This window comes from Janthinobacterium sp. DSP2-3-3 (assembly GCF_049897325.1).
In the GTDB taxonomy this organism is placed as follows: domain Bacteria; phylum Pseudomonadota; class Gammaproteobacteria; order Burkholderiales; family Burkholderiaceae_D; genus Janthinobacterium.
The window spans coordinates 113,619-225,835 of sequence record NZ_JAFCWA010000004.1; the positions used below are offsets into that span (position 1 = coordinate 113,619).

106 protein-coding genes, 1 tRNA gene and 1 pseudogene (2 of these 108 cut by a window edge) are annotated in these 112,217 nt (G+C 62.6%); 58 read left to right on the forward strand and 50 right to left on the reverse strand.

Annotated features, from left to right (window positions below; all coding sequences use genetic code 11):
• The 3 genes from ACP7DE_RS09525 to ACP7DE_RS09535 form a co-directional block, all read right to left on the reverse strand.
• Positions 1–2,422, reverse strand: partial view of a M16 family metallopeptidase gene (locus tag ACP7DE_RS09525; RefSeq protein WP_426071876.1) — the 5' portion only. Its footprint begins 392 nt before the window's first position; 2,422 of the gene's 2,814 nt are visible here — the first part of the coding sequence; its start codon is at positions 2,420–2,422; its stop codon lies beyond the left edge, outside the window.
• Between the two features lie 78 nt (positions 2,423–2,500).
• On the reverse strand, positions 2,501–2,872 hold the full coding sequence (locus tag ACP7DE_RS09530) for a hypothetical protein (RefSeq protein WP_426071877.1): 372 nt from the start codon (positions 2,870–2,872) through the stop codon (positions 2,501–2,503).
• Complete coding sequence (locus ACP7DE_RS09535; RefSeq protein WP_426071878.1) at positions 2,873–3,601, reverse strand: hypothetical protein; 729 nt, start codon at positions 3,599–3,601, stop codon at positions 2,873–2,875.
• Positions 3,602–3,814: 213 nt separating this feature from the next.
• Here ACP7DE_RS09535 and ACP7DE_RS09540 point away from each other — a divergent pair, with 213 nt between their 5' ends.
• A complete protein-coding gene (locus ACP7DE_RS09540) occupies positions 3,815–5,584 on the forward strand; it encodes a diguanylate cyclase (protein ID WP_426071879.1) in 1,770 nt (589 codons plus the stop codon).
• Here the strand turns inward: ACP7DE_RS09540 and ACP7DE_RS09545 are convergent.
• Positions 5,577–6,059: a CinA family protein gene (locus ACP7DE_RS09545; RefSeq protein ID WP_426071880.1), complete on the reverse strand. Its 483-nt coding sequence runs from the start codon at positions 6,057–6,059 to the stop codon at positions 5,577–5,579. The genes ACP7DE_RS09540 and ACP7DE_RS09545 overlap by 8 nt on opposite strands.
• A gap of 223 nt (positions 6,060–6,282) precedes the next feature.
• Between ACP7DE_RS09545 and ACP7DE_RS09550 the strand changes: the two genes are divergently transcribed.
• Genes ACP7DE_RS09550 through ACP7DE_RS09560 form a run of 3 tightly spaced genes read left to right on the forward strand, consistent with a single transcriptional unit; the run spans position 6,283 to position 11,504 of the window.
• Positions 6,283–6,900: a YfiR family protein gene (locus tag ACP7DE_RS09550; protein WP_426071881.1), complete on the forward strand. Its 618-nt coding sequence runs from the start codon at positions 6,283–6,285 to the stop codon at positions 6,898–6,900.
• Positions 6,901–8,931 (forward strand): ATP-binding protein, encoded by a 2,031-nt coding sequence (locus ACP7DE_RS09555; protein WP_426071882.1) that lies wholly within the window; start codon positions 6,901–6,903, stop codon positions 8,929–8,931.
• A complete protein-coding gene (locus ACP7DE_RS09560) occupies positions 8,928–11,504 on the forward strand; it encodes an EAL domain-containing protein (RefSeq protein WP_426071883.1) in 2,577 nt (858 codons plus the stop codon). The genes ACP7DE_RS09555 and ACP7DE_RS09560 overlap by 4 nt, the downstream gene beginning before the upstream one ends.
• Before the next feature lies 1 nt (position 11,505).
• Here ACP7DE_RS09560 and thiL read toward each other — a convergent pair whose 3' ends face one another.
• Positions 11,506–12,486 carry a thiamine-phosphate kinase gene (thiL, locus tag ACP7DE_RS09565; RefSeq protein ID WP_426071884.1) on the reverse strand — a complete coding sequence of 327 codons (981 nt, stop codon included), beginning with the start codon at positions 12,484–12,486 and terminating at the stop codon, positions 11,506–11,508.
• Between the two features lie 89 nt (positions 12,487–12,575).
• Here thiL and ACP7DE_RS09570 point away from each other — a divergent pair, with 89 nt between their 5' ends.
• On the forward strand, positions 12,576–13,181 hold the full coding sequence (locus ACP7DE_RS09570) for a hypothetical protein (RefSeq protein WP_426071885.1): 606 nt from the start codon (positions 12,576–12,578) through the stop codon (positions 13,179–13,181).
• On the opposite strand, the gene ACP7DE_RS09575 is transcribed toward ACP7DE_RS09570, so the two are convergent.
• Entirely contained in the window at positions 13,178–13,699 is a 522-nt protein-coding gene (locus ACP7DE_RS09575; protein ID WP_426071886.1) for a MarR family winged helix-turn-helix transcriptional regulator, read from the reverse strand. The genes ACP7DE_RS09570 and ACP7DE_RS09575 overlap by 4 nt on opposite strands.
• Positions 13,700–13,819: 120 nt before the next feature.
• Between ACP7DE_RS09575 and ACP7DE_RS09580 the strand changes: the two genes are divergently transcribed.
• The 4 genes from ACP7DE_RS09580 (at position 13,820) to ACP7DE_RS09595 (ending at position 18,536) form a co-directional block, all read left to right on the forward strand.
• Positions 13,820–15,037: an MFS transporter gene (locus ACP7DE_RS09580; RefSeq protein ID WP_426071887.1), complete on the forward strand. Its 1,218-nt coding sequence runs from the start codon at positions 13,820–13,822 to the stop codon at positions 15,035–15,037.
• A gap of 44 nt (positions 15,038–15,081) precedes the next feature.
• Complete coding sequence (locus ACP7DE_RS09585; protein ID WP_426071888.1) at positions 15,082–15,675, forward strand: SMI1/KNR4 family protein; 594 nt, start codon at positions 15,082–15,084, stop codon at positions 15,673–15,675.
• A complete protein-coding gene (locus ACP7DE_RS09590) occupies positions 15,668–16,036 on the forward strand; it encodes a hypothetical protein (protein ID WP_426071889.1) in 369 nt (122 codons plus the stop codon). Before ACP7DE_RS09585 ends, ACP7DE_RS09590 begins: the two co-directional genes overlap by 8 nt.
• Positions 16,037–16,217: 181 nt before the next feature.
• Positions 16,218–18,536 (forward strand): NADP-dependent malic enzyme, encoded by a 2,319-nt coding sequence (locus tag ACP7DE_RS09595; RefSeq protein ID WP_426071890.1) that lies wholly within the window; start codon positions 16,218–16,220, stop codon positions 18,534–18,536.
• Between the two features lie 58 nt (positions 18,537–18,594).
• Here the strand turns inward: ACP7DE_RS09595 and ACP7DE_RS09600 are convergent.
• From ACP7DE_RS09600 to ACP7DE_RS09615, 4 genes and pseudogenes are all read right to left on the reverse strand, one after another.
• A pseudogene (locus tag ACP7DE_RS09600) lies at positions 18,595–18,714 on the reverse strand (universal stress protein); the annotation flags it as partial.
• A gap of 223 nt (positions 18,715–18,937) precedes the next feature.
• Positions 18,938–19,438 carry a hypothetical protein gene (locus tag ACP7DE_RS09605; RefSeq protein ID WP_426071891.1) on the reverse strand — a complete coding sequence of 167 codons (501 nt, stop codon included), beginning with the start codon at positions 19,436–19,438 and terminating at the stop codon, positions 18,938–18,940.
• 63 nt (positions 19,439–19,501) lie between these two features.
• Positions 19,502–20,248 carry a M56 family metallopeptidase gene (locus tag ACP7DE_RS09610; protein WP_426071892.1) on the reverse strand — a complete coding sequence of 249 codons (747 nt, stop codon included), beginning with the start codon at positions 20,246–20,248 and terminating at the stop codon, positions 19,502–19,504.
• Between the two features lie 7 nt (positions 20,249–20,255).
• On the reverse strand, positions 20,256–20,672 hold the full coding sequence (locus tag ACP7DE_RS09615; protein ID WP_426071893.1) for a GNAT family N-acetyltransferase: 417 nt from the start codon (positions 20,670–20,672) through the stop codon (positions 20,256–20,258).
• 146 nt (positions 20,673–20,818) lie between these two features.
• On the opposite strand from ACP7DE_RS09615, the gene ACP7DE_RS09620 reads away from it, so the two are divergent.
• Together ACP7DE_RS09620 and ACP7DE_RS09625 are read left to right on the forward strand one after the other, a co-directional pair.
• Complete coding sequence (locus ACP7DE_RS09620) at positions 20,819–21,211, forward strand: Imm10 family immunity protein (RefSeq protein ID WP_070301090.1); 393 nt, start codon at positions 20,819–20,821, stop codon at positions 21,209–21,211.
• Between the two features lie 69 nt (positions 21,212–21,280).
• Positions 21,281–21,859, forward strand: a complete 579-nt coding sequence (locus ACP7DE_RS09625; RefSeq protein WP_426071894.1) for an NnrU family protein — start codon at positions 21,281–21,283, stop codon at positions 21,857–21,859.
• Between the two features lie 529 nt (positions 21,860–22,388).
• Here ACP7DE_RS09625 and ACP7DE_RS09630 read toward each other — a convergent pair.
• A tRNA-Leu gene (locus ACP7DE_RS09630) sits at positions 22,389–22,475 on the reverse strand.
• Between the two features lie 172 nt (positions 22,476–22,647).
• Between ACP7DE_RS09630 and ACP7DE_RS09635 the strand changes: the two genes are divergently transcribed.
• Positions 22,648–23,412, forward strand: a complete 765-nt coding sequence (locus tag ACP7DE_RS09635) for an SDR family oxidoreductase (RefSeq protein WP_426071895.1) — start codon at positions 22,648–22,650, stop codon at positions 23,410–23,412.
• Positions 23,413–23,491: 79 nt separating this feature from the next.
• On the opposite strand, the gene ACP7DE_RS09640 is transcribed toward ACP7DE_RS09635, so the two are convergent.
• Both ACP7DE_RS09640 and ACP7DE_RS09645 read right to left on the reverse strand, forming a co-directional pair.
• Positions 23,492–24,808 (reverse strand): enoyl ACP reductase FabMG family protein, encoded by a 1,317-nt coding sequence (locus ACP7DE_RS09640; RefSeq protein WP_426071896.1) that lies wholly within the window; start codon positions 24,806–24,808, stop codon positions 23,492–23,494.
• Positions 24,809–25,234: 426 nt separating this feature from the next.
• Positions 25,235–27,598: a DNA polymerase II gene (locus ACP7DE_RS09645; RefSeq protein ID WP_426071897.1), complete on the reverse strand. Its 2,364-nt coding sequence runs from the start codon at positions 27,596–27,598 to the stop codon at positions 25,235–25,237.
• A 133-nt stretch (positions 27,599–27,731) separates the two neighbouring features.
• On the opposite strand from ACP7DE_RS09645, the gene ACP7DE_RS09650 reads away from it, so the two are divergent.
• Complete coding sequence (locus ACP7DE_RS09650; protein WP_426071898.1) at positions 27,732–29,411, forward strand: AMP-binding protein; 1,680 nt, start codon at positions 27,732–27,734, stop codon at positions 29,409–29,411.
• Positions 29,412–29,486: 75 nt separating this feature from the next.
• On the opposite strand, the gene ACP7DE_RS09655 is transcribed toward ACP7DE_RS09650, so the two are convergent.
• The 8 genes from ACP7DE_RS09655 to hutC form a co-directional block, all read right to left on the reverse strand.
• The gene (locus ACP7DE_RS09655) at positions 29,487–30,467 is read right to left on the reverse strand and encodes a choice-of-anchor A family protein (RefSeq protein WP_426071899.1); all 981 of its coding nucleotides are present in this window, start codon (positions 30,465–30,467) and stop codon (positions 29,487–29,489) included.
• Between the two features lie 198 nt (positions 30,468–30,665).
• Positions 30,666–32,390, reverse strand: coding sequence for an ArnT family glycosyltransferase (locus ACP7DE_RS09660; RefSeq protein WP_426071900.1), 1,725 nt, complete (start codon positions 32,388–32,390; stop codon positions 30,666–30,668).
• A 151-nt stretch (positions 32,391–32,541) separates the two neighbouring features.
• Positions 32,542–32,811 (reverse strand): type B 50S ribosomal protein L31, encoded by a 270-nt coding sequence (locus ACP7DE_RS09665; protein WP_010401544.1) that lies wholly within the window; start codon positions 32,809–32,811, stop codon positions 32,542–32,544.
• A gap of 179 nt (positions 32,812–32,990) precedes the next feature.
• Positions 32,991–34,253 carry a transcription termination factor Rho gene (gene rho / locus ACP7DE_RS09670; protein ID WP_034746249.1) on the reverse strand — a complete coding sequence of 421 codons (1,263 nt, stop codon included), beginning with the start codon at positions 34,251–34,253 and terminating at the stop codon, positions 32,991–32,993.
• Positions 34,254–34,409: 156 nt separating this feature from the next.
• The gene (trxA, locus tag ACP7DE_RS09675; RefSeq protein WP_426071901.1) at positions 34,410–34,736 is read right to left on the reverse strand and encodes a thioredoxin TrxA; all 327 of its coding nucleotides are present in this window, start codon (positions 34,734–34,736) and stop codon (positions 34,410–34,412) included.
• Between the two features lie 303 nt (positions 34,737–35,039).
• Complete coding sequence (locus ACP7DE_RS09680; protein ID WP_426071902.1) at positions 35,040–35,498, reverse strand: response regulator; 459 nt, start codon at positions 35,496–35,498, stop codon at positions 35,040–35,042.
• Positions 35,499–35,566: 68 nt separating this feature from the next.
• Positions 35,567–38,902: a PAS domain S-box protein gene (locus tag ACP7DE_RS09685; protein WP_426071903.1), complete on the reverse strand. Its 3,336-nt coding sequence runs from the start codon at positions 38,900–38,902 to the stop codon at positions 35,567–35,569.
• Positions 38,903–39,232: 330 nt separating this feature from the next.
• Positions 39,233–39,952: a histidine utilization repressor gene (hutC, locus tag ACP7DE_RS09690; protein ID WP_426071904.1), complete on the reverse strand. Its 720-nt coding sequence runs from the start codon at positions 39,950–39,952 to the stop codon at positions 39,233–39,235.
• 181 nt (positions 39,953–40,133) lie between these two features.
• Between hutC and ada the strand changes: the two genes are divergently transcribed.
• The 3 genes from ada to ACP7DE_RS09705 all read left to right on the forward strand — a co-directional run bounded on the left by ada (position 40,134) and on the right by ACP7DE_RS09705 (position 43,606).
• Positions 40,134–41,189, forward strand: a complete 1,056-nt coding sequence (gene ada, locus ACP7DE_RS09695) for a bifunctional DNA-binding transcriptional regulator/O6-methylguanine-DNA methyltransferase Ada (RefSeq protein WP_426071905.1) — start codon at positions 40,134–40,136, stop codon at positions 41,187–41,189.
• Positions 41,186–41,875, forward strand: coding sequence for a 2OG-Fe(II) oxygenase (locus tag ACP7DE_RS09700; RefSeq protein WP_426071906.1), 690 nt, complete (start codon positions 41,186–41,188; stop codon positions 41,873–41,875). Before ada ends, ACP7DE_RS09700 begins: the two co-directional genes overlap by 4 nt.
• A 75-nt stretch (positions 41,876–41,950) precedes the next feature.
• The gene (locus ACP7DE_RS09705) at positions 41,951–43,606 is read left to right on the forward strand and encodes a mechanosensitive ion channel family protein (RefSeq protein ID WP_426071907.1); all 1,656 of its coding nucleotides are present in this window, start codon (positions 41,951–41,953) and stop codon (positions 43,604–43,606) included.
• A gap of 39 nt (positions 43,607–43,645) precedes the next feature.
• On the opposite strand, the gene ACP7DE_RS09710 is transcribed toward ACP7DE_RS09705, so the two are convergent.
• The 3 genes from ACP7DE_RS09710 to ACP7DE_RS09720 are packed head-to-tail and all read right to left on the reverse strand — an operon-like array spanning position 43,646 to position 45,168.
• Positions 43,646–44,080, reverse strand: a complete 435-nt coding sequence (locus ACP7DE_RS09710; protein WP_426071908.1) for a hypothetical protein — start codon at positions 44,078–44,080, stop codon at positions 43,646–43,648.
• A 19-nt stretch (positions 44,081–44,099) separates the two neighbouring features.
• Positions 44,100–44,828 (reverse strand): Rhs element Vgr protein, encoded by a 729-nt coding sequence (locus ACP7DE_RS09715; protein ID WP_426071909.1) that lies wholly within the window; start codon positions 44,826–44,828, stop codon positions 44,100–44,102.
• Positions 44,770–45,168, reverse strand: coding sequence for a hypothetical protein (locus ACP7DE_RS09720; protein WP_426071910.1), 399 nt, complete (start codon positions 45,166–45,168; stop codon positions 44,770–44,772). Before ACP7DE_RS09720 ends, ACP7DE_RS09715 begins: the two co-directional genes overlap by 59 nt.
• Before the next feature lie 144 nt (positions 45,169–45,312).
• Between ACP7DE_RS09720 and ACP7DE_RS09725 the strand changes: the two genes are divergently transcribed.
• The 8 genes from ACP7DE_RS09725 (at position 45,313) to ACP7DE_RS09760 (ending at position 55,929) form a co-directional block, all read left to right on the forward strand.
• Entirely contained in the window at positions 45,313–46,986 is a 1,674-nt protein-coding gene (locus ACP7DE_RS09725) for an amidohydrolase (protein WP_426071911.1), read from the forward strand.
• A 118-nt stretch (positions 46,987–47,104) separates the two neighbouring features.
• Positions 47,105–48,808 (forward strand): urocanate hydratase, encoded by a 1,704-nt coding sequence (gene hutU, locus ACP7DE_RS09730; protein WP_426071912.1) that lies wholly within the window; start codon positions 47,105–47,107, stop codon positions 48,806–48,808.
• A gap of 19 nt (positions 48,809–48,827) precedes the next feature.
• Positions 48,828–50,387, forward strand: coding sequence for a histidine ammonia-lyase (gene hutH / locus ACP7DE_RS09735; RefSeq protein WP_426071913.1), 1,560 nt, complete (start codon positions 48,828–48,830; stop codon positions 50,385–50,387).
• 20 nt (positions 50,388–50,407) lie between these two features.
• Positions 50,408–51,196, forward strand: a complete 789-nt coding sequence (gene hutG, locus ACP7DE_RS09740; RefSeq protein ID WP_426071914.1) for an N-formylglutamate deformylase — start codon at positions 50,408–50,410, stop codon at positions 51,194–51,196.
• Between the two features lie 8 nt (positions 51,197–51,204).
• Positions 51,205–52,569: a formimidoylglutamate deiminase gene (locus tag ACP7DE_RS09745; protein WP_426071915.1), complete on the forward strand. Its 1,365-nt coding sequence runs from the start codon at positions 51,205–51,207 to the stop codon at positions 52,567–52,569.
• Complete coding sequence (locus ACP7DE_RS09750; protein WP_426071916.1) at positions 52,569–53,144, forward strand: HutD/Ves family protein; 576 nt, start codon at positions 52,569–52,571, stop codon at positions 53,142–53,144. Before ACP7DE_RS09745 ends, ACP7DE_RS09750 begins: the two co-directional genes overlap by 1 nt.
• A gap of 13 nt (positions 53,145–53,157) precedes the next feature.
• Complete coding sequence (hutI, locus tag ACP7DE_RS09755; protein WP_426071917.1) at positions 53,158–54,384, forward strand: imidazolonepropionase; 1,227 nt, start codon at positions 53,158–53,160, stop codon at positions 54,382–54,384.
• Positions 54,385–54,465: 81 nt separating this feature from the next.
• On the forward strand, positions 54,466–55,929 hold the full coding sequence (locus tag ACP7DE_RS09760; RefSeq protein WP_426072170.1) for a glycine betaine ABC transporter substrate-binding protein: 1,464 nt from the start codon (positions 54,466–54,468) through the stop codon (positions 55,927–55,929).
• 11 nt (positions 55,930–55,940) lie between these two features.
• Here the strand turns inward: ACP7DE_RS09760 and ACP7DE_RS09765 are convergent, their stop codons facing one another.
• Entirely contained in the window at positions 55,941–56,120 is a 180-nt protein-coding gene (locus ACP7DE_RS09765) for a hypothetical protein (protein WP_034746290.1), read from the reverse strand.
• Between the two features lie 14 nt (positions 56,121–56,134).
• Here ACP7DE_RS09765 and ACP7DE_RS09770 point away from each other — a divergent pair, with 14 nt between their 5' ends.
• Entirely contained in the window at positions 56,135–56,413 is a 279-nt protein-coding gene (locus ACP7DE_RS09770; protein WP_426071918.1) for a hypothetical protein, read from the forward strand.
• A 290-nt stretch (positions 56,414–56,703) separates the two neighbouring features.
• On the opposite strand, the gene ACP7DE_RS09775 is transcribed toward ACP7DE_RS09770, so the two are convergent.
• Together ACP7DE_RS09775 and ACP7DE_RS09780 are read right to left on the reverse strand one after the other, a co-directional pair.
• Positions 56,704–57,213, reverse strand: coding sequence for a GNAT family N-acetyltransferase (locus tag ACP7DE_RS09775; RefSeq protein WP_426071919.1), 510 nt, complete (start codon positions 57,211–57,213; stop codon positions 56,704–56,706).
• Positions 57,210–58,169, reverse strand: coding sequence for a DMT family transporter (locus ACP7DE_RS09780; protein WP_426071920.1), 960 nt, complete (start codon positions 58,167–58,169; stop codon positions 57,210–57,212). The genes ACP7DE_RS09775 and ACP7DE_RS09780 overlap by 4 nt, the downstream gene beginning before the upstream one ends.
• Before the next feature lie 184 nt (positions 58,170–58,353).
• On the opposite strand from ACP7DE_RS09780, the gene ACP7DE_RS09785 reads away from it, so the two are divergent.
• Positions 58,354–58,485: a hypothetical protein gene (locus ACP7DE_RS09785; RefSeq protein WP_426071921.1), complete on the forward strand. Its 132-nt coding sequence runs from the start codon at positions 58,354–58,356 to the stop codon at positions 58,483–58,485.
• A 21-nt stretch (positions 58,486–58,506) separates the two neighbouring features.
• On the opposite strand, the gene ACP7DE_RS09790 is transcribed toward ACP7DE_RS09785, so the two are convergent.
• Positions 58,507–58,956, reverse strand: coding sequence for a glycine zipper 2TM domain-containing protein (locus tag ACP7DE_RS09790; RefSeq protein ID WP_282407835.1), 450 nt, complete (start codon positions 58,954–58,956; stop codon positions 58,507–58,509).
• Between the two features lie 158 nt (positions 58,957–59,114).
• The gene (locus ACP7DE_RS09795; RefSeq protein ID WP_426071922.1) at positions 59,115–59,543 is read right to left on the reverse strand and encodes a DUF962 domain-containing protein; all 429 of its coding nucleotides are present in this window, start codon (positions 59,541–59,543) and stop codon (positions 59,115–59,117) included.
• Here ACP7DE_RS09795 and ACP7DE_RS09800 point away from each other — a divergent pair.
• Together ACP7DE_RS09800 and ACP7DE_RS09805 are read left to right on the forward strand one after the other, a co-directional pair.
• Positions 59,533–60,570, forward strand: a complete 1,038-nt coding sequence (locus tag ACP7DE_RS09800) for a hypothetical protein (protein ID WP_426071923.1) — start codon at positions 59,533–59,535, stop codon at positions 60,568–60,570. The two genes, ACP7DE_RS09795 and ACP7DE_RS09800, sit on opposite strands and share 11 nt — an antisense overlap.
• 66 nt (positions 60,571–60,636) lie before the next feature.
• On the forward strand, positions 60,637–61,131 hold the full coding sequence (locus ACP7DE_RS09805; protein WP_426072171.1) for a DNA-deoxyinosine glycosylase: 495 nt from the start codon (positions 60,637–60,639) through the stop codon (positions 61,129–61,131).
• Between the two features lie 6 nt (positions 61,132–61,137).
• On the opposite strand, the gene ACP7DE_RS09810 is transcribed toward ACP7DE_RS09805, so the two are convergent.
• From ACP7DE_RS09810 to ACP7DE_RS09820, 3 genes are all read right to left on the reverse strand, one after another.
• Positions 61,138–61,800, reverse strand: a complete 663-nt coding sequence (locus ACP7DE_RS09810) for a hypothetical protein (protein WP_426071924.1) — start codon at positions 61,798–61,800, stop codon at positions 61,138–61,140.
• Between the two features lie 105 nt (positions 61,801–61,905).
• On the reverse strand, positions 61,906–63,114 hold the full coding sequence (locus tag ACP7DE_RS09815; protein WP_426071925.1) for a hypothetical protein: 1,209 nt from the start codon (positions 63,112–63,114) through the stop codon (positions 61,906–61,908).
• Positions 63,115–63,220: 106 nt separating this feature from the next.
• Positions 63,221–64,087 (reverse strand): HDOD domain-containing protein, encoded by an 867-nt coding sequence (locus ACP7DE_RS09820; RefSeq protein WP_426072172.1) that lies wholly within the window; start codon positions 64,085–64,087, stop codon positions 63,221–63,223.
• A gap of 276 nt (positions 64,088–64,363) precedes the next feature.
• On the opposite strand from ACP7DE_RS09820, the gene ACP7DE_RS09825 reads away from it, so the two are divergent.
• A complete protein-coding gene (locus ACP7DE_RS09825) occupies positions 64,364–64,942 on the forward strand; it encodes a DNA-3-methyladenine glycosylase (RefSeq protein WP_426071926.1) in 579 nt (192 codons plus the stop codon).
• A 15-nt stretch (positions 64,943–64,957) separates the two neighbouring features.
• On the opposite strand, the gene ACP7DE_RS09830 is transcribed toward ACP7DE_RS09825, so the two are convergent.
• On the reverse strand, positions 64,958–66,649 hold the full coding sequence (locus tag ACP7DE_RS09830; RefSeq protein ID WP_426071927.1) for a methyl-accepting chemotaxis protein: 1,692 nt from the start codon (positions 66,647–66,649) through the stop codon (positions 64,958–64,960).
• 68 nt (positions 66,650–66,717) lie between these two features.
• Positions 66,718–67,176, reverse strand: coding sequence for a cache domain-containing protein (locus tag ACP7DE_RS09835; protein WP_034780434.1), 459 nt, complete (start codon positions 67,174–67,176; stop codon positions 66,718–66,720).
• A gap of 283 nt (positions 67,177–67,459) precedes the next feature.
• On the opposite strand from ACP7DE_RS09835, the gene ACP7DE_RS09840 reads away from it, so the two are divergent.
• The 5 genes from ACP7DE_RS09840 (at position 67,460) to ACP7DE_RS09860 (ending at position 73,208) form a co-directional block, all read left to right on the forward strand.
• Entirely contained in the window at positions 67,460–68,824 is a 1,365-nt protein-coding gene (locus ACP7DE_RS09840) for a KamA family radical SAM protein (RefSeq protein WP_426071928.1), read from the forward strand.
• A 2-nt stretch (positions 68,825–68,826) separates the two neighbouring features.
• A complete protein-coding gene (locus ACP7DE_RS09845; RefSeq protein ID WP_426071929.1) occupies positions 68,827–70,194 on the forward strand; it encodes an MFS transporter in 1,368 nt (455 codons plus the stop codon).
• Entirely contained in the window at positions 70,139–70,987 is an 849-nt protein-coding gene (locus tag ACP7DE_RS09850; protein ID WP_426071930.1) for a fumarylacetoacetate hydrolase family protein, read from the forward strand. The genes ACP7DE_RS09845 and ACP7DE_RS09850 overlap by 56 nt, the downstream gene beginning before the upstream one ends.
• Positions 70,987–71,553, forward strand: coding sequence for a carboxymuconolactone decarboxylase family protein (locus ACP7DE_RS09855; protein ID WP_426071931.1), 567 nt, complete (start codon positions 70,987–70,989; stop codon positions 71,551–71,553). Before ACP7DE_RS09850 ends, ACP7DE_RS09855 begins: the two co-directional genes overlap by 1 nt.
• Before the next feature lie 95 nt (positions 71,554–71,648).
• Entirely contained in the window at positions 71,649–73,208 is a 1,560-nt protein-coding gene (locus ACP7DE_RS09860; RefSeq protein WP_426071932.1) for a trypsin-like peptidase domain-containing protein, read from the forward strand.
• Between the two features lie 62 nt (positions 73,209–73,270).
• Here the strand turns inward: ACP7DE_RS09860 and ACP7DE_RS09865 are convergent, their stop codons facing one another.
• From ACP7DE_RS09865 to yjgA, 3 genes are all read right to left on the reverse strand, one after another.
• Entirely contained in the window at positions 73,271–73,939 is a 669-nt protein-coding gene (locus ACP7DE_RS09865) for an alpha/beta hydrolase (protein ID WP_426071933.1), read from the reverse strand.
• Positions 73,936–74,565 carry a molybdopterin adenylyltransferase gene (gene mog / locus ACP7DE_RS09870; RefSeq protein ID WP_426071934.1) on the reverse strand — a complete coding sequence of 210 codons (630 nt, stop codon included), beginning with the start codon at positions 74,563–74,565 and terminating at the stop codon, positions 73,936–73,938. Before mog ends, ACP7DE_RS09865 begins: the two co-directional genes overlap by 4 nt.
• 75 nt (positions 74,566–74,640) lie before the next feature.
• On the reverse strand, positions 74,641–75,240 hold the full coding sequence (yjgA, locus tag ACP7DE_RS09875; protein WP_426071935.1) for a ribosome biogenesis factor YjgA: 600 nt from the start codon (positions 75,238–75,240) through the stop codon (positions 74,641–74,643).
• Positions 75,241–75,332: 92 nt separating this feature from the next.
• Here yjgA and pmbA point away from each other — a divergent pair, with 92 nt between their 5' ends.
• From pmbA to ACP7DE_RS09890, 3 genes are all read left to right on the forward strand, one after another.
• The gene (pmbA, locus tag ACP7DE_RS09880) at positions 75,333–76,685 is read left to right on the forward strand and encodes a metalloprotease PmbA (protein ID WP_426071936.1); all 1,353 of its coding nucleotides are present in this window, start codon (positions 75,333–75,335) and stop codon (positions 76,683–76,685) included.
• A 246-nt stretch (positions 76,686–76,931) separates the two neighbouring features.
• The gene (locus ACP7DE_RS09885; protein ID WP_426071937.1) at positions 76,932–79,343 is read left to right on the forward strand and encodes a TonB-dependent receptor plug domain-containing protein; all 2,412 of its coding nucleotides are present in this window, start codon (positions 76,932–76,934) and stop codon (positions 79,341–79,343) included.
• A gap of 12 nt (positions 79,344–79,355) precedes the next feature.
• On the forward strand, positions 79,356–80,666 hold the full coding sequence (locus tag ACP7DE_RS09890; RefSeq protein WP_426071938.1) for an aminotransferase class V-fold PLP-dependent enzyme: 1,311 nt from the start codon (positions 79,356–79,358) through the stop codon (positions 80,664–80,666).
• A 109-nt stretch (positions 80,667–80,775) separates the two neighbouring features.
• On the opposite strand, the gene ACP7DE_RS09895 is transcribed toward ACP7DE_RS09890, so the two are convergent.
• Both ACP7DE_RS09895 and ACP7DE_RS09900 read right to left on the reverse strand, forming a co-directional pair.
• Entirely contained in the window at positions 80,776–81,039 is a 264-nt protein-coding gene (locus ACP7DE_RS09895; protein WP_426071939.1) for a hypothetical protein, read from the reverse strand.
• A 292-nt stretch (positions 81,040–81,331) separates the two neighbouring features.
• Positions 81,332–82,456 (reverse strand): M14 family metallopeptidase, encoded by a 1,125-nt coding sequence (locus ACP7DE_RS09900; protein WP_071321925.1) that lies wholly within the window; start codon positions 82,454–82,456, stop codon positions 81,332–81,334.
• Positions 82,457–82,597: 141 nt separating this feature from the next.
• On the opposite strand from ACP7DE_RS09900, the gene ACP7DE_RS09905 reads away from it, so the two are divergent.
• Positions 82,598–82,852: a hypothetical protein gene (locus ACP7DE_RS09905; protein ID WP_426071940.1), complete on the forward strand. Its 255-nt coding sequence runs from the start codon at positions 82,598–82,600 to the stop codon at positions 82,850–82,852.
• 124 nt (positions 82,853–82,976) lie between these two features.
• Here ACP7DE_RS09905 and paaX read toward each other — a convergent pair whose 3' ends face one another.
• Positions 82,977–83,906, reverse strand: coding sequence for a phenylacetic acid degradation operon negative regulatory protein PaaX (paaX, locus tag ACP7DE_RS09910; RefSeq protein WP_426071941.1), 930 nt, complete (start codon positions 83,904–83,906; stop codon positions 82,977–82,979).
• A 267-nt stretch (positions 83,907–84,173) separates the two neighbouring features.
• Between paaX and paaA the strand changes: the two genes are divergently transcribed.
• From paaA to ACP7DE_RS10010, 20 genes are all read left to right on the forward strand, one after another.
• Positions 84,174–85,163, forward strand: coding sequence for a 1,2-phenylacetyl-CoA epoxidase subunit PaaA (gene paaA / locus ACP7DE_RS09915; RefSeq protein ID WP_426071942.1), 990 nt, complete (start codon positions 84,174–84,176; stop codon positions 85,161–85,163).
• A 28-nt stretch (positions 85,164–85,191) separates the two neighbouring features.
• Entirely contained in the window at positions 85,192–85,476 is a 285-nt protein-coding gene (paaB, locus tag ACP7DE_RS09920) for a 1,2-phenylacetyl-CoA epoxidase subunit PaaB (RefSeq protein WP_034746356.1), read from the forward strand.
• 14 nt (positions 85,477–85,490) lie between these two features.
• Complete coding sequence (gene paaC / locus ACP7DE_RS09925) at positions 85,491–86,243, forward strand: 1,2-phenylacetyl-CoA epoxidase subunit PaaC (protein WP_426072173.1); 753 nt, start codon at positions 85,491–85,493, stop codon at positions 86,241–86,243.
• Positions 86,243–86,782 (forward strand): 1,2-phenylacetyl-CoA epoxidase subunit PaaD, encoded by a 540-nt coding sequence (gene paaD / locus ACP7DE_RS09930; protein ID WP_426071943.1) that lies wholly within the window; start codon positions 86,243–86,245, stop codon positions 86,780–86,782. The genes paaC and paaD overlap by 1 nt, the downstream gene beginning before the upstream one ends.
• 40 nt (positions 86,783–86,822) lie before the next feature.
• The gene (paaE, locus tag ACP7DE_RS09935) at positions 86,823–87,902 is read left to right on the forward strand and encodes a 1,2-phenylacetyl-CoA epoxidase subunit PaaE (RefSeq protein WP_426071944.1); all 1,080 of its coding nucleotides are present in this window, start codon (positions 86,823–86,825) and stop codon (positions 87,900–87,902) included.
• 51 nt (positions 87,903–87,953) lie between these two features.
• Complete coding sequence (paaG, locus tag ACP7DE_RS09940; protein WP_426071945.1) at positions 87,954–88,745, forward strand: 2-(1,2-epoxy-1,2-dihydrophenyl)acetyl-CoA isomerase PaaG; 792 nt, start codon at positions 87,954–87,956, stop codon at positions 88,743–88,745.
• Between the two features lies 1 nt (position 88,746).
• Complete coding sequence (gene paaH / locus ACP7DE_RS09945; protein WP_426071946.1) at positions 88,747–90,312, forward strand: 3-hydroxyacyl-CoA dehydrogenase PaaH; 1,566 nt, start codon at positions 88,747–88,749, stop codon at positions 90,310–90,312.
• Positions 90,305–90,751: a hydroxyphenylacetyl-CoA thioesterase PaaI gene (gene paaI, locus ACP7DE_RS09950; RefSeq protein WP_426071947.1), complete on the forward strand. Its 447-nt coding sequence runs from the start codon at positions 90,305–90,307 to the stop codon at positions 90,749–90,751. The genes paaH and paaI overlap by 8 nt, the downstream gene beginning before the upstream one ends.
• Positions 90,752–90,819: 68 nt before the next feature.
• Positions 90,820–92,148: a phenylacetate--CoA ligase PaaK gene (gene paaK, locus ACP7DE_RS09955; protein ID WP_426072174.1), complete on the forward strand. Its 1,329-nt coding sequence runs from the start codon at positions 90,820–90,822 to the stop codon at positions 92,146–92,148.
• A gap of 22 nt (positions 92,149–92,170) precedes the next feature.
• A complete protein-coding gene (gene pcaF / locus ACP7DE_RS09960; RefSeq protein ID WP_426071948.1) occupies positions 92,171–93,376 on the forward strand; it encodes a 3-oxoadipyl-CoA thiolase in 1,206 nt (401 codons plus the stop codon).
• 75 nt (positions 93,377–93,451) lie between these two features.
• Positions 93,452–94,603, forward strand: coding sequence for an ABC transporter substrate-binding protein (locus ACP7DE_RS09965; RefSeq protein ID WP_426071949.1), 1,152 nt, complete (start codon positions 93,452–93,454; stop codon positions 94,601–94,603).
• A gap of 81 nt (positions 94,604–94,684) precedes the next feature.
• On the forward strand, positions 94,685–95,563 hold the full coding sequence (locus tag ACP7DE_RS09970) for a branched-chain amino acid ABC transporter permease (protein ID WP_426071950.1): 879 nt from the start codon (positions 94,685–94,687) through the stop codon (positions 95,561–95,563).
• On the forward strand, positions 95,560–96,555 hold the full coding sequence (locus tag ACP7DE_RS09975; protein WP_426071951.1) for a branched-chain amino acid ABC transporter permease: 996 nt from the start codon (positions 95,560–95,562) through the stop codon (positions 96,553–96,555). The genes ACP7DE_RS09970 and ACP7DE_RS09975 overlap by 4 nt, the downstream gene beginning before the upstream one ends.
• A gap of 1 nt (position 96,556) precedes the next feature.
• Positions 96,557–97,312 carry an ABC transporter ATP-binding protein gene (locus tag ACP7DE_RS09980; protein WP_426071952.1) on the forward strand — a complete coding sequence of 252 codons (756 nt, stop codon included), beginning with the start codon at positions 96,557–96,559 and terminating at the stop codon, positions 97,310–97,312.
• Positions 97,312–98,040 (forward strand): ABC transporter ATP-binding protein, encoded by a 729-nt coding sequence (locus ACP7DE_RS09985; RefSeq protein ID WP_426072175.1) that lies wholly within the window; start codon positions 97,312–97,314, stop codon positions 98,038–98,040. Before ACP7DE_RS09980 ends, ACP7DE_RS09985 begins: the two co-directional genes overlap by 1 nt.
• 9 nt (positions 98,041–98,049) lie before the next feature.
• A complete protein-coding gene (gene paaY, locus ACP7DE_RS09990; RefSeq protein WP_426071953.1) occupies positions 98,050–98,664 on the forward strand; it encodes a phenylacetic acid degradation protein PaaY in 615 nt (204 codons plus the stop codon).
• Between the two features lie 32 nt (positions 98,665–98,696).
• Positions 98,697–100,748, forward strand: a complete 2,052-nt coding sequence (gene paaZ, locus ACP7DE_RS09995) for a phenylacetic acid degradation bifunctional protein PaaZ (RefSeq protein ID WP_426071954.1) — start codon at positions 98,697–98,699, stop codon at positions 100,746–100,748.
• Between the two features lie 395 nt (positions 100,749–101,143).
• Entirely contained in the window at positions 101,144–102,406 is a 1,263-nt protein-coding gene (locus ACP7DE_RS10000) for a hypothetical protein (RefSeq protein WP_426071955.1), read from the forward strand.
• A gap of 10 nt (positions 102,407–102,416) precedes the next feature.
• Positions 102,417–102,824 carry a hypothetical protein gene (locus tag ACP7DE_RS10005; protein WP_426071956.1) on the forward strand — a complete coding sequence of 136 codons (408 nt, stop codon included), beginning with the start codon at positions 102,417–102,419 and terminating at the stop codon, positions 102,822–102,824.
• Positions 102,825–102,885: 61 nt separating this feature from the next.
• A complete protein-coding gene (locus ACP7DE_RS10010; RefSeq protein ID WP_426071957.1) occupies positions 102,886–104,457 on the forward strand; it encodes a methyl-accepting chemotaxis protein in 1,572 nt (523 codons plus the stop codon).
• Positions 104,458–104,462: 5 nt separating this feature from the next.
• Here ACP7DE_RS10010 and ACP7DE_RS10015 read toward each other — a convergent pair whose 3' ends face one another.
• The 10 genes in view from ACP7DE_RS10015 to ACP7DE_RS10060 are tightly spaced (at most 45 nt apart) and all read right to left on the reverse strand, a layout consistent with a single transcriptional unit that may run on beyond the window.
• Positions 104,463–105,686, reverse strand: coding sequence for a M24 family metallopeptidase (locus ACP7DE_RS10015; RefSeq protein ID WP_426071958.1), 1,224 nt, complete (start codon positions 105,684–105,686; stop codon positions 104,463–104,465).
• A gap of 45 nt (positions 105,687–105,731) precedes the next feature.
• Entirely contained in the window at positions 105,732–106,268 is a 537-nt protein-coding gene (locus ACP7DE_RS10020) for a type II secretion system protein (RefSeq protein ID WP_426071959.1), read from the reverse strand.
• The gene (locus tag ACP7DE_RS10025; RefSeq protein WP_426071960.1) at positions 106,255–106,638 is read right to left on the reverse strand and encodes a type IV pilin protein; all 384 of its coding nucleotides are present in this window, start codon (positions 106,636–106,638) and stop codon (positions 106,255–106,257) included. The genes ACP7DE_RS10020 and ACP7DE_RS10025 overlap by 14 nt, the downstream gene beginning before the upstream one ends.
• A gap of 5 nt (positions 106,639–106,643) precedes the next feature.
• The gene (locus ACP7DE_RS10030; protein ID WP_426071961.1) at positions 106,644–107,114 is read right to left on the reverse strand and encodes a type II secretion system protein; all 471 of its coding nucleotides are present in this window, start codon (positions 107,112–107,114) and stop codon (positions 106,644–106,646) included.
• Positions 107,111–109,000, reverse strand: a complete 1,890-nt coding sequence (locus ACP7DE_RS10035; protein ID WP_426071962.1) for a secretin and TonB N-terminal domain-containing protein — start codon at positions 108,998–109,000, stop codon at positions 107,111–107,113. Before ACP7DE_RS10035 ends, ACP7DE_RS10030 begins: the two co-directional genes overlap by 4 nt.
• Positions 109,001–109,017: 17 nt before the next feature.
• Complete coding sequence (locus tag ACP7DE_RS10040) at positions 109,018–109,557, reverse strand: hypothetical protein (RefSeq protein ID WP_426071963.1); 540 nt, start codon at positions 109,555–109,557, stop codon at positions 109,018–109,020.
• Positions 109,554–110,174 (reverse strand): type 4a pilus biogenesis protein PilO, encoded by a 621-nt coding sequence (gene pilO, locus ACP7DE_RS10045; RefSeq protein ID WP_426071964.1) that lies wholly within the window; start codon positions 110,172–110,174, stop codon positions 109,554–109,556. Before pilO ends, ACP7DE_RS10040 begins: the two co-directional genes overlap by 4 nt.
• Entirely contained in the window at positions 110,162–110,704 is a 543-nt protein-coding gene (locus tag ACP7DE_RS10050; protein WP_426071965.1) for a hypothetical protein, read from the reverse strand. The genes pilO and ACP7DE_RS10050 overlap by 13 nt, the downstream gene beginning before the upstream one ends.
• Entirely contained in the window at positions 110,695–111,483 is a 789-nt protein-coding gene (locus ACP7DE_RS10055) for a hypothetical protein (RefSeq protein WP_426071966.1), read from the reverse strand. Before ACP7DE_RS10055 ends, ACP7DE_RS10050 begins: the two co-directional genes overlap by 10 nt.
• Positions 111,470–112,217, reverse strand: the end of a protein-coding gene (locus tag ACP7DE_RS10060; RefSeq protein WP_426071967.1) for a GspE/PulE family protein. Its footprint extends 950 nt past the window's final position; 748 of the gene's 1,698 nt are visible here — the last part of the coding sequence; its start codon lies off the right edge, out of view; the stop codon is at positions 111,470–111,472. Before ACP7DE_RS10060 ends, ACP7DE_RS10055 begins: the two co-directional genes overlap by 14 nt.

Below are 112,217 nucleotides of genomic sequence, written 5' to 3' on the forward strand. Positions count from 1 at the left end.
CAGCGGCGATGGAGAACGGCCCCGGCTGGCTGCGGTACTGGAATTGCGAGCGCACGCCATACGTGTAGCCCTTCTCTTCGCGCAAATTATTGCTCAGTCGACTCGTAAACAAGCCGCCCAGCGCCGCGTTCATCACTTGCAGCGGCGCATAGTCGGGCGTCGTGCGGGCCACGGCGATGGTCGACAGGCGCACGGCCGTCTGCGGTGCGCCCGGTTTGTCGACCAGGATCAACCTGGCTTTCGTCGTGACCGGCGTCGCTGTCACGGACGGCGCCACCGTGCCCGCCTTCCAGCTGCCGAACTTGGCTTCGGCCAGCGCCTTCAATTCCGCGGCGCCGATATCGCCCGAGACGATCAGGGCCGCATTGTTGGGCACATAATGCTGCTGCCAGAACGCCTGCAGGTCGGCGCGGCTGGTGGCCTTCAGGGCCGCTTCCGTGCCCAGCTGGATGGTGCCGTACGGATGCCGCGGGCCATACAGGGCCGCCGCTTCCACGCGGGCCGCCACGGCCCCCGCGTTTTCGCGCTGCTGCGCCAGTTCGCCGATGCGGCTGGCGCGCTGGCGTTCCACCTCGTCTTGCGGGAACTGCGGGTGCTGCACCACGTCGGCCAGCACGTCGAGTGCTTGCGGGAAGGTGGTTTTCAGCGACGTCAGCTGGGCGAACGAGGCATCCGCGCCGGAACCGGTGCCCAGAAAAGCACCCAGTTGCGCCACGTCGTCGGCGATCTGCGGCGCGCTGCGCGTGGCCGTGCCTTCCTGCAGCAATTGCGCCGTAAAGCCCGACAAGCCCGGCTGCGCCAGCGGATTGGCGCCCGAACCGCTTTTCACCACCAGCTGGGTCGACACCAGCGGCACGGCCGGGTTGTAATTGTGGATCACGGTCAAGCCATTGCTCAAGGTGAAGGACGTCGCTTGCGGTAGCACGATCTTCGGCGCGGGCCCGGCCTTCGGCACGGCGCTGCGCCACGGCTCATCCGCATTGATGGCCGTGCCTGGCGCCGCCTTGACCTTGCCAGGTGCCGGCGTCGGTACTTCCGCGCCCAGGTCCGGCGTGCCCGGCACGCCATACACCACCACGCGCGCCTGGTTTTTCAGGTAGGTATCGACGGCGCGCTGCACGCCGGCCGCCGTCACCTGGCGGTAGCGTTCGATATCCTTGCCCAGGTAACCGGGGTCGCCCAGGTACTGGTTGTACTGGTTCATCATGTTGGCGTTGCCGCCGACCTTTTCCACCTGGCTCAGCATGCTCGTCTCGATGCTGTTGCGGGCCCGTTCCAATTCCTTCCCGGTGGGCCCGTTGGCGCGCAATTGCTCCAGCTCCGCCTGCATGGCTTGCTCGATTTCCTCGGGCTGGTGGCCGGGGCGCGCCGTCACGTCGATGGTAAACACGGAGGTGAGGGCGTTCGAGCTCTGGTTGGCGCCCACGTCCTGCGCAATCTGCTTGTCGTACACCAGGGACTTGTACAGGCGGCTGGACTTGCCGCCGGCCAAGATCTGCGCGGCCATCGACAGCTCCGCGTCATCCTTGGCGTAGGCGGACGGAGTCAGCCAGGCCATGAAGACGCGCGGCAATTCGACCCGGTCCTGCACCACGACGCGGCGTTCCTGCGTGATGGGTGGCGTCACGACATTGGGCTTGGCCACGGCGGGGCCGCTCTTGAAGCTGCCAAAGTATTGCTTGACCAGTTGCTTGGTCTTCGCCTTGTCGATGTCGCCGGCGATCACCAGGCTGGCGTTGTTGGGGCCATAGTATTGGGTAAAGAATTCCTTGATGTCGGCCAGTTTCGCGTTCTGGATATCCGCATGCGAACCGATGACGCTGGCGTAATACGGGTGGGTCTTGGGAAACAGCTGGTGATACAGGGCTTCCTGCACGATGCCGTAGGGCGCGTTTTCCACGCTTTGGCGGCGTTCGTTGCGCACCACGTCTTGCTGGTTCGTCAGCGCCGTCTGGTCGAGCACGTCCAGCAGATAGCCCATACGGTCGGAATGGGCCCACAGGGCCAGTTCCAGCTGGTTCGATGGCACCGTGTCGAAATAATTGGTGCGGTCGAAATCCGTGCTGCCGTTCGAATCGGTGGCGCCCGCGCCTTCCAGCAACTGGTCGGCCATGCCGCGCGGCACGTGCTTGGTGGCGGCAAACATCATGTGCTCGAACAGATGCGCAAAGCCCGTCAGCCCCGGCGCTTCATTGGCCGGACCCACGTGGTACCAGACGTTGACGGCTGTGACGGGTAATTTATGGTCTTCCACGAGAATCACGTCGAGGCCATTCGGCAGCGTGTATTTTTCGTAGGCAATATTTGGCATGGCCGTGGCTGCCGTCGCGGCGGCGGCAACGGCGGCGTGGGCCAGGGTGAGCGGGGCGCCGTACAGCGACAGCATCAGGGCGGGAATGGCCAACAGTTTGATCGGTTTCATGCATGCTTCCAGGCTAGGGTGGGGAAGACGCTGCGGCTCGCTCGTGGCTGGCGCAGCGCGACGGTGCTACGGTCGGTGCTACAGTTTATACAGCAGGGCCGCGCCTCCCAGCACCAGCAGCGCGCAGGCGAGCGAGACGATGGCGGCCGCGCCCAGCAAGCGCCATTCGCGCGGCGTAAAGCTGGCCGACCCGGCCGGCGATGGCGCGGGTATGGGCGCTTCCGGCGCCGGCTGGGGCATGGCTGCCGTCGGCAAGGCCGGCAAGCCGCCCGCTGCGCGCGCCTGCGCCGCCAGCGCTTGCGTGGCGGCGTCCAGCAAGGCCAGCTGGCGCTCGACGGTTTCCGCCAGCACCGCTTCGTTCAGCGCCACCAGGGCGAATATCGGGTCGTCCACGTCGACCTTGATGCCCGTCTTGTCGAACACGTGGCTGCGCAGTTTGTGCTGGTCCATCTACCATTGCACCTTGTCGAGTTGTTCGAAGATGTCGCGGTAGACAACCTTGATGCGCTGTTTTTCCATGATGTTGAACTTGTCGTTCTGCAGCACTTCCTGCATTGTCAGGCGTGCCGTGTTCATTTTCTTGACGTCCGCGCCAAAGGTGTCGGGATTGCGCTGGCTCAAGGTAATGCTGCCCTTGACGCGCGCGCGGTTGTCGGCATACGACTGCGATTCGATAAACTGCTTGCCGGACGCCGATTGCAGCAGGCCGAAGTGTTCGTTTTGCCACAGCACCAGCGGCACTTTCGTCGATTGCGCCGTGGCGACAAAGCCCGTGGCCGTGTCGTGCAGGGTGTCGCCGCCGCCGACGATGGTGTGGATGTACACTTTGCGGCCCGATTCTTCCAGCAGCGAGAAGCAATCGTTTTCCAGCAGATAGCCCATCAGCGGCGAAAAGGTATTCGCGCCATTGTCGATCACGCAGTTGCCGTCTGTGTCGAGGATGTCGATCATCAGCGCGTCGAAGCGTTTCGGGTCGATGTTGCGTGCATCCGTCATCACGGGCACATGCTTGACGTTCATCGCCTTGTAGCGCGAGAAAGTGGCGTTTTCCTGATCGGTGTCATAGCAGCGCAAAGGCGTGTCGTCCTTGCCGCCTATCCATTGGGCCAGCAGGGTCGATACCAGGGTCTTGCCGATGCCGCCCTTGCCCTGCAGGATGAAATGTACCGTGTTTTGCATTGCGACTACTCCAAGTTGTTGCGTCAGTGACAATCAAAGATCCGTGACAGCGGCGCGGGCGCCAAGCCAGGCCACGACTGGCATTTTTACCACAATTCTTTGCAAATATGCCATGCGCGAGAGCGAATCTGGTTATGATGTTAATCAGGATACCATTGATACAGAGCAAGTTTTGTGTGAAAAATTCCACCCCAGAGTGTGAACGAGGACGCAGTGCCGATCTCCAGTCTCGATAAAGCCGACATAGACCGTCTGAATCAGCAAGCCCTGTCTTGCCTGGTCGGCAACCGCCGCCAGGCACGCCGGCTGGCGCAGATGGCCCTGGCGGCGGCGCAACGACAACAGTATGCGCGCGGTGGCGCGTATGCGGAACTCAATCATTGCTGGCTGGCGTATTACGCGGGTGAGGCCGAACCATCGTGCGAGCGCCTGCGCGCGTATTTCCAGCACGGCGGCGACCTGGAAGGGGGAATGGAAGTAGCTGCCCTGCAAGGCGCGTATGCGAGCCGGCGCGGCGATTTTGCCGCTGCCGAACAGCACTTCCTGCAGGCGCGCAGCCAGGCCGCGCAGCTACCCGACTCGCTGCACAAGTTCATGCTGTACGCGCGCCTGGGCGTCGATGCCCTGAACCGTGGCGATACGCAGGATGGCCCGCGCAATTTTTTGCTGGCGCTCGATATCGCCGAACGTTTTGGCAGCCCCGCACACCGGGTCAACAGCCTATCGAACCTGGCGTCATCGCAGCATGACCTGGGCAACGACGAAGACGCCATCCCCCTGTTGGTCGAGGCGCTCGAAATCATCGGCACGCAAAAGCTCAAATACCAGCAAACCATCGTCTCGGCCAACCTGGCCATGTGTCTGTTGGCCACCGGCAAGCCGGCCGAGGCGCTGGCGCTGGTGGAACCGTTTTACGAGTGGCCGGAAGAAGACCTGGCCATCCGCGCCTTTTTGTTCTGCATCGCCGCCCATGCCGCCATCTTGCTGCAGCGGCCCGAGAGCGCCATGCAATTGCTGTTGCGGGCCGAAGAATATGCGCGCCGCGGCCAGGACCTGGAAGAGCAGATGCATGCGTGGCTGGTGCGGGGCAAGCTGGACTTGCATGCGGGCCAGACGGCGCAGGCGCTGGCTTCGCTGACGCAGGCGCACAGCCTGCTGAGCTGGACGCGCAATCCGTTTCACCAGCAGCAGATTTTGCGCGGGCTGGCCGAGATCAATGCCCTGATGGGCGACTGGCAAGCCGCGTACGGCTTCCTGCAGCAATACCAGGCCGTGTTCGAGGCCAGCAGCAAGTCGGGGCGCGCCTCGCGCAGCCTGATGCGCAACCTGGAAAAGGAAATGCATAGCCTGAAGGCCGAGCGCGACAAGGCGCTGGAGCTGCAGGCGGCGCGCGAAACGGAAAACGTCAAGCTCGAGCACCTGAACCGCGAGCTGGCGCACCAGATACTGCATGTCAATTCCTTGCAGGACAGCCTGAAGGAGCAGGCCATGCGCGACCATCTTACGGGCCTGTACAACCGCCGCCATTTTGAAACCTGTCTGAATGCCATCCTGCACGCGGCCGACGCGGATGCGCCCGTGGCCATCGCCATCATCGACCTGGATTTTTTCAAGCGCGTCAACGATACCTACGGGCATAACTTTGGCGATGAAGTGCTGATCCAGTTTGCGCGCCTGGTGGAGAGCCAGCTGCGCGGCAGCGACATGGTGTGCCGTTATGGTGGCGAGGAATTCTGCCTGCTGTTGCGCGAAGCCGATAGCAGCATCGCTGCGCACAAGATCGACGATATCGCCGCGCGCTACCGCCAGTTGCTGATCCGGCAGGCGCCGCACAGCTTGACGGGCTGCACCTTTTCAGCCGGTATCGCGGAGTATCCGCGCCATGGCGCCGGCCGCCACGAGTTGCTGATGCGCGCCGACAGCGCCCTGTATGCGGCCAAGCAGGCGGGCCGCGACCGCGCCTGCATCGCCGAGATCAGTTGATAAACCGCAAGAGCCCCTGCAGGGCATGAATGACGGCCTGTTCGCGCACGGCTTGCCGATCGCCGGCAAACACCAGCCGTTGCGTCTGCACGCGCCCGTGCATGGCCCAGCCGAAGCAGACGGTGCCGACGGGCTTGCCGGGCACGCCGCCCGTGGGGCCGGCGATACCCGTGGTCGAGACAGCCACCTGGGCATCGCTGTGGGCCAGGCTGCCTTGCGCCATGGCGGCGGCCACTTCCTCGCTGACGGCGCCGTGTGCGGCGATCAGCTCGGCGGGCACGTCCAGCATGCTGCTCTTGGCCCCGTTGGAATAGGTGACGAAGCCCCGTTCGAACCAGGCGCTCGAGCCCGAGACGTCGGTGACCGCCTGCGCCACGCCGCCGCCCGTGCACGATTCGGCCGTGGCCAGCAGCAGGCCCTTCGCCTGCAAGGCCAGGCCGACTGCGGTGGAGAGGGGGACGAGTGGGTTGCTCATGGATGACTCCTGCATGCGGTGGAAAGGGTGGCAAGACTGTAGCATGGTCGACGGTAAAAGAAACTTTCCCCGGTAACAGCGAAAATGCGTACACTCTTTTATACATTTGCTACCACTTCGGGCCGGCAGGCGGGCTGTTGCCGCGCCGCCCTGGTGCGCATCGCCAGAATAGGCACGCGGCATGGTGCCGCGTCGTCGTATGTATTATCTTTACTCGGTTGTCATGGCAATTCTGAACTGGACCTGGTGGCGTCATTCTGGCCCTTTGCGCAGCCCCGTGCGCGGCGCTGGCCGCCGCTCTCTCCGCTGGAGCTGGCTATTGCTGCTCTTGGGCGTGCTGTGCGCCAATGCGCAGGCGCAGGTGCCGGGGGAGCTGGAGCGCCAGGTCAAGGCCGCGTATCTGTACAAGTTTGCCGGCTATGTTGAGTGGCCCGACGGCAGCTTTGCCCGGCCCGACTCTCCGCTGGTGATCGGCGTGGCGGGGGCCGATGCGCTGGCCGAGCAGCTCGAACAGAGCGTGGCCGGGCATAGCGTCAACGGCCGCGCCGTGCAGGTGAAAAAAGTGCGCCGCGGCGAAGCGCTGGCCGGACTGCACGTGCTGTACCTGGGCGCGCTGGATAAAGCGGCGCTGCAGGAGATGCTGGCCGCCAGCCGTGGCCTGGCGTTGCTGACGGTATCCGATTCGGATGAGGTCTACGCGATGGGCAGCATGATCAATTTTGTGATGGCCGAAGACAAGGTGCGCTTCGACGTGGCCCTGAAGCCGGTGGCGCAGGCACATATCCGCATCAGCGCGCGCATGCTGCTGGCCGCCTATCGCGTGCAAACGGGGGGCGCCTAGATGATCAGACTGCGTTCCATCCGCCACAAGCTGATGTCGGTGGTCTTGCTGACCACCCTGGTGGCGCTCGTCATTTCGCTGGGCACCATCGTCGTCTATGACTTGCGCGCCTACCACCGCAACCTGGTGGCCGACATCAGCACCCAGGCCGAACTGCTGGGGCACATGAGTTCGGCCGCGCTGGCCTTCGACGACGAACGCCTGGCGCTGGAAAACCTCAACCTGATGCGCATCCGCCCGCGCGTCTCGGCCGGCGCCCTGTATAAGGCCGATGGCAGTCTGTTTGCCAGCTACCGCGCGAACCAGGGTGTGGGTGAGTTGCCGGCGAAGGCGGGCAAGGAAGGCGCAAGCATCCAGGGCAGCTCTGTGGAATTGTTCAAGCCCATCGTCGACAATGGCGAATTGCTGGGCACCGTGTACCTGCGCGCCGATTATGAGCTGGCCGGCCGCACGGCCGACTACCTGGCCATCGCGCTGAGCGTGACGGTGCTGGCGCTGCTGGTGGCCTTGCTGCTGCTGCGCCGCCTCGATTTCGTCATCACGCAGCCCATCCTCGATATCGCCGACGTGGCGCGCGAAGTGATCGAGACGGGCGACTATTCGCGCCGGGCGCGCAAGCTCAGTGTCGACGAAGTGGCGCAACTGGTCGATTCCTTCAACAAGATGCTGGCCGAGATCGAGCTGCGCACGCAGGCGCTGGAGCGCTCGAACGGCGAACTGGCGCGCGAAGGCGAGCAGCGTACCCAGGCGCAGCAGGAAGTCATGCGCCTGAACCAGGAACTGGAAGTGCGCGTGCACGAGCGCACGATGCAGCTGGAAATGACGAATGGCGAACTGGCCATGGCGATGGAAGAGGCGCGCAGCGCCAACTATGCCAAGTCGGCGTTCCTGTCGTCGATGAGCCATGAATTGCGCACGCCGCTGAATGCCATCCTGGGCTTCGCGCAAATCCTCAGTTCCGACCGCCTGCCGTCGACCCTGGAGCAAAAGAAGGAGTTCGCCGGCCATATCCTGAAATCGGGGCGCCATTTGCTGACCTTGATCAATGAAATCCTCGACCTGGCGAAGGTGGAATCGGGCACGGTCAGCCTGTCGCTGGAACCGGTGGGCCTGGACGCCATCTTGCAGGAATGCCGCGACATGATCGCGCCGCTGGCCAGCCAGCGCGGCATCGGCATGGCCTTCCCCGATGCCTACCCCCTGAACGTGTTGGCCGACCGCACGCGCCTGAAGCAGATTTTATTGAACCTGCTGTCGAATGCGCTCAAGTACAACCGCGCGCAGGGGCAGGTAGCCATCAATTGCGCGCCGCAGGCGGGCGGGCGAGTGCGCATCAGCGTGCGCGACACGGGCGTGGGCCTCACCGCCGAACAGCTGGCGCTGCTGTTCCAACCCTTCAACCGGCTGGGGCAGGAGGGCGGCACGGAAGAAGGCAGCGGCATCGGTCTGGTGGTCACCAAGCGCCTGGTGGAGCTGATGGATGGCAGCATCGGCGTGACCAGCGCACCCGGCGAGGGCAGCACCTTCTGGATTGAGCTGCGTAGGGTCGATGCCTTGCCCGTACCCGTGGCCCCGGCCTTGCCGCGGCCGGATCTGGCCGCAGCGCTGCTCGACAACAGCGCCCCCGTGACCTTGCTGTACGTGGAAGACAATCCCGCCAACCTGACCCTGGTCGAGGAAATCGTGCGCTACTGCCCGCAATTGCAACTGCTGACGGCAACGGATGGCCGCCTGGGCGTGGAGATGGCGCGCACGCACCTGCCGCAGCTGATCTTGATGGACATCAACCTGCCAAATGTGAATGGCACGGACGCGCTGAAACTGCTGCGCGCCGATCCGCGCACGGCGCACATTCCCGTCATCGCCCTGACGGCCAATGCCATGCCGGGCGATGTGGAGCGCAGCATGGCGCTGGGCTTTTACCGCTATCTCACCAAGCCGATCAACCTCGATGAATTTACCGAGGCGATCAACAGTACCCTGGCTTATGTGGCGCAGCAGCGCCGGCAGAAAGGCAAGGGGGCTGCATGATCAGCCAGGCCGATATCTATGCGGCGAAAATTCTCATCGTCGACGACCAAGAAGTCAATTTGCGCCTGCTCGAGCATCTGCTGCAAAGCGGCGGTTACACGGCCATCACCAGCAGCCTCGATGCGCGCGCCGTGGCCGGCCTGCACCAGCGCCATCAGTTTGACCTGATCATCCTCGACCTGGTGATGCCCGGCATGAGCGGCTATGCCGTGATGGATACCTTGCGCCCGCTGGAGCTGGAAGGCTATCTGCCCGTGCTGGTGATCGCCGCCGACCCGGACGCCAAGCTGGCCGCGCTGGAAGCGGGCGCGTGCGACTTCATCAGCAAGCCGTTTGACGCGCTCGAAGTGCTCACGCGCATCCGCAACATGCTCGAAGTGCGCTTGCTGCACCGCGCCGCGCGCCATTACAACACGCTGCTCGAACGCACGGTGGGCCAGCGCACGGCCGAACTGCAGCGCTTTCGCGGCGCCATGGACGCCGCCACCGACGCCATCTTCCTCGTCGACGTGCAGGGCATGACCCTGGTGGACATCAACGACGGCGCTTGCCGGCTGCTCGGCTATGCGCGCGCTGAACTACTGGCGCTGGCGCCCGGCACCTTGCTGCCGTCGCCGCCCGCCCCGCCCCTGACCGCGCTGCCGGGTGGCCCGGCCCACCTGGCCACGGAAGTGACGGAATGCGAACTGGTGCGGCGCGACTTGAGCCTGGTGCCCGTGGAACTGGGCTGGCACTGGTATGCGCAGGCGCCCGTGGCGGGCGGGCAGGGTGCGGGCGGCCTGCTGCTGATCGCCGTTGCGCGCGACATCAGCGAACGGCGCCAGGCGCAGGAGCGCCTGAAGCACCTGGCCCATTACGATGGCTTGACGGGGCTGCCGAACCGCAGCCTGTTTTACCAGACCCTGGCCCAGGCCGTCGAACTGGCGCAGGAAAAAAGCTGGCGCATCGTGGTGCTGTTCATCGCGCTGGACCGTTTTAAAAGCATCAACGACACCCTGGGCGCGGCGCTGGGCGACGAACTGCTGCGCCAGTTCAGCAACCGCCTGGTCGAATGCGTGCGCCTGCGCGACACAGTGGGGCGCCTGGGCAACGACGAATTCGCACTGATCCTGACCATGAGCCGCAACCAGCAGGAAGCCGTGGCGATGGCCAACCAGGTGCGCGAAGCCTTGCGCGCGCCGTTCGACTTGCGCGGCCACGCGGCCACCCTGACGGCCAGCATCGGCATCGCCATGTATCCGGACGATGCCACCGACCCGGAAACCCTGATCAAGTATGCGAATACGGCCATGGGTGGCGCCAAGCAGGCGGGGCGAGACGGCTACCGCTTTTTCACGGCCGGCATGAATGTGCAGGTGCTGGCGCGCCTGGACCTGGAACTGGCCCTGCGCCATGCGCTCGAACACGAGCAATTCATCCTGTATTACCAGCCGAAAGTGGATTTGCGCACGGGCCGCATCAGCGGCGTGGAAGCGCTGCTGCGCTGGCGCCGTCCCGGCTACGGTCTGGTGGCGCCGGCCGAATTCGTGCCCGTGCTGGAAGACACGGGCCTGATCGTGCGCGTGGGCGCCTGGGTGATCCAGGCCGCCTGTCGCCAGATCGCCGAGTGGCGCGACAGCGAAGTGGGGCTCGTGCACGTGGCCGTGAACGTCTCGAGCCGCCAGTTTGCTGAAGGCGATCTGGAAGGCGAGGTGACGCGCGCGCTGGCGCAGCATGGCGTGGCGCCGGAACTGCTGGAACTGGAATTGACGGAAACGGCGCTGATGTCGAACGCCGAGCGCACCATCGTCGTGCTGGGCAAGTTGAAGAAGATCGGCGTGAAGGTGGCCATCGACGATTTCGGCACCGGTTATTCGAGCCTGGCTTACCTGCAGCGCTTCCCCATCGACAAGCTGAAAATCGATATCGCCTTCGTGCGCAACATCACCAGCAACCCGAACGACGCTGCCATCGCGCTGGCCATCGTCAGCATGGCACACAGCCTGAAACTGAGCGTGGTGGCCGAGGGCGTGGAATCGCGCCCGCAGCTCGAATACCTGCGGCGCAACCGCTGCGACGAGATCCAGGGCTTTTATTTCAGCCGCGCCCTGCCGGCACTGGAACTGGGGCAGATGATCGTTGCCGGCGCCGGCCTGCCGCCCGGCCACGACCCGGCTGCCCAGCCGGCGCAAACCCTGCTCATCGTCGACGATGACGTCAACGTGCTGTCGTCCTTGCACCGTCTGTTCCGTCCCGAGGGCTATCAAATTCTCACGGCCAGCACCCCGGCCGAAGGGTTTGAAATGCTGGCGCTGCACCGCGTGCACGTGATCGTCTGCGACCAGCGCATGCCCAGCATGAGCGGCACGGAATTCTTGAGCAAAGTCAAAGAGCTGTACCCGGAAACCATCCGCATCATCCTGTCCGGCTACACGGGCCTCGAAGCGGTACTCGACTCGATCAACCGGGGCGCCATCTACCGTTTTTATACGAAACCGTGGGATGACACCCAGCTGCGCGACAACATCCGCCTGGCCTTCCAGCACTACTGGATGGTGAACCAGCCGGGGCTGGCGCGGGTGGCGGTGCGCTAACTCAGTCGCTGAAGTGGTCGAAGGACGATAACTGCAAATCGAGCGGCAAGCCTGTCGCATCCACCAGCCGCAAGCCGCTTTCCGCCTCGATGCGGCCTACGCGCGTGACGGGCGTGGCGCAGCTGGTCGCCAGCGCGGCGATGGCGTCGCGTGACGATGGGGGCGCCGTGAAGCATAGTTCATAGTCGTCGCCGCCGGCGGCCGTGTAGCGGCGGCGCAGCGGCGTGTCCTGCCGCGCCAGCACGGGGCCGGCAGGCAGGGCGTCGACATCCAGGGTGGCACCCACCTGCGAGGCTTTTAATATGTGACCGAGGTCTCCCACCAAGCCGTCCGAGATGTCGATGGCCGCATGCGCGAGGCCCGTTTCGGCCAAGGTGCAGCCCAGCGCCACACGCGGCGTGGGCGTGTGCATGCGCACCGCTGCCGTCAGCAGCTCGGCTGGCGCCAGCTCTTGCTCCATGCGGTAGCCGGCCAGCGCCAGGCGCGCGTCACCCAGGGTGCCACTGACCCAGATGTCGTCGCCCGCCACGGCCGCGCTGCGGCGCAGGGCTTGGCCCGGCGCCAGTTCGCCAAATACGGTGATGCAGATATTCAAGGGGCCCCGGGTGGTGTCGCCGCCGATCAATTCGCAGCCGAATGTATCGGCCAGCGCAAACAGGCCTTCGGCAAAGTCAGCCAGCCAGGCGCGTTCGGCTTGCGGCAGCGACAGGGCCAGGGTAAATGCCACGGGACGCGCGCCCATCGCGGCAAGGTCGGACAGGTTCACGGCCAGGCTCTTGTGCCCCAGCATGCGGGCGTCGGCGCCGGCAAAGAAGTGCCGGTCTTCGACCAGCATGTCCGAGGAGATGGCGATCTGCTTGCCGGCGCCGGGCGTGAGCAGCGCGCAATCGTCGCCGATACCCAGGGTGGCGCGGCCGGGGCGCTGGCGCACGAAATATTGTTTGATCAGGTCGAATTCGGAAAGCGCGTCGTGTGGGGCCATGGCGTAGTCTGTGCGTTGAATGATGGTGTGACCCGGCTATTATAGGCTGGCCTACAATACAGGCCTTTGCCACTGCCGAGCCGCTTACTATGCCCATTATCGATATTCACGTCTTGTTGCAATCCTGGCTAGACCATGGCTGGCTGCGCGACCCGCAAGCCGTCGGTCTGACCACTTTCGAGGCGCAGGAGCTGGTAGCGCACGGCTTCGATGCCGTCAGCGACGGCGGCCAGCTGTGCCTGTACGAGGACGAGCGCCTGTTCCGCCGCGCCGGGCGGCCCGTGCGGGCATCGTTCAAGCTGTATCTGCAGCGCGGCCAGCTGGGTGCGAATGGCCTGGACCTCGGTTATCAGGTGCACCTGGCCGGCTTCCTGCGTGCGGCGCGGCAGCCTTTGCCGGCGTTTCGCGTGCTGCTGGAGCAGGGCGGCCGCAGCGGCGCCCTGCTGTTCGACAGCGGCCTGGTGCTGCAGTTTTCCGCCAACTTGCGCGGCAAGCCCCGCCATTACTACCTGACCTTGGTCGAGGGCCATGTGGCCGACGCCCAGATGCCAGACCGCGATAGCGATATCGACTTGCGCGCGGCCAGCGCGGGCCATGTCCAGGCCCTGTACGACAGCCGTGACCCGGCTGAACTGCAGCGCCTGGCCCGGCGCGGCAATGCGGCGCTGCGCGAGCTGGCGCACCTGCTTTCCTAAATTTTCTTCGCCTGTGCCATGCCCTGCAGCAGCTTGGCCAGCAACTGGTCGAGCTGGTGCTGTTCGTCCGCGTTCAAGGGCGAGAGCATGGCGCGCTCGTTCTCCACGTGCAGCAGCACCAGCTGTTCAATCAATGCCAGGCCCTGGGGCGTCAGGGCCACTAGCACGCCGCGCCGGTCCGTCGGATGCTTTTGGCGTTCGATCAGGTCGGCCGCTTCCAGCCGGTCGATGCGGTTGGTCATGCCGCCCGAGGACAGCATGGCCGCTTCGTACAGCGCCGTCGGCGTCAGGCTGTAGGGCGTGCCCGAGCGGCGCAATGTCGCCAGCACGTCGAATTCTCCCGGCTGCAAACCGTGCTCGGCAAACAGCGGGTTGAGCCAGTCGCGCGCCATCAGTTGCGCCACCGTGCCCAGCTGGCCCACCAGCTGCATGGCATGCGTATCCATCTGCGGCAGTTCGCGCTGCCATTGTGCGGCGGCAAATTGCGCGCGTGTGTGTTCTTGCGGGGTAGTTGTCATGGGGTTCCATTTATCTCGACCTCAAGATAGATTTATATCTTTATGTTAAGATACTTTTCATCGAGTCATATTTGATGACGCATTAAACCATGTGCCTCCCAGCGAGGCAAGGACTATCCCATGCCTTCCACACGCCCTGCACGCCCTGCCGCTTCCCCCTTTTCTGCATCATCTTCCGCCCTGCTGGTGGCCGCCATCATCCTGCTGGGCCTGAACCTGCGCCCCATCCTGGCCGCCATCGGTCCTTTGCTTGACAGCATCCAGGCCAGCACGGGCATCAGCAATGCCGATGCGGGCTTGCTGACCACCGTGCCCGTGTTCGCCATGGGCGTGTGCGCTCTGGCGGGCGCGCAACTGCAGCGCCGCCTGGGCGTGGCGCGCGGTATCGGCATCGGCATCGCCATCATCGCTGCCGCCTGCGCCCTGCGCTGGCCTCTGCACGGCAGCGGCGGACTGATCGCCACGGCGGCCCTGGGCGGCCTGGGCATTGCGCTGGTGCAAGCCTTGCTGCCAGCCTTCATCAAGCGCCATTTTCCCGCGCGGGCAGGCCAGTTGATGGGGTTTTACACGACGGGCATCATGGGTGGGGCGGCTATTGCCGCCGCGTCCGCCTCGCCGCTGGCGCAGTCGCTGGGCTGGCATGCGCTGCTGGCCTTGTGGGCGCTGCCTGCCGTGGCGGCCGCCCTGCTGTGGCGCCGCGCGGCCGCTTCGCGCATGGACGTGGTCAGCGACGCGGGCGCCAGCTTGCCCTTGGGCAGTCGTCGAGCCTGGCTGTTGCTGGTGTTTTTCGGCATCGGCACGGGCGCGTACACCCTGGTGCTGGCCTGGCTGCCGCCGTTTTACACGGAGCTGGGCTGGAGCGCCGCCGACAGCGGCTTGCTGCTCGGTGGTCTGACCCTGGTGGAGGTGCTGGCGGGACTGGTGATTTCCAGCATTATCCACCGCTACCCCGACCGCCGCATCCTGCTGTTGCCCGTCTTGCTAGCCGTGCTGGCGGGACTGGCTTGCCTGATCGTGGCGCCCGCGCAACTGGCGCTGCCCGCCGTGATCCTGCTGGGCTGCGGCATCGGCGCGCTGTTCCCCCTGTCGCTGATCGTCAGCATGGACCACGTGCATGACCCGGCCAGCGCCGGCGCCTTGCTGGGCTTTGTGCAGGGCGGTGGCTACATCATCGCCAGCAGCATGCCCTTCATTGCCGGCCTGATCCGCCAACACTCATCCAGCCTGGCCCAGGCATGGATGGTGATGGCCGCTGGCGTGGTGGTCTTGCTGCTGATCGCCGTGCGCTTCGCGCCGGGCGGAATGCTGGTCCAGCCGTGCGCCGGCCGCGTATCCTGAGCTGCTATATTGCGCCAACTCGTCAAATCAGGAACCAGCCACGTATGGATATCGTCGACCACTATCTCGCAGGTGTACTCAAGGCATTGCCGCCGGAGCCGTTGGCGGAGCTGGCGCTGGCCAGCGGCGCCAGCGCGGCGCAACTGGCCAGCCTGCGCCTAACGTATCCGCTATGCCCTGACAGCTTGCTGCGCTTGCTGGGCAAGTACAACGGCACTTACTACCAGGAGTATGCCGGCGGCACGGTGCTGGTGTACATGCTGGGCTCGGACGTATTCGAGTATCCGTATTATCTGAGTTCCGTCGAGCAGATACTGGAGGACGGGCAAGCGAACCAGCGCAGCATCGCCGATATCTATGGCCATTACCTGGAAGACGACCCCGGCATCGTCGACGTGCGCATCGACGCCGGCATCAAGCAGGGCCAGCGCCTGTGTTTTTCGCATTGCATGAACAATGGCGGCTCCTCGCGGCTGTATATCGATTTCACGCCCACGGCGTCGGGCGCGGTGGGACAGGTCGTGCGCTTCCTGCATGACCCAGACAACTATCAGGTCATCGCCGGCAGTTTCGATGCCTATCTGCAAATGCTGATCGATAACGACTATGCATTCCTGATCGATGAAAATTTTGAATAGTCCAGCCACGCCACCCTCCCTGCTGCCCGCCAACCGCCGTATCGTGCTGTCCGGCGATGATGCGCTGCGCATCCTGCAAGAGATCGAATTCCTGCTGCAGTCGCTGCATCACATCGGCCGCCATTATTATCCCGACGGCGACGATGACGGCGCCGATGCCCTGCGCCGCGCGCAGTACTGCGCGGAGACGACACGCTTCATCGATGAGCAGCAAGCCACGACGCGCCTGGCGCTGATGCGCAGCATCCTGTCCGCGCCGTTCGACGCCACTTTGGGCGCGGACGAGATGGACGATATCGAGCGTGCCGTCGAGGCATTGCCGCTGTGGCGTGCTCCGGTGCCTATCATAAAAACTAATTGAAATATAAAAATTGATAGTTTTTCCTGTTCAGAGCGTTTGTGCCGCCGGACGGCCTTACAATGCTAGGTTATGCGTTTTCGTGATATCAGACTGTGGCTAGCGGAAAATACCTAGCTAATTGAAAGAATCGGTCTGATAAAATCCGGAACACCCGATCGACCAAACAGGAAGGCAGCACAGCATGGATTCGTCATCTGATAAAAAAGAAGAATTGCGTCAACAATTGCGCTTGGCCGCACTCGAGTATCACGAGTGCCCGCGCCCCGGCAAAATCAGCGTGACGCCGACCAAACAACTGACCAACCAGCGCGACCTGGCGCTGGCTTACTCGCCAGGCGTGGCGGCACCGTGCGAAGAAATCGTCATCGATCCGGCGAATGCCTATAAATATACGGCGCGCGGCAACTTGGTGGCCGTCATCACCAACGGCACGGCCGTGCTGGGACTGGGCAATATCGGCCCGCTGGCCGCCAAGCCGGTGATGGAAGGCAAGGGCGTGCTGTTCAAGAAATTCGCCGGCATCGACGTCTTCGACATCGAAATCAATGAGATGGACCCGGATAAACTGGTCGATATCATCGCTTCGCTGGAACCTACCTTCGGCGGCGTGAACCTGGAAGACATCAAGGCGCCTGAGTGCTTCTATATCGAGCGCCAGTTGCGCAGCCGCATGAAGATTCCTGTCTTCCATGACGACCAGCACGGTACCGCCATCATCGTCGGCGCGGCCATCCTGAACGGCTTGAAAGCCGTCGGCAAGAAAATCGAGGATTGCAAGCTGGTCGTGTCGGGCGCTGGCGCCGCGGCGCTGGCCTGCCTGGACCTGATCGTCGACCTGGGCTTCCCCCTGAAAAACATCTACGTCACTGACCTGGCCGGCGTGGTCTACAAGGGCCGCACGGAATTGATGGACCCGGACAAGGAACGCTTCGCGCAAGACACGCCGCTGCGCACCCTGGCCGAGATCATCCCGGACGCCGACATTTTCCTCGGCGTGTCCGCCGGCGGCGTGCTGAAACAAGACATGGTGCGCAAGATGGCGCCGAACCCCTTGATCCTGGCGCTGGCCAATCCGAATCCGGAAATCTTGCCGGAAGAAGTCAAGGCCGTGCGCAGCGACGCCATCATCGCCACGGGCCGCTCGGACTATCCGAACCAGGTCAACAACGTGCTGTGCTTCCCGTACATCTTCCGCGGCGCCCTCGATTGCGGCGCCACGACGATCACGCGCGAAATGGAAATCGCCGTGGTGCACGCGATCGCCGACCTCGCGCATGCCGAGCAGTCGGACATCGTGGCCACCACCTATGGCATCAGCAACCTGTCGTTCGGTCCCGAATACCTGATCCCGATGCCGTTCGATCCCCGTCTGCTGATCAAGATCGCGCCAGCCGTCGCCAAGGCGGCCGAGGAATCGGGCGTTGCTACGCGCCCGATCAAGGATTTGCAAGCGTATGCCGACAGCCTGCAGCAATTCGTCTACCGCAGCGGCACCTTCATGAAGCCGCTGTTCCTGAAGGCGAAATCGACGCCGGCCGAACTCAAACGCATCGTCTACGCCGAAGGCGAAGAAGAGCGCGTGCTGCGCGCCGTGCAAGTGGTGGTCGACGAGAAGCTGGCACGCCCCATCCTGGTGGGCCGTCCGCCCGTGCTGGAAGCGCGCATCGAGAAGTTCGGTCTGCGTTTGAAGCAAGGCGCCGATTTCGACGTCATCAACCCGGACTTCGACGAGCGCTATCGCGATTACTGGAATACGTATTACGCCATGACCAGCCGCAAGGGCGTCACCGAGGAGTACGCGAAGCTGGAAATGCGCCGTCGTCACACCTTGATCGGTTCGATGATGATCCACAAGGGCGACGCGGACGGCATGATCTGCGGCACCTTCGGCACCACCCAGCTGCACCTGAAGTACATCGACCAGGTGCTGGGCAAGCGCGCCGGCAGCAATGTCTACGCGGCCATGAACGTGCTCATCATGCCTGAACGCCAGTTGGTGATGGTCGACACGCACGTCAACGAAAACCCGGACGCCGAGCAGGTGGCCGAGATCACCATCATGGCCGCCGAGGAAATGACGCGCTTCGGCCTGTCGCCGCGCGCGGCCCTGCTGTCGCACTCGAACTTCGGTTCCAGCGACAGCGCCTCGGCGCAAAAGATGCGCGCCGCCCTGGCCATCATCAAGGAACGCGCGCCGGACCTGGAAATCGACGGCGAAATGCACGGCGATACGGCCCTTGACAGCAAACTGCGTCAAAAAATCATGCCCCATTCGGCACTGAAGAACGACGCCAACCTGCTCGTCATGCCGAACATCGAATCGGCCAACATCGCCTACAACCTGGTGAAAGTAGCGGCCGGCAATGGTGTCGCGGTTGGCCCTATCCTGCTCGGCTGCGCCAAGCCCGTGCACATCCTGACCCCATCGGCTACCGTGCGCCGCATCGTCAACATGACGGCCCTGTGCGTCGTGGATGCCGTGGCGCAACGCAAAGCGTAAGCGCTAGCTGCTCAGCAAAAGCCGCGTCATCCGCCAGGGTGGCGTGGCTTTTTTCATATCAGTGCGCCATCAGCACCGGTACCGTCATCTGGCGCAGCACGGTTTCCGTCACGCCGCCCAGCAGGATTTCGCGGAAGCGCGCGTGGCCGTAGCCGCCCATCACCAGCAGGCCGGCATGCACTTCGGCTTGATATGGATCACAAAAACACGGGCGATGGCCGTCTGCAAGGCCATCGCCAGTAAATAGCGATCTATTTGATGTGCATCAAAATGCTTGGCCCACCGCCAGCCATAATGGCATTGAACTCCTTGCCACTTCCAGTGGTCTACATCGGCGTCGGCGGCATCGTGTCGGCACTTCTTTGTGTGACGCAACAACGCTGGTCGTGGCGGGAGTTCACTTAATTGTAGGGCTGCAAGTCCAGCCACACGGCATACGACAGGCGCTTGTCATTCCACAGGCCGCCGCCGCGGATGACGGCGTCGCACGAGGTCAGCTGGCCCACCAGGTTCTGGCGGCCCAGGTTGCGGCGTAGGCGCAGGGCGTCGTTGTGCGACAGGTAGCCGACCAGCTGGGCATCGATGAAGACGGCGATGGCCTTGTCCTGGAACGGATTGGCATCGTCGCAGACGAGCAGGGCCAGGCATTTTTCTTCCGCGTTGCCGGGACCGTGCTCGCCGGCCAGTTTGGCGATGGCGTTCTGGTACATCGATTCGTTTTCCACTTCCGACGCAAAGCGGCCCGTATCGTTCCAGTGGTGCGCGGGCGTGCCCGCAGGTATCGCCGGCACGTACTGGCGCACCGAGACGAGCGGCTTGTGCAGCGGTTTGACGGGCGTGCGGCCACTGAAGACGTAGTACAGCAGGGCGATGACGATCACGATGGCAAGCAGGTAAAGCATGGTATCTCTCTGATTTCTAAGGGGGAGCCGGTGGCGCGGGCACGCCGCGCGGCATTGCCGCTACTATAGCAAGTTCGCCGCCTGGTCCCGGGTAAATCTGGCCATGATCCGGCGTCGGCGCCGCAGCGTCAGCGGGTCGCTCAGCACGATGGGCGAGGCGCCCGTCAAGCCAGAATAATACTGGCCGTGCCGGCGCAGGACGATGACATAGTCGCGCAGTGCGTGGCCTTGCACCAGCATGCGCGCGTCGCAATCGACCTCGATGGCAAAGCGCAGCCGGTGCAACTGCCACCACAGGGGCAGGTTCCATGGCATGAGAATAATCAAGGCATGCGCCAGGGCCAGCCATTGCGGATCGCGCGCGGCCAGCCGGCATTGTTCGTGCGCCAGCAGCAGCGCCTGTTGCTGGGGTGGAATCAGTCGCAGCCAGACGGGCATCACGATGCGCGGCCGCAGCAGCCCCGCCACGCAGGGGCCGATGCCGCCGCTGAGGAATACGGGCGTACCCAGCAAGGTGGTTTTTTGCCAGCGGCGCTGGTGCGACAGCAGCCAGACGCTGCGCAGCGCCAACAGCAGCAGCATGCCCACCGACAAGACAAACCAGCCCAGTTTCAGCTGCGCCTGTTCCGCCGGCATGACCGCCAGCACGCCGGGCAGCCATGCCAGCGCTAGCAGCACGGAGGCGGCGATGGCCGCCAGCCACAGCCAGCGCGTCGTGCGTCCGCGCCGCTGCAGCAAGCGCTCGGTTCGCCAGGCGGCAGCGCTCAACAGCAGCGCCAGCGCCAGGGTGCATAGCAGCCAGGCCGGCATCGGGCGCCTAGCGTTTCAGCGCCATGCCGACCGAGGCGGGCGCCGTGTGCTGAAAACCGAACTGCGCGTACAGGTCTTGCGCCTGGCCATCGGCGATCAGGCTGATATACGCGCTTTCCGGCACCTCCGTCTCGATGAATTGCATGATCTCGCGCATGATCAGCTTGCCCAAGCCCTTGCCCTGGTGGGCCGGCAGCACGGCGATATCGACCACCTGGAAGAAGCAGCCGCCATCGCCGATGACCCTGCCCATGCCCACCACGGTGTCGCCGTGCAGCACTTGCACGGCAAACAGGGAGTGTGGCAAGCCCTTGGCCGCCGCTTCCGTGGTTTTCGCGCTCAGGCCGGCGGCAACGCGCAGTTGCTGGTAGGTGGCGATGGTGGGAATGGCCAGGCGGGTGGTGTAGGGCGATGTTGCGGTCAAGGCGCTCTCCTGTAGAAATAGTTTGGAGCGGCAATTATAGGCGGCGATGCTGTTACAGGGCGGTACGCTTTATTTGTCGCGTGTATTCTGTCCGGGCGTCTTTTGCGCTATGGTGGCGTCATTCCTATATCTGTTGAAAGCACGCCATGTCCGCAGGATTTACCGCCACCGAGTTGTCCGTTATCAATGAAGACGACGCCCTGATCACCACCCTGGCTGCGCCAGCCGGCAAAGGCGAGCCCGTCTACCTGATGCTGCAGCGCGCCGAGGAATACGACGAGCAGGATGTGGCCATGGGCATGGACGAACCCTACATCGAATACGGCGGCCAGGAATTTGCCTGGTATGGCCACATGCACGCCGTGATCCTGCATCCGAACCGTTTGTCCGTGCAGATGGATGCCGAGGCCGCCATGCAGATGGATGACGACGGCCAGATTGACGTGCGTTTTAACTTGACGCCGGAGCGCTACGCCCAGCTGCAGCAGGCGCTGCGCACCACGTTTGAAGGCTGCGATTACTATCGCGAGGAACGTTGATTTGCGCGGAGGGCATGGGCCAGGGTGTGGGTTATGCTCGATAGCTGGTCTTGACTGCAGGAGAAGACGATGACGGTGTTGATACTCGGATTGCTGCTGTTCCTGGGCTTGCACTCGGTGCGCATCGTCGCCGACGGCTGGCGTAGCGCCCAGCTGGCGCGCCTCGGTGAAAAACGCTGGAAGGGGCTGTATTCGCTCGTGGCGTTTGCCGGGCTGGGCCTGATCATCTGGGGCTACGGCCTGGCGCGCCAGCAAGCGCTGGTCGTGTGGACGCCGCCCATGGGCTTGCGCCACGCCAGCGGCCTGCTGATGCTGTTCTCGTTGATTTTATTGGCGGCGGCCAATGTGCCGCGCAACCGCATCAAGACTCTGGTGCACCACCCCATGCTGCTGGGTACGCAACTCTGGGCTGTGGCGCATCTGCTGGCCAACGGCAACGTGGCCGACGTGCTGCTGTTCGGCGGCTTCCTCGTCTGGTCGCTGGTCGACCTGTATGCCGCCGTGCAGCGCGACCGCGCGGCTGGCGTCGCGTACCAAGGCGGCACCGTGCAAGGCACCTTGATCGCCATCGTCGCTGGCTGTGCGCTGTGGCTGCTGCTGGCATTCTGGCTGCATGGCGTGTTGTTTGGCGTGCGGCCGTTTGGATAGCCGGAAGGGCGCAAGCGCAACGCCGTGCGCTTCAGTATTATTCTGCGGAGTGGGTAGGGGAAGGCGGGGCCGGAGGGCGGGCAGGGGGGGCTAGGCTGTTGCTGCTGTCTTGCCTTCCTGCATGCATTAAACGATGCACTGGCGCTTCTTTAGGATTAAGAAACCTTCTTCCTGAACAGGTACCGTGGAAACAGTTTTGACTTCCCCCCGGCGTGACCGACACTTCAGTACAGTTTGAAGATCTAAAATGCACCTATCGCTCGGTTGTCCATGCAATGGTTTCTACCTGAGTACTAAATGTTTCGGATTCACGGGTGCCGAGCACGGCGATTTATGCGCGCCAGCCGCCTGAACGTTTTCGGAATGATGCCATGATTTTTCCAATTTGGCGTAATCAAGGCGTAAATCTGGCGTAACGCCTATCAGTTTTTATCGGGAGTGTTCGGATTGAATAGACAAGAAAAAAGCCACTAAACCCTTGATTTTATTGGATTTAGTGGCTTTATCTGTACTTCTTTGATGTGTTCTGTGGTGCCGGGAGCCGGAATCGAACCGGCACGCTGTTTCCAGCGCGGGATTTTGAGTCCCGTGCGTCTACCTATTCCGCCATCCCGGCAACGCGAGACGCATTATCACTGATTTGTCACAATCTGGCAAGTTTTATGCTTGGCGTGTGTTTTGCACAAGTGTTGAGAATCTTTGAATACGTCGATTCCAGCGCAAGAAGCGGAGTGCAGCGCGTGGACAGCCGTCCTATGGTGTTCCTTCACTACCTGGAGGGATATCCCATGCAACAATTAGAAAACAAGGTCGCCATCATCACGGGCGCCAGTTCGGGCATCGGCTATGCGGCGGCGCAGCTGTTCGCCCGCCATGGCGCGCGGCTGGTGCTGGTGGCGCGGCGGCGGAAGGAGCTCGACGCGCTGGTGGCGCAGCTGGCGGACGGCGGCGCGCAAGCCGTGGCCTGTATCGGCGATGTGGGCGATGCGGCGTGCGCGCAAGGGGCCGTGGCGCTGGCGCTGCAACGCTTTGGCGGCCTCGATATCGCCTTTAATAATGCGGGCACCCTGGGTCCCATGGGGCCCACGCCGGAGGTTGCCCTGGAAGACTGGCGAGCGGCGATCAATACCAATCTCACCAGTGCCTTCCTGGCGGCCAAGTACCAGCTGCCCGCCATGGCGGCGCGCGGCGGCGGCTCGCTGATCTTCACATCGACCTTTGTCGGCCATACGCTGGGCATGCCCGGCATGGCGGCATATGCGGCCAGCAAGGCGGGCTTGATTGGCTTGACGAAGGCGCTGGCGGTGGAGTGCGGCGCGGCGGGCATCCGCGTGAATGCCTTGCTGCCGGGCGGCACCGATACGCCGTTGGGGCGCACGGTGGCCGCCACGCCCGAAGCGCTGGCCTTCGTGGCGGGCTTGCATGCATTGAAGCGCCTGGCCACGCCGGACGAGATCGCCCTCTCTGCGCTGTACCTGGCATCCGATGCCTCCAGCTTTACCACCGGTACGGCGCTGCTGGCCGATGGCGGCGTGTCTATCACGCGGACGTAACAACAGCGGCAGAAATGCCGACGGCCCGGGGATGAGCCGGGCCGTCGGTGTGCTACATACTGTTTGCCTTACATCAGACTCAGTTATGCACCGAGTTCAGCTGGCGCGCGATGATGTCGTGGTTCAGCCAGATGACGGGGGCTTGCGGCTCCGACATGGCGTGGAACATCAGCGGGCCCGTGCCTTCCAGTACCAGCGAGCTCAGGTGGTCGGTGATCAGTTCCTTGCGGTCCTTGTGCAGCTTGGTGATGTCGTCCGAGGTGCCGATCATGACCTCGGCCAGCTCTGGCGTGTTGTCCATCGGCCAGGCGGCGAAGTTGCGGAACTGCACGCTGGTGGCGTCGCCGTTGTAGGCGGCGATACGGTCCAACAAGTCTTGCAGCGAGACGCCGTCTGCCAGCAAGCCCTGGCAGATTTTCCATTGCTCTTCGGCCCAGGCGCCGCCACCTTCTTTTTTCAGCGCGTCGAGCAGGGGGAACAAGGACAGTTCCACGCCGGCGAAAATGTCCGACGAGTTGGTGCGGATTTCCGGGCAGTTGAACACGGTCGCCTTGATGCCTTTTTCCCACGCGGCCTTGGCCACGTTTTCCAGGCGCTTCTTGGCCAGCCCTTGCGTGTAGTTGCTATACGTTTGCCACTGGTATTTACCGTCGATCAAGATCTCGGTGCCGTGGTAGCCGTAGGCGCTGTAGCGCACCTGGCCGCCCGTTTGCTCGATGCGGGCGCGGATGGCGGCGCTGCCGTCGATCAGGTGCTGCAGGGTGTTGGCAGTGACTTCGTCGAAGTTCATCAGGATCAGCTTGCCCAGATCGCTGTCGAGCAGGGCGCGCGAAGACATGAAGCGCTCGCCGCGGCCCTTGTAGATGCGGTTGGCAATCGCCAGGAAGACTTTGACTTTTGGAATGCCGCCGGCCATGGTGTGGGCGAAATACACATTGCTGCCGTCAGGAATCAGGCTGTCGAGCTCGGCCATGGCTTTTGCCACGGAGGCGCTGAAGCGGGCGATGCCGGCTTCGCGGCAGCGTTCGATCTGCGCCCAGTCCAGCTTGTCTTCTTGCCAGCTTTTCAGGGTCATGTCGGCCAGCAGGGCCGTCGGGGTCGGCTCGCCGGCTGGCGCGTCGAGGTCGAAACCGGCCATCAGCGGCACATTGATGATGCGGCCGCCCAGGTTGGCTTCGGCTTCGGCCAGCTCTTCCGCGTTCAAGGGCCGCAGCGCCATGTTTTCATCGCGGCGGCCGACCGTCATGCCGACGATATGCATGCCCGCCTTGCGCGCTTCGTCCAGCAAGCCATTCACATAGCCGCGGCCGAACAGCTCGCCGAACAGCACAAAGGTGTCGCCCTTGCGGAAGATATTTTTTTGCGGGATGTCTCTTAAGGACGTAATCTCGGTCATGGTGTCAATTCATTCAAAAATTAGCAGGGCAGACGGCTAGTGCTACTGCCTGCTGGTTCAACATAGTGTTAAATTATGCGCCATTTCAGGTGGCAAAATCGTTTTGCGAACGATTCTCGTCTGGAACGGCATCTTCTTCTGGTGGTACAGCTCTTATTCTTTCGCCATGGCGTATTTTACGCTGCCGCCGCGCACAGCGCCTGCGACAAGCTTGTGCCGGCGCCGATATTACCTCAGCTTGGCCGTGCCGGTCAGCAAAATTGATGTGGAGCCTGTCTCAACAGATGAATACATCTCCTGCTGGCGCACCTCAAAAGCGGGGACTGCGTTGATCGTCGTTGCGTGGCTTGCCACGCTGCCTCCTCACGCCTTGTCCGCGCTTCCGATGAGCTGCCAGCAGAAGACGCTCCCTATTGAAACAGGCTCTCAAAACAAATCCTGCTGGCCGGACACGAGGCGCGAAAAATCATCGCCCAGGAAGGGCAATATCGCGTCGGCCACCGGTTGCAGCTGGCGCGTCAGGTAGTGGTGGTAGTCGATGGGCGAACGCTGCGTTTCCAGCGGTTCCGGCCCCGCCACTGTGATTACATAGCTGATCCAGCCGCCGTTCTGGTATTGCAGCGGCCGGCCCTGCGCCAGATTGTAGGCATCGGCTGTACGCGCCGCGCGCACATGGGGCGGCACGTTGCGCTGGTAATCGCCGAGGGGGCGGCGCAATCGCTTGCGGTAGACCAATAAGGCGTCGCATTCGCCGCGCACGGTGCGCGCCACGTAGTCGCGCACATAGTCCTGGTAGGCGGCGCGCTGGAAAATGCGCCGGTATAACTCTTGCTGGAATTGCTGCGCCAGCGGCGTCCAGTCACTACGCACCGTTTCCAGGCCCTTGTAGACCATCTCTTCGCTGCCGTCGGGCTTGCCCACCAGGCCCGCGTAGCGCTTCTTGCTGCCTTCTTCCGAGCCGCGGATGGTGGGCATCAGGAAACGCCGGTAATGCGTCTCGAATTCCAGCTCCAGCGCATTCTCCAGTTCGAATTCCTCGCGCAAGTAGGTATTCCACCAAGCATTCACATGCGCCACCAGGGCGCGGCCGATCTTGCCCGCCGCTTCGTCGTTATGCGCCGTTTTCAGCCACACGAAGGTGGAATCCGTGTCGCCATAAATCACTTGATAACCTTGCTCGGTGATCAGCTCGCGCGTGCGGTGCATGATGTCGTGGCCGCGCAAGGTGATCGACGAAGCCAGGCGCGGGTCGAAGAAGCGGCAGCCGCTCGAGCCCAGCACGCCATAGAACGCGTTCATGATGATTTTTAACGCTTGCGACAGCGGCGCGTTGCGTTCGCGCTTGGCCGCCTCGCGTCCCCGCCATACCTGTTCCACGATGGCCGGCAGGCAATGTTTCATGCGGGAAAACTGCGCGCCCCGGTAGCCGGGCACGGTATCGGCTTCGTAGCCGCTGGTGCCTGCCACCAGGCCCACCGGATCGATCAAAAAGGTGCGGATGATGGACGGGTACAGGCTTTTATAGTCGAGCACCAGCACGGAGTCGTACAGGCCCGACTGGGAATCCATGACGAAGCCGCCCGGGCTGTTTTCGCCGGAGATATCGCCCAGGTTGGGCGCCACGTAGCCCTGCCGGTGCATCAGCGGCAAATACAGGTGTTCGAAGGCGGCTACGGAACCACCGCTGCGGTCGGCCGCCAAGCCCGTCACGCTGGCCCGTTCCAGCAAAAAGGTCAGCAAATCGGTCTTGGCGAAGATGCGCGTGACCAGTTCGCAATCCTTGAGGTTGTAACGCGCCAGCGCCGGTTTGTCCTCGCGGAAACGCCGGTCGATCTCGGCCATGCGCTGGTAGGGATTGTCGATGGACTTGCCTTCACCGAGGAGCGTTTGCGCCACGTTTTCCAGGCTGAATGAAGAAAAATTCCACGTCGCCGACTTCAATGCCTCGATGCCGTCGATGATCAAACGGCCCGCGGCGGCGGCAAAATAGTGTTCCTGCTTGCCGCCATGTTCGCGCCATTCCATGACGGCGCCATTGCGTCCCAGCCGCAAGGGAATGTGATAGCGCTCGGCATGTTCCTTGAGCACGCGCAAGTCGAACTGCACCAGGTTCCAGCCGATGATGGCGTCCGGATCGTATAGGTCCATCCACGTGTTCAGGCGTTCGAGGATCTGTGCGCGGCTGTCGCAGTATTCGAGGTCGAAGTCCAGTGTTTCAGCGCCGCCGTTGGGCGGCCCCAGCATGTACACCTGGCGCTGGCCGCAGCCTTCCAGCGCCAGCGAATACAGCTCGCCGTACGCCGTCGTCTCGATATCGAGCGATACCAGTTTCAAGGTGGGGCGATAGCCGGGCGCCGGCCTCAGCTGCACTTCTTCCAGGGTTTCTCCGCAGAACGACACCGGCGCCGTAATAAAACGCTCCATCAGATAGCGCTCGGGCGGGCGGATGTCGGCTTCGTACACATCGACGCCGTGCGCGCGCAACTGTTTTTCCAGCTTCAGCAAATGCCGGTATTGCTTGCAGTACAGCCCCAGCACGGGGCGATGGTGGAAATCGCACAGCGACAGGGGCCGCAGCTCGGCGTGGCGCTCGCCGCGCAGCAGCAGCTCCGCCTGCTCGCGCTGCTCCATGGGAAGGAAGGCAACGGCCGTCTGCACGGGCAGGCGCACGTGGCGGGGCCCGGCGTCCGTTGCCAGCCAAAAATCGACTTCCGTGCCGGCGCTGGTGTCGCGCCAGTGGCGGGTCAGGATGAAGCCCTGTTCGAGGGTGTGCCGCGCGTTGCCTGTCATGGTGCCGTGAGTGTCTGGTGTGCTGGCCTGCACATTACAGCAAGCTGACGCAGGGCGGGGGCGCTTGCGGCTATAATTTTCAGCATCAAAGACGATAACAAGAGCGCGTCGCGCCACACACCCTGGAGACAGCATGCAAGCAATCAGTTATGTACACGGTGCCCACGAGACGCCGTTGATCGGCGAAACGATAGGCGCCTACCTGGACGGTGTCGCCGCCCGCTACGGCCAGCACGATGCCCTGATCGTGGCGCACCAGAACGTGCGCTGGACCTATTTGGAATTCCAGCGCCGCGTACACCGCCTGGCAGCCGGCTTGCTGAAGCTGGGCTTGCAGCCGGGTGACCGGGTCGGCATCTGGTCGCAAAATTGCGCCGAATGGGTACTGACCCAGTTCGCCACGGCGAAGGCCGGATTGATTATGGTCAACATCAACCCAGCCTACCGGCGCTCGGAACTCGAATACGTGCTCGACAAGGTGCAATGCAGCGCGCTGATCCTGTCGCCCAGCTTCAAGTCCAGCGACTACCTGGCCATCGTGCAGGACGTGGTGCCGGAAATCGCCCGTTCGCGCGCCGGTGCCCTGCAGTCGCCGCGCCTGCCGCAATTGCGCCACGTCATCCGCCTGGGTGCGGCCGCTACGCCCGGCATGCACAACTTCGACGCCTTGATGGAGGGTATCTCCGACGTCGACCTGGCGCACCTGGCCGAAGTGAGTGCTACCGTGCAGTTTGACGACGCCGTCAACATTCAGTTCACGTCCGGCACCACGGGCGCGCCGAAGGGCGCCACCCTGACGCACCACAATATCCTGAACAACGGCTTTTTCATCGGTGCAGCGATGCGCCTGACGCAACACGACCGCTTGTGCATTCCCGTGCCCCTGTACCACTGCTTCGGCATGGTGTTGGGCAACCTGGCCTGTGTCACGCATGGCGCGGCCATGGTGTTTCCCGGCGAAGGCTTCGACCCGAAAGCCGTGCTGGAAACCGTGCAGGCCGAGCGCTGCACGGGCTTGCATGGCGTGCCCACCATGTTCATCGCTATCCTCGATCATCCTGATTTCAAGCAATACGATTTATCCAACTTGCGCACCGGCATCATGGCCGGCTCGCCGTGTCCGACGGAAGTCATGACGCGCGTCATCGAATTGATGCACATGGCAGAAATCACGATTGCGTATGGCATGACGGAAACGTCGCCTGTCAGCTTCCAGACCGCGATCGACGACCCGCGCGAAATGCGCGTCTCATCCATCGGTCGCGTCCATCCGCACCTGGAAGTGAAAATCATCGATGCGCAAGGGCGCATTGTGCCGCGTGGCGAAAAGGGCGAATTGCTCACGCGCGGCTATTCCGTGATGCAGGGCTACTGGGGCGACCCTGAAAAAACAAATGAGTCCATCGACGCGGCGCGCTGGATGCACACGGGCGACCTGGCCGTGATCGATGCCCATGGCTTTTGCAGCATCGTCGGCCGCTCGAAAGACATGGTCATCCGTGGCGGCGAAAACATCTACCCGCGCGAAGTCGAGGAATTCCTGTACCGCCACCCGAGCGTGCTCGACGTGCAATGCGTGGGTGTGCCGGATGCCAAGTATGGCGAAGAGTTGTGCGCCTGCATCATCTTGCGTCCGGGCACGCAGGCCACCAGCGAGGATATCCGTGCCTTTTGCGACGGGCAGATCGCCTATTACAAGATTCCCCGCTATGTGCGCTTCGTCGAGGCGTTCCCCATGACGGTGACGGGCAAGGTCCAGAAATACCTGCTGCGCCAGCAGGTGGCCACGGATCTGGGCCTGAGCGTGGAATAAGTTTTTCTCCAGCACATAAAAAAACACCGGGACGCTTGCGCGGCCCGGTGTTTTTTTATTGGTTCGGCGTGAAGCTCAGGCCATTTGTGCTTGCGGTGCGCGTGCCGGGGTGCGGCGACGCATGAACGCCAGCAAGCCCAGGCCGGCCAGCAGCATGGCGTAGGTGCCTGGCTCTGGCACGGCCGAGACGTTGACCGTATTGAAGCCGGCGCCGTTCATCGAGACGTGGCCGTAATTGATCGAGCTGACCGAATTGGCGACCAGCGTGCCGTTCATACTGCCCGAACCGGAAAACGCGCTGTTTGGCGCCAGGATGCTGCCGTTGATGCCGACGTTGTTCAGGCTGGTGGTGGTGGCGTTGGCGAAGTTCAGCAGCGTGCGGTTGGCGAAACTGCCGAAATTGTCGAAGCCGCCGCTCATGGTGATGTTGGTAGCCGTGCCGTTGATGATGATGCTGGCCGTGCTTTTCAGCGACGATACGTCCAGGGTCAGGTTATGCAGGTCGTTCGCAGCGATGGTAAAGACATTTACGTCGGCGTTGACGTCGCCCACCAGCTTGAAGCCGCCGTATTGCGAGATCACGGTGCCGTTCGATTGCAGCTTGGCCACGTCGCCCGACAGGGTCGTCAATTGCTGCTTGGTGCCCGCGAAGTCCAGGGTGGACGCGTTGCCTTTGCTGATGTTGTTAGTTGGGAACCATTGTGGTGCCGTCAGGGTGGCGTTGGGGTTGCTGACGCCATACACGGCCGAACCGCTGAGCGTGCCCCAGCCCGTGTTCAGGTTGCCGCCAGCAACGACCGAATTGACGGCGCTGCCTGGTTTTTTGTTCGTGCCAACGTTGTAGTTGTTCAGGTAGATATTGCCGCCAGCAGCAATGCTGCCACCGACGCTGGTGAAGCCGCTGGCGCCGCTGCTGCCGATGTTGCCGAAGATAAAGGCCGAGTAGCCATTGGCGACGCCGAGGTCAATCACGGTGGCCTGGGCAGTAGCGCTGAAGGAGAAGGCGAACAGGGCGGCGCTGATGAGCGGCAAGGTGCGGGTGCTAAATAATTTCATGGACAATCTCATAGTGAATTGGGGGACGAATAGGGCGGGAATGCAAGACACCGCCATCGCGCAGCCAGCTATTATAATCTAAAAAACAATTTTAGTTCAATTTAGGTAATTAACTATATTTTTAGGCAACACTTTTCCTGTCGTCCGTGACTGTTTGGCGGACATAAAAAAACCGGGGCTGGCCCGGTTTTTTGCGGCTTACCTGACGCGCTGGTACAGGCGGAAACGTTCCACGTCATCCGTGGGGCGGCGCCCCTCCCACAGCTTGATCCAGTCCGCGCCGTGGTGCTCGGGCAGTTGTTCCTTGCTGTCGGGAACCTTGATGCTGTCTTGCAACAAGAACACATCGCATTGCTGCTGCCCCACGCTGGCAAACGGCAGGTGGCCGAAGTAGGCGAACGAGGCGCGCTGGGCGGCGCCGACGTTGCTGTTGATGCACTTGCTGCCTGGCGGCAGGTGAACGGAAATCTGGTGCGCCACGCTGGCGTAGCTCTTGCTGTAGTTCAGCGGCGGCAGGAACAAGGTCATGATCAGCACCCAGATCAGGATCAGGCCGCCGGACGACAGCACCACGGCGCGCCATAGTACGGCAGGCTGGCGCGAGATGCGCCAGTGCACCAGGGCGATCCAGCCGGCCGTGACGCCAGCGGCCACGAAGAAGGCCACCAGTTCCAGTTGGGGCTTGAATCCAGGCACGAGTTTCAGTGCATTGTGGGCCTGTTGCGGCGGCCAGCCCGTCAGGATGGCGAACCAGAATAGCCACATCACGAGGGCGCAGATGGTCAACACCATCACGGAGAACCAGTCGATGGCGTTGATGGCGCCCCGTTTCATGGTCAGCAGGCCGAACGCGGCCATCACGGCCAGCGGCGGCAGCAGGGGCAACAGCTGGCTCGGTTCAGGATCGGGGTGGCACAGGCCCAGGATGGCCAGCATGGCGACAAAGGTCAGCGGTACGACGATGTGCAGCACGTGGTGCTGGCGGCGCCAGGCATACACGGCCCAGGCGGCGAACGGCCACGCGGGCCAGAAGAACCAGATGCCGACACGCAAGAAATACTGCAGGCTTTTCAGGCTCGGGGCGCTGAACTGGCGGCAATTCCACTCCATCCACGCTTGCAGCGGCGAATGGCCGTAGGGCTGCAGCCATTCGCCGGGCAGTAGCCAGACCAGAGTCAGCGCGGCGCCGATCACCATGGCCAGCGCCAGGTGGCGCATGCTGCGCAGCAGCGGCAGGCGCAGGAAGACGGTGCACAGCAGCAGGGCGATGCTCAGCGCCGCCGGCGTGATCCAGCCGCGCGTCAGGGTCAGGCCGCCCAGCGCCAGGCCCAGCAGGGCGGCATTGCGCACGGACGGGCCTTCCACATAGCGCACGGCGCGGTACAGCAGGTAGGCCATCAGGGACACATACAGCGCTTCGGCCGTGATGTCGTGGCTGTGCTGCAGCAAGCCCAGGCAGCCCAGGTAGATGAGCACGGCGGCATCGGCCAGGGTGCGGCCGAAATCGTCCGGCTCGGGCTGGCCGCCGAAGGCCAGGCGCAGGGGCTGGGCATCGTTGCGGCGGCCCAGGTTGAAGGCGGTGTACCAGACGGACAGGGTGCTGACGGCGAAGATGCCGATGGTCGACATACGCGCGCCGAAGACGTCGCCGTCGATCCAGCCGAACAGCTTGATGAAAATGGCGCCCAGCCAGAAGGCCAGCGGACCTTCATCCGGCAGTGACAGGCCGGCCACGTTGGGCCACAGCCAGTCGTTCAGGCCGCCATGCGCCATGGTCCACATGATGCCGAAACTGGCGGCGTCATCGTTCTTCCACGGTTCGCGGCCGATCAGGCCAGGCAGGATGTACAGCAGGCCGAGCGCAAACAAGGCCCATCGTGGCAGCGCGAGTGTGGCAGCAGCGGGAAGGCGGACTGGCTTCATCGATAGTCGGTATCAGAAAATTGGCAAGACGCGACGAATGGCGTCGGGTATGCGCGAGTATAAAGTAAAGCGGCCAAAGACAAAAAAGGCAGCCGTAGCTGCCTTTTCTTTGGTAGCCGAAGCTGCCTTTTTTGCCGCAAAGCGGCAAAAATCAGCCTGCTGCGACTGCGGTTTTCGAACCAACGGTACCGAATTTCTGACGGAACTTCTCGACGCGACCAGCGGTATCGACGATTTTGTGCTTGCCCGTGAAGAATGGGTGCGATTCAGCCGAAACCTCGATCTTCACCAGTGGGTATTCTTTACCGTCGTGGGTGATTTTTTCGCGGGTTTGGATGGTCGAGCGGGTAACGAATTTGAAATCGCACGACAGATCGTGGAAAACAACTTCGCGGTATTCTGGATGGGTATCGACTTTCATGGTCTTCTCTCTCTAGTTTGGTAGCCAAACAGCACTTCGTCGGTCGTCTTGCTTCTTGACCCGATTGCCGATCACTTGCCAGGTTTTAAAATAATGCAACCGTCGATTATATAGCGCTTTAGGGCCGCAGGCAACAAAAAAGCCGCTCAATGAGCGGCTTCGCATGAAACTGGGCAAGTTTATCCGCCGCGTCTCATCATGTCAAAAAATTCAGCATTGTTTTTTGTTGCTTTCATTTTATCTAAAATGAACTCCATCGCCTCGATCTCGTCCATCGAGTACAGCAACTTGCGCAAAATCCAGATTTTTTGCAGCTCGTTCGGCTTGATCAGCAATTCTTCGCGGCGAGTACCCGATTTGTTCAGGTTAATTGCCGGATAGACACGTTTCTCGGCCAAACGGCGTTCCAGATGCACTTCCATGTTGCCGGTACCCTTGAATTCTTCAAAGATCACGTCATCCATGCGCGAACCCGTTTCGATCAGCGCCGTGGCGATGATGGTCAGCGAGCCGCCTTCTTCGATATTGCGCGCGGCCCCAAAGAAGCGTTTTGGACGTTGCAGCGCGTTCGCATCGACACCACCGGTCAGGACCTTGCCCGAGGCAGGGATGACGGTGTTGTAGGCGCGCGCCAGGCGGGTGATCGAGTCGAGCAGGATCACCACGTCTTTTTTCATTTCGACCAGGCGCTTGGCTTTTTCCAGCACCATCTCGGCCACTTGCACGTGGCGCGTGGCCGGCTCGTCGAAGGTCGAGGCGACGACTTCGCCGCGTACCGAACGTTGCATTTCGGTAACTTCTTCCGGACGTTCGTCGATCAGCAGCACGATCAGCGTGATATCCGGGTGATTGGCGGTGATCGCATGCGCGATGTGCTGCAGGATCACGGACTTGCCGGATTTCGGGGATGCCACCAGCAAGCCGCGCTGGCCTTTGCCGATCGGGGCGATCAGGTCGATGATGCGGCCGGTGATGTTTTCCTGGCCATTCATTTCACGTTCCAGGCGCAGCGGCTCGTTCGGGTGCAGCGGCGTCAGGTTTTCAAACAGGATGCGGTGTTTCGACATCTCCGGCGATTCGCCGTTGACCTTGTCGACTTTGACCAATGCGAAATAGCGTTCGCCATCTTTCGGGGTCCGTACCTCGCCCTCGATCGAATCGCCGGTGTGCAGATTGAAGCGGCGGATTTGCGAAGGGGAGATGTAAATGTCATCGGTGGACGCCATGTAGCTGGCGTCAGGCGAGCGCAGGAAGCCGAAGCCGTCTGGCAGCACTTCCAGGGCGCCGTCGCCAAAAATCTGTTCGCCGGACTTGGCGCGTTTTTTCAGGATAGCGAACATCAGCTCCTGTTTGCGCAAGCGGGCTGCGTTGTCAATGTCAAGACCGATCGCCATCTCAAGCAGGGCGGATACGTGTAGGGCCTTTAGTTCGGATAAATGCATATGTGTTGAGTGTCCCGAGACGGGATGTAAAGGTAGGGGAGGGGACTGCGTGGCGTTGATTAATTATTGGGGAAGGCTGTGCACGAATGATGGCAAAGCTGCTTCCCGGTCTATCCAGTCAGGCGGCGCTGCGGGCGCAGCGCTGCCTATCATACATTAAATGTTGCTGTCGACGAAAGCTGTCAACTGGCCCTTGGCCATGGCGCCCACTTTTTGAGCAGCCGCAACACCATCCTTGAACAGGATCAGGGTCGGGATGCCGCGAATGCCGAACTTGGCAGGCACTGCCTGGTTGGCGTCCACGTCCATCTTGGCGATCAGGATGCGGCCGTTGTATTCCTTGGCCACTTCTTCCAGGATCGGGGCGATAGCCTTGCAGGGACCGCACCATTCCGCCCAGAAGTCGACCAGCACTGGCAACTCGGATTTCAGGACGTCTGCTTCAAAAGATGCATCGCTAATGTGTTTGATATTTTCGCTCATATTTTCCTCAAATGAGGGTGGGATCAATAATGCCTGGGATTAACCATACGCTGGTTCGCCATCCATGCTTCCTGGAATGCAGCTAGCAGATGGGGGCAATGGGCACGAATTCAATATTCTTGGAAGGTGCGACCAGAGGTATGCAGGCGGGGATGGCTGAAATAATAACCCATTTTTTCAAAGCGTGGCGATTATTGCAGAAAAACTTGAGGCATATCGCCACCGCGCCTGGCGGCAGAGCGGCAAAGCCGCATGCCTGCTGGCCCGCAGCGCCTTGCCCGCCCTCCCGGCCAACCTCCTCACTCAGGCTTGTACGCTGGCCAGACGCGCCGTGTGCTGCAGCTGCAAGTTCACCATGAGCTGCAATTCCGCGCTTTCCATCGGCTTGCGGAAGGTGCCTAATATATGCAGGCCATTGGCGACGGCTAGCCGTTCTGCGGCCAGGCGCACGGCCGAATGCAGGCCGGACAGCAACACTACGCCGCCGCGGAAGCCATTGTCAGCCGCCAAGCGCAGGAATTCGATGCCGTCGATGTCGGGCATGGACAGGTCGCAGATCAGCAGATCGGGCTGGTGCTGCTTCAGGGTAGCCAGCGCCTGTTCGCTGTGCGACTCGCAGCGGATGTCGAACTGGCCCATTTGCTCGAGCATGTCGCTGAGCACGTCGAGCATGAAGACATCGTCGTCCAGCAGCAGCACGCGCAACGGCGCCAGGCCTGCTTCGTTGTGTTCCCGGCTAGCTTGGTTTGATACAGTGTTCATCGTCATGTCTTTCTGTTGATATGCATCGCTGTCGATGCCGATACCTTGCCGTAACGTACTGGCGGTAGCTAATCGTCATTGGCAAAGCTGGTGTTATTCATGATTTGTTCGGTAATCTGTTCCAGCAGGGGCCACAGGCGCGCCACGATGCACCGTGCCCGCTCCGCCTCGTCGGCCGGCTCGCCCGGCGCCAGGGTTTCCAGGTTGTGACACAGCTCGGCCAGCCCCAGCGCCCCCACCGTGCGTGCCGACGACTTGATGCGGTGCCCCAGTTCGCGTACCTGCTGCACGTCACCGCGTGCCAGGGCCGCGTCGATGTCGCCAAAGCCATCCTGCGTGGTTTGCAGGAACTTGAAGGCGAATTTACGTACCTTTTCCGGGTTGTAGCCCAGCAGCTTGGCCAGGATGGACAGGTCGATTACTTGCGGGTCGCCCGCCAGGGTGGTCTTGAAGGCGGGCACGGCGCGGCCGCGCGCGGGTGGTGGTGGTGGGGTTTCGCGCGCCGGCAGCCAGCTGGCGATGGTCTGGTACATCATGGCCGGCTGGATCGGCTTGGAAATGAAATCGTCCATGCCCGCCTCCAGGCAGCGCACGCGGTCTTCGCTGGTGGCCGTGGCCGTCATGGCCAGCACGCGCAGGTGCGCCAGCTGCGGGTCGGCGCGGATGTGGCGCGTGGCTTGCAAACCATCCATCAGCGGCATCTGCACGTCCATCAGCACGCAGTCGAACTGGGTCTGGCGCAGCAGGTCGAGCGCCTCTTCGCCATTGTTGGCCAGGCAGACGGAGGCGCCCGCTTCTTCCAGCAATTCCAGCGCCACTTGCTGGTTGAAGGTATTGTCTTCCACCAGCAGGATGCGCGCATGCTTGAGCGTGCGCATCACCAGGGCGGCGTCGGCGCTGGCACGCATGGCCGCCGCCGTCTGCACCATGCTGTCGAGCATGGCCGGCGCCGCCTGGTCGGAAATGCCCAGGTTGGCCGTGAACCAGAAAGTGCTGCCGGCGCCGGGACGGCTGTCGACGCCCACGTCGCCGCCCATCAGCTGTGCCAGTTGCTTGCAGATGGCCAGGCCCAGGCCCGTGCCGCCATATTCGCGCGTGGTGGAAGTGTCGGCTTGCTGGAAGGACTGGAAGAGTTTACTCATTTCATCCTGCGACAGGCCGATGCCGTGGTCGCACACTTCGAAGCGCACCAGACAGTGTTTGGCGTCCGCCACCACCCTGCGCACTTTCACGGTAATACTGCCCTGTTCGCTGAACTTGATGGCGTTATTGGCGTAGTTGATCAGCACTTGTCCCAGGCGCAGCGGGTCGCCCACCAGCACGGCAGGCAATTGCGGGTCGATCTCGAACAGCAGTTCCAGATTCTTGCCGGCGGCGCGCGGCGCCACCACCGTCATCAGGGTTTGCACCACATGATCGAAACTGAAGTTGACGCGCTCGATTTCCAGCTTGCCCGCTTCGATTTTCGAGATGTCGAGGATATCGTCGATGATGCCCAGCAGGTGCTCGCCGGCAAAGCGGATTTTTTCCAGGTAATCGCGCTGGCGCGGTTCCAGATCCGTCTTCAGGGCCAGATACGCCATGCCGATCACGCCATTCATCGGCGTGCGGATTTCATGGCTCATATTGGCCAGGAATTGTCCCTTCGCCAGGCTCGCCTCTTCGGCCACCTGTTTGGCCTGGTCCAGCTGCTCGGTGCGCTGCGCCACGCGTTCTTCCAGATGTTCATTGAGTTCGCGCAAGGCGCTCTCGCTGCGCTTGTGATACGTGATGTCCGTCAGGCTGGCCACCACCATGCCGACCTTGCCATACTCATCGCGGATGGCCTCCGTATTTACGGACAGCCACGACAGGCTGCCGTCGGGCTGCTGCACGCCCATCAGCACGTCGCGCATGGCGACACCCGTCGACAGGGTGATGTGCACGGGATGGCTGCGCTGGTCGAAGGCGGAACCATCTTCGCGGATGGCTTGCCACAGGCTGCGGTTGGCCTGACTGGCCGAACTGGCTGCCAGCATGCGCTCGGCGGCCGCATTGCTTTCCAGGATATGCCCATGGCTGTCCTGCACCACCAGGCCGTTGGTGACGGCGCCGAATACGGACGCCATGCGCTGGCTGGAATTCGACAGCGCGATCGACGCCTGGCGCCGTTCCGTGATGTCGGTAATCATCGCCAGCGTGCCGCCCGGCTCGCCGTTGTCCGATTGAATACTGGTGCTCGACAGCAAGCCCCACAGGCTGGACAAGTCCTTGCGGAAAAAGCGGAAGTCGACCTGGTCCGGTTGGCTGGCGACGCTGCCGTGGCTGGCCAGGCGGCGCTGCATCAGCAACTGGCTGTCGCGGTCCATGAAGTCGAGCATGGGACGGTTCAGCATTTCCTGCACCGTGTAGCCCAGCATGTGCGCCATCTTCGGGTTGACGAACGTGGTTTTGCCGTCCGCATCCGTCATCCAGATGCCTTCGGCGGCCGTTTGCACGATCAGGCGGTAGCGCTCCGAACTGGCGTGCAAGGCTTCTTCGGCGCGCTGGCGCTGCGTCATGTCGCGCAGCGAGACGATGGAAAATACTTGCCCGGCCATACGCAGCGGCGACAGGCTGACCTTGGCGGGGAAGTGCGTACCGTCGCGGCGGCGCGCCAGCATCACCCGGCCAGGCAGGCTGTGCCGCGCTTGCGGGTCGCCCACGGAGTGGCTGGCCGTACTTTCCGGCACCAGTTGCTCCAGCGACATGCCCGTCAACTCGGCCAGCGGATAGCCGAAGCAGCGCGCGCCGATCTGGTTCGCGTAATGCACCTTGCCCTCGACATCGGCCACCAGCATGGCTTCGGGCGCAGCTTCCAGCATCGAACGCATGCGCGATTGCTCGTCTTGCTTGCGTTCGCTGATATCGCAGACGATGCCGCTGGCCTGCGTGGCGGCGCCATCCGAGGCGCGCGACAGCACGGCGCCGCGTGCCAGCAGCCAGCGCCAGTGGCCGTCGCTGTGGCGCAAACGGAATTCGCAATTGAAGGTGCCGGGCGCCTGGCCGTCCAGATGCTGGCGAAATGCAAGACTCAGGCGTGCCCGGTCATCCCGGTGCACTTCTGCCAGCCAGTCGGACAGTGTATGGTCGAGCCTGGCGCTCTTGTCGCCCAGCACGTCCTGGTACTGGGGCGCGAACTGCAACCGGTCGGACTGGCGCCGCCAAGTCCAGCCAGCGAGGGCGGCGCCGCGCAAAGCTTGCCCGGCATCCTGTTCGGCCGGGGCATGCGCGGGCGGGAGCAGGCGGCGCAACCGTTGCCGCAGCCGCCAGGCTTGCCAGCAAGCCAGTCCCGCCAGGGCGGTGGCGCTGGCGGCAGCGTACGGCCACAGCAGTGTCGGCGCCATGCCGTGTGCCGCCGCCTGCACCGGCAGGGAGAGTGCCATGCCTGCCGCCAGCATCGTATGCGCGAGCCGGCGCAGCGCAGGGCTCTGTCGGCGTGGTGCGCTGAAACTCATGTGGCTGCAATACGACAAATGCATCCCTTTCTGGGGCGAGATTGGACTGGGCTGGCAGTACATGAGGCGCACTCAAATAAACGCCTGCGGCGCTTTCTGGCGGCAACTATAGCATCGAATATTTGCTCGGCGTATTTAAGTTCAGAAACGGCCAAAACGGGATTTTTTTTGCCCAGGAATGGCTGTTTTTTTCGTGATTTGGTGAGAATTCGTGAGAAAGTTGGCGTGAAATCGTGCTACTCAATTGCGGCATTGGTCCTACGTGAAGCTGCCTGCGAACTGATAGCGGTGTCCGGGATGCCACATGGTGGCGATCGAGGCGATCTTGCCGCCCGAGCACGTCTGGCGGCGCAGCACCAGGCATGGCTGTTTGGTGTCGATGGCCAGCATTTCGGCGATGTCGCGCGGTGCCGACAGCGCTTCAATGCTGTAGGTGGCGCCTTGCAAGGGGGCGGCAGCCATCAGGTATTCGTTCGGCGTGATGCTGGAAAAATCCTGCGTCATGTAGTCGGGCGCGCACTCGGGATTGACCCAGCGGTCTTCCACCTGGATCGGCACGCCGTTTTCAAAATGCACGATCAGAGAATGAAACAGCGGGTGTTCCGGCGGCAAGCCGAATTGCTTGGCCAGCAAATCGGACGCCTTGGTGCGTTCGAGTAATTGCAAGCTGCTGCGGTGGATATGCCCGCGCGCGCGCACTTCATCGGCGATACTCTTGATTTCCAACAAGGTCGCCTGGTATTTTTGCTGTGCCACATAGGTGCCGGACCCCTGGCGCCGCGTCAGCACTTGCTCGCTGGTCAGTTCGCGCACGGCGCGGTTGACCGTCATGCGCGAGACGCCGAATTGTTTCACCAATGCTTGCTCGGAAGGAATCACGTCGCCTTCCTTCCAGCGTCCGGCAGCGATACCGGCCAGCAGAAAATCCTTGATGCGCTGGAAAATGGGCGTATTTTCCTGGGTAGTATGATCGTCCAATGCGGTTTCTCCGGGGCGCGGGCAGGGCGCGCCGCCGGCTGGAGGCGCGATGGCCGATTTTAGCACCGAGCACGATGGCTGCCGCCAAGCTTTTTTTGAATTCAAAAGCAAGCGCCGGAGTGCGGCGCCGACCGGCGCTGGCTATGCTGGCGACTTACTATTGACCTGCACGGAGTTTGCCATGGAACACGCTTACCTGACTGACGATGAACGCTGGGATGCCCTGCAGCGGCGCGCCCCCGACGCCGACGGCGTTTTTTATTACTCGGTGCGCACGACGGGCGTGTATTGCCGCCCTTCCTGTGCGGCGCGTACCGCCCTGCGCCGCAACGTGGCCTTCCACGCCAGTTGCGAGCAGGCGGAAGCGGCCGGTTTTCGCCCCTGCCTGCGCTGCAAGCCCAATCAGCCGCCGCTGGCCCAGCGCCAGGCGGCCATCGTGGCCGATATCTGCCGCCTGATCGACGCCAGCGACGAGATGCTAGAGCTGGACAGCCTTGCTAGGGCCGCCGGCATGAGCCGCTTTCACTTTCACCGCGTCTTCAAGGCGCACACCGGCATCACGCCAAAAGCCTATGCGGCGGCGCGGCGCGGCGAGCGCCTGAAGGCCGGCTTGCAGGGCGCGGCAAATGTCACCGAGACCTTGTACGCGGCCGGTTTCAATTCCAGCGGCCGCCTGTACGCCGCCACGTCGGGCTTGCTGGGCATGACGCCGGGCGCGTTTCGCGCTGGCGGCAGCGGCACCGTGATCCGTTTCGCCATCGGCGCCTGTTCGCTGGGCGCCATCCTGGTGGCCAGCACGGACAAGGGCATTTGCGCGATTTTGATCGATGACGACCCGGAAGTGCTGCTGCGCGACTTGCAGGACCGTTTTCCGCAAGCCGAACTGCGTGGCGCGGAAGCTGAATACGAACAGACGGTGGCGCAGGTGGTGGGCCTGGTCGAGGCGCCGGGCCTGGGCCTCGACTTGCCGCTCGACGTGCGCGGCACCGTGTTCCAGCAGCGCGTATGGCAAGCCTTGCGCGAGATTCCTGCCGGCAGCACCGTCAGCTATGCCGAGCTGGCGCGGCGCATCGGTGCCCCGCAAGGCGCGCGCGCCGTGGCGGGCGCCTGCGCGGCGAACGCGCTGGCCGTTGCCATCCCCTGCCACAGGGTGGTGCGCAACGATGGCGCGCTGTCCGGTTACCGCTGGGGCGTGGAGCGCAAGCAGGCGTTGTTGGAACGCGAGGGCGAACGATGAGTGCGCTGGACTGGCGCCAGATCGAGGATGAGCTGAATCAATACGGTTGCGCCTTCGTGCCGGGCTTGCTGAGTGCGGATGCCTGCGCGGCGCTGGCGGCGCAGTATGACGACGCGTCGCGTTTTCGCAGCAAGGTGGTGATGCAGCGCCATGGTTTTGGCCAGGGCGAGTACCAGTATTGGGCCTATCCTCTGCCGGAGCCGGTCGCCGAGCTGCGCGCTGCCTTGTATCCGCCGCTGGCGGCCATCGCCAACCGCTGGCACGCCAGCCTGGGTCTGGAGACGCGCTTTCCGTCCAGTCACGCCGATTTCCTGGCGCGCTGCCATGCCGCCGGGCAAACCCGGCCCACGCCCCTGCTGCTGCGCTACCGCGAAGGCGATTACAACTGCCTGCACCAGGATCTGTATGGCAAGCACGTGTTTCCGCTGCAACTGGCCGTACTGCTGTCGCGCCCGCAAGACGATTTCACGGGTGGCGAATTCGTGCTGACGGAGCAGCGCCCGCGCATGCAGTCGCGCCTGGAAGTCGTGCCGCTGGCGCAGGGCGATGCCGTCCTCTTTCCCGTCGCGCAGCGCCCCGTCAACGGCACGCGCGGCAGTTACCGCGTGAACATGCGCCACGGCGTGTCGCGCCTGCGCTCGGGCTTGCGCCACACCCTGGGCATCATTTTCCATGATGCGAGTTGAACTGTAGCTGCGGCGCTTGAGTTTCCAGGATTACATGGCATGATGGCTGCTCCTTGTCACTCTTTCATTTCTGCCATGTCCGCGTTGCTCCGCCTGTTGTGCCTGTTGACCATTTTCCTGTTGCCCGCAGCCCCTGCGGACGATGGCATGCCTGCGCTCGTTGCGGAGGCCGCATCCGTCGTGGCGCCGTCGCAGCTTGCTGCGGTCAGGACGGCGCCGCTGATGTTTGCCAACCGTAAGGTATTCGTCTTCCGCGCCGCGCTGGCCGGCTATCCGCCCGATGAACGGGCCATCGGCGCGCAGCGCCGCCTGGAAAGCGTGCTGGCGAAAAACGGACGCATGCAGACGAGCACGCGCATGATTCCCGAAGGCACGCAAGTGCTGCTCGACGGCGTGCAGCTGTTCGTCGTCGTGCCTGGCGACGTCAACCAGCTGGCCGGCGACACGACGGAAAGCGTGGCCAAGGTGGCGGCCGAGGAATTGAGCAAGGCATTGCTGGATTACCGCGAACAGGGTAGCTGGCGCTACCTGTCGATCGCCGCTGCTGTGTGCGCGGCCGCCACCCTCGTGTTCTGGCTGGTGTGGATGGGCTTGACGCGACTGTATCACTGGGCCAAGCGCCGCAGCGGCATCCTGCTGGCCTCGCGCCTGCGCGACGTGCGCTTGAAAAACGTACGCGTGCTCGATGCCGAGCACTACATCGCCTTCGCCTACCAATTGCTGAGCGCCGTGCTGTGGGGCTTGCGCCTGATGGCTACCTATTTGTGGGCCGCCTTCGTGCTGGGCCGCCTGCCCTACACGCGTGCCTGGGGCGAAAGCCTGAGCGGCTACCTGTTCGACGTGGCGGCCGACGTCTTCCACGCCATCATCGGCGCCTTGCCGGGGCTGGTGCTGGTGTGCGTGATCTTCGCCATCGCGCGCCTGATCGCCGCCACGGCCGCCTCGCTGTTCAAGCGCGTGGAAAGCGGAGAATTGCAGATCGGCTGGCTCGACAAGGACACGGCTCTGCCCACGCGCCGCATCGCCAGCGTGGTGATCTGGCTGTTCGCGCTGGCCATGGCGTATCCTTATCTGCCCGGCTCGCATACTGCCGCCTTCCAGGGCCTGTCCGTGCTGGTGGGCCTGATGGTGTCGATCGGCGCGTCGAGCATCGTCGGCCAGGGCGCGAGCGGCCTGATCCTGATGTACACGCGCGCCCTGCGCAAGGGCGAATACGTGCGCGTGGGCGATAGCGAAGGCACGGTGGTCGACGTGGGCATGTTCGAGACGCGCTTGCGCACGGGCCTGGGCGAAGAGATAGCCTTGCCAAACGCGTGGGTGATGTCGCAAACGACGAAGAACTATTCGCGCGCCCAGCCCGGCGGCGGCTTCGTGCTCGACTCCACCGTCACCATCGGCTACGCCACGCCGTGGCGGCAAGTGCACGCCATGCTGGAACTGGCCGCGTCGCGCACGACGGAACTGTCCACCACGCCGAAACCGTACGTGATGCAACTGGCGCTGCAAGATTACTACGTGCAATACCGCTTGGTCGCCTACGCCAGCGCCGAAGTCCCCCGCCAGCGCGCCGAAGTACTGAATCGCTTGCACCAGAACATCATCGACGTCTTCAACGAATTCGACGTGCAGATTACTTCGCCGCACTACATTGATGACCCGAAAGAGTCGCACGTGGTGCCGCCCGGTGAATGGTTCAGGGCGCCGGCGCAGCGGGGGGAGGAAGAAAAGTAAGCTCGGGCTGTTTTGGCAAACAAGGCCTGGTGTGTCGGACTAGGGGCGCGATGGGTGGGGTGGGCAGATTTCAGTGCGCCACTCCTGCATATCACTGTTGATAGCAATGATTTTTTGCTGACCTGCCGGGTCGTTGGTCAGGCAAAATTTTCCTCTATAACCACGAGTCGAATCGGAGGGATCATCCGGTCTGCCATTCAAAAAGACGCTGTACATCCTGTCTGTTTTCAGCATCGTCGCAGCAGTCGATTCGGCTCCTGTCGGTACTTGTCCATACAAATAGCAGGTTTTTGCATGCATGGGGAGGGTCGTCGCTCCAGGGAGAATGAAAGACCAGACCTCTACAGGCGGTTTTATGGATATATCGTAAACCATGAGTGCGCCAAGCATCGGCGTTCCATTCCGTCGTTCCTCTCTGTTTGAGATGGTGAAGCATGGCATACCTTTGAATGAGGTAATTTCGGCTTCAGCCATGCGGGACACCGGGTACGCATCACGGTGTGTCAAACAGAGGCTCATGATCAATGTCATTTCCAGGAAGATTGGTCTTGCTTTTTCTATTGTTAAGAAATGCATCGATCACCTCTTCGTAGAGAGTCAGGGAGTTTCGGTACTCTTTTTGATTCATAGCTTTTGGTGTTTTCAAATACTGTAGTCCGAAATAATCTGCCAGTAAATTGCCCTGTGCCTGCATGTTGAAGTCAGATAGTTTTTTCCCTTGCTTTAAAAAATACGTGTAACTCAATCCGAAACGGATAGCTCCACGCAATGCAACCGGATAGCCCAATTGATACTGCCAGACATGGACCATTTCATGCATGAACCAGTTTTTGTCTATTGGCTGAGCTATGGAAAAATCCTCCCGATACTCCGACTCATGAAAATAAATATCCCCATCCGGCGTCATGGCCACATCCTTCGGCTGCAAACCAAACCATAGATACGGCTCCCCATGCACCTTGACCTTGCCGTAGTCGATCGCATCCTGGAACAGCATCCACGCCATGTCGATCTCGCCCCTGGTCAGCGGGCGAACCTTGTCTTTCACTTTGACCTGCTTGACGGACGAACCGACGTCTTTGTCGGTCGTCTTGATGCCATCGAGCTGGACGACCTTGGCGGCAGGCGCAGCGTGTTTTGGCGCGGCGGCGCAGCATGGCGATTTATCCGCGTGCGGCAGGAACTCGGTCTGGGTGATTTGCGCCTCCCGCTTGCTGGCCAAGCGCCCCGTGCGCCCCTTTGCATCCGTCGTCCCCGTCCACGTTACGCCATTGCTCAAGGTGCCGGTAATCGGCGTGCGCCAGCGGTACGTTGGCGGGCGAGACGAATTCCAGCTGCTCGTCGTAGCCGCAGCACCAGCATTCGTCGGGCTGGCCGGCCAGGCGGTGCAGTTCGCAGCCACTTTTCGCGTCGCGCAGGGTGGCGCCCAGCACGGGCTGGCCGTCGGCGCTGAAGGTGACGATCATGCTGTCGAAGCGCGCGCCCAGGCTTTTCTTCTGGTGCGCCACGAGCTTGAAGAACACGTCGCAAGCGGTGGTGCTGATGACATGGTGCCTGGCCATGGATACTCCGCGTTAAAACGCCAGCGTAGGTCAGTGGCGGCGGGGAAGTATTGACTGGGCGCAAGGCATGCGGGCTTTGACCATTTTGCCAATTTCTATACACTCGTCTTTTCATTCATTGACTTAAAAGACCTGGAGATGGAAATGCCGACCCTGCCAATGCGCCGCACCCTGCTTGTTCTCGCCTGTATGGGCACTCTCGGCCAGGTCCACGCCGACACCGTCATCGACAACGCCAACGGCTACACGCTCAACGCGGCTGGCAAGGTGGTGCGCTTTACTGCGCTGGCGTTTGACGACTCTGGCAAGCTGCTCGCCGTCGGCAGCGCCGCGCAGGTGAAACGCAAGGCGGCCAAGGGCGCCACCTATGTCGATGTGCAGGGAAAAACCGTGTTGCCGGGGCTGATCGACGCGCATGGCCACGTGTTCGGCCTGGGGACGATTGCCAGCGGCGTGATGCTGTACGGTTCTGCATCGCTGCAGGCTGCCGTGCAGGCCGTGGGCGACTTCGCCCGTGCGCACCCCGAGCGCAGCTGGGTGATCGGCAATGGCTGGAACCAGGAAATCTGGAAACTGGGCCGCTTTCCCACGGCCGCAGAACTCGATGCTGCTGAAAGCGCACGGCCCGTGTGGCTGCGCAGGGTCGATGGCCACGCTGGCTGGGCCAACAGCCGCGCGCTGGCGCTGGCCGGCATCACGCGCGCCACACAAGACCCCGCAGGCGGCAAGATCGAACGGGATGCGGATGGCAATGCCACCGGCGTACTGGTCGATAACGCCATGGACTTGATGGATGCCGTGCTGCCAAAACCCGGCGACGTGGAAAATCGCGCCGCCCTCGATGGTGCGCTGGCGCAGCTGTCGCAAGTGGGCCTGACCAGTGTGCACGATGCTGGCATCGGCCAGATGCAGGACCGATTGTTCCGCGACTATGCGGACCATGGCAAGCTGACGGTGCGCGTGTACGGCATGATTGCCGACACGACGGAAGATTTCGACGCGCTGTCGAAAAATGGTCCTCTCAACAGCTACGCGCGCGACATGTACGCCTTGCGTGCCGTCAAACTGCTGTCCGACGGCGCCCTGGGCAGCCGTGGCGCGGCCCTGCTGGCTCCCTACAGCGACGATCCATCTACCAGTGGCCTGCTGTTCTACCCGGACGCCGCCATGCGCGCGAAAATGGAAAAGGCCATGCACGCCGGCTACCAAGTGAACGTGCATGCCATCGGCGACGCAGGCAACCATCAAATCCTCGACGGCTACCAGGCCTTGATCGGGCAGTACCGCAGCGTGGGCCTGCGCCACCGCATGGAGCATGCGCAGGTGGTGCAGCTGTCCGATATTTTCCGCTTCAAGACCCTGGGCATCGTGCCGTCGATGCAGCCCACGCACGCCACGTCCGATCAGAACATGGCGGAGCAGCGCGTGGGCCACGAGCGCATCAAGGGCGCGTATGCGTGGCGCACCTTCCTCAAGCAAGGTTCGCGCATCGCCTGCGGTTCGGACTTCCCCATCGAGTCGCCGAACCCGTTCGAGGGCATCCACGCGGCCGTCACGCGGCAGAACAGCGAAGGATTCCCGGCCGGTGGCTGGTATCCGCAGCAAGCCATGACGGTGACGCAAGCGCTGCGCTGCTTCACGCTCGACGCGGCTTGGGCGGCGCACCAGGAAAATGCCATCGGCACGCTGGAAGCGGGCAAATGGGCGGACTTCATCGTCGTTGACCAGGACCTGTTCAAGGTGGAACCAAAGGCCATCGGCAAGACGCAAGTGCTGCAGACGTGGGTGGCGGGCCGGCGCGTGTTTCAGAAAAAATAAGGATTTGACGCCAGCAAAAACCTGTTGACTTGGTTGTATAGACAACCTATGCTGGGAGTACAAGGGCGGGCCAGGTATCGGGCCAGGTACGCCCGCTCGCACCCTACGAGGAGACAGCATGAACAGCACAATGGACACCGATCCACGCTTTGATGCCAGCCGTACCATCCGCGCCCCGCGTGGCACGGTGATGGCTTGCAAGAGTTGGCAGGCCGAGGCGGCCTACCGCATGTTGCAAAACAACCTGGACCCGGAAGTGGCGGAAAATCCGCAGCACCTGGTGGTCTACGGCGGTATCGGCCGCGCGGCCCGCAACTGGGCCTGTTTCGACCAAATCCTCGCCTCGCTGCGCGAGCTGGAAGACGACCAGACTCTGTTGATCCAGTCCGGCAAGCCGGTGGGCGTCTTCCAGACCCACGCGGACGCGCCGCGCGTGCTGATTGCGAACTCCAACCTGGTGCCGAAATGGGCCAACTGGGAACACTTCAACGAACTCGATCGCCAAGGCCTGTTCATGTACGGCCAGATGACGGCCGGCAGCTGGATTTACATCGGCACGCAGGGCATCGTGCAGGGCACGTATGAAACCTTCGCCGAAGCGGGCCGCCAGCATTTTGGCGGCGACTGGGGCGGGCGCTGGATTCTGACGGCGGGCCTGGGCGGCATGGGCGGCGCGCAGCCGCTGGCCGCCACCATGGCGGGCGCCGTCTCGCTCAATATTGAATGCCAGCAAAGCAGCATCGACTTCCGTTTGCGCACGCGCTACCTGGACAAGCAGGCGGCCAGCCTGGACGAAGCTTTGGCACTGGTCAAATACCATACGGAGCGCAAGGACGCCATTTCCATTGGCTTGCTGGGCAACGCGGCCGAAGTGCTGCCGGAACTGGTGCGCCGCGCGAAAGCGGGCGGCCTGGTGCCGGACCTGGTGACGGACCAGACTTCCGCGCATGACCTGGTGAACGGCTATCTGCCGCGCGGCTGGAGTGTGTCGGACTGGAAGGCGTCGCAGCAGGACCCGCAGCGCCACGCGCGCCTGACGGTGGCCGCCGCCGATTCCTGCGCCGCCCACGTACAAGCCATGCTCGATTTCCACGCCATGGGCGTGCACACTGTCGATTACGGCAACAACATCCGCCAGGTGGCGTTCGACCAGGGCGTACAGAACGCCTTCGACTTCCCCGGCTTCGTGCCCGCCTATATCCGCCCGCAATTTTGCGAAGGACGGGGCCCGTTCCGCTGGGTGGCCTTGTCGGGCGACCCGGAAGATATCTATAAGACGGATGCGAAGATCAAGGAACTGTTCCCGCACCATAAGCAGGTACACCACTGGCTGGACATGGCGCGCGAGCGCATCGCCTTCCAGGGCCTGCCAGCGCGCATTTGCTGGCTGGGACTGGGCGAGCGCCACATCGCCGGCCTGGCCTTCAACGAGATGGTGCGCACGGGCGAGCTGAAGGCGCCCATCGTCATCGGCCGCGACCACCTCGATACTGGTTCCGTGGCCAGCCCGAACCGCGAGACGGAGAGCATGAAGGATGGCACGGACGCCGTTTCCGACTGGCCGCTGCTGAACGCCATGCTGAATACGGCCGGCGGCGCCACCTGGGTGTCGCTGCACCATGGCGGCGGCGTGGGAATGGGGTATTCTCAGCATGCGGGCATGGTCATCGTGGCCGACGGCACGGCAAGCGCGGCGAAACGCCTGGCCAGGGTGCTGGTCAACGACAGCGGTTCGGGCGTGATGCGCCATGCCGATGCCGGCTACGAAACAGCGGCCGCCTGCGCCAAGCGCAACGGCTTGATTCTTCCCATGCTTCCTTGAGACCTTGACTCGAATGACTATGACACAGCACTCCAAAAACTGGACGTTAAAACCTGGCGCGATGACCCTGACCGACCTGCGCGCCGTCTGGGCCGCGCCCGTGAAACTGATCCTCGCCGCCGAGGCGTATCCCGTCATCGAGGCGTCGGCCGCCGCCGTGCAAGCCATCGTCGCCAAGGGCGATGCGGCCTACGGCATCAACACGGGCTTCGGCCTGCTCGCCAAGACGCGCATCCCCGATGAAAAGCTGGAACAGTTGCAGCGCAACCTGATCCTGTCGCATTCCGTCGGCACGGGCGAGTTGCTGTCGGACGCCGTCGTGCGCCTGATCATGCTGATGAAGATCGGCAGCCTGGCGCGCGGCTTTTCCGGCGTGCGCGCGTTGATCGTCGATACCCTGATCGCCCTGTACAACGCGGGCATCATGCCGGCCATTCCCGCCAAGGGTTCCGTCGGCGCCTCGGGCGACCTGGCGCCCCTGTCGCACATGACCCTGGCCATGCTGGGCGTGGGCGACGTGCGCGTCAACGGCAAATTGATGCCGGCCCCCGAGGCGCTGGCGCAGGCGGGTATTGCGCCCGTCGTGCTGGCGGCAAAAGAGGGTCTGGCGCTGATCAACGGCACGCAAGTGTCGAACGCGCTGACGCTGCATGGCTTGTTCATGGCCGAGCGCCTGCTGGAAGCGGCCATGGTCACGGGCGCGCTGTCGCTCGATGCGGCCAAGGGCAGCGATGCGCCGTTCGATGCGCGCGTGCACGCCGTGCGCGGACAGCCGGGGCAAATCCTGGCCGCGCAGATGTACCGCCAGTTGGTGGCGCACAGCGCCATTCGCGCCTCGCACCTGGAAGGCGACGAGCGCGTGCAAGACCCGTACAGCCTGCGCTGCCAGCCGCAAGTCATGGGCGCTTGCCTCGACTTGATCGGCAATGTGGGCCGCACCCTGCTGATCGAAGCCAATGCCGTCACCGACAATCCGCTGATCTTCCAGGATGGCCCCGACGGGCAGGCGGAAATCGTCTCGGGCGGCAATTTCCATGCGGAACCGGTGGCCTTTGCGGCCGATACCCTGGCGCTGGCGATTGCCGAAATCGGCGCGCTGGCCGAGCGCCGCATCGCGCTGCTGATCGACGCCACCCTGTCCGGCTTGCCGCCGTTCCTGGTGCGCGACCCGGGCGTCAATTCCGGTTTCATGATCGCCCACGTGACGGCTGCCGCGCTGGCGTCGGAAAACAAGTCGCTCGCGCATCCGGCCAGCGTCGACAGCCTGCCGACCTCCGCCAACCAGGAAGACCACGTGAGCATGGCCACGTTTGCCGGGCGCCGGCTGGACGACATGGCGCACAACACGGCCGTCATCGTCGGCATCGAGTTGCTGGCCGCCGCGCAGGGCATCGATTTCCACCGCCCGCTGAAAACCTCGCCGCACCTGGAACACGTGCATCACCAGTTGCGTCAAAAGGTGCCGTTCTTCGACGCCGACCGCTTCTTCGCGCCGGACATCGAGGCGGCCAAGCAAATGGTCTTGCGCGGCGAGTTGAGCAGCACGTGCAAGAATTTGTTCGCTCCGCTGTACGCTTGAGCGGGCGCAAGGAGACAAGCATGGATTTTCGCTTTAACGAAGGCAGCATCCCGCTGCTGGTGTCGATGCCCCACGTGGGCACCGACATACCGGACGATATCGCCGCGCGCATGACGCCGCAGGCCCTGATCAAGGCCGATACGGATTGGCATTTGCGCGAGCTGTATGGCTTTTTGCAAGAGATGGATGCATCCGTGCTGTCGGCGCGCTGGTCGCGCTACACCATCGACTTAAACCGCCCGCAGGAAGACACGAATCTGTATCCGGGCCAGGATACGACGGGCTTGCTGCCTAACGATACCTTCCACCGCGAGCCGCTGTACCTGGCCGGCAAGGAACCCGATGTGGCTGATGTACAGCACCGGCTGCAGCGCTACTGGGCGCCGTACCACCGGCAGCTGCGCGCGGAACTGGAGCGGCTGCTGCGCGTGCATGGCGCCGTGGTGCTGTGGGATGCCCATTCCATCGCCTCGCACGTGCCGCGCTTCTTTGACGGCAAGCTGCCCGACCTGAATTTCGGCACGGCCGATGGCGCCAGCTGTGATAGTGGCCTGACCTCCGCCGTGGTCGATATCGCGCGCGCACAGGAGCAATTTACGGTCGCCCTGAATGGCCGCTTCAAGGGCGGCCACATCACCCGCCATTACGGCCAGCCGGCAGGCCGCGTGCATGCGATCCAGCTGGAGATGTGTCAATGCGTGTACATGGATGAAGCGATGCCGTTCGGCTACCGGCCCGACTTGGCGGCGCGGGTGCAGCCGCCGCTGCGCCAGATGATGGAAGCGGCCGTGGCGTGGGTGGCGCGTTGAGCGGCTGTTTGTTTGCGCGCCACGCGCTGCTGCCGCATGGCTGGCGCCGCGACGTGCTGCTGGAGTGGGATGCGGCCGGCGACTTGTCGCACATCCAGGAGGGTGCAACTCCACCGCCTGGCGTGGAAGTGGCGCAGCATGTCTTGCCCGGCATGGTTAACCTGCATTCGCATGCCTTCCAGCGCGCGCTGGGCGGCATGACGGAGATCGCCGGCGAGGCAACCGGCGATGCGCGGGACAGTTTCTGGACCTGGCGCGAACTGATGTACCGCTTTGCGCGCCACATCACGCCGGAGCAGATGCAAACCATCGCCGCGCAGCTGTTTGCCGAATGCCTGCGCCATGGCTATACGGCTGTGTGCGAATTTCATTACCTGCAGCGCGATGCGGCTGGCGCGCTGTATGTGCGACCCGCCGAAACGGCTGAACGGGTGCTGGCCGCGGCACACATCAGTGGCATCGGCATGACGATGTTGCCCGTGCTGTACAGCCATGCTGGCTTCGGCGAGCAGCCCTTGAAAGCCGAGCAGGCGCGCTTCCGCACCGATGCGGATGATGTCTTGCGCATCATCGAGGCGCTGGCGCCGCAGCGCGGCGGGCAGGTGGAGGTGGGCTTTGCGCCCCACTCGCTGCGTGCGGCTGGTGTGGCGCAGATCCGCGCAGTGGCGCAAGCGCTGCCGGCGCTGCGCCCCATTCATATTCACATCGCCGAGCAGCAGGGCGAAGTGCGCCAATGCCTCGATGCCAGCGGCCGGCGCCCGGTGCAGTATTTGTACGATCAGGTCGATGTCGATGCGCGCTGGTGCCTCGTGCATGCCACGCATGTGCAGCCCGATGAAGTGGCGCTGATGGCCGCCAGCGGCGCCGTGGCGGGTCTGTGCCCGACAACGGAGGCGAATCTGGGCGATGGTCTGTTTCCGCTCGTCGAATTCATCGCCGCCGGCGGGCGCTTCGGCGTCGGCAGCGACAGTCATGTATCGCAGTCGCCCGTCGAGGAATTGCGTTGGCTCGAATACGGCCAGCGCTTGCAGCGCCAGCAGCGCAATGTCGCCGCCACACCCGATGAACGCCATGTGGGCGACTACCTGTGGCAGGCGGCCTTGCGAGGCGGCGCCCAGGCGTCCGGGCGCAAGCTGGGCGCGCTGGCGCAGGGCAACCGCGCCGACTTGCTGGTGCTCGACGAGACGCATGTGAACTTGTGCGGCGTGGCTATCGGGGATGTGCTGGGCAGTTTTCTTTTCTGCGGCAACGACAACTTGGTGCGCGACGTGTTGTGTGGCGGCCAGTGGCAGGTGCGCGGTGGGCGCCATCTGGCGCAGGACGCCATCGCCACCGCCTACAAGCGCACCCTGGCGCAACTGAGGGCGCTCTGATGGCAACCTTCATTCCGCATGAATACCTGCGCGCCGCGCCGTGGAAAAATGGCGGCGGTAGCACGACGGAAATCGCCATTGCTCCCATGGGCGCCGGCTTCGACGACTTCGACTGGCGTATCAGCCTGGCGACAATCACGGCCAGCGGCCCGTTTTCAAGCTTTCCCGGCATCGACCGCAGCCTGATGCTGGTCGATGGCGACAGCGTGCAGCTGACGCTCGACGGCACGCGCAAGGTGGTCTTGACCGCAGCGCAGCCCATGCTGTGGTTTTCCGGCGAAGCGGCCGTGTCCGCGCAAGTCAAGGGGCCGACGACGGATTTCAACGTGATGACGCGCCGCGACCGCTGCCGTCACCAGCTGGAAAAAATCACGGCGCCGGGCAAGCTGGCGCGGCGCAGCGCGGCGACCCTGCTGTTTGTCGCCGGCGAGGGGGCCGTGCTGGCGCGCGGTGCAGAGCAGCAGTTCGCACTGGCCCGCTACGACGCCTTGCTGTTGGATGCCGACGATGCGCAGGAATGGCGGTTGGAAGCTCTGCAGCGCACGGCCGTCTTCCGCGTCGATCTGTTCATCTAGGAAGGAAAACACCATGCAAGACTGGGACCTGGTCATCCACAACGTCCACCTGGCCACCATGGAGCACGGCTATGGCGAACTGCTGGACGCAGCCATCGCCGTCAAGGATGGCCGCATCGCCTGGTTCGGCCCCGGTGACGAGCTGCCGGCCAGCGGTGCAGTCCTGCTCGACGGGCAGGGCTGCTGGCTGACGCCCGGCCTGATCGACTGCCATACGCATATCGTCCACGCGGGCAATCGCAGCGACGAATTCGAGGCGCGCCTGAATGGCGCCAGCTATGAAGAGATCAGCCGCGCCGGCGGCGGCATCATGTCCACCGTGCGCGCCACGCGCGCGGCCAGCGACGACGAATTGCTGCGGCAAAGCCTGCCCCGCGTGCTGGCGCTGCTGGCCGAGGGCGTGACCACCCTGGAGATCAAGTCCGGCTACGGTCTGGCTGCGGACAGCGAGGCGAAGATGCTGCGCGTGGCGCGCAGGATAGGGCAACAGCTACCCGTGTCCGTGCGCACCACGTTTCTTGGCGCGCACGCGCTGCCGCCCGAGTATGCGGGCCAGGCCGACGCGTATATCGACCTGCTGTGCGCGCAGATGCTGCCCCAGTTGGCTGGCGATGGCCTGGTCGACGCCGTCGACGCGTTTTGTGAGCGCATCGGCTTTACGCCGGCGCAAACGCAGCGCGTGTTCGCGGCGGCGCGAGGCTTGGGCTTGCCCGTGAAACTGCATGCGGAGCAGCTGTCCGACCTGGGTGGCGCGGCGCTGGTGGCGCGCTACGGCGGCCTGTCGGCTGACCATCTGGAATTCTTGTCGGAAGAGGGCATCGCCGCCATGGCAGGACATGGCACCGTGGCCGTGTTGCTGCCGGGCGCGTATTACTTTTTGCGCGAAGTACAGCAACCTCCTGTCGCGGCATTGCGCGCGGCGGGCGTGCCGATGGCCGTGTCCACCGATTGCAATCCGGGCACCTCGCCCATGACGTCATTGCTGCTGGCGATGAACATGGCGTGCACCCTGTGGCGCCTCACACCGCAGGAAGCGCTGGCCGGCTGCACGCTGCATGCGGCGCGCGCGCTGGGCCTGCAGCATGAAACGGGCAGCCTGGTGGTGGGCAAGCGCGCCGATTTCGCCCTGTGGCGCATCGCGCGCCCGGCCGACCTGGCGTATGCGCTGGGCCTGAACCCGTGTGCGGGCGTGGTGTACGGCGGTGTCTGGCGCGCGCCGGTGGTAAGCTTGAAGGATTGATCATCCGTCCTGGAGCGCCGCGTGCGTGCTGCTTACTTGCTGTCTTACCTGCTGTCTTACCTGCTGTTTTATTTGCTGTTCTTGCTTGTCTTCGCCGCCGCACCCGCGCATGCCCTGGATGGCGGTACCTTGAAGGTGGGCTCGAAGCGTTTCACGGAATCCTACATCCTCGGCGAAATCGTCAAACAGAGCGCCGCGCCGCACGTCAAGACGGAGCACCGCCAGGGACTGGGCAATACAGCCATCGTGCTCGCCGCGCTGCAGGCGGGCAGCATCGACGTGTATGCCGAATACATGGGCACCATCGCCAGCGAAATCCTCAAGCACGACAAACCGATTGATCTGGAACAGATGCGGCGCGAGCTGGCGGCGCTGGGCCTGGGCGTGGCGGTGCCTCTGGGCTTTAACAATACCTATGCGCTGGCCGTGCGCGGTGATGAAAAAGCCATCGCCAGCCTGGCGCAGCTGGCGCAGCACCCCGCCTTGAAGTTTGGCCTGTCGCATGAATTCATCGGCAGGGTCGATGGCTGGCCGGGCCTGGCCGCGCGCTATGGCTTGCCGCAGCGCCCGCGCGGACTCGATCACGGCATCGCCTACGAAGCGCTGGCGCAGCGCCAGGTGGACGTGATCGACATTTATTCGACGGACGCGAAGATCCGCCAGTACGGCTTGCGCGTGCTGGCCGACACGCAGCAGTATTTCCCCCGCTACGACGCCATGCTCTTGTTCCGGCTCGACGTGCCGCCGCGCTTTCCCGCCGCTTGGCAAGCGTTGCAAGGGCTGCAGGGGCGCATCAGCGAGGGCGACATGATTGCCATGAATGCGGCCGTGGAAATCGATGGCAAGAGCTTTGCGGGAGTGGCGCGGCAATGGCTGGCGTTCGGCACGCAGGCGAACAAACCGACCGCCGTACGCAGCAATCTGCTGGCTAAAATCATCGGCGACGATTTGTGGACTCTGACACGCCAGCACGTGACCCTGGTGCTGCTGTCGGTCGCCCTGGCGTGCCTGATCGGCATTCCGCTGGGCGTGCTGGCGGCATTTTCGGCGCCGCTGCGGCAAACGGTGCTGGCCTTTGTCGGCGTGCTGCAAACGGTGCCGTCGTTGGCCTTGCTGGCGATCTTGATCCCCGTGCTGGGGATGATCGGCATGGTGCCGGCGCTGGTGGCCCTATTCGTGTATGCGCTGCTACCCATCGTGCGCAACACGTGCACGGGCATCTTGCAAGTGCCGCAAGGCTTGCGCATGGCGGCGCTGGCGCTGGGCTTGAGCCGGCGCGACCGCTTGCTGCATGTGGACTTGCCGCTGGCCTTGCCCGTCATGCTAGCAGGCGTGAAAACGGCGGCCGTGATGAGCGTGGGCACAGCCACCATCGCCGCCTTCATCGGCGCGGGTGGCTACGGCGAACGCATCACCATCGGCCTGGCGTTGAGCGACAACGACATGCTGCTGGCCGGTGCCATCCCCGCAGCCGTGTTGGCCCTGTTGACGCAGGGCTTGTTCGAGCTGCTGGAGCGCTGGGCCGTGGCCGGCCGGCAGCACTGACGGCATCACGGTTACAACGAGTGCAGTTTCGAGCGCACCGAGACGACGGCCTGGTGCAGGATGCGTTCAGCCTGGAAGTCGTTCTCGCGCTGTTCGGCGATGGCTTGCAAGTCGCGCGTGTAGCGCTCCAGGCGGGAGCGCAGGTAGGCGCGGTAGATTTTCATGACGAGCGGTTTGGCAGAGACATTCATGATGTGGCTCCCATATGCGTAACGATTCGGTCATTGATTCGTTCATTGTGTGTGAGCGCATTGCCGCCATTTTGCGTCGTATCAAACGCCAGCGCGCCGTCAATTTGACGCGTTTGATATTGCGCAATGCCCCACCAGCAGAAGATGCCACACTGAATCTTCCTGCCTGGCCATCATCGGCCTCAGGCTCTGTTTTCCCTGATACCTTCAAAAAAACTCAAGGAGCGTCGCATGGTCATTTTTGCCGTGGTTGCTGGCTGCATCGCCTGCCTGACAGTGTACCAAATCTATAAAAATGCGCAGGGTGGCAATGGGGTTACGCAACAACATATCGGCTTGCATGGCACATTGATTGAACCACGGAAATAAACTGTGGCAAAGGATGGACAGTTCTCTGACAGATTTAAGGAAAATATAAGGCCCGGTAAGCAAATGTAAAGGTCGGCGCGGTGACAAGTCATAGCGTTTATATTGACAACCGTTGATTGCATTCTCCCCCTCCCACTTGACAATGGGTTCACCCCGCGGTGCCGCTAGCCCGCGGGGATTTTTTTTGGAATTTACGCTTACAGTTCCCTTCCTATCAAACTGGTTTTGGAGTGCCCGCCGACAATTGCGTCAAGGCATCGCCAGCGACCCTGCAGATGCGCCAGTCCGGCATCACGTCTGCGCCCATGCCCTTGTAGAAGTTGATCGCGTTTTCATTCCAGTCCAGCACCGACCATTCGAAGCGGCCGCAATCGCGTTCGACGGCCAGCTGCGCCAGCGCCACCAGCATTTGCTTGCCATAGCCCTTGCCGCGCACCGACTGCTTGACATACAGGTCTTCCAGGTACAGGCCCTTGCGGCACAGGAAGGTGGAAAAATTGTGGAAGAACAGGGCGAACGTCACCACTTGGCCATTTTCCGTGCCGACCAGCGCTTCACACGCGGGATGGGGGCCGAACAGGCTGTCGTGCAGCATGGATTCCTTGGCGATCATCATGTGTTCGAGTTTTTCAAACACGGCCAGTTCATGGATCATGCCAAAGATGGCGGCCACGTCGGTTTCCTGGGCGGGACGGATGGCGAGAGTGGCGGTGAAAGTGTTCATGTTGCCTTTGCTGATGGAGTGGTGGAAAGGGAGGCGACGGCAGCGGTCTTGCGCGCGCCCGACGTCAGGGCCCAGGCCACGCTGGACAGGCAGAGCAGCATGCCCACCCATTCGATGGCGGCGGGCCGGTAATGTTCAAACTGCACCGATAGCAGCACGGAGATGACGGGCGTGACGACGCCGATATACACGGTCTTTTGCGTGCCGATGCGTGCGATTAAAGTGAAATACGCACTGAAGGCGATCACCGAGCCGAAGATGGCCAGATATACCAATCCCATCCAGTAACTGGGGCGGGTGGGCAATTGCCAGGACTGGCCCGTGGCGATGGCCCAGACGGCTACCATGAGCGTGCCCCACAGCATGGTCCAGGCCATGGTCAGCATCACGTTGCCGGAGTGTTCGCGCACTTTCATGACCAGGGCATTGCCCAGCGTGCTGGACACGGTGGCTACCAGGGCCAGCATGAAACCGAGCAGGAAGTGACCACTGCGGCCATTGCCGCCATTGCCGCCCAGAATATCTTGCAGCGCCGCACCGATGGACTGGTAAAACAACAGCACGATACCGCAGATGGCGACGAAGGCCGCGCAGCAGGTGCTCCAGGTAATCGGCGTGCCGAAGGCGATGCGGTTGAGCAAGGGCGTCCAGAACACCATCAGCGCAAACAGCACGCTGACGAGGGCGGAGACCAGGTATTGCTCCGAGCTGTAGGTGCAGACATAGCTGATGGCAAACGAGGCCAGGCCTTGCAGTAGCATCCATTTTTGCGCGCGCCAGGGCAGGCGCAAAGTGTCGCCGCGCAAGGCGCACCAGGCAAACAGGGTGGCGGAAGCCAGGCCGAAGCGGTAGACCACGGAAACGGCGGGGGCGACATCGCCCAGCTGCAAGGTGATGGCCCAGAAGGTGGAGCCCCAGATCAGGCAGGCAATGATGAACAGGAGAGGAGAGGACATCGCACAAGTATACGGGCATAGCGCGTCCCGGTCGAGCTTGGCAAATGAAGGGGCGAAATGTGCGGCAAGCTACTCTCAGGCATTGAGCCAGCGCAGTGCTTGTGAAAAATGTTGAATTTATGAAAATATTTGTATTATTATTAAGTAAATATTTTCTTAATTGCATCCGTGAAGGAGGACCGCCATGCCAGCCTCACTGCAGATCAAAGTCTGGAGCCTGCTTGTGTATGTCATCGTGGCAACCTTGATGGCCATCTGGCTGCACGAGGGCATGTCGCCCTCGGCCTTGCTCATGGCTGCCGGCGCCTTCGGGTAAGTGCATGCGCTGGCAAGCAGATCAATGCGTGACGCGGGTCTTGCGGCCATCCGACAGCAAGCGCACGCGCTCGCCCGGCCGGAACAGTTCATCCGCGTCTTGCACGATGGCGCGCATGTCACCATTGTCCAAGCGCACGGTGATTTCCAGGCCGGCCTTGTTCGAGGCATTCGCTTCGATGCTCTTGCCGGCCATACCGCCGGCGACCGCGCCGAGGATGGTGGCCGCGATGGCGCCCTTGCCGCCGCCGACTGCCGAGCCGGCCACGCCGCCCAGCGCCGCACCAGCCAGCACGCCCGTGCCCGTTTCGCCCTTGTCGATGGTCACTTGGCGCACGGATTCAACCGTGCCCATGCGAACCGATTGTTCATTCTGCGCCTGGCGCGCATTGTAGACATTAGCCGAGTTCGGTTGTACGGCGCAGCCGGCCAGGGTGGCGAGCAATGCCACTGCAATGATTGGTGCTTTCATGTGGGACTCCCTTGGACAAAAGTTAATTGCCGATTGCGTCGACCGGCAGTAAAGATGCTGACTTATCATAAGGACACTTGGTGCAGATAACTAGTTGTGAATAGTAAAAATCTGTTACCGGCCCCGCGTGACCGCATGACCACATGACCACTTTCCGTTCAATACGCCAGCCGCAGGCGCCGGTACAAAAATCCCAGCACGAACAGCGGCCCCACCAGTAAGAAGCGCAAATCGTCCAGGAACGACGGTTTCTTGCCTTCGATCTGGTGGCCGATGAACTGGCCTATCCAGGCCAGCACGAACAGCGCCAGCGCCACGGGCAAGATGGTCAGCGCCGGCATGAGCAGCAGCAGGCCCAGCATGGCGGCCAGCATCGCCAGCATGCCCGCCGCAAACGGGCGCGACAGCTTGTAATAATAGTATAAGGCCAGAATACTGCCGAGCAGCGCCACGCTGGCATGCACGCTCCACAGCAGCCCCAGCAGGCTGAAAACGATCAGCGGCACGCACACGATGTGCACCCGTTCATTGACGTGGTTGCGGTGGCTTTCGCCATACTGGGCCAGCAGGGTGTCGATGGTGCGCATGGGCGGTCCCTTGTGTGGTGTTTTGCCTGGAAATTCTACACCGGAACACCCGCCGCCGAACGCGGCGTTCTATGGTGGAATTGTTCAAATGGTAATTTTGCGTTATTATTTTCTATTGGAAATATTTTCTTTCATTTCAAAGGCATCCGTGACATCGCCAGCCAGCCATCCTGATTACCAGCGCTATTCGATGGCATCCCTGCAGCAAGCCTTGTCCGGACAGGAGGGCACCGACGCTGTGCGGCGCCAGCGTATAGAAACGGAAATTGCCCAACGTCAGCAGGATGAGCTGGAGGCACAGCAGCGCCAGTGGGCGGCGCGGCCGCAGGACAAGCCGCTCGATTCGACCACCGCCGCACTCACGCAAGCGGCCAAGCCCCACTTGCAGTCAGCGGGCTATGTACTGCTGTTCACGTGGGTCGTGTTAACAGTCAGTGCTTGGTCTGAAATCGCTCTGGCGGATAGGCGGATTTATTTTGTTGGCGGCATCGAATTGCTGATCTTTGGCATTTTTTTGTTGCGTGGCAAGCTGCGCGCGGCGAGATGGCTGCGCTGGCTGATTGCCCTCTTGCTGCTACCCACCGTGCTGGTGCTCGATTTCCTGTTCATGCAACCGCTGTCCCTGACCGTCACGCAGTTCAAGCTGGCGCCTGTCCGTTATGGCTGGCTGGTGCTGGAAACCGTGCTGTCGCTGTGGACCATGCATTACTTGTACCGTCAACTGGGGATGCCTGCCGTCATGGCCGCCTGTGATGCCAGGGGATACAGGCGGCGCGATTTGCGCATACCCGCCATTCTCGGGCTAATCTTGGGTATCAGCAGCGTTGGCATCGGGCTGGCGACCTCGCGTGGCGAGACGGCCCGGCAGGCGCACACGATAGTGGCGCAGCGCTATGGTTCGGGCTACCAATACCATGTCAATGGCATCGGCGAGTCCGTCACGCCGCAAGGCAGGTTTCATACGGCGCAGGTGCAGGTGTGGGATGACAAGGGCATCATGTCCGTGCCCGTGCAGTGGCCCCAGTAAAATAGGCGCTACCACCACTCCCACAGGATGCCGCTTTTGACTCGCCTATTCCCTCTTGAACCGGGCATGCCGGAGCCGCGCAAGCGCTGTTTCGATCCTGTCGTCGACGCCGGCACGCGCTTGCTGATACTGGGCAGCCTGCCCGGCGAAAAATCGCTGGCGCACAGTCAATATTATGCGCATCCGCAAAACAAATTCTGGAGGCTGCTGGGCGAAGTGCTGGGCGTGGACTTGACCAGCCAGCCCTATGAGGCGCGGTTGAGCAGCTTGTTGGCGCACGGCGTGGGCCTGTGGGACGTGGTGGCGCAGGCGCAGCGCATGGGCAGCTTGGACAGTAATATCCGCGTACGCGACGATAACGACCTGGTGGCCCTGGCCGTCAGCTTGCCACGGCTGCAAACCATCGCCTTCAACGGCGGCACGGCCGCGAAGCTGGGCGTCAAGGTGCTGGGCGAGCATGCGCAGCGTTACCGCATCGTCAGCTTGCCGTCGAGCAGCCCGGCCTACACGCTCGCGTATGCGCAGAAACTGCAGGCGTGGTTGTCTTTGCGTAGCGGATAAGTGGTGTCAGGCGACGACCCGGTGCATGGGGCGGAGGGCTTGTTCTTGCCGGTACTGGCGCCGCCAGTACCAGGCGATGCAGATCAAGCCAAGCACGGATGGCGCCAGCTGCGTCCAGGGTTGCCCCATGCGTAGCAAATTGCCTGCGGCGGCCGAGAACATGGCGAACAGCGAGGCGAGCAGCTTGTAAATGTGTTCATAGCGCCACAACACGCCATGCCAGCGCCGGGGAAAGGCCCAGCGTGCGCCGTCGTAGACGAGGATGGTGGCCAGGCCGCCCAGAGATGACAGGACGACGATGGTTTGCTGTCCGGAAGCATCGTGCTGCAGGCGCAGCAGGATCAGCCCGCCCGCCGTCAGGGCCGCCGCCGTCAGCCAGCCATCGACGGCTTGCGGACCTGCATCCCGCGTGTAGACGGCGCGCCAGCCGCTCAGCAGCTGGTACAGCACCAGCACCGTCAGCACGGCAAAGACGGGGCGATAGGCAAACAGCAGATTACCGATGGCGGCCGTGGCGCAGACCAGCAAGGTGAGCCAGGCGAACAGCCTGCCGCGGCGGCGGTGCTGCGGCGTGCCCTTGGAGGTAGCCACCAGGAACAAGCCCAGGCCGATGGCGGCGCTGCCGGCCAGCACATGGGTGGCAATATTGATCAGTTGCGGCTGGGGCATGCGCATCTCCGGAAGGTGCGCCAGGCTGGTCGCACGCTAACGGGAGATGGTATCTTGATAATTGTAGATTGCCAAGGCGGCAGGCGGCGGGGGAAGAGGCGGAATTTACGCCGGTGCGTACGGCTGCGCTTCCAGCGGCTGTCCCTTGGCATCGAATTTCAGCGCGACCGACAATTGCGTCACGCCGATGGTGGCCAGTGCATCGCAGATGTCGTCGACTTCGTCCTGCAGGTCGGCAGCCAGGTCCAGCGGCTTGTCGGCGCTGTGCAGCAGCTGGCCGCCCGCCATGCTGACGTTGACGCGCAGCAGCATCTCGCCATGCTCATCGGCCGGGCCGACGACCACCGAGACGTCGCCGGCGTCCACGTTATTTTCCGCCAACGCATGGTTGATGCCCGACATCATCTGCAGCATCGCATACTCGCTCATGCCTTGTTCCTTGCCACCGTGGAACAGATCCTGGTACAAAAAGCTCACTTCCAGGGCGCTGCCGGCCGGCGCCAGGCAGCGTTTCACCAGGCCGCCCACTTCCGTCGTCCACAGCTGGTAGCGGGCCATGCGCGCGTCGAACCAGGCGTCGAGCGCCGCTTCATCCTTCGGTTCCGCATAGAACGGGTCATCCACGCGCTTGAGGGCAAAGCCCAGCAGGAAGCGCAGTTCGACGGCCGTGTCTTGCGGGCCGAAGGCCGTCTCGCTCCAGCCGACAATGCTGCTTTCCAGGCCCGGCGTGGCGACGATCTTCTTGTCCGTCATCGACGCGTACGCATCGCGCACCATCTCGTGCAGGTGGCTATAGGTGATGCGGTCGATTTCATCGAGGTCGTAGGCATGGCTCATCAAGACCACCTTGGCTTTGGCGCTTTCCAGCTGCGACTGTTGAAAACTTTTCACCAGCGTTTCAAACGCGTCCTGGTCCTGGAAACTGTCCGCTTCCTTCAGGCCGCCCGTGCTTTGCACCAGCAGGGGCACGACAAAGGCGTTGATTTCCATGGCCGGGGCATTCTCGCGGCGGATCACGGAAATCGATGCCGCTTCCTCGATATGGCTGCGCAAATACTGGTAGGCGCCCACGTCTTCGTACTTGGCGCGCTCGATGGCGTCGTACAGGATTTCATCCTTCTTTTGATTCAATGCCTTGCGGATCAGGCGGCCGAACTCGACGGCTTGCTCGGCCAGCACCGTGCCCTGCGATTCGCTGTCTTCCTGTTCCGCCAGGTTCAGGGCCATCGTGCACAGCATGCGCGTGACGGACTCATCCTTGTCTTCAGGCGTGTTGGCGGTTTTACGGGGGACAGGGCGCTTATTTTTGGGCATGGCGATCAACAAGTTAAGAAAGACGGGTCAGGCAAACGGAAACGGGCGCCATGGCTATGCCAGGCGCCGGGACGGATCATACAGGCGGACGCGGCCGCCTGATACATCAATGGTCGGTATCGAACATCTCGTGCAACTCGTCGAGCAGGTCGGCGGCTTCTTCCTGCGACAGGCCGAGATGCTGGCAGGCAAGTTCGCCGCCCTTGTCCCACTCCAGCGAGGTACTGTTGCCATGGTAGCGCTGAATGCCCTTTTCGGCCAGCAGCGACAGGGCAACGAGCGAACGGATGGCGTCGTCCGTGGACGGGTCCGCCAGCACCGTGTAGTCGTGGTGGTGCAAAATCGCCCAGGAGACATCGGAGGACAGGCCCCAGTTGCGCGCCAGCAAGCAGCCGATGGCCGCGTGGTTGGTCTGGTGGCGCGCGTCTTCCAGGCTGGTAAAGCAATTGTGCGCGTCATTGGCCGCCGCCGCATACGTCTTGACGTAGTCGGGAAAGCGGTTCATCAGCAAAGGCACGCCGATATCGCAGAACAGGCCGAAGGTATGGGCAATGTCGGGCGGGGCGATGCGCAACTTGCGCGAGGTAAACACCAGGGCGCGCGCGCGCTTGGCCGACACATCCCAGAAGTTGGTCAGTTCCACGCCTTCCGCTTCCAGCGCCTGGCGCGCCAGCAAGCCCGTCATCATGGCGCTGCACTGGTTGATGCCGAGAAAGTTGATGCCTTGTTCGACGGATTTGGCCTTGCGCGTGGCACCATAGAAGGGCGAATTGGCCAATTTCAGCAGGGCGCCGGACATGCCGACATCGTCGGCGATGATGCGCGCAATGCGCCGCGGCGACGGGTCGTCTTCGGCCAGTTCCCGCTGCAGGTCGACCAGCAGGCTGGGACGCGGCGGGATGCGGATGGACCGCATCAAGGCGTCAACCGGATCTTCCTGCACTACCTGCTTTTGCGCTGCCGCTCTCATCATCATTGTCTTGCCCGCTGGTTATTCTGTCGTGCGCTGCGCATGGACGGCCTCATGGACGCCTTGTGCAATGCCCGATGATTATCCATGTTTATGCATGGCAATAGTTCATCTCTACAATAGATTGTCGAAAAATTCCTGTTTTTGCCGTGATTGCCACTGATGTTGGTCATTTTGCGACGCAATCAACCCCTGTTTTTATGGTAAAAAAAGTAAGGTGTATTTGTTTTTAAGGCAGCCGCTGGTGCGTATGGGCAGGCGTGGCGCTACAATTGCCACATGAAAAGACTCTTGGCGGGCATCGATTTTGCGGACGATTCTTGCAGCGTGGCGCGCCAGCTGATCGGCGTGACAGTGCTGGTCGACGGCGTGGGCGGGCGCATCGTGGAAACGGAAGCGTATGACCGGCTGGACCCCGCTTCGCACACGTATGGCGGCATGACGCCGCGCAATGCGGCCATGTTCGGCCCGCCCGCGCATGCCTATGTGTACCGCTCGTATGGCATACACTGGTGCCTGAACTTTGTGTGCCGCGAAGCGGGTCATGGCGCAGGCGTGCTGATCCGCGCCATCGAGCCGCTGGCGGGCCTTGATGCCATGCGCGAACGGCGCGGCATCGATGAACTGCGGTTGCTGTGCTCGGGGCCAGGCAAGTTGTGCCAGGCGCTGGGTGTCACGCATAGGCATAACCGGCTGGCGCTCGATGCGTCACCGTTCATGTTGCTGGCCCGCGAGGATGACGTGACGGTGCAAGCGGGGCCGCGCATCGGCATTTCCAAGGCGATGGAAACGCCGTGGCGCTTCGTGCTGGCCGGCTCGCCCTACCTGAGCAAACCGATGCGCGTACCAGCCGTCTAGCCGTCCGGCCCGGTGTCAGGCGCCGCGCTGGCGGCGGGGCGTGGTGCTGCGGGGCATGCCGCGTAGCGGGCTGTGCAGCGCGCGCCGGTCCGTTCCCTTGACGGGGCTGGCCGGATGCTGGAATGCCTCGTCTTCGCTGTGGCCGGCCGGCGTAGCAGGGCGCTCGTCCAGGGTGAACACGGCCACTGCCGCCGACAATTTGACGGCCTGGTCCTGCAAACTGGCCGCCGCTGCCGCCGCCTGCTCCACCAGGGCCGCATTTTGCTGGGTGACATCATCCATTTGCGTGACGGCCTGGTTCACTTCCGTGATGCCTGAGGCTTGTTCAGCGCTGGCCTGTTTCACGCGCTGGATGATGTCATTGACTTGCTGCACCGAGGCCACGATGGCGCCCATGCTGTCGCCCGCTTGTTGCACGGCCACGCTGCCGCCATCGATGGTGGTCACGGACGTGGCGATCAGGGTCTTGATTTCCCTGGCCGCCTGCGCCGAGCGTTGCGCCAGTGTGCGCACTTCGGACGCGACCACGGCAAAGCCGCGGCCTTGTTCGCCCGCGCGCGCCGCTTCCACTGCCGCGTTTAGCGCGAGGATATTGGTCTGGAAGGAGATACCATCGATCACGCCGATAATATCCACTATCTGGCGCGAATTGGCGCGTATCGTCGCCATCGTCGTCACCGCCTGCTGCATCGACGCACCTCCTTGCACGGCCAGGGTGGAGGCTTGCCCCGCCAACTCGCAGGCCAGCTGGGCGTTGTTGGCATTGTCATTGACGGCTTGCGTCAGCGCTTCCATGGCGCTCGACGTTTCTTCCAGTGAACTGGCTTGCATTTCCGTGCGCGCCGACAAATCCAGATTGCCGGTGGCAATTTCACGCGATGCCGTGTCGATCGATTGCACGGCAGCCATGATGGTGCGCAAGGTCTGGTTCAGGTTGGCGATAGTTTGGTCCAGCACGCGCGACGTGGCGGCGATCTCGTCATTGCCCTGCTTGGGCGCACCGGCGATCAGCTTGCCTGCCGCGAGGTCTTGCACGGCGTCGGCAATGCCGCGGATTTCCACCAGCATGGCGCGGCGTACCAGCATGGTCACTACGATGGAGACCAGGATGGAGAGCAGGACGGTCAGCAGCAGGCTCCAGCCCAGGCTGCGAAACTCGGCGCTGGCCGTCGCATGGGCCTGGCTGCTGAGCGTTGTTTCCAGGGCCGATAACTGTGCCAGCTGCGAATTAAACTGGCCGAATTGCGTTTCCGCCTTGAGCATGGAATTGGTGGCGATCGACTGGTCCATCTGCGCCATTTCCATGGTTTCCAGCACGGCCTTGCGGTAGCCGGCCAGGGCCGTGATGGCCGCATCGACCAAGGTGCGCTCGGCGCCCGTGGCTGTGGCGCGCAGCGTGGTCAGCTGGGTGCCGATGGCCGCGTGGCGTGTCGTGATCTGTTGCTCCAGTGTATCGAGGCGAGCCTTGGCGAAGCTGCCATTCGTCCACGACAGCAACTGGTACATATTGCCGTGTACTTGCCTGGCCTCTCCTAGTACGTCGGCGGCCGCCTTCAGATGCGTGATGCGTACCCGTACCATGTTTTCCAGCGAGGAATTTTGCCGCACCATGCCATACCAGGCGCCGCTCGAGCTGAGTATCAGCAGCAGCAAGACCAGGGCGGGCGCCAGCAATAATTTTGGTCCGATGCGTAATGTATTGAGCATGCTTGACTCCTGGCTATGGCTGTTCCAAGCACTGGCGGCGCACGGCGTTCGTGTACGCCGCCGTTGCCTTATTTTTTGTAGATCCCCGCTTCCAGCACCACGTCGTTGACACGCAGGATGTACGTGGTCTTCGGCTCGATCTTGCCGCTGGTGGGATTCTTGTACTGGTAGTCGACCCAGCCCTTGCCCTGCTTTTGCGCCAGCTCGATGATTTCACGGCGATATTTCTTGCCATTCGCATCAGGCACATCCGTCAAATCCTTGCCCACGATGGAAGGATTGATGGGGTGGGCCAGCACGATGCCCGTCTTGATGTCGCGCATGTCCACATACAGCGAGCCCTGCACGAAGTCGGGGTCTTTCGCCGTGATTTTCTTCATCATTTCTTCCTTGCCATGCGCCTTCATGAAGGCGGCGCCCCGTTCGGCCATGGCGATGGCGTCTTTTTCCGTTGGTTCGACCGCGGCACTGACGCTGCCGCCGGCAAAGGCCAGGCACAGCAGGCTACCCGTGAATAAGCGTTTCATGACAGCTCCTTGTGAGAATCGAGGGATGTGTTGCACAGCCGTAATTTACGTCGTCGAGGGTCCCATCAAATTGCGATGGCACAAACTAAGGTGTTGCTTGTAGGCAGCGAACAACGTATCGGAATGCTTGTTGATGTGTAGCAATTTGGTTCCAGATGGCAAGAATTATGATGACTTTCACAGCATGCCGAGCTGGCATGGCCTGGGGGAGAAAAGGCTGGAATTGGTCGATATGAAACCAATTTCATGAAAGTTATCGCTATTTATTGGCAAGGAGACTATCGTGTCCGCACTCATTACCGAGCCGTTTCCACCCAAGTTCAAGCCGTATACGCGGCAAACCATTCATCAGGCGCGGCAGTGGGAATGGTTGCCGGAAGAGCAGCGCGAAGCCGTGCAGGTGGTGTCGCACGTCTTGCCGTTTCGCACCAATGCCTATGTGCTCGACCAGCTGATCGACTGGAACAATATTCCTGACGATCCCATCTACCGCCTGGTTTTTCCCCACCGCGACATGCTGCCGCCCGAGCAGTACGCGCACTTGCGCGACCTGGTGCTGCTGCAGCGTGATAAGGCTGCCATCGATGCCTATGTGCATGGTATCCGCCTGGGCATGAATCCCCATCCTGCCGGGCAGATGACGCATAACGTACCGAAAGTTAACGATGCGCCCGTGCGCGGCCTGCAGCATAAATATGCGCAAACAGTGCTGTTTTTCCCCAGCGCGGGCCAGACGTGCCACGCGTATTGCACTTTCTGCTTCCGCTGGCCCCAGTTCGTCGGCATGGATGACATGAAATTCGATGCGCGCGAGTCGCATGAGTTGGCCGCCTACCTGAAACTGCATCCGGAAGTGACGGACGTGCTGATCACGGGCGGCGACCCGATGATCATGAACACCCGCCAATTGGCAGCCTACCTGGAACCACTGCTCGAACCGGGCCTGGAACATATCCAGAACATCCGTATCGGTACCAAGGCGGTAGCGTATTGGCCGCAGCGTTTTGTCTCCGACCGCGACGCGGACGATTTGCTGCGCCTGTTCGAGCGTATCGTCAAGGCGGGCAAGAACCTGGCCGTGATGGGCCATTACAGCCATGCCGTGGAGTTGCGCCAGGACATCGCCCAACAAGCGGTGAAACGCATCGTCTCCACGGGCGCCACCTTGCGCATGCAGGGGCCGCTGATCCGCCACATCAATGAAGACCCGGCAAGCTGGGCCGAGCTGTGGCAGACGGGCACGCGCCTGGGGGCGATTCCGTATTACATGTTTGTCGAACGGGACACGGGGCCGCGCGGCTATTTCGAGTTGCCGCTGGCGAAGGCACATGAAATCTTCCAGGCCGCTTACCAGATGGTGTCCGGCCTGTCGCGCACCGTGCGCGGGCCTTCCATGAGCGCCTTCCCCGGCAAGATCGTCATCGATGGCATCGTCAGCATCCATGGTGAAAAACTGTTTGCCCTGCAATTTTTGCAGGCGCGCAACCCGGACTGGGTACGCAGGCCGTTTTATGCGAAGTTCGATGCAGAAGCGACGTGGATAGACGATTTGAAGCCCGCGTTCGGCCACGATAAATTCTTTTTCGAGACGGATGAGGCGATGCCGCAGTTGCCGCATAAATTCATCCGCCTGGCACAGGCCGCCTGAGCATGCACGGCGCCGGCGTCTCTTCCCGTTCCGGCGTGGCCGTGTTTTGTCTGGTGTTCCTGCCGTTTGCGCTCGGTCATTACCTGTCGTGCCTGCTGCGCGGCGTCAATGCCGTGCTGACGGCGGAATTGCTGGGCGCCATCGCCCTGACGCCGGCGCAGCTGGGCTTGCTGACCAGCGCCTTTTTTCTCGCCTTTGCGCTGGTGCAACTGCCGATCGGCATGGCGCTCGACCGTTATGGCCCCCGCACGGTGCAACTGTGGCTGCTGGCGCTGGCGGCGCTGGGCGTGTGGCTGTTCAGCCGGGGCCACAGTTTTGCCGAGCTGATGTGGGCGCGGGCCATGATGGGGGCAGGCCTGGGCGGCTGTTTCATGGCCGCCGTGAAAGCGATCTCGTGTGCTATCGCTCCCGTGCGCCTGCCTTCCGTGCACGGCTATCTGATCGCCGTGGGCGGCCTGGGTGCGGCCACGGCCACCATGCCCGTCAAGCTGGCTCTGCACTACACGGACTGGCGCGGCGTCTTCCTGGGCCTGGCGCTGGCGGCGCTGGCCATCGGCTTGCTGATCCGCCTGCTGTCGCCGGTGCTGCCGGCGCCCGTTGTTGCCATGAACAAGGTGAGCAAGGTCAGCAAGGTCAGCAAGGTCAGGGTCTGGAGCGTGTACCGCGATCCCGGCTTTCGCCGCACCATCGCGCTGATCCTGCTGCCGCACACGGTGTTCTTTGGCGTGCAGGGCTTGTGGGTGGGGCGCTGGTTGGCCGACGTGGGCGGCCTGTCCGATGTCAGCGTAGCGTATTTTTTGTACCTGGGCATGGCGGCCGTCATCTTCGGCGCCATCGGCATGGGCATGCTGACGGAATGGGCTGGGCGGCGTGCGATTGAACCCATGCAAGTGGCGGCTGCCGGCATCGTCCTGTTTGTCGCTGTGCAAGTGGCGATGGCGTTTAACGTCGTGCCCAGCCTGCCCATGCTGTCCGTGCTGTTTACCTTGCTGGGCACGGTGACGGGCCTCGAATATGCGATCGTCGCGCAAAGCATACCGGCCAGCTTGACGGGCAGGGCGGCCACCTGCCTGAATCTGCTCATTTTTACGGGCGCCTTCCTGGTGCAGGCGGGTTTTGGCCTGATCCTCGGCTGCTGGCCCCTGAACAGCTTGCAGCAGTATCCGCCGCAAGCGTATCAGGTGGCGTTTGGCGTGCTGGCGGCCTTGCAACTGCCGGGACTTGCGATGTTTTTCATCCACCGCTACAGGCGTGCCGGGCCATCCGGTAAAATGGCAGCCTGCACAGCGGCAATGATCAACTCCAAGGAAGACTATGAAACTCGTTCGTTATGGACGTCCAGGCAAGGAAAAACCGGGCCTGATCGATGAAGAAGGCAAACTGCGCGACCTGTCCGGCGTGATTCAGGATATTGACGGCGCACAGCTGTCCGACAAGGCCCTGCGCAAGCTGGCCAAGCTCGACGAAAAGACGCTGCCCCTGGTGCGCGGCAATCCCCGCTTTGGCGTGCCGCTGGCGAAAGTCGGCAAGTTCATCGGCATCGGCCTCAATTACGCGGATCACGCGGCCGAATCCGGCATGCCGATCCCGGCCGAGCCCATCGTCTTCATGAAGGCAATTACTTGCCTGAATGGCCCGGACGACAATGTCGTGTTGCCCAAAGGTTCGAAAAAGACAGACTGGGAAGTGGAACTGGGCGTGGTCATCGGCACGCGCGCGCAGTACGTGAGCGAAGAGGATGCGCTGCAATACGTGGCCGGCTATTGCGTCGTCAACGATATTTCCGAGCGCTCGTTCCAGCTGGAGCGTGGCGGTCAATGGGACAAAGGCAAGGGCTGCGACACCTTCGGCCCCATCGGTCCGTGGCTGGTGACGCGCGATGAAGTCATCGACGAGCAAGACCTGGACCTGTACCTGGAAGTCAATGGTAAGCGCATGCAGACCGGCAATACGCAAACCATGATCTTCACGGTGGCGCAGATCGTCAGCTACCTGTCGCAATTCATGACCCTGGAACCGGGCGACGTCATCGCCACGGGCACGCCGCCGGGCGTGGGCCAGGGCCGTAAGCCGCAGCGTTTCCTGAAGAAGGGCGACAGCATGCGCCTGGGCATCCCCGGCCTGGGCGAACAGCAGCAGGACGTGGTCGCCTGGACGGCTTGATGGCCGGTAGCGATATCGACCGTCTGCCGCCGTTGCCTTTGGCGCAGCTCGACGCGCAGCAGCGCGTGGCCGCGCAAGCCATCATCGACGGTCCGCGCGGGGCGTTGTACGGCCCCTTCGTGCCGCTGATCCGCAGCCCCGAGCTGATGGAAACGGCGCAACGCATGGGCGAGTATTTGCGCTACCGCAGCGCCATCGGCACGCGCCTGTCGGAACTGGCGATTCTGGTGACGGCGCGCCAGTGGAACCAGCAAGTCGAGTGGGCCATCCACGCGCCGCTGGCCGTGCAGAACGGCATCGCGCAAGCGGCCGTGGACGCCATTGCCGCGCGGCGCGCGCCGCTTGCCCTGAAAGAAGATGAGCAAGCCGTGCACGACTTTTGCGTCGAGTTGCAGCAGAACAAGCGCGTCAGCGATGCCGCGTATGCGCGGGCATTGGCGCTGTTCGGCGAACACGGCGTGGTCGACTTGATGGGCATCAATGGTTACTACACTTTCCTGGCCATGGTCATGAATGGGGCGCAGACAGCGGTGCCGGCATTGGGCGTGCCGCCCTTGCCGGCCTGATTAGAAGAGTTCTTCAGGAAAAGATGGACAAAATGTAATGTGGTTGAAATTATTCAATATATAATTTTGCTTCCCTTCCATTGCCAACAAGCTCAATGAAAACTCGTCCGTACTTCACCCTGATGGGCCGCGCCTTGCTGGCGTTGGCCCTTTCTTTTTCCCCCTTGATGACGGTGCGCGCGCTGGCCGCCGAGACCGCCGCTACCGCGAACCCCGGCGCTTCCGCCTTGGAAAATTCCGTCGTCAAGGTGTTTTCCACCCTGCGCGGGCCGGACCCCTATAAACCCTGGAGCAAGGCTGCGCCGCAAGAGGTGACGGGTTCCGGCGTCGTCATCGAAGGCCGCCGCATCCTGACCAATGCGCACGTGGTCGGGTATGCCAGCCAAGTGCAGATCCAGGCGAATGGCGCCGGCGACAAGATACCGGCGACCGTGCTGGCCATCTCGCGCGGCATGGACCTGGCCTTGCTGAAAATCGATGACGACAGTTTTTTCGCCAGCCACAAAGCGGTGCCGCGCGCCAATGTCTTGCCGGACGTGCGCGATGCCGTGCTGGCGTATGGCTATCCGACGGGCGGCACGTCGCTGTCGATCACCAAGGGCATTGTTTCGCGCATCGAATTCGTGCGCTACAACTTCCCCGTCTCGGGCTTGCGCATCCAGATCGATGCGGCCATCAACCCGGGCAATAGCGGCGGCCCCGTGATTGCCGGCGAGAAGATGATCGGCCTGGCCTTTGCCGGCATGCTCAATGCGCAAAACATCGGCTATATCATCCCCAATGAAGAAATCGAGCTGTTCCTGCGCGATCAGGAAAGTGGCGTACCCAAGGGCAAGCCGGCCATGCGTGACGTGACGCAAACGCTGGAAAATCCCGCGCTGCGCACGTATTTGAAGCTGGCCAAGGGTGTCGAGGGCGCCGTCGTGATGACGCCGGCCAGCAAGGACGCCGCCTATCCGCTCAAGGAGTGGGACGTGATCACGCATATCGGCGATTTTCCTATCGACAACCAGGGTATGGTCAAGCTGAATGCCAACAGCCGCGTGCGCTTCCAGTACCGGGTGCAGCAGCTGGCGAAAGACGGCCTGCTGCCGTTGACGGTGGTACGCCAGGGCGCGCCCCTGAAAATCAAGGTGCCTGTCTCGGCTGCGCACCCGATGCTCATTGCCAGCCTGCAGGGTAATTACCCGTCCTATTTCATTTTCGGACCCATGGTGTTTTCGCGCGCCAGCACGGAATTCATGGCCGCGCCGAATGGCAACCCGGCGATGTTGGGCGGTATGGCGTTTGCCGGCAATCCGCTGGCCACGCGGCGCGGCGATGCGCCCGATGGCGAGCGCGAAGAACTGGTGGTGATTGCCGCGCCGTTCTTCCCGCACAAGCTGATGAATGGCTACAGTACCCGTTTCTTCTCGGTCGTCGATTCCGTCAATGGCGTGCGCGTGCGCAGCCTGGCGCACTTGGTGGCCTTGCTGCGCGACCAGACGGATGAGCTGCTGACGTTCCGCTTCCAGCAGCGCGATGCGGAAATGGTCGTCGTGCCGCGCAAGGACATGCTGGCGGCGACGGAATCGGTGCTGACAGACAACGGCATCCGTTCGGAAGCGTCACCCGACATGTTGAAAATCTGGAATGAAAAAACGCCGGCGAACTGATCGTTCCCGGCGTTACGTACAGATACAACAGCAGGCGCGGCCCACACCGCGCCTGTTTTTCTTTAAGCCAATACTTTTTTCAGCCAGGCGCCGATGGCGTCGATTTCTTCCTGGCACAGCGAGTGCTGCATCAGGTACTCATGCCATTCCACCTTGTAGCCCATGCCGGTGAGTAAGTCGCGCGACTGCTGTGCGCGGGCGATCGGCACCACAGGGTCGGCCGTGCCGTGCGCCATGAAGATGGGCGTCTGCAGGCTCGCTGGCGTGCGCTCAAGCGCCGTCTTGTCGGCCAGCGGCAGATAGCCGGACAGGCACATCAGGCCGGCCAGCGGTTCCGCGTGGCGCAAGCCCGTTTGCAAGGTCATGGCGCAGCCTTGCGAGAAGCCTGCCAGGATGATGCGGCTGGCGGGAATGCCGCGCGCCTTTTCGCGCGCGATCAGCGCTTCGACCTGTGCCTGCGAGGCGCGCAAGCCGCTCTCATCTTCGCGGCGCACCAGGTCGTTCTCGCGGATGTCGTACCAGGCGCGCATCACATAGCCGTTGTTGATGGTGACGGGTATGGTGCCGGCGCTGGGGAAGATGAAGCGGATGGCGGGGCAGCCGCGCAAATCGAGTTCTTTCACCAGTGGCACGAAGTCGTTGCCGTCGGCGCCCAGGCCGTGCATCCAGATGATGGAGACGGTGGGGTTCGGGGCGCTGTCGAGTTCGATGGTTTCCAGCAAGGTGCTCATGTATTTTCCTCAGGTATTGGTTGCGCCGGACGCAACGCCGATTTGGGACGGAAGGCCTTGCAGATGGCCGGGTCGGTTTCCATGTAGGGACCGCCGATGAGGTCGAGGCAATACGGCACGGCGGCAAAGATGCCGTTGACCAGTTGCACGCCATCGGCATCCTTCAAGCCTTCCAGGGTTTCCTTGATGGCTTTCGGCTGGCCCGGCAAGTTCATGATCAGGGCGGCACGCTCGGGCGTTTCACGGATCACGGCCACCTGGCGCGACAAAATCGCCGTCGGCACGAATTGCAGGCTGATCTGGCGCATCTGTTCGCCGAAACCGGGCATTTCCTTGGTCCCGACGGACAAGGTCGCGTCCGGCGTCACATCGCGCCGTGCCGGGCCAGTGCCGCCCGTCGTCAGGATCAGATGGCAGTGGCTCAGGTCCACCATGTCGATCAAGGTATTCTCAATTTGCGAGCGATCGTCAGGGATCAAACGCTTTTCCAGGCGGAAAGGCGTGCGGATGGCGGCGGACAGCCAGCTTTCCAGGGCCGGGATGCCCAGGTCTTCATACACGCCGCCGCTGGCGCGGTCCGAGATCGACACGAGGCCGATAATCAATTCGTCTTCTATCGTGGTCATGGAGCACCTGTCTATGTCGTAAAAAAAACCGGGTTGGTTCCCGGTTTTTATCAACCCAAGCCCAAGAGCTGGGGTTTATTCGTCGTCTTCTTGCTCAACGTCATCTTCATCGGCATCTTTCTTGCCGCTGTTTTTCTTCTTGGCGATCTCTTTCAAGATCTGGAAGATTTCACGGTAGGCCTTTGGCGGCTTGTTCTCGGCCTGCTCTTTGCGGGCATTGCGGATCAGGGTGCGCAGCTGCTGCACGTCCAGTTCCGGGTTTTCCGACAGCAAGACGGTCAATGCCTTGTCGTCCGTCAAGAGTTTGTCGCGGCGGCGTTCCATCGCGTGCATATTGGCCGTATCGGCTTTCGACAAGCCTTTCCAGCTATCGATGGTGCGTTGGATGGCGGCAACTTCTTCCTCATCCAGGGTGCGCATTTTTTTGCCCACGTACTGCAACTGGCGGCGGCGGCCTTCGTGATCGCGGATCATCTGGCATTCGAGGATGGCTTCGCGCACGTCTTCCGGCATCGGAACGCGCTTGACGCGGTCGCGTGCTTCATTGACGAGTTCTTCCCCCATCTTTTGCAGGACGGTCATCTGACGCTTGAGTTCCGACTTCGACGGACGTTCATATTCCTGTTCGAATTCGGTGGATTGGAAGCCGCAAGCTCCCCGGTTTGGATTTGGCATGATAAGGCGGGATTGGCCGCGTAGGCCGCACCTGTAAACTGTAAACGACTGCTATGATAACCTTTTTAGCGGCTTTCCGAAGAAAACAGCGCATGAACGACTCCGTATTTACCCATAGTCAAGAGCAATTGCAGCAACTAGCCCGTGATGTGTTGTCTTTTGCGCGGGAAGCGGGCGGCACCGACGCAGCCGTCGAAGTCAGTGTAGGCGGTGGCTTGTCCGTTTCTGTACGAAAAGGCAAGATCGAGACGATCGAGCAAAACAAGGACAAGGGCATGGGCGTGAGCGTGTTTGTCGGTAAGAAGCGCGGCAATGCCAGCACCTCCGATTTCTCGCCGTCCGCCTTGCGCGCCACGGTGGACGCCGCCTACAACATCGCCCGCTTCACGGCCGAGGATAATTGTGCCGGCCTGGCCGACGCGGACATGCTGGAAATGGCTCCCCGCGACTTGCAATTATTTTATCCATGGCTGATTTCCGCCGAGGACGCCGTCGTGCTGGCCCAGCGCGCCGAGGCGGCCGCCTTTGCCGTCGACCCGCGCATCACGAACAGCGAAGGCGCTGGCGTGCATGTGCAGCAATCGCATTTCGTTTCCGCCAATTCGCGCGGCTTCATCGGCGGCTACCCGTTTTCGCGTCACACCCTGTCCGTGGCGCCCATCGCCGGCAAGGGCGCCAAAATGCAGCGCGACGACTGGTATTCGTCCGTGCGCGACGCCTCCAAAATGTCGAGTCCGGAAGCCATCGGCCGCTACGCCGCCGAACGCGCCCTGTCGCGCCTGAACGCACGCAAACTGGGCACGCGCACCTGTCCCGTGCTGTTCGAGGCACCGCTGGCGGCCGGTTTGCTCGGTACCTACGTGCAAGCGACCTCGGGCGGCGCCCTGTACCGCAAATCCACTTTCCTGAACGATTCCCTGGGCACACAAGTGCTGCCCTCGCACGTGCAGATTTTTGAAGACCCGCACGTGATCGGCGGCGTCGGTTCTGCGCCGTTCGACGAAGAGGGCGTGAAAACCGTCAGCCGCGATGTCGTCAAGGATGGCGTGGTGCAAGGTTACTTCCTGTCGACTTACACGGCCCGCAAGCTGGGCATGCAGACGACGGGCAACGCGGGCGGCTCGCACAATCTGTACCTGACGTCCAGCCAGACGGCCACCACCGATGATTTTGTTGCCATGCTGAAAAAGCTGGGCACGGGCTTGCTGGTGACCGAACTGATGGGGCAAGGAACCAATTACGTGACGGGCGACTATTCGCGCGGCGCCTCCGGTTTCTGGGTGGAAAATGGCGTGATCCAGTATCCGGTGGAAGAAATCACTATCGCCGGCAACATGAAGGACATGCTGCGTAACATCGTCGCCGTGGGCGCCGACGTCTTGCGCCGTGGCACCAAAGAGACGGGTTCCATCCTCATCGAGAGCATGGTGGTGGCGGGCGGCTGAGCGGAAGCATTCCTCCTTGTCATAAGGCGCCGCTGGCGCCTTTTTTCTTGTCCCTGTGTTTTTTCGGGCAGCGGCATGATCGTCATACGGCGGAAATATTCCCTTCGTATGATGGCGCCACCTGACCTTATTTGCGTGGTTTAGATGCTTTTAATGTAAGTAAGCCGAACTTCGTGATATTTCATGCAAGATGAGAATCTTGCAGTAACGCGTCGTTGTTGATCCAACCTGCATAGTGAACTCCCCATGACCTACTCCCGTACCCGCATCGCCCGCGCGGTGGCCCTGTTGTGTGCCATGCACGCTCTGTTCTCTACCCAGGCGCAAGCCCATGGCGATGCGCTCGCCGCACCAACTGTCGCCAGCGATTCCCTGGAGGCACCGCAAGCCGTGATCGTCACCGGCACGCGTGGCAGCAACCGCACGCAGTTCGACACCATGGCGCCCGTCGATGTGTTCAACCGCGACGATATCGGCGCCGTCGCATCGTCGGACTTGAACGATGTGCTGGCGCAATTGGTTCCCTCGTATGTGGTGCAGCGCTTGCCGATGGCCGATGGGCAAGTCTTTGTGCGTCCCGCCACCTTGCGCGGCCTGTCGCCGGACCAGACCCTGGTGCTGGTCAACGGCAAGCGCTTCCACCGCAGCGCCTTGCTGGGCGCGCGCGGCGCGCAAGCGCCCGACCTGGCCCAGATTCCCGTGTCCGCCATCAAGCGCATCGAAGTGCTGCGCGATGGCGCTTCGGCCCAGTACGGCTCCGACGCGATCGCCGGCGTGATCAACATCATCCTCGACGATACGCTGGGCACGGAGCTTTCCTTGCACCATTCGCAATATTCGGAAGGTGACGGCAAAGGCAATGAGCTCAACCTGAAGACGGGCTTTGCCTTTGGCGAGACGGGCAAGGCGACGATTTTCGGCGCGCTGGCCAAGTCCGACCCTACCTCGCGCACGCGCCAGCGGGCCGACGCCATCGCCTTCCAGAACGCCCATCCGGAATTGAAGGTGCCCAATCCCGTGCAGCGCTGGGGCCAGCCTGAGCTCGATAGCAAGCGCATCGGCTTCAATGCCAGCATGGCCCTGTCTGACAGCATCGATCTGTACGGTTTCGGCTTGTACAGCCGCAGCGACGGCACCTCGGATTTTAATTGGCGCAATCCCGACACCAGCACGGGCGCGTATAAAACCAGCAGCCTGTTCCCTGGCTGGAACTTGCGCAGCGTGTATCCGCTGGGTTTCAGTCCCAGCTATTCGAACGACCAGGATGATTTACAACTGGTGGCCGGTGTGCGTGGTCACTTCAACGACCGCTTCGGCTGGGATGTGAGCGCTTCCTACGGCCGCAACCGCATCGATTACCACTTGGCCAACTCCATCAACGCTTCAATGGGGCCGACCAGCCCCACGTCGTTTTACCTGGGCCAGTTGTCGCAGGCGGAAAAGATTCTCAACGCCAATTTCAACTATGAATTGCCCATGGCATCCTTGCCGCAACCGGTCAATATTGCGTTTGGCGCCGAGGCGCGCAATGAAACGTATGGCGTGAAGGCGGGCGATGCGGCGTCCTGGACGGTGGGACCGGGCGCGGCCATTGGCCTGGACGCGAACGCCAACGGCGCACCGGGTTTCAGCAACCGCCAGGCGGGCAGCTGGGGTCAGGACAGTTATGCGGCTTACCTGGACGTGGAAGTGCCTGTCACGAAGGCACTGAGCCTGGGCGGGGCGGCCCGCTACGAGCATTTCTCGGAATTCGGCAGCACCGTCAACGGCAAGTTGTCGGCTCGTTACGCCTTGAGCCCAGACCTGGCCTTGCGTGGCTCCTACTCGACGGGTTTCCGCGCACCAACGCCCGGCCAGTCGAACACCAACAGCACGAACCAGGGCCTCGACACCAAGACCCTGCTATTGTTTACCAGCGGCCGTCTGGCCAACAACGACCCGCTGGCCATCCTGCTCGGTGCACAGGCGCTGAAGCCGGAAAAATCGAAAAATCTGTCGCTGGGCTTTACCTGGAAGACGCAGGCCGGCTTTTCCGGTTCCGTTGACGTGTATGACATCAAGGTCAGCGACCGCTTCAGCACGTCCGCTGCGTTTGCCGTGCCGGCTGGCGTGGCCAACCCGCTGCGCTACACCTCGGTCAGTTATTTCACGAATGACTTCGACACCACCACGCGCGGCATCGATATCGTGGGCAGCCACTTGAGCCGTATCGGCGACGGCAAGCTGAACCTGATGCTGGCCTACAATTACAACACGACGAAAGTCGATGGCGGCAAGTCCAGCCTGGTGACCAATCCGGCCCAACGCCAGGTATTCGAAGAACGCCTGCCGCGCCAGAAAGCCACCATCAGCGGCAACTATGAGCTGGGCAACTGGAATACCTTGGCCCGCGTGCGCTATTACGGCGCGTGGACGGACAATTCCGGCAATGCGACGGGCGATATCTTCCAGCGCTTTGGCGCCATGCAATTTCTTGACCTGGCGGCCAGTTACAAGATCAGCGACCAGCAGTCCGTGCGCGTGGGGATCGATAATGTGCTGGACAAGTATCCTGATGAAGCAAGCTTTCAGGCCAGCCGCGGTCTGATCTATTCGCGCAATGCGCCCTACGACACGGATGGCCGTAAGCTGTACGTCGAGTATGCAGTGAAATTTTAAGGGGAGATGACGATGAATCCACAACGCCGCGCCTTGTTGCGTGCGGGTTCGCTGGCGGCGGCGCTGCCCTTGACGGCGGGCGCAGCATCGGCTGCGGCGGCGTCCACCTTGCCGGTGCTTTTACCGGCAGTGCCGGCCGGCACCACGCCGCAAGCCCTGGCCAGCAACCAGGCGTACTGGCAGGCGGTGGCCGCGCAATACGACACCACCGATGCCGTCGTGCAACTCGACAACGCCTTCTGGGGCTCGATGGCCAGGCCCGTGCTGATGCATTACCAGCAGCAACTGGCGATGGTCAACCGCGACAACGCCTGGTATGCGCGCATGCGCTTTCCGGCCGACTTCGAGGCGGCCCGCGCGGCGGCGGCCAGGGCACTGGGCGTGGGTATCGATGAAATCGTGCTGACGCGGGGCGCCACGGAAGCGCTGCAAGTCTTGATCGCCGGCTACAAGCGCTTGCAGCCGGGCGATACGGTACTTTACGCGGATATCGATTACGACAATATGATCACCGTCACGCGCTGGCTGGAGCAGCGGCGCGGCGTCCAGGTGGTCAATATCGCCATGCCGGAACCGTTTACGCATGACAACGTCATTGCTGCCTATGTTGCTGCCATGGAACGCCATCCGAAGCTGAAACTGATGCTGCTCACACATGTCAACCACCGCAACGGCATGGTCTTGCCCGTGGCCGAGATCAGCCGCCTGGCGCGCACACGGGGCATCGACGTGATCGTCGATACGGCGCATGGCTTTGGCCAGCTGGACATGACGATACCCGACTTGCAGGCGGACTTCGCCGGCATCAACCTGCACAAATGGATAGGCGCGCCCGTCGGCGTGGGCGCTGCCTACATCAAGCGGGGCAGGGTGGCCGATATCGACCCCTGGCTTGGAGAAAAGGCGGGTGACGATATCCGTACCCGCGTGCACACGGGCACGGTCAATTTTGCCGCCTATCTGAGCTTGCCGGCGGCGCTGGACTTGCATGCGCAGATCGGCGTCGCCAATAAGCAGGCGCGGCTGCGGCTGCTGCGCAACCGCTGGGTGGAGGCGGCGCGCGGCATCGATGGTATCGAGGTGCTGGCGTCCAGCGACCCGCGCCTGACGAGCGCCATCGCCTCGTTCCGGCTGAAAGGCAAGACCAGCGTGGCCGACAGTTATGCCCTGTCGAAAAAGCTGGTGCAGGAACACGGCATCTTTGCCGTGCCGCGCGACGGTCTTGCCAGCGGCGCGTGCGTGCGCGTCACGCCGGGCATCTTTACGCCCGAGTCGCATCTGGACCGCCTGATCGTTGCCTTGCGCAAGGTGGCGCGGGGTTAGTGGCCATGGGGCGCTCCAGCGATGGGCGCTCTATGCTTTCACTGCTGGACTTGAGAGTCATCCGTCAGGGTGGCCAAAAACTTCAGCATATCCTTGATCTCGCCCGCCGTCAGCGCCGGCGCCATGCCGCGCTTGCGGCCGAATGGCGCTTCCTTGACGTTGACGTTGGCGCGCTACCTGGCGGGTATGTCATTGAATTTCTGCGCACATTGCGCAGGCTGGGCACCTTGAAGGCGCCGCATGATTCACCTATCATCGCCAGGTCCGTGCGGTCGGGGTCGCACAAGCCCAGGTTGCAATACTCGGGGGCGGCGGTGGCGGGAATGCGCGTATTGCGCGGCACACCCAGGTTGTCGAAACTGAAGTCCGTCAACAGCGGTGGCGCGCCATGTTCGCCCCGCAGGCCGGGATGGCAAGCGGCGCAATTGCCCTTGCATTCATTGTTGAGCAGGGCCAGGCTCCGTCATTCCGTCATTCCGTCAGCGCGAGGTGAACCTTGTTGGCCAGGTAGCGGTCAGATGTGGAATCGTAGCGGTGGCGCCCAAGCGGGGGCCGGGTCATGGCAGTTGGCGCACGATTGCTTGCCCGAGGCGGACCGGCTGGCATCGTGGAAGATGCCAGCCGGTCTGGCCCGTCCTGGTCGACGGGCCGCTGTCATTCGTCTATCAGGCGCGCAAGGTGGACAGGATAGGCTGCAGCACGGCCGCACCCAGCGCGGCGCTGCGGGCGCCGCTCCAGCCCGTTTGCGGGTCGGGATCGTTTGCATTGTCCTTGAACGGCAATTCCAGGGTCAACGACAGGCAGCCGAAGGCGTGCGTGATATGGGGCGAACCCATGGTCAGCACTTCCGGCGTGAACGGGCCGTCTTCATAGCCATGCTCATCCTGGAAGTCGGGGCTGGCCACCTTGAAGTCGGCGATGAAGCGGTCTTGCTCTGCCTTCTGTGCCGGCGTGAAATTTTCCAGCGCATCGCTGCCGGCGACGAACACGTATGGCAAGCCTTCGTCGCCATGCACGTCGAGGAACAAGTCGCAGCCGATTTCATGCATTTTCTGTTTCACCAGGAACACTTCCGGGCTGCGTTCCATCGTCGGCGTCATCCATTCACGGTTCAGGTTGGCGCCGGCCGCGTTGGTGCGCAGGTTGCCATGCACGGAACCGTCCGGGTTCATGTTCGGCACCACGTAGAAGACGGCATCTTGCAGGCACTGGCGGGCAAACGGATTGGCCTGGTCCAGCAAGGCTTCGAGCATGCCTTCGACAAACCATTCCGCCATCGTTTCGCCGGGATGCTGGCGCGCGATGACCCAGACTTTCTTCTCGGCATCGGCGTCGCCGACCACCAGCAGATTCATGTCGCGGCCTTCCACGGTGCTGCCCAGGTCGATCAAGCGCACCAGCGGCGACGCTTGCGCGCTGTCGATCAGGGCCAGGTGGCGGTCCCATGGATACGGTTCGAAGTAGGCGTAGTACACGCTTTCTTCTTCCGGCGTGTGTGCTATGGTCATCACCGTGCCGTCAAAGCTGGTGGGCACGCGGAACCAGGTTTCGCGGTCGTAGCTGGCCACGGCCTGGTAGTCTTTCCAGCCGTCCGGGTAGGCCGACTTGCCTGCATTCATGAAGCGGATCGTGCACGCCTCGCCTTGCGCGCCTTGCAAGCGGAAGTAAAACCACTGCGTGATGTCGGCGTGGGAATCCTTGCGGATGTTCAGCTCGATGGATTGGGCATCGTCGGCGCGCAGCACCTCGATCGCGCCGGCGTCGAATTGCTGGCTGATTTTAATGGTCATGAGTGTTCCTGATAAAAACGTATGGGTTTTGCATCGTGTGCAATGGCGCGATGATACCTGTTTTGCGGTGGCCTTTGTGCTGGCGCAAACGATAAGGGACGTGCTTTGCTAACGTGGAAGCTCTAACACGGGGAGATCATCATGGATGACAACGGCAAGCACATACGCGAACTGGAAAAGAAAGTCAGCGCCCTCAGCGACGCTCTGGCGCACCTGGGCAAGGGCACGACCTTGCAGGAATTGCTGCGCATCCTGCGTTTCCCCGGCTACACCACGCCGGCCGAATTTACCTTCAATGTCGCCATCCTCGATACCATGCTGGTGCAAGCCAATGCGCTGGAAAAGCTGGGGCAGGATTTGCTGGCGGGTGCGAAGCAGGTAGTGGCGAAGCAGTAGGTTGAGGTGGGTTTAATATTTTCACCCCAAACGTAGAGGCCGGGGTCGCACCCTCCGGGGGAATAGGGCCAATGGACCGTATTCCGATTCCGAAGGAACCGACCCCGGTACTACGCCGTTGGGTTCAGGTATTAAGTCCACCGAAACGTTCAAAAAACCACGGCTCGACAGATGCGGCCTGCTTATCTTCGCGCCGCAGGGTGGCCAGGATATGTTCCTCGGCCGCCGCGTGGGTGATGCGGTACAGGTCGCGCGCCAGCACGTACGCTTGCGTGCCTGGCCACGGTTCGGGCAGCAGCTCGACGGGCAGTTGCGGATCGTGCAACTGCACGCGGCGATAGGCGTGCGTCAGCAGCGAGCGGATCACGAAGGCTTGCTCGGCATCGAACACGGGTTCCTCTTGCAGCAGGGTCAGCAGCGGTTGGAAGCGGGCGATGAATTTTTCGTAGCCGGCCATCACTTCCGACAAGTCCCAGCATTCGCCCACCATGTCGCGCAGGGGCCGTGTGCTGACATGCGGCAGCTCCGTGGTGTGGCAGACATACAGCTTGCCCTGTACTTCGTTGCGCACGAGGATATCTTCCAGCGCCTCCGAGTTGCTGGCTGGATGGCCAAAGATGCCGGGAGAGATCAAACCATAGCCCGCCCACAATAATTCCTTGCGCAGCGCGCTCCGTTCGGCGGCACCGATGCTGCCGGCCGGCCCGATCACCAGGGTCCAGCTGCCATCCCAGTGCACGACCAGCGGCGCATAAATGCGGCGATAGGCGCGTTCGAAGCGGGCCAGCGCCTCCGGGCGTATCGTATAGGCGCTGCGGCGGCCGTCACGTTGCGAGCTGAGCCAGCCCTCCTGCGCCAGGCGGAACACGCTGGTGCGCAGCAGGCGATCGTTGACGCCAAACGGCGCCAGCAGTTCGATCAGACTGCCCAGCCAGATGGCGCCGCCGCGCGGCACGATGGCGTCGCCAAAGATGGTCATCACCAGAGACTTTGAGCGCGGTGGGTCGCTTTCCAGGAAATCGGCTATCCATGCCGTGCAGCGGGTGTTCTTCATGTGGTTCCGGTCTGGCCGTGTTGCGGTCGATTCAATAAAAGCAGCAGTTTACTTGGCTGCGCGGGTAGCGCGTCAATAATTTGCCGGAAGCGCTGGTGGCACTTCGCAATGTTTTCTCATCAGCAATATCATACGCACAAAAAAGCGGCACAAGATACGAATTTTTAAAATGACTCACATCAAGTGTATGCAAATCGATTTTTGTATCGTATTATCTATTCATCGCATCGCGTTGCTGCGCAAAATCAAAGACATGGGAGACAGATCATGTACGCACAAATGGTTGAAACCGGCCTCAAGAACGTCCGTTCCATCGATGACATGGGTCAAGAAGAGCGCGCTTTTCAGGCGCGCATCGACGAAGGCATCAAGATCGAGGCCAAGGATTGGATGCCGGACGCTTACCGCAAGACCCTGATCCGCCAGATTTCGCAGCATGCGCATTCGGAAATCGTCGGTCAATTGCCCGAAGGTAACTGGGTCACGCGCGCGCCGACCTTGAAACGCAAGTCCATCCTGCTGGCGAAGATCCAGGATGAAGCCGGTCACGGCCTGTACTTGTACAGCGCCGCCGAAACCCTGGGCGTGTCGCGCGACGACTTGCTCGCTGCCTTGCACTCGGGCAAAGCCAAGTATTCCAGCATCTTTAACTATCCCACCCTGTCGTGGGCCGACATGGGCGCCATCGGCTGGCTGGTCGACGGCTCCGCCATCATCAACCAGATTCCGCTGTGCCGTTGCTCGTATGGCCCGTATGCGCGCGCCATGATCCGTGTTTGCAAGGAAGAATCGTTCCATGCGCGCCAGGGTTACGACATCATGATGTCACTGTGCAAGGGCACACCAGAACAGAAAGCCATGGCGCAGGATGCGCTGAACCGCTGGTGGTGGCCATCCCTGATGATGTTCGGCCCGTCCGACGCTGCTTCCGTCAACAGCGCCCAATCGGCGCAATGGCGCATCAAGCTGTTTTCGAATGATGAATTGCGCCAGCGCATGGTGGACCAGACCGTGCCGCAAATCGAATACCTGGGCTTGACCGTGCCCGATCCCGACCTGACATTCAATGCCGAGACGGGTCACTATGAATTCGGCGAGATCGACTGGGCCGAGTTCAACAATGTATTGAAGGGCAATGGCCCATGTAACCGCGAGCGCCTGCAAACGCGGGTCAAGGCGTATGAAGACGGTGTATGGTTCCGCGATGCTTTGCTCGCGTATGCCGATAAACAAGCCGCAGTCAAAGCGGCAGCGTAAATACATAAGACAGATAGGGGAGAGCAATATGAGCAAAGAATGGCCATTGTGGGAAGTTTTCATCCGCAGCCAGCACGGCCTGGCGCACAAGCATGTGGGCAGCCTGCACGCCTCCGACGCCACCATGGCGGTCAACCATGCGCGCGACGTCTACACGCGCCGCAATGAAGGCGTGAGCATCTGGGTGGTGCGCGCGGCCGATATCGTCGCCAGCAGCCCGGGCGACAAGGGCGCCCTGTTCGAGCCGTCGAACAGCAAGGTGTACCGCCATCCCACCTTCTTCCCGATGCCGGAAGAAGTCAAGAACCTGTGATGGGAGCGATCGCAATGGATGACAAGGTAAATTACCTCCTGCGCCTGGGCGACAACGCCCTGATTCTCAGCCAGCAGCTGTCGCAGCTGTGCGGCAAGGGTCCCGCGCTGGAAGAGGACATGGCGCTGACCAACGTGGCGCTCGACTTGCTGGGCCAGACGCGTTTGTGGTTCAGCTATGCGGCCGAACTGGAAAACGCGGGCCGCGACGAGGACGACATCGCCTTTTTACGCGACGCCCACGACTTCAAGAATTGTCTGCTGCTGGAGCAGCCGAACGGCAATTACGCCGACACCATGATGCGCCAGTTCTTCTTCGACACCTGGCACTACTTCCAGCTGCTGGAACTGGCGAAATGCAGTGATCCACGCATCGTCGAAGTGGCGCAGAAGTCGATCAAGGAAGTCACCTATCACCTGCGCCGCAGCGGTGACCTGATCGTGCGCCTTGGCGATGGCACGGCGGACAGCCACGCGAAAACACAGGCCGCAGCCGACAAGCTGTGGATGTACACGGGCGAGATGTTCAAGTACGACGCCGTCGACCAGGTCATGGTCGTCGCCGGCATCGCGCCGCCATCGGACGTGTTGCGCCAGGCCTTCCTCGAACACGTGGCCGAGATCTTCGCCGAAGCCACCTTGAGCATGCCGGCGCCCGACGCCTGGATGCAAAAGGGTGGCAAGCAGGGCACGCACACGGAACACCTGGGCTTCATCCTGGCCGAGATGCAGTTCCTGCAGCGCGCCTATCCCGGGGCGGAGTGGTAATGAACACGGCCACGGCAGCGCTGGACGCCGCCCAGGTCTGGGCCTGGCTGGGCGACGTGCCGGACCCGGAAATTCCCGTCATTTCGGTGGTGGACCTGGGTATCGTGCGCGCCGTTGATGTGGTCAGTGGCGATGAATGCATCGTGACGATCACGCCCACCTATTCGGGCTGCCCGGCCATGCAGGTGATCGCCGATGCCGTCACGGAGGCCTTGCGCAGCCATGGCGTGGCCAAGGTGACATTGGTGAACCAGCTGGCGCCCGCCTGGACCACGGACTGGATGAGCGAGGCGGGCAAGGCCAAGCTGAAAGGCTATGGCATCGCCCCGCCACAGCAGCAGGTGATCGACATCAGCGGCCTGCGTAGAGGAATAGCGGGTGGTGTCAAGCGCCAGCCTATGCCGAAGCTGGAGGTGATCTGCCCGAACTGCGGTTCCACGCATACGCAGCTGACCAGCCAGTTCGGCTCCACGCCGTGCAAGGCCCTGTACAAATGCCTGGATTGCCGCGAACCGTTTGACTACTTCAAGTGCCACTAAAAAAATCAGGCACACGTTCCGAAGAAACTGGAGATGAAGCATGAGTAAATTTTATCCGCTGTGCGTATCGAACGTGCGCAACGAAACGCGCGACACCATCGCCGTCACGTTCGACGTGCCATTTGAGTTGCAGCAGCAGTTCCGCTTCCAGCAGGGCCAGCACCTGACCCTGCGCGCCAATATCAATGCGGAAGACGTGCGCCGCTCGTATTCCATCTGTTCGGCGGTGCAGGACGGCACGCTGCGCGTGGCCATCAAGCGCACGCCGGGCGGCGCCTTTTCAACCTGGGCGAACGACACCCTGAAAGCCGGCGCCACCATCGAGGTGATGCCGCCCATGGGCCACTTCAACGTGCCGCTCGACTGCGTCAACCGCAAGCACTACCTGGCGTTTGCGGCCGGCAGCGGCATCACGCCCATCCTCTCCATCATCAAGACGACTCTGCTGACGGAGCCATTGAGCCGTTTCACGCTGTTCTACGGTAACCGCGCCTCGTCGTCCGTCATCTTCAAGGAAGAATTGACAGACTTGAAGGATGTGTACCTGGAGCGTTTGAACCTGGTCTACGTGATGAGCCGCGAGCAGCAGGATATCGAATTGTTCAACGGCCGCATCACGCAGGAAAAATGCGAGCAATTCTTGCAGCACTGGATCCGTGTCGAAGACTACGACAACGCCTTCATCTGCGGTCCGGAAGACATGATGCTGGGCGTCTCCGCCGCCCTGCAGGCGGCCGGCATGCCGAAGCAAAATATCAAGATCGAACTGTTCGCCGCCAGCATCCCGAAAAACGCCCACAAGCCGCGCGCCCAGTTCGACGCGGGCGCCGTGCAGGAAACGGAAGTAACCGTCATCATGGATGGCAACCACACCACCTTCACGATGGACAAGGACAAGGAATCCATCCTCGACGCGGGCCTGCGTCAGGGTATCGACATGCGCTACTCGTGCAAGGGCGGCGTATGCTCGACCTGCCGCTGCAAGATCCTCGACGGCAAGGTCGAGATGGACGTCAACTACGCGCTGGAAGACTATGAAGTAGCACGCGGCTTTGTCCTCAGCTGCCAGAGTTTTCCGCTGACCGACAAGGTCGTGGTCGATTTCGACCAGGCAGAATAAAGCCGGCGCAGGGCTGGTGCCCTGCCGTACCCATTAAAAAAGCGAGACGCCATGAGCTACCAAAACATCCTCTTTACCATCGAGCAGGGCATCGCCACGCTGACCCTGAACCGTCCCGACAAGCTCAATAGCTTTACCCAAGCCATGCACGAGGAAGTGCGCGATGCGATAGCGAAAGTGAACGCCGACAGCTCCGTGCGCGTGTTCGTGCTGACAGGCGCGGGGCGCGGTTTTTGCGCGGGCCAGGATTTGTCCGACCGCGCCGTGGAACCCGGCTCGAAAGGCGTGGACCTGGGCGAGTCGGTGGAAAAAAACTACGCGCCGCTGGTGCTGGCCTTGAAGGCCTTGCCTATGCCCGTCATTTGCGCCGTCAATGGCGTGGCGGCAGGCGCGGGCGCCAACCTGGCGCTGGCCTGCGACATCGTCATCGCCGGTAAGTCGGCCAGTTTCGTCGAAGTGTTCTGCAAACTGGGCCTGATCCCGGACACGGGCGGCACCTTCTTCCTGCCGCGCTTGATCGGCTCGGCGCGCGCCATGGGCCTGGCCATGCTCGGTGAAAAGCTGACGGCCGAAAAAGCGGAAGACTGGGGCCTGATCTGGAAATGCGTGGACGATGCGCAGCTTACGGAAGAAACGCGCAAGCTCGCCGTGCACTTTGCCAGCGCGCCGACCAAGGGCCTGGCTTATACCAAGCAGGCGCTGGCCGCCAGTGGCGCCAATACCCTGCCGCAGCAGCTGGCGCTGGAAGCGCGCATGATGAGCGATCTCGGTAACAGCGACGATTACCGCGAAGGCGTGGCTGCCTTCATGGAAAAGCGCGCAGCGCAATTCAAGGGACACTGATATGGCAGCTTTGGACAACAACAGCATCATCGCCGTCATCGGCAGCGGCGCCATGGGCGCCGGCATCGCACAGGTGGCCGCAGCTGCCGGTTACAGGGTAAAACTGTACGACACGCGTGCGCAAGCCGTCAGCAAGGCCTTGCTCGACATCGGCAAGATGTATGCGAAGCTGGCCGAAAAGGGCCGCATGACGTTTGACGAAGCCACGGCCGCCACGGCGCGCCTGCAGGCGGCAGACAGCCTGGCCGACGTGGCAGATGCCGTACTGGTGGTGGAAGCTATCGTGGAAAACCTCGACGTCAAACGCGGCCTGTTCGCCGAACTGGAGGCCGTGGTCAGCGAAGACTGCATTCTGGCGACGAACACTTCGTCGATTTCCGTCACGGCCATCGCCGCCAAGTTGCGCCGTCCGGAACGCCTGGTCGGCATGCACTTCTTTAACCCTGTTCCCTTGATGGCGCTGGTCGAAGTGGTCGAAGGCCTGGCCACCAGCGAGCAAGTCGCCGCCACCGTGTATGACACCGCCATCGCCTGGGGCAAGAACCCCGTGCATGCAAAATCGACGCCCGGCTTCATCGTCAACCGTGTCGCGCGTCCGTTTTACGCGGAAGGCTGGCGCTTGCTGAACGAACAGGCGGGCGACCCCGCCACCATCGACGCCGTGCTGCGCGAAGCGGGCGGTTTCCGCATGGGGCCATTCGAATTGATGGACTTGATCGGCCACGACGTCAATTTCTCCGTCACGCAATCCGTGTTCGGCGCCTATTTCAACGACCCCCGTTTCACGCCGTCCGTGCTGCAACAGGAAATGGTCAACGCCGGTTTCCTCGGCCGCAAATCGGGCCGCGGCTTTTACCTGTATGGCGAAGGCGCACCTGCCCCCGTGGCGCAGGCGGAAAGCGCACAGGCGAAGCCGGAATTCGTCGCCCTGTCGGCTGCCATCGGTGGCGATGGCCGTGGCCACAGCGGCGTCATTCGCAGCCTGGTGCAGCGGCTGGAGCAGGCGGGCATCACCGTCAGCCGCCGCGTGACGCAGGAAGGCCAGGCGCACGACGAGGCACCCGCCCTGCATTGCCATGGCGCCGCGATTTATCTGACCGATGGCCGTAGCGCTACCCAGCGCGCGCACGACAACCAGCATCCGGACACGGTGCTGTTCGACCTCGCGCTCGATTACGCCAGTGCCAAACGCATCGCCGTGGCCCGTGCCGATCAGTGCAGCGACGCCGCTTACGTCGCCGTCGTGGGTCTGTTCCAGGCAGCCGGTTTTATCGTCACGCGCCTGGACGACGTGCCTGGGCTGGCCGTCATGCGCACGGTCGCCATGCTGGCCAACGAGGCGGCCGACGCCGTCAACCAGGGCGTGTGCACGGTGGCCGCCGTCGATATCGCCATGCAGAAGGGCGTCAACTATCCATGCGGACCGCTGGCCTGGGCCGATGCGGTGGGCATCCAACACATCGTGACCGTGCTGCAGCACCTGGCGCAAGGCTACGGCGAAGATCGCTACCGTGTCTCGCCGCTGCTGCGCCGCAAACTCGCCACTGGAGCACAGTTTCATGCATAAGGAAGAGCCTATCCACGCCGCCCAGGCCTTGGCCGAAGCTTCCGCCGCGTCCATGCTGTCGCGCGATAACGCCACCGCTGCCATGGGCATCGCCCTGGCGGAAGTCGGCCCCGGCCATGCACGTATGACGATGACGGTGCGCGCCGACATGCTCAATGGCCACCAGACCTGCCACGGCGGCTTCATCTTCGCCCTGGCCGACAGCGCTTTTGCGTTTGCCTGCAACAGCTACAACCTCAATACCGTGGGCGCCGGTTGCACCATCGATTACCTGGCGCCGGGCCGCGAAGGCGACATGCTCACGGCGCACGCCGTCGAACAGGCACTGGCCGGCAAGAGCGGCGTCTACGACGTCAAGGTCAGCAACCAGGATGGCCGCGCCATCGCGCTCTTCCGTGGCAAGTCGATCCGCGTGGCGGGTGAAGTCATTAGTGATTGAAGGTACAAGAGCAGACTTGAACTGCCGCTGCAGCTTTAAATAGTTAAAGAACCAATTAGGAGACAATGATGGTCCAACGTACGCCTTCCCCGAATGACCTTGAGCCGATCGAACGCGCCAGCAAGGATGAACTGCAGGCGCTGCAGCTCGAACGCATGAAATGGACGCTCAAGCACGCGTATGACAACGTGCCCCATTACCGCGCCGCCTTTGACGAAGCGGGCGTGCATCCGGACGATCTGAAATCGCTGTCCGACTTGTCGAAATTCCCGTTCACCGATAAAAAAGTCTTGCGCGACAATTACCCATTTGGCTTGTTCGCCGTGCCGCGCGAGCAAGTGGTGCGCATCCACGCGTCGAGCGGCACCACGGGCAAGGCCACGGTGGTTGGCTACACGCAGAACGACATCGATACTTGGGCTAACGTGGTGGCGCGCTCGATCCGCGCAGGCGGCGGCCGCGCGGGCGACATGGTGCATATCTCCTACGGCTACGGCCTGTTCACGGGTGGCCTGGGCGCGCACTATGGTGCCGAGCGCCTGGGCTGCACCGTCATTCCGATGTCGGGCGGGCAGACGGAAAAGCAGGTGCAATTGATCCAGGATTTCAAGCCGTCTATCATCATGGTCACGCCATCGTACATGCTCAACATCATCGAGGAATTCACGCGCCAGGGCCTCGACCCGGCTGAATCGTCGCTGAAGGTGGGCATCTTCGGCGCCGAGCCGTGGACGGATGCCATGCGTTCGGAAATCGAGGCGCGCGCCGGCATCGACGCCGTCGATATCTATGGCCTGTCCGAAGTGATGGGCCCTGGCGTGGCTTCCGAATGCATCGAAAGCAAGGACGGTCCCGTCATCTGGGAAGACCATTTTTATCCTGAAATCATCGATCCGGAAACGGGCGAAGTACTGCCGGACGGCGCAGAGGGCGAACTGGTGTTTACCTCGCTGTCGAAGGAAGCGCTCCCCGTCATCCGCTACCGCACGCGCGATTTGACCCGCTTGCTGCCGCCGACCTCGCGCTCGATGCGCCGCATCGGCAAGATCACGGGCCGTTCGGACGACATGCTGATCATCCGTGGCGTGAACGTCTTCCCCACCCAGATCGAAGAGCTGATTTTGAAAATGCCGAAGCTGGCACCGCAATACCAGCTGGTGGTCACGCGCGACGGCCACCTCGACAAGCTCGAAGTGATCGCCGAGCTGCGCCTCGACCTGACGTCCACCATCTCGGCCAGTGAAACGGACGCCCTGGCGCGCGAGCTGGAACACCGTATCAAGACGCATGTGGGCGTGAGCACGCGCGTGCGCCTGGTGGCCGCTGCCGGCATCGAACGTACTCTGACGGGCAAGGCCCGCCGCGTGGTCGACCAGCGCCCGAAGATTTTCTCCTGATAGCCCGAACAAGGAACCAAACATGAACGACGCTTTTATCTGTGACGCCGTACGCACCCCGTTTGGCCGCTACGGCGGTTCCCTCGCCAGCGTGCGCGCGGACGACCTGGGCGCGCTGCCGATTGCCGCGCTGATCGCCCGCAACCCGTCCGTCGACTGGTCCGCCATCGACGACGTGTTCTACGGTTGCGCCAACCAGGCGGGCGAAGACAACCGCAACGTAGGCCGCATGGTCGCGCTGCTGGCTGGTTTGCCTGCCGCCGTACCCGCCAATACCATCAACCGCCTGTGCGGCTCCAGCCTGGATGCCGTCGGCATGGCTGCCCGCTCCATCAAGGCGGGCGAAGCGGATCTGATCATCGCCGGCGGCGTGGAAAGCATGACGCGCGCGCCTTTCGTGATGGGCAAGGCTGACAGCGCCTTCTCGCGCGCAGCGAAAATCGAAGACACGACCCTGGGCTGGCGCTTCGTCAACGGCAAGATGAAGGCGCAGTACGGCATCGACACCATGCCGGAAACGGCTGAAAACGTGGCCGTGGAATTTGGCATCAGCCGCGCCGACCAGGATGGTCTGGCCTTGCGCAGCCAGCAGCGCTGGGCCGCCGCCCATGCGGCTGGCGTCTTCGAGCGCGAAATCGTGCCCGTCGCCGTGCCGCAGAAAAAAGGCGAACCGAAGATGGTGACGATGGACGAACACCCACGTCCGGATACCTCGATCGAGATGCTGGCGAAGCTCAAGGGCGTCGTGAAAGTGGACGGCAGCGTCACGGCCGGCAATGCTTCGGGCCTGAACGACGGCGCCTGCGCAATCTTGCTGGCGTCCGCCGCCGCCGTGGATAAATACAAATTGACGCCGCGCGCAAAAGTGCTGGGCATGGCCACGGCCGGCCTTGCGCCGCGCATCATGGGTTTCGGTCCCTCGCCGGCGTCGCGCAAGGTACTGGCGCAGACTGGCCTCACCATCGAGCAGATGGATGTGATCGAACTCAATGAAGCGTTTGCCGCGCAGGCGCTGGCTGTCACGCGCGACCTGGGCCTGGCGGACGATGCGGCCCACGTGAATCCGAATGGCGGCGCGATTGCCATCGGCCATCCTCTGGGCGCATCCGGTGCGCGCCTGGTGATGGCTGCCCTGAACCAGCTGGAACGCACGGGCGGGCGCTATGCGCTGTGCACCATGTGCATCGGCGTAGGGCAGGGTATTGCTGTAGTGATTGAACGCGTATAACAAAGTAAAAAAAAGGCGCAGGCTTGTAAAAAAGCGCCGACCATTGACCGTAGTGCCAACCTGGTGGAGACCACAATGATTGCCAATATCTTCAAGAAAACCCTGATCGCCGGCGTGCTGGCCATGTCCGCCGCGGGCGCGTATGCTGCCGATAACATCAAGATCGGTTCCGTGCTGTCCGTCACGGGACCGGCCGCCTTCCTGGGCGACCCTGAACTGAAAACCCTGCAGCTGTATATCGAGAAAATCAACGCGGCCGGCGGCGTGTTGGGGCGCAAGCTGGAACTGGTGCACTACGACGATGGCAGCGATGCGGCCAAGGCCAACGGTTTTACCAAGCGCCTGATCGAATCGGACAAGGTCGATGTGTTGATCGGCGGTACCACCACCGGTGCGACGATGGCGATGGCGCCGCTGGTGGAGCGCGCCAGCATGCCGTTCATCTCGCTGGCAGGCGCCGTTGTCATCATCGATCCTGTCAAGAAGTGGGTCTTCAAGACGCCGCATACGGACCGCATGGCGGCCGAGAAAGTGTTCGAGGACATGAAGAAGCGCGGCATCAGCAAGGTGGGCCTGCTGTCGGAAACGAGCGGCTTCGGCGCTTCGGGCCGCAAGGAATCGCAGATCGTCGCCTCGAAATATGGCATCGCGCTGGTGGCCGATGAAACTTATGGTCCGAAAGACACGGACATCACGGCGCAGCTCACACGCATCAAGAACACGGCTGGCGTGCAAGCCGTCTTCGTCTTCGGCCTGGGCCAGGGGCCGGCGGTCGTGACCAAGAACTACGGCCAGCTGGGCATGGCCGCACTGCCGCTGTACCAGTCACACGGCGTGGCGGCGGACGAATATCTGAAGCTGTCGGGCAAGGCCGCCGAAGGCGTGCGCCTGCCAACGCCGGCCCTGCTGATCTGCGCCATGCTGCCGGACAGCGACGCGCAAAAGGCCATCGTGGTCGGCTACGACAAGACGTATAAAGAGCGCTACAAGATCGACCCGTCGACCTTTGGCGGCTATGCGCTCGACGCCCTGAACCTGTCGGTGGACGCCATCAAGCGCGCCGGTGGAACGGACCGCGAAAAAGTGCGCGCGGCACTGGAACAGACCAAGGGTTTTGTGGGCACCACCGGTGTCTTCAACATGTCGGTCAAGGACCACATGGGCCTGGACCTGTCGGCTTTCCGCATGGTGGAAGTGAAGAACGGCGAATGGCAATTGTCTAAATAAGTTCGAGAAGGTAAGCCAGAAGTAGTTGCGCGGGCCGCCCTCGAAGGTGGTCCGCGCATAGCCGAACATAATGGAGACACCATGGAAGTCGCTCAATTTCTACAATTTCTGTATTCCGGGATGACGGTCGGTTCCGCCTACGCGCTGGCGGCGCTGGGCTTTACCATCATCTACAACACCAGCGGCGTGATCAACTTCGCCCAGGGCGAGTTCATCATGCTGGGCGGGATGCTGGCCGCCGTGATGTCCGCCGCCGGCGTGCCGCTGCCGCTGGCCATCATCCTGGCGGTCATCGCCACGGGCCTGGTTGGCCTGTTGATGGAAAAAACCGTGATCGAACCGGCGCAAAATGCGCAGGTCATTACCCTGTTGATCATCACCATCGGTGCCTCACTGGTGTTGCGTGGCCTGGTGCAAATCTGGTTGGGCAAGGATACGCACTCGCTGCCAGCCTTTTCGGGCGATGCACCGATTGAATTTTTGGGCGCCAGCCTGCTGCCGCAAAGCCTGTGGGTGCTGGGCGTGACTGTCGTCATCGTGCTGGTCCTGGGCTGGTTCTTCGGTCGCACCCTGATGGGCAAGGCCATGCTGGCCACGTCGCACAACAAGCTGGCCGCGCAACTGGTGGGCATCAACACGCGCAAGGTACTGCTGTTCTCGTTCGGCCTGTCAGCCCTGCTGGGCGCGGCGGGCGGTATTCTCGTCGCACCGATCACCTATACCTCGTATGACGCGGGCATCATGCTGGGCCTGAAAGGTTTTGTCGCTGCCGTATTGGGTGGCCTGGGTGGCGGCGTGGGCGCAATCGCTGGTGGCCTGATCCTGGGCATCGCCGAAGCCATGACGGCCGGTTACATTTCGTCGGCCTACAAGGACGCCGTGCCCTTCGTGCTGATTTTATTGATCCTGTTCTTCCTGCCGCAAGGCTTGTTTGGCGCTAAAAATTCGGAGCGTGTATGAAGACGCAGTTGCCAACATTCTTTACCAGTTCGCGCCATGGCGGGCTGCTGTTGCTGGCACTCGTGCTGGCCATCCTGCCGCTGTTTCTCACCAACGCGTTTTATTATGACGTGGCGATCCGGATTGCGCTCAACGCCATCGTCGTCATCGGCCTGAACCTGCTGATGGGCTATACGGGCCAGATCAGCCTGGGCCACGCGGGTTTCTATGGCCTCGGCGCGTATGCGTCGGCCGTGCTGACCACGCACTATGCCTGGCCGCCGCTGGCGGCGCTGGCCGCCGGCGCCGTCGCTACAGGCCTGCTGGCGCTATTGTTAGCCCGCCCTGTACTGAAGCTCAAGGGCCATACCCTGGCCATGGCGACCCTGGGCCTGGGCATCATCATTTCCATCGTCATTAACAACGAGACGCAATGGACGGGTGGCCCGGACGGCATCGGCGTGTCCGCCTTCAGTGTCGCCGGCCTGGAAATCGCCGGTGAAAAATCGTGGTACCTGGTGTGCGCCGTGCTGCTGTTGATGGTCACGTGGCTAGCCCTGAACCTGATCGATTCGCCCGTCGGGCGCGCGCTGCAGGCGATCCACGGCTCGGAAGTGGCGGCCCGGGTGGTCGGCGTCGACACGACCCGCTTCAAGGTGCGCGTGTTCGTGCTGTCGGCCGTCATTGCCAGCATAGCGGGCAGCATCAGCGCCCACTACATCGGTTTCATCACCCCCAATCTGGCTGGCTTTTTCCACTCGATCGAGTTGGTGACGATGGTGGTGGTGGGTGGCATGGCGTCGATCTTCGGTTCCATCATCGGCGCGGCCCTGCTGACGATCCTGCCGCAACTGCTGTCCAGCTTTGAAGGTTGGGAAACGGTGGTCTTCGGCGTGATCCTGATGGCGACCATGATCTTCATGCCCAAGGGCCTGGTACCTAGCCTGGCCAGCCGTTCGCGCAAGCGGGCCGCCACGCCCAATGCGCCCGTCAAATCCGCGCAGGAGGTGTGAGATGCTGACGATTAATAATCTGAGCAAGAGCTTTGGCGGCGTGCATGCGGTGCAGGATGTGAGCTTTACCGTCAAGGAAGGCAATATCCATTCCGTGATCGGGCCGAATGGCGCCGGCAAGACGACGCTGTTCAACCTGATCACGGGTGTGTATACGCCGAGCAAGGGCGAGATTTTGCTGAATGGCGAGAACGTGGCCGCCATGTCGCCCGATGCGCTGGCGCGGCGCGGCATGAGCCGCACCTTCCAGAATCTGCAAGTGTGCATGAACATGACGGCCATAGCCAATGTGATGGTGGGCGCGCACTTGCGCCTGAACCAGAACCTGTTCGCCTCCATGCTGCGTTTGCCGTCCGTGCGTCGTGCCGATGCGGCCTGCCGCGATGAAGCGGCCAGCCTGATGGAGTTTGTCGGCGTGGGCCGGCATATCGATGACGAGGCGGGGCAGATGTCGTATGGCGCGTTAAAGCGCCTGGAAATTGCCCGCGCGCTGGCGGCCAAGCCGAAGGTGCTGCTGCTCGATGAACCGGCCGCTGGCCTGAACCATACCGAGACGGGCGAGATCGAAGCCTTGATACGCAAGGTGGCGCAATCGGGTGTGACGGTGGTGCTGGTCGAGCATGACATGAAACTGGTGATGAATTTGTCGGACCATATCCTGGTGCTCGACTATGGCAAGAAGCTGGCCGAAGGGACTGCCGCCGAAGTGCGCGCGAACCCCGACGTGGTGGCGGCATATCTGGGAGTGGCGGCATGATGCAAAATGAAATTCAAGCTCCGCTGGTGCTCGATATCGCCGGCTTGACTAGCCATTACGGCCGCATCCAGGCCCTGCATGGCATCGACTTGCAGGTGCGACAGGGGCAACTGGTGGCCCTGGTGGGCGCGAATGGCGCCGGCAAGACCACCCTGTTGCGGGCGATTTCCGGCGTGCAGCCGATCAGCGCCGGCAGCATCGCCTTTGCCGGTCAGGATGTCAGCCGCATGAGCGCCGACAGGCGCGTGCGTGCCGGTATCTGCCAGGTGCCGGAAGGGCGGCAAGTGTTCGGCCCCATGACGGTTGAAGACAATCTGCGCCTGGGCGCCTTTACGCGCCCGGCACAGGACGTGGCGGGCGACATGGAGCGCATGTACGGCCTGTTCCCGATTTTGAAGGAAAAGCGGCTGCTGCTGGCCGGGACCTTATCGGGCGGGCAGCAGCAGATGCTGGCCATGGCGCGCGCGCTGATGGGCCGTCCGCAACTGCTGCTGCTCGACGAACCGAGCATGGGCCTGGCGCCGCTCTTGATCGCGGAAATCTTCCGCATCGTGGCCGAACTGCGCGACCAGGGAATCACCATCTTCCTCGTCGAGCAAAACGCGCACGCCGCCTTGTCGATCGCCGACGTAGGCTATGTGATCGAGACGGGGGCCATCACGCTGTCCGGTCCCGGTCCTGAATTGCTGCATAACGAGCAGGTACAAAGCGCCTATCTGGGCATGTAAGGAGTCTGTATGGTGAAAGTCTATGAAATCAACGGTGTCACCCCCGTCGTCCACCCCAGCGCCTATGTGCATCCGAGCGCGGTGCTGATCGGCGACGTTATCGTCGGCCCGCGATGCTATATCGGTCCGCTGGCCTCGATCCGTGGCGACTTCGGCCGCCTGATCCTGGAAGAGGGCGCGAACCTGCAGGATACCTGCGTCATGCACGGTTTTCCCGGCTGCGACACGGTGGTCGAGACCGACGGTCATATCGGTCACGGCGCCGTGCTGCATGGCTGCCGCATCGGCCGCAATGCGCTCGTCGGCATGAACGCCGTGGTGATGGATAACGCCATCATCGGCGAGGAATCCATCGTCGCGGCCATGAGTTTCGTCAAGGCAGGCATGATCGTCGCGCCGCGCAGCATGGTGGTCGGTACGCCGGCCAAGGTAATGCGCGCGCTGACCGACGATGAAATCAAGTGGAAAAGCGCGGGCACCGGCCAGTACCACGAACTGGCCGTGCGCTCGATGCAGACGATGCGCGAAGTGGAAGCCCTGACGGAAGTCGAGGCGAACCGCCAGCGCCTGAATTTCGAATCGGCCTTGCCGCTGCACTTGCATAAAAACGCCGCAGCGCAGTAAGCACGCAGTAAACCAATATAGGAGTAGTACACATGGCTCAAATATCCACCCTGCAAAGCTTGATTGCCGGCCGCTGGCTGGGCGAAAGCGCTGCCGTGCCCTTGCACAGCGCCTTGAACAACCGCGTCATCTATCACACGCATGCGGAAAAGATCGATTTCGACGAAGCCGTCACGTATGCGCGCAAGACGGGCGTGCCGGGCTTGATGGCGTTGGACTTCCAGCAGCGCGCCGCGCGCCTGAAGGCGCTGGCCTTGTACCTGGTCGAGCGCAAGGAAGAGTTGTATGCGATCTCGCACCTGTCGGGCGCCACGCGCGCCGATAGCTGGGTCGATATCGAAGGCGGCACGGGCACCCTGTTTGCCTACGCCAGCATGGGCAGCAACGAGCTGCCGTCGTCGAACGTGCTGCATGAAGGCCCGGCCATCGCGCTCGGCAAAAAAGGTGGCTTCGCCGGCACGCACATCCTGGTGCCGCGCGGCGGCCTGGCCGTGCACATCAACGCCTTCAATTTCCCCATCTGGGGCTTGCTGGAAAAATTCGCGCCCAGCTTCCTGGCGGCCATGCCCTGCATCGCCAAGCCGGCCACGGCGACGAGCTATCTGACGCAAGCCGTCGTGCGCATGATGCATGAATCTGGCTTGCTGCCGGCTGGCAGCCTGCAACTGGTGATCGGCTCCACGGGCGACTTGCTGGACCGTTTGAATGGACAGGACTTCGTCACGTTCACGGGATCGGCCGCCACTGCCGCCAAGCTGCGCACCAATCCTAACCTGATCGCCCAGTCCGTGCCCTTCAATGGCGAAGCCGATTCGCTCAATTGCGCCATCCTGGCGCCGGACGTCACACCCGACGATGTGGAATTCGACCTGTTCGTCAAGGAAGTCGTGCGCGAGATGACGGGCAAGTCGGGCCAGAAGTGCACGGCGATTCGCCGCATCATCGTGCCTGAGCACCTGATGGACGCTGTCGGCACGCGCCTGCGCGAACGCCTGGCCAAGGTGGTGGTGGGCGACCCGTCCATCGAAGGCGTGCGCATGGGCGCGCTGGCCTCGAAGGAGCAGCAAAGCGACGTGGCCGAACGGGTCGCCACGCTGTCGCAGGGTAACGAAGTGGTATTTGGCGCGGCCGACGGCTTCAATCCGCTCGGCGATGATGCGCTGGATGGCAGCTTCTTCTCGCCGACCTTGCTGCTGTGCCGCGACGCCTTCGGCAACGACGCCGTGCATGACGTGGAAGCGTTTGGCCCTGTCAGTACCATGATGGGCTACACGGATATCGACGAAGCGCTGGCCCTGGCTGCGCGCGGCAAGGGCAGCCTGGTGAGCACGCTGGTGACGCGCGATCCGAAGATCGCCGCGCGCGTGGTGCCGCACGTGGCGGCCACACATGGCCGCGTGCACGTGCTCGAGCGCGTGGCCTCCGTCGATTCGACGGGTCATGGCTCGCCCTTGCCGCAACTGAAGCACGGCGGCCCTGGCCGCGCGGGCGGCGGCGAGGAACTGGGCGGCGTGCGCGCCGTGCGCCACTACTTGCAACGGGCGGCGGTGCAGGGTTCGCCGACCATGCTGGCGGCCATCACCGGCGAATACGTGCGCGGCGCGGACGTTAATGAAAGCCCGATCCACCCGTTCCGCAAGCATTTCGAGGACCTGAAGACGGGCGACTCGCTGCTCACGCACCGGCGCACCGTCAGCGAAGCGGACATCGTCGCCTTCGGCGGCATCTCGGGCGACTTTTTCTACATGCACTTCGACGAGATCGCGGCCAAGGAATCGCAATTCGGCAAGCGCATCGCCCACGGCTACTTCGTGCTGTCGGCCGCTGCGGGCCTGTTCGTCTCGCCTGGCGTCGGTCCCGTGCTGGCCAACTATGGCCTGGACAACCTGCGCTTCGTCGCGCCCGTCGCCATCGGCGACACCATCCGCGCGCGCCTGACCTGCAAGCGCAAGGTGGACCGCAACCGCAAGGACGTGTTTGGCGTAGGCCAGGGCGTGGTCGCGTGGGACGTGCAGGTGACGAACCAGAACGAGGAACTGGTAGCCAGTTACGACATTCTGACGCTAGTGTCGAAGCGCGAGTAAGCATCTCCGGCAGCACTGGTTTGAACCGCGCCACCCGCGATCTTCGCGCGGGTGGCGCTTTCTTTATCCAATGTCCTTTTGTCTTGAATTATCCATAAGTATATGAAAAATATAGGCTAAGTGTGGTTTTGCACGGCGTGCTATTTAGATAAATCCTTCTAGAACGCGTACTTTTTTCGTAAAAAGCGGCGAATTTGCTCATTGCCTCAAGAAAACTTTCCACCGTAAAACCTTTTCTCTGTAGCATGGTTTTACTCACTGGTCACGCCGCCAAGCACGCTCTACGACGCGCTGGCGGCGCGAAAAAAACGGACCCGGCCTTTTACGGCCGGTGAGCCAACGACCGCGAGTCCCATTCCACGATTAACGTTCACCGCTACGGGTATTTAATTACTATGAATAAACACGTCCTGATTTTCCTGCTGGCCATGCCCCTGGCCATCAGCCATGCCTACGCCGAAGAGGCCAATGGCCCTACCGTCAAGATCAGCGGTTTCGGCACGGCCGCGCTGACCATGGCCGATACCGACAACGCGCAGTTCGCGCGCCCGAACCAGGCCGCCGGCGCCGGCCGCACTGCCCGCACGGGCATTGATTCCAACCTGGGCTTGCAAGCCAATGTTACCGTCAATCCCTGGCTGTCGGCCACCGTGCAGGGCCTGGCGCGCAAGGATGGCGAGGATGATTTTGGCGCCGAGCTGGCATGGGCTTTCGCCAAGGCCAAGGTGTCGGACAGCTTCAGTGTGCGCGTTGGCCGCATGGGCCTGCCCGTCTTCATGATTTCCGATTACCGTAACGTGGGCTATGCCAACACCTTGCTGCGCCCACCGGGCGAAATGTATTCGCAGGTGCCTCTCAACAGCATCGATGGCATCGACGGCACCTACCAGTTCAGCGCGGGCGACACCAGCATCACCACGCAGCTGGCGCTGGGCCGCACCAAGGCGACCCTGGCGACAGGGCCGGATTCGACCGTGCAGGTGGAAGGCAAGTCTATCGTCGCCCTCAACGTGGTGGTCGAACATGGCCCCGTGACCTTGCGCTTCGGCCGTGCCGAGACCAAGCTGACGATCAACGATTCGCCCAGCCTGAATACCTTGATGGGCAGCTTGCGCGCGGCTGGTGCTGGCTACAAGTTCGCCCAGCTGGGCGCCCTGGCCGATGCGCTGGAAGTCAAGGACAAGAAGGCGTCATTCACGTCCGTGGGCCTGGGCCTGGACTGGAACAACGTGCTGGTACAGTCCGAATATGCGAAGCGCAAGACGGATAGCTATGTCAGCGACAGTACCTCGTGGTACGTGATGGGCGGCTACCGCATCGGCGCCTTCCTGCCGTATTACAGCCACGCCAGCCTGAAGGCCGATGGCCGCGTGAACAATACTGTGCCGGCGGCCTGCCCGCCTGGCTATCCGGCCGCCTGCACGCCGACCCTGCGCGCTCTGTCGGCGGGCGTCAATGCCATGGCCAACACGCGCAACCAGCTGGAGCAAACGACGGACAGCATCGGCATGCGCTGGGACTTCCACCGTTCGGCCGCGCTGAAAGTGCAGATCGACCGCATCAAGCCGAAGAATGGCCCGGGCCTGTTCGTGCAAGCCAAGCCTGGCTTCCATGGTCCCGTCACGGTGGCCGCCGTCGCCATCGATTTCGTTTTCTAAGGAGCGCCGCATGAAACCATTGATCGTGAATGTGGCTGCCTTGCTGGCGCTGTCGACCGCTGTTCCCGCCATGGCCGAAGTGGTCGTGGTGGTCAATCCGAAAAGCGCCGCCGGCGCGATGACGAATGAACAGGTGGCGCAATTTTTTCTCGGTAAATCGACGGCCATGACGCCGATCGACCAGCCGGAAAGCGCCGCCGTGCGCGCCGAGTTCTACAAGAAGGTGACGGACAAGGAACCATCGCAAGCCAAGGCCCTGTGGTCCAAGCTGGTCTTCACGGGCAAGGCGACCTTGCCGAAGGAAGTGGCCAATAGCGCCGACGTGAAGAAGGCTGTCGCGGCCGATCCGAAAGCCATCGGCTATATCGAAAAGAGTGCCGTCGACGGCACCGTCAAAGTTGTGCTGACGGCGCCATAAAGCCGGTTCGGGCCGCGCGCCATGCGGCGGCCCGATAATTCATCAACATCAGGAGACAGCAATGAGCATCAAACGCAAGATATGGGCGCTGCCTGTCGTCTCGGCCGTGATCTTCGGCCTGGGACTGGCCGTCAGTGCCTATTTGTCCACTGCCGCGCTCAATTCCATCCACGCCACCGAAAGCGCCGACTATCCCGTGCTCGATATGGCCAAGTCGCTGACGCTGGACGTGGCCGCAGTCGGCGACGCCCTGCGCGATGCCGTCAGCGAAGGCGACAAGGAGCGCATCGGGCAAGTCGGTGGCCAGGCCGTCAAGCTGCGCGCCAAGCTGGCCGCCTTTGCGGCCATTCCCGGCCAGCGCGAGCAGGGCCAGCGCCTGGCCAAAGAATTCGATGCCTACTATGCGCCGGCCCTGAGCGCGGCGCGCATCATGCTGGAAATGGAAGAGGGCGACCCGCAAGCGACAGTGGCGCGCATGCAGGGCACGCTGGCGGTACTCAATACGGACCTGGCAAAGACCAACGAGCAGGCGCAATTGCAGTTCAAGCAGGGCATAGAGCGCAGTGCATCCAACGTGCGCAATGCCCTCAATACCAGCATCGCCGTGGCGCTGGCCGTCATTGTTTGCCTGGCGGCCGTGTCGCACTTTGTCGTGCGCGCCATCTGGCAGCAGCTGGGTGGCGAGCCCGAATATGCGCGTCAGATCGCGCGCGCCGTGGCCGATGGCGACCTGTCGATGGAAATCGCCACCGAGGCGGGCGACCAGGACAGCCTGCTGGCGGCCTTGAAGGACATGCGCGGCAAATTGGGCGGCATGGTGGCCGACATCAAGGCTTCCGCCGAAACTATCCAGGTGGCCAGCGCGGAAATCGCGCAAGGCAATGCGGACCTGGCCGCGCGCACGGAGTCGCAGGCGGGCAGCCTGGACCAGACGGCGCGCGCCATGGATAGCCTCACAAGCACCGTGCGCGACAACGCGGCCAACGCGGGCCAGGCGCATGAACTGGTGGTGTCGGCTTCTTCCGTCGCCGTAAAAGGAGGGCAAGTGGTCAGCCAGGTGGTGACCACCATGGGCGAGATCAACGACTCGTCCAGACGCATCGTCGACATTATCGGCGTCATCGACGGCATCGCCTTCCAGACGAATATCCTGGCCCTGAATGCGGCCGTCGAAGCGGCGCGCGCGGGCGAACAGGGACGCGGCTTTGCCGTGGTGGCGTCCGAAGTGCGCAACCTGGCGCAGCGCAGCGCCGGCGCAGCGCGCGAAATCAAGCAGCTGATCGGCGATTCGGTGGCGAAGGTGAATGTCGGCTCGAAGCTGGTTGACGAAGCTGGGCTGACCATGGGCCAGATCGTCGATTCCGTAAAAAAAGTGGCCGACATCATGGCCGAAATCAGCGCCGCCAGCCAAGCGCAAAGCGCCGGCATCGGCGATATCGGCGTGGCCATCGGCAGCATGGATCAAATGACGCAGCAAAACTCCGCGCTGGTGGAAGAGGCGTCAGCGGCGGCCGAATCGCTGCAGGAACAGGCGGTGCAACTGGGCACGGCGCTGGCCGTGTTCAAGCTGGCGCAGGGCGGCGCGCCGGCGATCACCACCGTGCCGGCGGCACGGCGGCTGGCGTTGAGGTAGGCGGCTTAGCGCTGCAGCCCGAACGGATCGTCGATGCTGTGCGCCGGTTGCGTGAACCAGCGCGGACCGTTTTCCGTCATATAAAAATGGTCTTCGTGGCGGATGCCGAATTCGCCGGGGATGCAGATCATCGGCTCGTTCGAAAAGCACATGCCCACGTCGAGCGGCGTGGTGTCATTGCCCACCAGGTAAGGCCATTCGTGGATATCGAGGCCGATGCCGTGGCCCGTGCGATGCGGCAGGCCCGGCAGCTTGTAGCCGGGACCAAAGCCGTCTGCTTCCAGGGACACGCGGGCGGCGCGGTCCACGTCGCCGCAGGGCACGCCCAGTTGCGCGGCGGCAAACGCCGCGGCCTGCGCCGCCTTTTCGCTGTTCCACACGCTGCGCTGGCGCGCGCTGATGGCGCCAAACACATAGGTGCGCGTGATGTCGGAGATGTAATTCATCACCTGGCAGCCCGTGTCGATCAGCACCGTGTCGCCTGCCTTCAGGGTTTGCACGTAGTTCACGCCATGCGGATAGGCCGTCGCTTCGCCGAACAGCACGATGCAGAAGTAGGAACGCGGTGCGCCCACCTTGCGGTGCGCGCGCTGGATGAATTCTTCCACTTCCACCGTCGTGATGCCTTCGTACAGCATGCTGGCCGTGGCCACGTGCACGGCCAGGGTCATGTCCATCACGCGCTGCATCAGGGCGATTTCCGCGCTGGATTTGCGGCTGCGGCAGTACGCCGTGACGGCACGCGCGTTTTCCAGCGCGTAGCCGGGGGCCAGCGGCTTGATGCCGTCATAGATGAAGAAGGCGGCGCTTTCGCAGATGCCCACGCGCGGCCGCTGGTGCGCGTCTTGCGCCACGCCCATGCGCGCCAGCACGTCGACAAACAACTGGTACGGGCTTTCATGTTCTTCCCAGCAATTGACACGGCCCTCGATGAGCATGAAGCCTTGCAAGGTGCTTTCCTCGAAGGCGGGAGCGATGTATTCGATCTCGCCGCTGGCCGGCAGGATGGCGCCCACCATGCGTTCGCTGGCATACCATTTGGTGCCTGTGAAATAGGTGAGGTTGGCGCCCGCGTTCAGGTAGATGGCGGCGATGCCCTGTTGGCGCATGAACGCTTGCGCCTTGGCGATGCGCTGCGCATGTTCGTCCTTGCCGATGGCGACCATGCCGCCCGTCATGTCCGACAGCGATGCCAATGCCTGTTCGATGGAAGTGCCACCTATGCTCATGCCTGCTCCTTTGTTCGATGCTGAATATGGAATGCGGGCATGATATCAGTTTGCGCCTTTCGGCTTGAGTCCAGGCGCGCCGCCGGCGGCATCGGGCGGGGCCAGCACCAGGTCGTGCGGATACGTGAATTGCCAGTCCGCGTAGCGCTGCTTGCGGCGCAGGCTGGCGTCTTCGTCGAGAAAATTGTCCTGCTTGATGGGGATCTGTGGCGATAGAGAATGGATGCCGACGATGCGTCCCTCCTGCCGCAACACGCCCCATTCCGTTTTTCCCGTGACGGGGTCCGCATACACGCGGCGCAGGTGCCGCCGTGCGTTGGCGTAGCGCGGGTCGCGCAGCAATTCCTGCAAGGCCAAGGGATAGCGGGGCCGCCCGTCGGCCGGCGTGCTGTCGTAGTAACGGCCCAGCGCATTGCGAAATTCGTGGCCGATGAACAGCAGTTCGCGCTCCTTCTCGCGCCGCGCGGCCGTGGCAAATAGCTCACTGGCCAGCACCAGGCCCACGCCCATGAAGGCCACCAGCATCAGGGTCCAGATATACGCAAAGCCCCGTGCGCGGGGTTGAAAACTAGAGCTGTTCAAACGGGATACCCTCGCGCGTCTTGCCCTTGGCGCCGCTGCGCACGTCGGCCACGCCGCCGATTTCGCCATTGGGCGAAGGGATCAGCTGCCAGGTGGCGGCGGACTCCGTGACGGGGTCCAGCGGCACGCTGCGGAAGTAATGGTGGGTCACCAGGTCGGCCAGCGCGGCCGGATACTCGCCCTTGTCGGCATAGTATTTATCCAGGCCGCTCCTGAGTACTTGCAGGTTTTCCTTCAAGGCGACTTCCTTGGATTTTTCCACCGAGCCGAAATAGCGGGGAATGGCAATCGTCAGCAGCAGCGAGATGATCGCCAGTACCACCAGCAGTTCGACCAGAGTAAAGCCGCGCCGCAGGGATGAATAGGGCATGGGGGTCACCATTGATTGAGCGGCACGCCGTTCAGGCCCACCTTGGTCGAGCGCGAGGCGACGTCGAATACGTCTTCGCCTTCGCTGGGATTATCGGGCGGCGAGGCATAGGCGCGCTTGCTCCAGCTGTCGGCGGCGCTGCCTTCTTCCCTGGGCTGGAACGGGTCGCGCGGAAGGCGGCGCAAAAAATAGATGTTTTGCTTCGAGGGGCTGCGCTGGTCGGGCACGCCATCGACCAGTTCATCGAGTTCTTTCGGATAGCCGGATCCCCCCAGTGACAGCTTGATGCGGCCATTGTCCGAGGCGCGCTTGTAGGTGTCGATGGCCTCGCGTATCTCTATCAGGGCGCTGCGCAATTCATGTTCCTTCGCCCTTTGTTGCGCCACCTGCGCCATCGGCACGGCTACCGTGGCCAGGGTCGCCATGATGGCCAGGGTGATCATCAGTTCGATGAAAGTAAAGCCGCGTGGTTTCACTGGCCACCTTTGACCGTGGCCGATGGCATGGCGCTGGCCTTGTCGCCGGCGGCTGGCATTTCGTCGCCGCCCGTCATGGGCGAGCCGGTGCGCGGCACGGCCTGCTCGGGCGCGGCGATAGCCTCAGTGCTGCCGCTGACGCTGGCGCGGCCGCCCACGGATGCCTCGGTGCCCGAGTTGAATTCGGCCGTCATCAGGTCCGGGCGGCGGATGCTGCGCAGCAGGCGCGGCGTGATCGACAGCACGATCTCGCTGCGCATGGCGTCGTCCTTCTGGCTGCCAAACAGGCGGTTCAGCACGGGCAGTTCGCCCACGCCCGGCACCTTGTTGGCCGTGCCCCGGTCTTCGTCGCTGATCAAGCCTGCCAGCACCTGCGTCTCGCCATCCTTCAGGCGCAGCACCGTGGAAGCGCTGCGCGTGCCGATCTGGTAAGCCTGCGTGCCCGTCTTGCTGATCACTTCCTTGACGACGTTCGACACTTCCAGGTTGATTTTGATGGCTACCTCGTCGTCCAGGTAGACGTTCGGCTCCACGTCCAGTTTCAGGCCCACGTCGATGTAGTTGACGCTGTCGGAACTGACGCCGTTATTCGTCGTGACGGTAATGACGGGCACGCGGTCGCCGATCAGGATCTTGGCCTTTTCCTTGTTGCGCACGCGGATGCGCGGGTTGGCCAGGATATTGCTGTCGCTGTCCGTCTTGTTGGCGTTCAGGGTGACGCCGCCGATGCCCAGGTTGATATTGTCGCCATTGATGCGGTGCAGGTCCGCCACCTTCAGGCCGCCCAAGCCGCTGCCGACACCGGCCAAGGTCAGGCTGGCCTGGTCGGGCCAGCGCACGCCCAGTTCCATCAGGCGCGTGCGCTTGACTTCCAGCACTTCCACTTCCAGCATCACTTCCGGGTCGGCCAGATCCTGCACGTTGATGATGCGTTCGGCCATGCGCACCATTTCCGGCGTGTCGCGCAGCATAATGATACCCAGCCGCTCGTCGGTGACGACATCCTTGGCCTTGAGCAGGGTCTTGATGGAAAATGCCACCGTCTTGACATCGGCATTGGCGAGGAAGAAGGTGCGCACCACGAGCTGCTGGTAATCCTTCACCTTTTGCGGCGTATTCGGATAGATCGTGATCGACTTGTCGCTGGTGACGCTTTGTTCCAGCTGATTGGCGCCCAGCAGCATGGCAATCGCCTCTTCGATGCTGGTGTCGCGCACGGAAATGGTGGCGCGCAGGGCCGGATCGACTTCCTTGTCGAAGACGAAGTTCAATCCCGATACCTTGCTGATGAAGTCAAACACGGAGCGCAGCGGCGCGTCGCGGAACTCGAGGGTGACTGGTTTCCTGTAGGCGGCGGCCAGCTTGCCGCCGGCCGGCCGTGCCTTCGCCTGCTCATCGCCGATGCGGCTTTTCAGGGCCAGCGCCTCGCGCTGCGCGGGGCGCTCCTGCAGCACCTGGCGCAAGGCTTCCTGCGCTTGCGCGACATTCGCTTCGCCGCCGCGCTGGTAGTTGGCCTGCGCTTCCTGCACCAGCTTGCGGTGCCGTTCATCCTGCGCCACGCCGGCCTGGCCCCGTTGCGCCACGTCGTTGCTGGCGTCCAGCGCCAGCGCTTGCTGGTACAGCGCTTGCGCTTCGGGCAGCTTGCCCTGCAGGCGCAGCGCTTCGGCGCGGCCATTGAGATTGTTCAGCGCGCGCATTTTCCCATTGGTGACGGCGATGCGGTACTTGGCGTTGGTCGGCTCGGCTTGCGCCGCCTGTTCCAGCAGGGCCAGGCCCTGTTCCGTGCGGCCCGCGCCCAGCATGGCTTGGCCGTCGTTATACGCCTGGTTGCCGGCGCAGGCGGCCAGCAGGGATAGCAGAGGGAGCAGGGCAAAGGTGCCTGACATACGTGCGGCGCGTCGTTTCAATTGAGGTCCCCTACGGCGAGTGTTTGTTTCAGGTTGAGCGGCAGATAGGTAAATTGCAGCGCGCCCTGCACCACGCCGTCGAAGCGGTAACGCTCTTCGAGCGTGTCGCCGGGGCGCGCTACCACGTTGCGATCACCGGCTTGCAAGAAGTAGGCGGCCTTGCCTTCATCGACAAAGCGGCCGAGGAATTGAAAGGGCAGCGGTGGCGGTGCGTTCGCATCGACGGCGGCGACAGTTCGCGTGGCCTGCGCCGCCTGCTGGTCGAGCATGATTTTTTTCGGTGTTTCCGGTTGCCAGCTTTGCTTGGCGAACAGGGTGGCCGCCTCCTCGTCGTCGAGCGCACGACGTGGATGGATGGCCAGCGCGCGATCAGTTTGCGCAGCGGCGTTGGCTGCAGCGAGAGGCGCGACCGCCACACGCTCCACCTGTCGCGTGGTGGCCGTAGCCGGCCCCACGATGCTACCCTCGTCCTCGGGGGCGAAGAGGGCGGCCAGCAAGGTCGCCACGGCGGCGGCTCCCAGTACGGCTTTTTTCATGGGCGTACCTCCGCCTTCTTCACCAGCAGGATGAACTGGATGCGCGCATCGATCTCGCCCGCTTCGATCTGTTCGCGCTTGAAGAGCACGGAGTCGAGAGTCAGGGTGGGCAGCGCTTGCAGGGCATCGACGATAAAGGTTTGCAGCTGCGCGTATTCGGCCTTCACGGGCAGGGTGATCTGGTAGCGCAAAAAGGCCGTGTTGCCGTCTTCCTGCGGCTTGTAGTCGGCCTTGGCCAGAGTGACGCCGCTCTTTTGCGCCACCTCCAGCAATGCCTTCAACTGTTCGGGAATGCTGTCATGCGCGGGCAGGTAGGCGTGAAAGGCGGCCAGGCTGTCCGCATCGGCATCGAGCGTGACGGCCGCCGGCGGCAGCGCCGACTGTCTGGCCGCAGTGGCCAGTTTTGCCGTCAATTGCTGCTGGCGCGCGTCGAAGGCATCGCCCTGCTGCACGGCGAAAGCGGCCAGCGCCAGGCCGGCCGCGCCGATGGCGCAAGGCCAGCCCAGGGTGCGCCACAGCCGCTGCGCCTCCCATTGCAGGCGCGGGGGCAGGCGCAGTTGCTGGCGTGGACGGGCCACGGGTGCGCTGGTTTTCAACACAGGTTTTATTGCCGCCATTGCGCCTCCAGCTGAAAACGGTAGGGGTGTTCCGGCGTGTTGGCGTTCATCTCGTGCTTGAGCAGATACACGGCGCTGAACATGGGTTGCTGGTTCAGGAAGGCCAGGTAGTTGAGCATGTCCTGCGGCGTTTCCGCCTCGGCGGCGATTTTCAGGACGCTGGCGCCATCCTGTCCCTGCTGGGCGTTCAGGTCCAGTCCCAGCAGGGCCACGTGCACGTCGCGCGGCGGCTGCACGGTCTTGACCAGGCGCGTGACGGGCAGGTTAAGCTGGCGCACGGCGGCAGCCACCTGTTTTAGTTCGAGGTCGCGTTCACGCTGCTGACTCGCCGAGAGGGGCGTACGCACGGGACGCGTGGGCTGCAGCTGCGCCAGTTGCGCTTCCAGGCGCCGCGTTTCCTGCGCCTGCACCAGCCAGTACACGGCGGCCGGCAGCAGCATCAAGCCGCCCGCCAGGCACAGGGCCATGCGCCAGCCCTCGAAGGTCTGCTTTGCTCCGGGCGGCAGGAATTCCAGGCGGCTCAGGCCCATGGTGCCTCCCGCATCAGGTGGGCGGCGCCGGCCACGGGTATGGGCTGGAAGCGCCCCGGCAGGGCATGCTGCGGCACGCCGCTCAAGTCGAGCAGCGCCACGTGCTCGATGGCGTCGAGCTGCGGCGCGCGCAAGTTCCAGCGCCGCCAGGCCCGATCCAGTTCCTCGCCCCAGGCGGCGCCGCAGGACTGGCTGTGCAAGGCCGTGATGCGCCCGCCGCTGGTCGTTGCCAGCAGCAGCCGTCCCGCTTCCACCAGGGCGAAGGCGGCAGGTTTTCCGCCGGCGATGCTGCGCCAGGCCGGTCCGACAAGGGGTTCGATGGACAGGCAGCGCCGGCCATGTGCTGCCAGCGCCTCCTGCACGCCTTGCAGCAGGGCCGCATCGATGCCGCAGGCCAGGCGCGGCTTGCCGTAAGGCGCATCGTCGGTAGCCAGGCGCCAGGCGCGCGCGCCATCGCCGTACACGGCAGCGAACTGGCTATGCAGGAAGCGCTGTGCGCTGGTTCGGTCGAGCAGGGCGCCGCTCCACGGCACCATCAGCATGGCGCACCAGCGGCTGGCCAGGCTGACGGCGAGCGGCAATTTTTTGCCGCCATCCTGTTCGAGCCAGCCGCGCAGGGCGGCCAGCGCCACTTCCCAGCTGGCGTCGGGGTTCAGGATGGGCAGGTGGAAGGCGCTGTCGGGCAAGGGACGGCCGGCGCGGCGCAGCATGCCGTGCAGCCCGTGCGGTGCCAGGTGCAGGCACAGGGTGGCGCGGGTAACACGTTCAATAAGTGACACGATTGAGCTCCGCTAGAGTGGTTTCGCCGCGCCGCACCAGGTCCAGGCCCGCTTCGCGCGCCAGGCGAAAGCCGTTGCGCGCCGCTTCTTCCTTCATCTGGCTCAGGGGCGCACGCGTGCAAATCATTTCGCGCATCGCATCGCTGAGCATCAGCACTTCGGCAACTGCCTTGCGGCCCTTGTAGCCGGTGCCGCGGCAATGGCCGCAGCCCTTGCCGGCCATGAATTGCCAGTCCTGTACCTGGTGCAGGGCCAGGCCGCTGTCGCGCAATTGCTGCGCATCGGCCAGCACCTCGGCGCTGGCGTCGATGGCGCAATGGGCGCAATTGAGGCGCAGCAAGCGTTGCGCCACGATGCCGTTCAGGGCCGCCGCAAAGCTGTAGGCATCGACGCCCATGTGCAGGAAGCGGCCCACCACGTCGAACACATTATTCGCGTGCACGGTGGTAAATACCAGGTGGCCCGTGAGCGCCGCCTGCACGGCGATCTGCGCCGTTTCGTCATCGCGGATTTCGCCGATCATGATCTTGTCGGGATCGTGGCGCAGGATGGAGCGCAGGCCGCGCGCAAACGTCAGCCCCTTCTTTTCGTTGACGGGTATCTGCAGCACGCGCGGCAAGCGGTATTCGACGGGGTCTTCGATGGTGACGATCTTGTCGCGCCCCGTATTGATTTCCGTGATGGCGGCGTACAGGGTGGTGGTCTTGCCCGAGCCCGTGGGCCCCGTCACCAGC

What these genes read in the sequence shown, in the direction of transcription:
- ACP7DE_RS09605 (WP_426071891.1), bottom strand. Translation starts at nt 19,438, where the DNA reads ATGCTTTACCTGCTTGCCATCGTGATCGTCATCGCCCTGCTGTACTAC.
- hutG (WP_426071914.1), top strand. Translation starts at nt 50,408, where the DNA reads ATGGATTTTCGCTTTAACGAAGGCAGCATCCCGCTGCTGGTGTCGATG.
- pmbA (WP_426071936.1), top strand. Translation starts at nt 75,333, where the DNA reads ATGAACGACTCCGTATTTACCCATAGTCAAGAGCAATTGCAGCAACTA.
- yjgA (WP_426071935.1), bottom strand. Translation starts at nt 75,240, where the DNA reads ATGCCAAATCCAAACCGGGGAGCTTGCGGCTTCCAATCCACCGAATTC.
- ACP7DE_RS09700 (WP_426071906.1), top strand. Translation starts at nt 41,186, where the DNA reads ATGAGTGCGCTGGACTGGCGCCAGATCGAGGATGAGCTGAATCAATAC.
- ACP7DE_RS09845 (WP_426071929.1), top strand. Translation starts at nt 68,827, where the DNA reads ATGCACGGCGCCGGCGTCTCTTCCCGTTCCGGCGTGGCCGTGTTTTGT.
- ACP7DE_RS09810 (WP_426071924.1), bottom strand. Translation starts at nt 61,800, where the DNA reads ATGCCCCAGCCGCAACTGATCAATATTGCCACCCATGTGCTGGCCGGC.
- paaB (WP_034746356.1), top strand. Translation starts at nt 85,192, where the DNA reads ATGAGCAAAGAATGGCCATTGTGGGAAGTTTTCATCCGCAGCCAGCAC.
- paaX (WP_426071941.1), bottom strand. Translation starts at nt 83,906, where the DNA reads ATGAAGAACACCCGCTGCACGGCATGGATAGCCGATTTCCTGGAAAGC.
- pcaF (WP_426071948.1), top strand. Translation starts at nt 92,171, where the DNA reads ATGAACGACGCTTTTATCTGTGACGCCGTACGCACCCCGTTTGGCCGC.
- ACP7DE_RS09560 (WP_426071883.1), top strand. Translation starts at nt 8,928, where the DNA reads ATGATCAGCCAGGCCGATATCTATGCGGCGAAAATTCTCATCGTCGAC.
- ACP7DE_RS09835 (WP_034780434.1), bottom strand. Translation starts at nt 67,176, where the DNA reads ATGAAACGCTTATTCACGGGTAGCCTGCTGTGCCTGGCCTTTGCCGGC.
- paaH (WP_426071946.1), top strand. Translation starts at nt 88,747, where the DNA reads ATGGCAGCTTTGGACAACAACAGCATCATCGCCGTCATCGGCAGCGGC.
- pilO (WP_426071964.1), bottom strand. Translation starts at nt 110,174, where the DNA reads ATGGCGGCAATAAAACCTGTGTTGAAAACCAGCGCACCCGTGGCCCGT.
- ACP7DE_RS09635 (WP_426071895.1), top strand. Translation starts at nt 22,648, where the DNA reads ATGCAACAATTAGAAAACAAGGTCGCCATCATCACGGGCGCCAGTTCG.
- ACP7DE_RS09685 (WP_426071903.1), bottom strand. Translation starts at nt 38,902, where the DNA reads ATGGCACTCTCCCTGCCGGTGCAGGCGGCGGCACACGGCATGGCGCCG.
- ACP7DE_RS10035 (WP_426071962.1), bottom strand. Translation starts at nt 109,000, where the DNA reads ATGTCAGGCACCTTTGCCCTGCTCCCTCTGCTATCCCTGCTGGCCGCC.
- ACP7DE_RS09770 (WP_426071918.1), top strand. Translation starts at nt 56,135, where the DNA reads ATGCGTAACGATTCGGTCATTGATTCGTTCATTGTGTGTGAGCGCATT.
- ACP7DE_RS09640 (WP_426071896.1), bottom strand. Translation starts at nt 24,808, where the DNA reads ATGACCGAGATTACGTCCTTAAGAGACATCCCGCAAAAAAATATCTTC.
- ACP7DE_RS09570 (WP_426071885.1), top strand. Translation starts at nt 12,576, where the DNA reads ATGCCCATTATCGATATTCACGTCTTGTTGCAATCCTGGCTAGACCAT.
- hutH (WP_426071913.1), top strand. Translation starts at nt 48,828, where the DNA reads ATGACACAGCACTCCAAAAACTGGACGTTAAAACCTGGCGCGATGACC.
- ACP7DE_RS09580 (WP_426071887.1), top strand. Translation starts at nt 13,820, where the DNA reads ATGCCTTCCACACGCCCTGCACGCCCTGCCGCTTCCCCCTTTTCTGCA.
- ACP7DE_RS09780 (WP_426071920.1), bottom strand. Translation starts at nt 58,169, where the DNA reads ATGTCCTCTCCTCTCCTGTTCATCATTGCCTGCCTGATCTGGGGCTCC.
- ACP7DE_RS09765 (WP_034746290.1), bottom strand. Translation starts at nt 56,120, where the DNA reads ATGAATGTCTCTGCCAAACCGCTCGTCATGAAAATCTACCGCGCCTAC.
- ACP7DE_RS09680 (WP_426071902.1), bottom strand. Translation starts at nt 35,498, where the DNA reads ATGAACACTGTATCAAACCAAGCTAGCCGGGAACACAACGAAGCAGGC.
- mog (WP_426071934.1), bottom strand. Translation starts at nt 74,565, where the DNA reads ATGACCACGATAGAAGACGAATTGATTATCGGCCTCGTGTCGATCTCG.
- ACP7DE_RS09860 (WP_426071932.1), top strand. Translation starts at nt 71,649, where the DNA reads ATGAAAACTCGTCCGTACTTCACCCTGATGGGCCGCGCCTTGCTGGCG.
- ACP7DE_RS09790 (WP_282407835.1), bottom strand. Translation starts at nt 58,956, where the DNA reads ATGAAAGCACCAATCATTGCAGTGGCATTGCTCGCCACCCTGGCCGGC.
- thiL (WP_426071884.1), bottom strand. Translation starts at nt 12,486, where the DNA reads ATGGCCCCACACGACGCGCTTTCCGAATTCGACCTGATCAAACAATAT.
- ACP7DE_RS09550 (WP_426071881.1), top strand. Translation starts at nt 6,283, where the DNA reads ATGGCAATTCTGAACTGGACCTGGTGGCGTCATTCTGGCCCTTTGCGC.
- ACP7DE_RS09530 (WP_426071877.1), bottom strand. Translation starts at nt 2,872, where the DNA reads ATGGACCAGCACAAACTGCGCAGCCACGTGTTCGACAAGACGGGCATC.
- ACP7DE_RS09720 (WP_426071910.1), bottom strand. Translation starts at nt 45,168, where the DNA reads ATGGCCAGGCACCATGTCATCAGCACCACCGCTTGCGACGTGTTCTTC.
- ACP7DE_RS09705 (WP_426071907.1), top strand. Translation starts at nt 41,951, where the DNA reads ATGTCCGCGTTGCTCCGCCTGTTGTGCCTGTTGACCATTTTCCTGTTG.
- ACP7DE_RS10015 (WP_426071958.1), bottom strand. Translation starts at nt 105,686, where the DNA reads ATGAGCATAGGTGGCACTTCCATCGAACAGGCATTGGCATCGCTGTCG.
- hutU (WP_426071912.1), top strand. Translation starts at nt 47,105, where the DNA reads ATGAACAGCACAATGGACACCGATCCACGCTTTGATGCCAGCCGTACC.
- trxA (WP_426071901.1), bottom strand. Translation starts at nt 34,736, where the DNA reads ATGAGCGAAAATATCAAACACATTAGCGATGCATCTTTTGAAGCAGAC.
- ACP7DE_RS10000 (WP_426071955.1), top strand. Translation starts at nt 101,144, where the DNA reads ATGAATAAACACGTCCTGATTTTCCTGCTGGCCATGCCCCTGGCCATC.
- ACP7DE_RS10050 (WP_426071965.1), bottom strand. Translation starts at nt 110,704, where the DNA reads ATGGGCCTGAGCCGCCTGGAATTCCTGCCGCCCGGAGCAAAGCAGACC.
- ACP7DE_RS09795 (WP_426071922.1), bottom strand. Translation starts at nt 59,543, where the DNA reads ATGCGCACCATCGACACCCTGCTGGCCCAGTATGGCGAAAGCCACCGC.
- ACP7DE_RS09865 (WP_426071933.1), bottom strand. Translation starts at nt 73,939, where the DNA reads ATGAGCACCTTGCTGGAAACCATCGAACTCGACAGCGCCCCGAACCCC.
- ACP7DE_RS09620 (WP_070301090.1), top strand. Translation starts at nt 20,819, where the DNA reads ATGTCCGCAGGATTTACCGCCACCGAGTTGTCCGTTATCAATGAAGAC.
- paaK (WP_426072174.1), top strand. Translation starts at nt 90,820, where the DNA reads ATGGTCCAACGTACGCCTTCCCCGAATGACCTTGAGCCGATCGAACGC.
- ACP7DE_RS09885 (WP_426071937.1), top strand. Translation starts at nt 76,932, where the DNA reads ATGACCTACTCCCGTACCCGCATCGCCCGCGCGGTGGCCCTGTTGTGT.
- ACP7DE_RS09655 (WP_426071899.1), bottom strand. Translation starts at nt 30,467, where the DNA reads ATGAAATTATTTAGCACCCGCACCTTGCCGCTCATCAGCGCCGCCCTG.
- ACP7DE_RS09800 (WP_426071923.1), top strand. Translation starts at nt 59,533, where the DNA reads ATGGTGCGCATGGGCGGTCCCTTGTGTGGTGTTTTGCCTGGAAATTCT.
- ACP7DE_RS09645 (WP_426071897.1), bottom strand. Translation starts at nt 27,598, where the DNA reads ATGACAGGCAACGCGCGGCACACCCTCGAACAGGGCTTCATCCTGACC.
- ACP7DE_RS09545 (WP_426071880.1), bottom strand. Translation starts at nt 6,059, where the DNA reads ATGAGCAACCCACTCGTCCCCCTCTCCACCGCAGTCGGCCTGGCCTTG.
- ACP7DE_RS09725 (WP_426071911.1), top strand. Translation starts at nt 45,313, where the DNA reads ATGCCGACCCTGCCAATGCGCCGCACCCTGCTTGTTCTCGCCTGTATG.
- ACP7DE_RS09785 (WP_426071921.1), top strand. Translation starts at nt 58,354, where the DNA reads ATGCCAGCCTCACTGCAGATCAAAGTCTGGAGCCTGCTTGTGTATGTC.
- ACP7DE_RS09610 (WP_426071892.1), bottom strand. Translation starts at nt 20,248, where the DNA reads ATGCCGGCCTGGCTGCTATGCACCCTGGCGCTGGCGCTGCTGTTGAGC.
- paaZ (WP_426071954.1), top strand. Translation starts at nt 98,697, where the DNA reads ATGGCTCAAATATCCACCCTGCAAAGCTTGATTGCCGGCCGCTGGCTG.
- ACP7DE_RS09965 (WP_426071949.1), top strand. Translation starts at nt 93,452, where the DNA reads ATGATTGCCAATATCTTCAAGAAAACCCTGATCGCCGGCGTGCTGGCC.
- ACP7DE_RS10010 (WP_426071957.1), top strand. Translation starts at nt 102,886, where the DNA reads ATGAGCATCAAACGCAAGATATGGGCGCTGCCTGTCGTCTCGGCCGTG.
- ACP7DE_RS09905 (WP_426071940.1), top strand. Translation starts at nt 82,598, where the DNA reads ATGGATGACAACGGCAAGCACATACGCGAACTGGAAAAGAAAGTCAGC.
- ACP7DE_RS09710 (WP_426071908.1), bottom strand. Translation starts at nt 44,080, where the DNA reads ATGGCTGAAGCCGAAATTACCTCATTCAAAGGTATGCCATGCTTCACC.
- ACP7DE_RS10005 (WP_426071956.1), top strand. Translation starts at nt 102,417, where the DNA reads ATGAAACCATTGATCGTGAATGTGGCTGCCTTGCTGGCGCTGTCGACC.
- ACP7DE_RS09535 (WP_426071878.1), bottom strand. Translation starts at nt 3,601, where the DNA reads ATGCAAAACACGGTACATTTCATCCTGCAGGGCAAGGGCGGCATCGGC.
- paaA (WP_426071942.1), top strand. Translation starts at nt 84,174, where the DNA reads ATGTACGCACAAATGGTTGAAACCGGCCTCAAGAACGTCCGTTCCATC.
- ACP7DE_RS09900 (WP_071321925.1), bottom strand. Translation starts at nt 82,456, where the DNA reads ATGACCATTAAAATCAGCCAGCAATTCGACGCCGGCGCGATCGAGGTG.
- ACP7DE_RS09575 (WP_426071886.1), bottom strand. Translation starts at nt 13,699, where the DNA reads ATGACAACTACCCCGCAAGAACACACACGCGCGCAATTTGCCGCCGCA.
- ACP7DE_RS09855 (WP_426071931.1), top strand. Translation starts at nt 70,987, where the DNA reads ATGGCCGGTAGCGATATCGACCGTCTGCCGCCGTTGCCTTTGGCGCAG.
- ACP7DE_RS09775 (WP_426071919.1), bottom strand. Translation starts at nt 57,213, where the DNA reads ATGAACACTTTCACCGCCACTCTCGCCATCCGTCCCGCCCAGGAAACC.
- hutI (WP_426071917.1), top strand. Translation starts at nt 53,158, where the DNA reads ATGCAAGACTGGGACCTGGTCATCCACAACGTCCACCTGGCCACCATG.
- paaD (WP_426071943.1), top strand. Translation starts at nt 86,243, where the DNA reads ATGAACACGGCCACGGCAGCGCTGGACGCCGCCCAGGTCTGGGCCTGG.
- paaI (WP_426071947.1), top strand. Translation starts at nt 90,305, where the DNA reads ATGCATAAGGAAGAGCCTATCCACGCCGCCCAGGCCTTGGCCGAAGCT.
- ACP7DE_RS09650 (WP_426071898.1), top strand. Translation starts at nt 27,732, where the DNA reads ATGCAAGCAATCAGTTATGTACACGGTGCCCACGAGACGCCGTTGATC.
- ACP7DE_RS09975 (WP_426071951.1), top strand. Translation starts at nt 95,560, where the DNA reads ATGAAGACGCAGTTGCCAACATTCTTTACCAGTTCGCGCCATGGCGGG.
- ACP7DE_RS10040 (WP_426071963.1), bottom strand. Translation starts at nt 109,557, where the DNA reads ATGAAAAAAGCCGTACTGGGAGCCGCCGCCGTGGCGACCTTGCTGGCC.
- ACP7DE_RS09850 (WP_426071930.1), top strand. Translation starts at nt 70,139, where the DNA reads ATGAAACTCGTTCGTTATGGACGTCCAGGCAAGGAAAAACCGGGCCTG.
- ACP7DE_RS09665 (WP_010401544.1), bottom strand. Translation starts at nt 32,811, where the DNA reads ATGAAAGTCGATACCCATCCAGAATACCGCGAAGTTGTTTTCCACGAT.
- rho (WP_034746249.1), bottom strand. Translation starts at nt 34,253, where the DNA reads ATGCATTTATCCGAACTAAAGGCCCTACACGTATCCGCCCTGCTTGAG.
- ACP7DE_RS10025 (WP_426071960.1), bottom strand. Translation starts at nt 106,638, where the DNA reads ATGCCCTATTCATCCCTGCGGCGCGGCTTTACTCTGGTCGAACTGCTG.
- ACP7DE_RS09625 (WP_426071894.1), top strand. Translation starts at nt 21,281, where the DNA reads ATGACGGTGTTGATACTCGGATTGCTGCTGTTCCTGGGCTTGCACTCG.
- ACP7DE_RS09595 (WP_426071890.1), top strand. Translation starts at nt 16,218, where the DNA reads ATGGATTCGTCATCTGATAAAAAAGAAGAATTGCGTCAACAATTGCGC.
- paaC (WP_426072173.1), top strand. Translation starts at nt 85,491, where the DNA reads ATGGATGACAAGGTAAATTACCTCCTGCGCCTGGGCGACAACGCCCTG.
- ACP7DE_RS09825 (WP_426071926.1), top strand. Translation starts at nt 64,364, where the DNA reads ATGAAAAGACTCTTGGCGGGCATCGATTTTGCGGACGATTCTTGCAGC.
- ada (WP_426071905.1), top strand. Translation starts at nt 40,134, where the DNA reads ATGGAACACGCTTACCTGACTGACGATGAACGCTGGGATGCCCTGCAG.
- ACP7DE_RS09805 (WP_426072171.1), top strand. Translation starts at nt 60,637, where the DNA reads ATGCCGGAGCCGCGCAAGCGCTGTTTCGATCCTGTCGTCGACGCCGGC.
- ACP7DE_RS09750 (WP_426071916.1), top strand. Translation starts at nt 52,569, where the DNA reads ATGGCAACCTTCATTCCGCATGAATACCTGCGCGCCGCGCCGTGGAAA.
- ACP7DE_RS09820 (WP_426072172.1), bottom strand. Translation starts at nt 64,087, where the DNA reads ATGATGAGAGCGGCAGCGCAAAAGCAGGTAGTGCAGGAAGATCCGGTT.
- ACP7DE_RS09815 (WP_426071925.1), bottom strand. Translation starts at nt 63,114, where the DNA reads ATGCCCAAAAATAAGCGCCCTGTCCCCCGTAAAACCGCCAACACGCCT.
- paaE (WP_426071944.1), top strand. Translation starts at nt 86,823, where the DNA reads ATGAGTAAATTTTATCCGCTGTGCGTATCGAACGTGCGCAACGAAACG.
- ACP7DE_RS09890 (WP_426071938.1), top strand. Translation starts at nt 79,356, where the DNA reads ATGAATCCACAACGCCGCGCCTTGTTGCGTGCGGGTTCGCTGGCGGCG.
- paaG (WP_426071945.1), top strand. Translation starts at nt 87,954, where the DNA reads ATGAGCTACCAAAACATCCTCTTTACCATCGAGCAGGGCATCGCCACG.
- ACP7DE_RS09660 (WP_426071900.1), bottom strand. Translation starts at nt 32,390, where the DNA reads ATGAAGCCAGTCCGCCTTCCCGCTGCTGCCACACTCGCGCTGCCACGA.
- ACP7DE_RS09555 (WP_426071882.1), top strand. Translation starts at nt 6,901, where the DNA reads ATGATCAGACTGCGTTCCATCCGCCACAAGCTGATGTCGGTGGTCTTG.
- paaY (WP_426071953.1), top strand. Translation starts at nt 98,050, where the DNA reads ATGGTGAAAGTCTATGAAATCAACGGTGTCACCCCCGTCGTCCACCCC.
- ACP7DE_RS09970 (WP_426071950.1), top strand. Translation starts at nt 94,685, where the DNA reads ATGGAAGTCGCTCAATTTCTACAATTTCTGTATTCCGGGATGACGGTC.
- ACP7DE_RS09985 (WP_426072175.1), top strand. Translation starts at nt 97,312, where the DNA reads ATGCAAAATGAAATTCAAGCTCCGCTGGTGCTCGATATCGCCGGCTTG.
- ACP7DE_RS09830 (WP_426071927.1), bottom strand. Translation starts at nt 66,649, where the DNA reads ATGCTCAATACATTACGCATCGGACCAAAATTATTGCTGGCGCCCGCC.
- ACP7DE_RS09980 (WP_426071952.1), top strand. Translation starts at nt 96,557, where the DNA reads ATGCTGACGATTAATAATCTGAGCAAGAGCTTTGGCGGCGTGCATGCG.
- ACP7DE_RS09585 (WP_426071888.1), top strand. Translation starts at nt 15,082, where the DNA reads ATGGATATCGTCGACCACTATCTCGCAGGTGTACTCAAGGCATTGCCG.